A 98,350-nucleotide genomic window follows, 5' to 3' on the forward strand; every position below is an offset into this window, starting at 1 on the left:
ACCCCCTCGGCGCGGGCCCCGCCGCCCCCGGGGGGGGGGGCGCCCCCCCCCCCCCGGCCGGCTCGGGTCAGGCGGGGTCCTCGACGAGGTCGCCCGCGCCGACCGTGTCCGGCCCGGCGTGTCCCGCCAGGGCGAGCGTGAGGTCGAACTCCGCGAGCAGACACCGGATCACGTGCTCGACGCCCGCCTGGCCGTCCAGTCCGAGCCCGTACGCGTACGGCCGGCCCAGCAGCACCGCCCGCGCACCGAGGGCGAGCGCCTTGAACACGTCGTCCCCGGTGCGCACACCGCTGTCGAACAGGACCGTCAGCCGGTCGCCGACCGCCTCGGCCACCCGGGGCAGCGCGTCGGCGGCCGCGACGGAGCCGGCCACCTGGCGCCCGCCGTGGTTGGACACCACCACGCCGTCCATGCAGGCGTCGGCGGCCAGGCGGGCGTCGTCGGGGTGCAGGATGCCCTTCAGGACGATCGGGCCGTCCCAGTTCTCCCGCAGGAAGGCCAGATCCGGCCAGGTCTTGCCGGGGTCGGCGAACATGCCCACGAAGTGCAGCACCGCCGCGTTGGGATCCTCGTGCACCGGCTTGGCCAGACCCGCCCGGAAGGCCGGGTCGGAGAAGTAGTTGGCGGTGCCCACGCCGTGCAGGAACGGCAGGTACGCCTGGTCCAGGTCGCGGGGCCGCCAGGCCAGCAGCGGCGTGTCCAGGGTGACCACCAGGACGCTGAACCCGGACGCCCTGGCCCGGCCCAACAGGCTCCGGGTCACCTCGCGGTCCTTGGCCCAGTACAGCTGGAACCAGCGCTCGGCGTCGCCCATCGCCTCGGCGACCCGCTCCAGGGGCGTACTGGAGGCGGACGACAGGACGAACGGCACGCCCTGCGCCGCGGCGGCCCGCGCCGCCGCCGGCTCGGCGTCCGGGTGCAGGATCGACAGCACCCCGACCGGCGCCAGCGCCAGCGGGGCCGGCAGGGCCCGGCCCAGCACCTCCACCGACAGATCGCGCGCGTGGACGTCCCGGAGCATGCGCGGCACGATCCGGCGCCGGTCCAGGGCGGCGCGGTTGGCCCGCGCCGTACTGCCGTTGCCCGCGCTGCCCGCCACATAGCCCACCGGGCCGGGGCCGAGCCGCTGTTCGGTCAGCTCCTCCAGACGGGTCAGGTCGGTCGGCAGCCGCGGTACCGCGCCCGTCATGCCGTTGAGATAGATCTCGTACTGGAAGTCCGCCCAGTGCTTCGCCATCCGTCCCTCCCGAAGTCGCCCGTCACGCGCGTCACCCGACGATACTGGCCGGTAGGCGCGGGCCGGCACCTCCGGGAGCGGACCGCCCGCTCGTCAGTCCACGGCCGCGGACTCGACCAGGATCCGGGCGAGTTCGCGGGGCCGCGAGAACATCGGCCAGTGGCCGGTGTCCATCTCCACCAGCTCCCAGCGCTCGCTCTTGAGCGCCTCGGCCATGGTGGGCGGCGGCTCGGGTCCGTCCAGCAGGCACTTGACGTAGGTGGCCGGCAGCTCGCCGACCGGACGCCGCAGCACGGCCGGCTCGGTGAGCGTGGCGCCGGGGTGCGGCGTGCCCTCGGTGACGATGCGGCGGATCTGCTCGGCGGTCAGCTCCTGGCCGGCGTAGGCGTCCGGGGGCAGCGGTGGCCAGCAGCCGTCGTTCGCGTCGAGCGCCCGCCGGACGTCGTCGCTGTCGAACCCCGAGAGGAACGACCGGCCGTCGACCGGGACGTTCGAGTCGACGAACACCACGCGCCGCAGCCGGCCGCCGATCCGCTCGGCCGCCTGCCCGACCGGGATGCCCGAGTAGCTGTGCCCGACCAGGACGACGTCCCGCAGGCCGTGGCGCTCCACATGGCCGACGATGTCCTGGACGTGGGTCCGCTGACCGGCCGGCAGGTCCTTCTTCTCGGCGAGGCCGCCGAGGGTGAGGGCGTGGACGTCGTGCCCGGCCTCCCGCAGGCCGGGCACCACCTCGTCCCACGCCCACGCACCCAGCCACGCGCCCGCCACCAGTACGAAATGAGTCATGCCCGCCAACGTATCGGTGGGGTGTGACAACGGCCCGAGCGCCGCGGGTGAGGACGGCGGCCCGCAGCGGCGCGCCGCCCTCCCGGACTGGTCAGCCGGCCTTCGCGGGCACCGCCGCCACGCCGCCGTCCTGCGCGCCCGGTCCGGTGACCGGCGGCACCGGGACGTCGACGGCACGGGCCAGCCGCGGACCCTCGGGGCCGTACACCGCCCGGGGTTCGGGGAACAGCCACAGCAGCGCCAGGAACAGCACCGCGGCCGACGCCAGCGACAGCGGGAGGCTGATGTCGACGCCGTTCGCCACATCGCCCAGGGGGCCGACGAACTGCCCGGGGATGTTGGTGAACAGCACCCCGATCAGCGCCGACACCCACCAGGCGGTCAGGCCGCGCCAGTTCCAGCCGTGCGTGAACCAGTAACGGCCGCCGCGCTGACGGCGGTTGAAGACCTGGAGCGCGTCCGGGTCGTACCAGCCGCGGCGGGTGTAGAAGCCGAGCATCATCACGACCATCCACGGCGTGGTGCAGGTGACGATCATCGTGGCGAACGTCGAGATCGACTGCACCAGGTTCAGCGCGAACCGCCCGATGAAGATGAACGCGAAGGCCAGCAGTCCGACCAGCACGGTCGCCCGCACCCGGGACAGCCACGGGACCACCGAGGCGAAGTCCAGCCCGGTGCCGTACAGGGAGGTCGTGCCGGTCGACATGCCGCCGATCAGCGCGAGCAGGCACACCGGCAGGAAGAACCAACTCGGCGAGATCGCGAGCAGCCCGCCCACGAAGTCGGGAGCGGCCGGGTCGACGTGCGCGGGGGCCTTGGTGGCGATGATGCTCGCCGCCGCCAGGCCGAAGACGAACGGCAGCAGGGTGGCGATCTGCGCCAGGAACGCGGCGCCGACCACCCGGCGGCGCGGGGCGTCGGCCGGGATGTAGCGCGACCAGTCGCCGAGGAACGCGCCGAAGGAGACCGGGTTGGACAGCACGATCAGGGCCGCGCCGATGAACGACGGCCAGAACATCGACCGTGTCGCCGCGTCCGCCGAGGCGGTGAACACCCCGGCGTACCCCGGGTCGAAGTCGCCGGCGAAGGCGACCGCGCCGAGCAGGAACAGCACGCTCGCGGAGGTCACCGCGATCTTGTTGACGAACAGCATGAAGCGGAAGCCGTACACGCAGACCACGAGGACCAGCGCGGCGAACAGCGCGTAGGCGACGGCGTACGAGGCGGTGCCGCGCGGCAGGCCGAAGAGCCGGTGCGCGCCGCCGACCAGGGCGTCGCCGGAGCTCCACACCGAGATGGAGAAGAACGCGGTGGCGGTCAGCAGCGACAGGAACGAGCCGACCACGCGGCCGTGGACACCCAGGTGCGCCGAGGACGAGACCGCGTTGTTGGTGCCGTTGACGGGGCCGAACACGGCCATCGGGCACAGGATCAGCGCGCCCGCGACGACTCCGAGGACGGTGGCCGCCAGGCCCTGCCAGAAGGAGAGACCGAACAGGATCGGGAAGGCGCCCAGCACACAGGTGGAGAAGGTGTTCGCGCCGCCGAAGGCGATGCGGAACAGGTCCAGGGGCCTGGCGGAGCGGTCGGCGTCGGGGATGCGCTCGATGCCGTGGGTCTCGACCTCGGTGAGGGACGGCGCGGCGGGGGAGGGGGCGGGCGGCTGGGCCTGCGGTGACTGCTGCGAGGACATGGGGGCTCCATCGGAGGACGGCGGTGGAGCGCGTGGTGGCGCGGCGGGTGGACGGGCGCTCGCCGGCGCGGGGTGTGCGGCGGGAAGGGCACCGTCCTCGGGGGTCCGCTGACGCTAAGACGCCGTGCGTGAGCCGCACCAGAGGACGGTTCGTCCATCTTTCACGCCATCGGTGGATGAATCCTCCACCCTCCGCTCATCCCTCCCCGCCGCGGGTGCCCCGGCCGCGGCCGTCCTCGTCGTGAGTCTCCTCGTCGTGGGTGTCCTCGGGCCGGGAATCGGGTCCCTGGGCCCGGACCCGCTGTACGTGCTCCAGCGACGCGCGCAGTTCGCCGAGCCAGTCGTCGGTGTGCTGCTGGACCAGGCGCACGCACCAGGCGAGCGCGTCGCTGCGGCTGCGGGCGACGCCACCCGCGATCAGGGTGTCGAGGACCTGGCGCTCGGGCTGGCGCAGCCGGGTCATGACGGGCGCGGCGACATGCGTGAACAGGGCGCGCCGCCCGGCGCACTCCACGCCCCAGGACACCTTCCGGCCGAACCGGTGCTCGGCCTCGCGGGCCACCGCCATCCGGTCCTCGCGGGTGCGCTCCCGGAACTCCCGCACCCGGCCCTCGACGGCCGCCTCCCGCTCCGCGGGCCCGGCGTCCCCGACGAGCCGGGGGGCGGGAATCCGGCCGATGATGGTGATCTCCTCGCGGTCCAGCACCACTTCGACCACTTCCTCGAACAGGTCGTCCGGCAGACGGCCGGCGAACCAGCCGCGCACTTTCTCTCGCTGCTCTGTCGTAATCATGTAATGACAATTACGCGGCTCGAACATGAACACAAGGGGTCGCTGACAAGTCCGCCGAGAGCGGAACGGGAGTGTTTCAGGACGATTGACGAGCGCGGGAAAGCAGGCCATCCGGCCGGATCCGATGATCGCCGGGCCCATGGACAAAGGGTTGCCGCCCCAGCGTTCCGTGACTTCGCGCCACTGATTCAATACGCAAGGTTACCGAAACCCGCGGGTTCGACGTGAGTTTCCGCCGCGGACTCGGCAGACTCCCGCACGCCGCTCCGGCACCGACCGAGCCGGGGCCGGCACCCGACGACTTCCAGCGGAAGGAAGCACACGATGCGGAACACCGCGCGCTGGGCAGTGACCCTCGGCCTGACGGCCACCGCCGTCTGCGGACCCCTCACGGCGCCGGCTCTCGCCGGCCCCGCACCGGCCACTGCCGGGCTCGACGCCTCCTCGGCCCTGGTGCTCACCGTGGGCCACGGCGTCGCCGCGGCGAACGCCGCACCGGAGCGCGCCGTCACCCTGAGCTGCGCGCCGGCGCCCTCCGGCACCCACCCGGCCGCGACCGAGGCGTGCGCGGAACTGCGCGGTGCGGACGGTGACTTCACCGTGCTGACGGCGAACGACCGGGTGGCGTGCACCAGGGAGTACAACCCCGTGGTGGTCACGGCCCAGGGCGTCTGGCAGGGCAGGCGCGTCTCCTACGAGCGCGCCTATGCCAACGAGTGCGTGAAGAACGCTTCGGTGACGAGCTTCTTCGCGTTCTGAGAGCCGGGATCGCGCGTTCCCCGCGCACACCTGAAGGGTCCCGTGACTGGGGAGTGCGGGCCCTGCCGCGGGGACCGGGCGATTCCGCACAAAGGGGCCGGTGGGCGGAGTGGGGCCGCCCGCCGGCCCCTGGCATCGGCCGGAGTGCCCCTGGGGCCGGAGTGCCCCTGGGCGAGGGCCGTCGCGACCGCCCCGGCGGTTCCCTGCGTCCCGTACGGGCCCGGCCCGGTACATTCCGTCGACGCCCGACCCTCCGAGCAGACGAAGGACTGATCCCCATGCCCGCCGACCTCACCGGCACCTTTCTGCGGCTCGGCGACGGCCGCCCCGCCCTTCGCTTCACCCGTGCCTACGGCCACCCCGTGGACCGCGTCTGGCACTTCGTGACCGACCCCGGGGAACTCGCGCAGTGGTTCCCGTTCCGCGCCGAGATGGACCTGCGGCCCGGCGGCACCATCGCCTTCCGCGGGGAGACGGGCGCGGAGGAGTTCACCGGGACCGTGCTCGCCGTCGACCCGCCCGGGCACCTGTCCTTCGAGTGGGGTGGCAGCGAACTCCACTTCGACCTCGAGGAAATCGACGACCGGCACACCCGCTTCACCCTCACCGACGTCCTCGCCGCCGAGGACACCGCCGCCCGCAACGGCGCCGGCTGGGAGGTCTGCCTGGCAGCCCTGGACGCGAGGGCGCGCGGCGAGCGCTTCGAGGGACCGCACGCCGGGGTCCACGCCCCGTGGAAGGGCTTCTACGAGGCGTACATCGCCGCCGGAGTCCCCTCCGGAGCCCCAGTCCCGGGCCAGGACTGAACCACCCGGGCCAGGACTGAACCACCCGGGCCAGGACCGAACGGCCCGGACCGGCCCTCACGCCATTTGCCGCCGCACCAGTTCGTGCAGCCGCCCGCCCGTGTCCGCGAGCAGTTCGGCGGGCGGCCCCTGCTGGATGACCTTGCCGTCCTCCATCACGACGACCCGGTCGGCGTCCAGCACCGTCGACAGCCGGTGCGCGATGACGACGCGGGTGGCGTTGAGCTTGCGGGTGCTCTCGATCACCGTGCGCTGCGTGTCGTTGTCCAGCGCGCTGGTCGCCTCGTCGAAGAAGAGGATCCGCGGCCGGCGCACCAGGGCCTGGGCGATCATCAGCCGCTGCCGCTGGCCGCCGGAGACCGCGCCGCTTCCCGAGACGATCGTGTGCAGACCCATCGGCATCCGCTCGATGTCGCGCGCCAGCCCCGCCAGCTCGGCCGCCGCCATCGCCTCCTCGGCCGTGCACGGCTCCGTGCCGCGGATGACGTCCAGGAGGGAACCGGTGAACGGCTGCGCGTGCTGGAGCACGACCCCGCACTGCCGCCGCACGGCCGACTGGTCCAGAGCCGCCAGGTCCTGGCCGTCGTACAGCACGCTGCCGGACAGCGGCCGGTCGAACCCGATCAGCAGCCTCAGCAGCGTCGACTTTCCGCAGCCGCTGGGTCCGACGATCGCCACGAACTCGCCCGGCCGCACCTCGAAGGACACGTCGTCGAGGACCAGCGGCCCGTCGTCGGTGTAGCGGAACGACAGCCGCCGCGCCTCGATCGCGCCGGACAGCGGCCCCGGCCGGGTACTGGCCGTGCGCACCTCCGGCGTAGCGTCCAGCACCGGCCTGATCTGCTCCAGCAGCGGCAGCGCGGCCACCGCCGAGACGAAGGCGCCGGTCAGCTGGGTGACCGAGGTCAGCAGCATCGTCACCGAGGTGTTGAAGGCCAGGAAGGCCGCCGCCGACATCGAGCCGCGCGCGGGGCCCGCCAGCAGCATGAACATCAGCAGCGTGCACACCGGCAGGTACACCGCGCCCAGCACCGTGGTGAGGTTCTTGATCCGGCCCACCTTCTGCTGAAGCCCACGGCTGTGCGCGAACTGGGACGCCCAGGCGGCGTACGCGTAGTTCTCGGCCGCCGCCACCCGCAGCTTCGGCAGCCCCCGCAGCGTCTGGAAGGCCTGGTTGTTCAGCTTGTTGGTGAGCACCACAAGACGCCGCTGCCATCGCGCCTGCCACAGTCCGAGCCCGAGGAACACGGCGCCGATCACCACGAGCATGCCGAGCGCCGCCAGCGCCATGGAGGCGCTGTACCAGAACAGCAGCCCCAGGTTCATCGCGCCCACGGTCACCGACTGGACGACCACCGGGCCGACCCCCGCCAGCAGCCGGCGGATCGCGCTGACCCCCATGGCCGCGCTCGCCAGCTCGCCGGTGGACCGCTCGGTGAAGAACTTCGTCGGCAGCCGCAGCAACCGGTCCCACACGGCCGACTGGAGGGTGGCCTCGATACGCCCCTCCAGCCGCAGGACGGTCAGGTTCTGCAGGAGCATGAAGGCGGCCGCCACCACGCTGCTGATGATCACGGCCAGACACGCCTGCACGATCAGGCCCTGCTCGGCCCTGGGCACGTACTCGCCGAGAACCTTGCCGGTCGCGATGGGAACCAGTGCCCCGAGGACGACCGTCACCAGCCCGGCGGACAGCAGGTTCAGCAGATCGCCGCCGGTACCGCGCAGACTGAACCGCAGCAGCCCGACCGGGCTGAGCCGACGGTCGGGCAGCGGCCGGTAGAACATCACCGCGCGCGGCTCGAACTCCTCCGCGTTCGCCTTCTCCACCGGGTTCTCCCGCCCGGTGGCCGGGTGCACGGCGACGTATCCGCCGCGCCGCCACAGCAGCGCGACCGGCGCCCCGGACAGCGCCCGGTGGCCCACCAGCGGACCGATGTTCTCCCGCCACCAGCGGCCCTGAAGGCGTACGGCCCTGGTGCGCACCCGGGAGGCCAGGGCGACCCGCTCCACCGGGTCGAGCCGGTCGCTCTCGGTGCCGGCCTGGGGCGGTGCGGTCAGCGTGATCCCAGCGGCCCGGGCGACCAGTTCGCAGGCCGCGTAGCCGGCGTCGGTGTCGGCGGCCGTGGGCCGCCCCGCCGAGGACCGGCCGATGGAGGCCAGCAGCGTCCGGTCGGCCTGGGCGCGCACCGCCTCACCGGCCTTGATACCGGCCGCCGTCCGGGTCTCGTGGGTGTGCTCCAGCTGTTCGATCCAGCGGTCCAGGGCGGTCAGCAGCCGGTACTGCTGATCGACCATGCTCTGCCACAGGGCCGGGTCCATCAGCAGATCGGCCGCGGCCTGAGCGCCGTACATCGACCCGTACTGCACGCTGCCCGGCGGGACCTGCATCCAGAACACGTCGTCGTCCGTGGGCGCCGTGGCCCGCTCCTCGGCCATCGGCGCCTGGAAGAGCACGGACAGGCCGCGGCCGACGCCGAGCGCGAGGGCGTACTCCAGCGGGCTGGTCTGCGGCGGCACGTACTGGGGGTTGCCGTACTCGTCGTACGACCAGGTCTGGGTGCCGGCCGGCTGGTACAGCTCGCGCAGCCCGATGCGGCGCACCACGCAGTCCCGCAGCGGGCGCGCGACCAGGGTGTGCCGCGGGCCCGCTACGGGACCGAGCAGCAGCGAGCCCGCCTCCAGCCGGCCCAGGTGGTGCCAGTGCCCCTGCTGCGCCGCGTCGACCGCGAACAGGTCCACCGCGCCGGCCGCGATCAGCCACAGCTCCTGGGGGCCCGTCAGGTCGAGCCGGTTGAAGCCCGAGCAGTCGATCGGCGTGCCCAGGGAACCGAGAGCCCCCAGTACCAGGTCCGGCTCGTTCGCTGTCGTCATCTCACCGCTCCCTGACCAGCGCCGCGTACGCGCCGCCGCGCGCCACCAGGTCCTCGTGCCGCCCGCGTTCGACGACCGTGCCGTGCTGGAGCACGACGATCTCGTCGCTGTCGCGCACGGTGGACAGCCGGTGCGCGATCACCACGCAGGCGCAGCCGCGCCGCCGCAGGTTGTCCATCACGGCCTGCTCGGTCTCGGCGTCCAGGGCGCTGGTCACCTCGTCGAGCACGAGGATGCTGGGCCGGCGCACCAACGCGCGGGCGATCTCCAGGCGTTGGCGCTGCCCGCCGGAGAAGTTGCGCCCGTCCTGCTCGACGCCGCTGTGGATGCCGCCGGGGCGGCGCGTCACGACCTCGTACAGGGCCGCGTCGCGCAGCGCCTCCACCACGGCGTCGTCCGGGATCGACGGGTCCCACAGGGCCACGTTGTCGCGGACCGTGCCCTCGAAGAGGAACACGTCCTGGTCGACGAAGGACACGGAGGCCGCCAGCGCCCCGCGCGGGATGTCCTCCAGGCGCTGCCCGTCGATGCGGATCACTCCGTCCCAGGGCGTGTACAGGCCGGAGATCAGGCGGGAGACCGTCGACTTGCCGCTGCCCGAGCCGCCGACCAGCGCCACCTGCCGGCCCGGTCCGACGGTCAGGTCGAAGCCGGTCAGCAGCGGCTTGTCCAGCGGGCTGTAGCCGAAGGTGATGTTCTCCAGCTCCACGTGCCCGTGCAGCCGGCGGGTGGAGTCCCCGCCGCCGGGGCGGGTGTACAGGGGGTCGGCCTGGAAGTTCTCGACGTCCTTGAGCCGGGCCACGTCCGCCGCGAAGTCCTGGATGCGGCCCGCGACGCCGTTGAGCCGGGTCAGCGGCGCGGTGAACCGGGTCACCAGCGCCTGGAACGCGACCAGCAGTCCGACCGAGATGTGCCCTTCGACGGCCCGCATTCCGCCGATCCACAGGATCAGCGCGCTGTTGAGGGTGGCGAGGGCCGGTGCGACCACGCCCAGCCAGGCGCTCGGCACGCCGAGCCGCTGCTGCTCCTCCAGGGTGGCGGCGTGCTGTCCGGCCCACTTGCGGAAGTAGCCGTCCTCGCCGCCGGTCGCCTTCATCGTCTCGATCAACTGGAGCCCGGTGTAGGCGGTGTTGGTCAGCCGGGCGTTGTCCGCGCGCAGCTTCGCCGTCCGGGTGGCGCGCAGCCGTACGACGACCCGCATCGCCACGACGTTCAGCAGGGCCACGCCGATGCCGACGAACGTCAGCTGCGGGTCGTAGGTGTAGAGCAGCAGCGCGTACAGCACCACGACCACCGCGTCGACGCCGGCCGCGGCCAGGTCGCGGGCGAGGGTCTCGGCCACCTGGTCGTTGGAGGCCAGCCGCTGCACCAGGTCGGCCGGGCTGCGCTGGGCGAAGAACGTGACCGGCAGCCGCAGCAGATGCCGCAGGAAGCGGGCGCTGGCGAGCGTGGAGGAGATGACGCGCCCGTGCAGCAGGTTGGTCTGCTGCAACCAGGTCAGCACGACGGTGAGCAGTACGCATGCGCCCATCGACGCGAACAGCACGCCCAACAGCGAGGTCTGACCGCCGATCAGGTAGGTGTCGATGTAGGTCCGGCTGAGCGCGGGCACCGCCGCGCCGACCACGACCAGCAGCAGACTGGCCAGCACCGCCGCCGGCATCGTCCCCGCGGTGCCGCGCATCCGGGCCGGCAGGGCGCCCAGGACTCCGGGCTTGCGGCCGCCTCGCTCGAAGTCCTCGCCGGGCTCCATCACCAGCACGACACCGGTGTAGCTGGTGTCGAAGTCCTCCATGGGCACGAACCGGCGGCCCTTGCCGGGGTCGTTGACGAACACCCCGCGCCGACCGAGGCGGCGGCCCATGCCGTCGTAGACGACGTAGTGGTTGAACTCCCAGAAGAGGACGGCCGGCGCCTTCACTCCGGCGAGGGCGGCGGTGTCCATCTGCATGCCCTTGGCCGTCAGACCGTAACTGCGGGCCGCCTTCAGCAGGTTGCTCGCCCGTGAGCCGTCCCGGGAGACGCCGCAGGCGATGCGCAGCTCCTCCAGCGGGACATGGCGGCCGTAGTGGCCGAGGACCATGGCGAGCGAGGCGGCCCCGCACTCCACGGCCTCCATCTGGAGCACGGTGGGCGTGTGGACGGTCCTGCCCCGCGCCTTGGGGACGGGCCGTCCGGGCCGGGCGGCGCGCCGGCGGCCGCGGGTCTCCTGGGTGGTGGTCACGGCAGCAGCCAATCGAGGGGACGCTGGTCGGCCAGCCGGATCGAGGCGGCGGCCGGGGTCATGGAGTCGAGCCGGTACGGCGGTCCGCCGGCGGAGGACCACGCGAGGCCGCTCTCCGTCGCGGACGAGGCGTCGAGCCGTACGAGTACGGCGACGGGCCGGCCCTTCCGGGTGAACTGCTCGCCCAGTTGGCCGTCCCCGAGGAACGCGGCGATCCGCTGGGCGGACTGGGCCGACCGGTCCACCGTCTTCACATGGCCGCGCAGCACGCCGTAGCGCTGGGCGGGCACCGAGGAGACGGTCAGGTCGACCGAGGCGCCGGCGGGAATGGCGGCGGCGTTCTCGGCGGGCACGTACACGGTCGCGTACAGCGGGTCGGAGGCGTGGGCGACCTTCTCCACGGCGGCGAGGTTCGCGCCGGTGGAGACGATCTGGCCGAGGGTGGCGGCGAGCGTGGTGATCCGGCCGGCGGCGACCGTGCGCACGGTCTCCTCGCCCTGGCCGGTACGCACCTTGAGCACGGGAGAGTTCGCGGGCAGCCGCTCGCCCTCCTTGGCGAGGACCGCGGTGACCTGTCCCGCGACCGGGCTCTGCAGGACGTAACTGCCCTGCCCGTGCGTGAGGATGGCCGGCGCGCCGACGGTGGACGCCACCGATCCGGTCACGGCCCACAGGGACGCGGCCGCCATGGCGACGAGGGTGACGGACAGGGCGAGCCACCCCTGGGGGCGGGCGAGCCGCACCGGGAGGTCGAGTTCTTCCGGCGACTGGAGCTTGGCGAGGGCCTGTTGTCGGAACTGCACGTTAGGGCTTCCTGCGGCAACCGCGAGCCCCGGAACCGGCGTGCGGTTCCGGGACTCGGTGGCAACGAGGTGCGATCAGAGACCGGCGACCAGGTTGGCGACCGGGGCGGCGCTCAGACCGGTGGCGCCCTCGACCGTGCCGACGGCCGTGTTCACCACGCCGGAGACCGGGACAACGCTGTCCACCAGGCCGGTGGCGGTGTCCAGAGAGTTCACGGACAGACCGCCGGAGACGTTGTCGAGCTCGGCGTCGGAGATCTCGACGGTCTCAACCTGGGGGGTGGAGTTCATGATGGAACGTCCCTTCATATGGATATCTCACAAGGGGGGAGCGGCCTTCTTTGGGGAAAGACGGCCGCGACCGCGGGTACCGGGCCCCGTTTCCCGAGCGCCCGGCTGGGGTCCCGCGCTGCGATGGATGTAAGCACGGTGCGGCCCGCCGCTTCCACTCAACCAGGGCCCCCACCAGGGCACTTGTCGGAGCGACCGGCGAACCGTGCAGGCTCGGCAACGGCATGGCGGCGACTTCTTCACACGCCGCACCGCATCAGCGCACCGCCTCCCTTGCCTCTGCGCCGGTGCGTCCGGAACCGGGCGCCGAAGCCCTCGTGGGGGGCGCGCCGTTGTGCAGATCCTCCGACCATGGTGACTTCATTGGGCATGCGATGTGCAGATTTGCTGAAGTCCGGATTCCGCTTCCTGTTCGCAACCGACCGTGGCCGCGTAGTCGCGGAGTGTGTCATCCGGTCCTTGCTGGGCTTGGGAGTTGGCCGATTAGGCATGGTCCGCGGCGAGTTGGCGATCGGGATTGAACGCGGTGCCCGCCCCCTGCGTACCAACAGCCGTCCAGGCGTCCCCCAACCGCCACCGGACGGCGGTGCAGGCCCCGTCCCCAGGAGGTCGAGAAGTTTGAGTCACAAGCGAATTCCGAAGCGCAAGGCCGCGATAGCGGTGGGCGGCGTGGTGGCGCTCGGTGCGGCGGCGGTGCTGCTCCCGAACGCCAACGCCTCCCAGGACGGCGCGGCGGACGACGCCACTCCCAGGACCCTCAGGGCCGCGGACGCCTCGGGCCTTTCCGCACGGCTCGCCGCGGAGCTCGGGGACTCCTTCGCGGGCTCCTACTACGACAGCGGCGAACGGCGGCTCGTCGTCAACGTGACGGGCGACGACGCCGGCATGGTCCTCCGGGCGAAGAAGGCGGGCGTGACCGTCCGCCAGGTCGGCAACAGCACCGCCGCCCTGAAGTCCGCGGCGCGGACCCTGAAGGCCGATGCCACCATCCCCGGCACCTCCTGGTCCGTCGACCCGCGCACCAACAAGGTCGTGGTCACCGCCGACAGCACGGTCACCGGCGCCAACTGGAACAGGCTCCAGTCCACCGTCCGCGTCCTCGGCTCCGGCATGGCGACCCTGAAGAAGTCCGCCGGCACCTTCAAGACCTTCGCCTCCGGCGGCGACGCCATCTTCTCCCGGACACAGGGCGGTACCGTCCGCTGCTCCCTCGGCTTCAACGTCACCGCGGGCGACGGCAGCCCCGCCTTCCTGACCGCCGGGCACTGCGGCGTCGCGGCCGAGCAGTGGTCCGACTCCCAGAACGGAGCGCCGGTGGCCACGGTGGACCAGGCCACCTTCCCGGGCAGCGACCTCGCCCTAGTCACGTACGACGACCCGGACACGCAGGCGCCGAGCGCGGTCGACGTCGGCAACGGGCAGAGCGTCGAGATCACCGGGGCGGCCGAGGCCACCGTCGGCGCGACGGTGTTCCGCATGGGCAGCACCACCGGACTGCACAACGGCACGGTCACCGGCCTCGACGCCACCGTCAACTTCCAGAGCGAGACCGGCGGTGTCGACACCGTCACCGGTCTCATCCAGACCAACGTCTGCGCCGAGCCCGGCGACAGCGGCGGCCCCCTGTTCACACAGGACGGCGGCGCGGTCGGCCTCACCTCGGGCGGCAGCGGCGACTGCACCCGGGGCGGCGAGACCTTCTTCCAGCCGGTCACCACCGCCCTCCAGGCGACGGGCGCGACGCTCGGCGCGGGCGGCGGTGGCGGCGACGCGGCCGGCGACGCGGGAGACGCGAGCGACCAGCAGCCCGGCGCAGACCAGTCCGACGCGGACCAGTCCGACGCGGACCAGTCCGGCGCAGACCAGTCCGGTGCGGGTGACCAGCAGTCCGGCGCGGGCGGCCACAACTCCGGCCCCGCGTACGGCTCCGGGCGCACCCGGACCCCCTGAACGGCCCCCGGGCGGCTACCCCCTGAGTCGCTCGCCCGGGCCGCTGACCGGCTCCCCCCACGTCACCGACCGGCCTGCCGGCCGGCGGTGTCTGCCGGTCAGTGGATCGGTCCGGCCCTCCCGGCGGAGGGCCGGACCGATCCGTCGTCCGACAGCCGCGCGCTCCGCCAGACGGTCGAACCTTTCGGGCGTCGTCCACCCCGGAACTCCCGGAACTGTCACAGGGGCTGCGTAAACGTCCGATACACGCTGTAATGACCAATGTGGTCAGTGAGGGCGCTACTGCACGAAGAACGAGAACCCCGCGGGCCGAACTCGCTCTCAGAACGCTCACCTCCGCACCGGCCTCCGCCGACCGGCTGCACCGCGTGCTGGAGCAGGCCCTGGTCTTCACCGGGGCCGCGTTCGCCGGCGTCTACGTCCGTGCCGCGGCGGGCGAGGTGCTGTGCCTGTCCGAGTCGGTCGGCGTCCCGCGGACCCTGTACGGGCTGCGGGACAGCTACCCCCTGGCCGGACGGTCCCCGGCGGCCGACGCATGCCGCACCGGCCGGCCCGTGTGGCTGCGACCCGAGGAGCTCGCCGGCTCCGACGACTTCCGGCGGATGCCGGCCGGAGACGTCTTCTTCCTGGCCGCGTTACCCCTGCGCGGGCCGGACGGCGGCGTGCTGCTCGCCGTCACCGACGAGCCGGGCGGCTTCGACGGCGAGGACCGCGCGTGCCTCGAACTGATCGCCGAGGCCGTCGCGTGCCCCGACGCCGCGGAGGCCGCGCAGGGCGAGGAGCTGCCGCCGGACGCGTTCAGCCTCGCCATGGACAGCGGGCGCGTGGAGGTCGGCGACCGCATCCTGGACCTGTTCGGCATCGGCCGGTCCGGCTTCGACGGCAAGGTGGAGACGCTGCTCGCGCTGACCGTGCCGGAGGACCTGCCGTCCCTGATGTCGGTGGTCGAGGCCGACCACATGTCGATCGGCGAGCGCGAGCTGGAGTTCCGCGCCCTGCGACCGGGCGGCCAACCCAGGTGGCTGCGGCTGCGCGGACGGCTGCTGCCCGGCGGCGAGGGCCGCCCGGCCCGCCTGGTCGGCACCGTCGCCGACGCCTCCACACTGCGCCCCGGCGTCAACGACGTCGCCCGCGTCCAGCGGCTCGCCGCGGCCCTGGCGACCGCGGGCACCGTCCGGGACGTCGGCCAGGCCGTGGTGGCCGCGCTGCGCGCACCGCTGCGGGCCGACCGGATCGCGCTGGCCGAGCTGGAGAACGACCGGCTCGTCGTCACCGTCCTCGACCCGCCCGAACCGGAGGCCTGGCCCGAGCTGTGGCGCCTTCAGTGGCGCACCGAGTGGCCGGACGCGCCGGTGCGGGCCATGCCCACCCTGGCCGCCGCCCTGCGCGAGGGCCGCGCCCAGATCTGGCCCGCCGGGGCCACCCTCGAACCGGCCCTCGCCGACGTCGGCCCGGGCGGCCTCGCGGTGCTGCCGCTGCCCGCGGCCGGCCGCATGGCGGGCGCCTGCCTGATCGGCTGGGACACCCCGCACGACTTCGGCCCCGACGAACGCGCCCTGCTCACCGCCTCGGCGGGCCTGGCTGGGCAGGCCCTGCTGCGCGCCCGCGCTTTCGACGCCGAGCACGAACTCGTCGGCATGCTCCAGCGCACCCTGCTGCCCAGCCGACTGCCGGAACTGCCCGGTGCCGAGGCGGTGGCCCGCTATCTGCCGGCCACCGCCGGACTGGAGGTCGGCGGCGACTGGTACGACGTGATCCCGCTGCCCGACCACCACGTGGCCCTCGTCATCGGCGACGTGCAGGGCCACAACGCGGGCGCCGCCACCCTGATGGGCCAGATGCGCACCGCCCTGCGCGCCTACGCCGCCGAGGGACACCCGCCGGACGTGGTGGTCTCGCACGCCAACCGCCTCCTGCTGGAGATGGAGACCGACCTGTTCGCCACCTGCGCCTACGTCGAGGTCGACATGGAGCAGGGCTCCGCCTGGTGCGTACGCGCCGGACACCCCCCGCCGGTGCTGCGGCACCCGGACGGCCGTACCGAGATCGCGGAGGCCGAGGGCGGGCCCCCGCTCGGCGTACTGACGCAGGCCGACTTCCCGATGACCCCGCTGCGGCTGCAACCCGGCACGGTGCTCGCCCTGACCACCGACGGCCTGGTGGAGTCCGCGGACGCCGACATCGACGAGGGCATGGACCGACTCGCCCGCGACCTGGCCGCCGCCGACCCCTCCCACCTCGGCCTGGTCGCCGACGTCCTGCTGACCGGCGTGCGCCGCGACGACGACATCGCGCTGCTGCTGATGCGCTACGACGGCATGGCCGTACGCCCGCTCAGGGAGAGCTGGTCGGTGTGGCGGGTGCCCGAAGCCGTCCGGCACGCCCGCCGCTTCACCCGGCGCACCCTGCGCTCCTGGGGCGTCACGGAGGACGCCGACGCCGTGCTCCTCGTCGTGTCCGAGCTGGTCACCAACGCCCTCGTGCACACCGACGGCCAGGTCCGCCTGGACCTCACCCTCGTCAACCGGCGGCTGCGCGTCGCCGTCGCCGACGCCTCGCCCCGCACCCCGGTCAAGCCGACCAGCATCGGCTGGCAGGCCACCGGCGGCCGGGGCATCCTCCTCGTCGAGGCCATGTCGGCGGCCTGGGGCACCGTGCCGGCCGGCGGCGGCAAGCAGGTGTGGAGCGAGCTGGCGCTCTGAGACCGCCCGCGGCCCCGCGACCCGCCACACGGGTGCGCCGTGTCCCCGCCCGGCAGGTCGGGACCGCCGCGTGCGCCGGTCGTGCTTAGGGTCCTGGGCTGTGTCACACACCTTCGAAGAGCTCGTGGCCAAGCAGCGGGCGGCCGACGAGGCACACGACCGGGTCGAGCAGCTGCGGCAGAACTACGGACCGCCCGCGCAGGCGCAGTGGACCGGAACACAGAGCGAGACGTACGAGACGGCGTGGCGGGCCTGGCGGGACCTGGCCCGTGATCTCCAGGCCGCCCTGGGCGAGTACGCGAGCGACGAGGGCAAGCCGCGCACCGAGATCGAGGCCGACGTGGAGAGGGCCGCGCGGTCGGCCCCGGAGGCGGGCGGAGGCGGCCGGGACGAGGGCGGCGGAGCGGAGGAACCGTGAGTCCGGCACGGCGCGGTCGCACCGCGCGCGGCGCCGGGGCCGGTGAGCGGTTCACCGGCTTCCTGGACGCCCGGCTGCCGCTGTCCGAGGGCGGCGGGCTGATGCGCAAGGCGTTCCCCGAGCACTGGTCGTTCCTGCTCGGCGAACTCGCTCTGTACAGCCTGGTCCTGCTGGTCCTGACCGGCGTATGGCTGACGCTGTTCTTCCAGCCCGGCATGCGCGAGGTCGCCTACTCCGGGTCGTACGCGCCGCTGCGCGGGGTGCTCATGTCGGAGGCGTTCGACTCCACCCTGCGCATCAGCTTCGACATCCGCGGCGGGCTGCTGCTGCGCCAGGCCCACCACTGGGCGGCGCTCGTCTTCGTCGCCGCGATCGGCGCGCACCTGCTGCGGATCTTCTTCACCGGCGCCTTCCGCAGGCCCAGGGAGATCAACTGGGTCATCGGGGTCACGCTGTTCGCCCTGGCCATCGCCGAGGGCTTCGCGGGCTACTCCCTGCCCGACGACCTGCTCTCCGGCACCGGACTGCGTATCGCTCAGGCGATCATGCTGTCCCTGCCGGTGATCGGCACCTACGTCAGCTTCTTCGTGTTCGGCGGCCAGTTCCCGGGGCACGAGATCATCCCCCGCCTGTACAGCCTGCATATCCTGCTGCTGCCGGGCGTCCTGATCGCGCTGGTCGTCGTACACCTGACCCTCGTCTTCTACCTGAAGCACACCCAGTGGCGCGGCCCGGGGCGCGGCAATCGCAACGTGCGGGGCAAACCGCTCTTCCCCGAGTTCACCGCCTCTTCGCTGGGCCTGCAGTTCACCGTCTTCGGCGTGCTGTTCCTGCTCGCCGGGATCGCCCAGATCAACCCGGTGTGGACGTACGGCCCCTACCAGCCGGACCAGGCGTCCACGGGCTCCCAGCCGGACTGGTACGTCGGGTTCCTGGAGGGCTCCCTGCGGCTGATGCCGGCCTGGGAGACCAACGTGGCCGGGCACACGATCATGTGGAACGCCTTCCTGCCGGCGGTGGTCCTGCCGGGGCTGCTGTTCGCCGTCCTGTACGCGTACCCGTTCGTCGAGCAGTGGCTGACGGGGGAGTGGCACCAGGAGCAGCACCTGTGCGACCGGCCGCGGGAGCGCCCCGTGCGCACCGGCCTCGGCGTCGCCGGGCTCGTGTTCTACGGCGTGCTGCTGCTGGAGGGCGGCAACGACGTCATCGCCGCCACCTTCCGGGTCTCCGTGAACACGATCACCTGGGTCCTGCGGATCTCGTTCGTGCTGGCCCCTGTCGTCGCCTTCCTGATCACCCGGGCCCTGTGCCACGCCCTGCTGGCCAAGGAGCAGGAGGTCCTCGCCGAGGGCGAGGAGACCGGCCAGGTACGGCAGTCCATCACCGGGGGCTACGAGAGCGAGCACCGCCCCGTCGAGTCCCGCCGGCCCGGGGCCCCGGCGGGGCCGGTCGTCACTCGCCCCGGTGGACGTACTGGAACGCCATCCCCGCCACCCCCCGCACCAGCACCCCGAGACCGATGAGGAACAGCCACAGCCCGTAGACCACGCCCAGCGCGCTGACCGAGAAGCCCAGCGCGGTGGTGATCGGCCAGGTGCTCTCGGGCGGGAAGAACTCCAGCGGCCCGGCGGCGTCGGCGACCTCGGCCTCGCGGCGGTCCTGCGGACGCACCCCCTTGCGTCGGTACTGGATCAGGCAGAAGAAGGAGACCAGCGCCGCCATTCCGCCCGCGATGACCAGCGCCGCCGTGCCGGCCGGCTCGCCCGACCAGACGCCGTACAGGGCGGCGCTGCCGCCGAAGAAGAGCGCGACGCCGCCGAAGAGCAGGGCTTCCACCTTCATCGGCGTCCCTCCAGTTCCGCCCGCTGGACGATGTCGGGGTGGTGCAGGTCGAAGGCGGGGGCCTCCGAGCGGATCCGGGGTAGCGCGTCGAAGTTGTGCCGCGGCGGCGGGCAGGAGGTCGCCCACTCCAGGGCGCGCCCGTACCCCCAGGGGTCGTTCACGGTGACCTGCCGTCCATGGCGCGAGGTGTGCCAGACGTTGTAGAGGAAGGGCAGGGTGGACGCGCCGAGCAGGAACGCCCCCGCCGAGGAGAGTGTGTTCAGGAGGGTGAAGCCGTCGGCGGGCAGGTAGTCGGCGTACCGGCGGGGCATCCCCTCCGCGCCGAGCCAGTGCTGCACCAGGAACGTCAGCTGGAAGCCGGGGAACAGCAGCCAGAAATGGATCTTGCCGAGCCGTTCGTCCAGCATCTTCCCGGTGATCTTCGGCCACCAGAAGTAGAAGCCGCCGAACATCGCGAACACCACGGTGCCGAACAGCACGTAGTGCAGGTGCGCCACGATGAAGTACGAGTCGGTCACGTGGAAGTCCAGCGGCGGCGAGGCGATCAGCACCCCGCTGAGCCCGCCCAGCAGGAACGACACCAGGAAGCCGCACGACCACAGCATCGGCGTCTCGAACGACAGCGAGCCGCCGCGCATCGTCCCGATCCAGGCGAAGAACTTGATCCCGGTGGGCACCGCGATCAGGAACGACATGATCGAGAAGAACGGCAGCAGCACCGCGCCCGTGGCGAACATGTGGTGCGCCCACACCACCGCGGACAGCATGGTGATCGCGATGGTCGCCCCGATCATCGGCAGGTACCCGAACTGCGGCTTGCGGGAGAAGACCGGGACGATCTCACTGACGATCCCGAAGAACGGCAGCGCGACGATGTAGACCTCCGGGTGGCCGAAGAACCAGAACAGGTGCTGCCACAGCAGCGCTCCGCCGTTGGCCGCGTCGAAGACGTGCGCCCCGAACTTCCGGTCCGCCTCCAGGGCGAGCAGCGCGGCGGTCAGCACCGGGAAGGAGGGCAGCACCAGGATCGAGGTGAACAGCACGTTCCAGGTGAAGATCGGCATCCGGAACATCGTCATCCCTGGTGCGCGCAGGGTCGTGATCGTGGCGATGAAGTTCACCGCGCTGAGCGTGGTCGACACACCCGTCACCACCAGTCCCATCGCCCACAGGTCGCCGCCCGCGCCGGGGGAGTAGTAGGCGCTGTTCAGCGGCGCGTAGGCGAACCAGCCGAAGGCCGCCGAGCCGCCGGGCACGAGGAACCCCGAGACGACCATGAGCCCGCCGAAGAGGTACATCCAGTACGACAGGGCGTTCAGGCGGGGGAAGGCCAGGTCGGGGGCGCCGATCTGGAGCGGCATCACCGCGTTGGTGAACCCCGCGAACATGGGCGTGGCGAAGAGCAGCATCATGATCGTGCCGTGGATCGTGAAGAGCTCGTTGTAGGTCTGCTGGTTCATGAACTGCAGGCCCGGAAGCGCGAGTTCGGCGCGCATCCCCATCGCCAGCAGGCCACCCAGCAGGAAGAAGGAGAAGGCCGTGACCATGTAGAGCTTGCCGATCACCTTGTGATCGGTCGTCGAGGCCCACTCCATCAGCTTCCTGCCGAACGGGCGGGCGGGGGCGGTGGGCCGCTCGGCGGCGGATGCGGATGTTTCGGACGTATCGCTCATCGGCGGCGAGGCTACCGCCCTGCCCCGCGACCGGGCCCGCGCCACGCCCTCGCTGGCTCGGCACGCCATCGGCCGGGCGGGCCCGGGGTCCCGCCGGCGATGGACGCCACCTGGTACGAAGCAGCCGGCGCCGGCTCGGCCGCCGGGATCGCCGTTGGCGGTCTGGTGATCGCGGCAGTCCTGGTGTGGGCCGTCCGGCTCGGCATCAGGGTCAAGCAGGGCGAGCCGAGGACTCCCTGGGGCGGCGAGCGTCCGACGCTGCCGGAGTCCGGGCCGGTGCACGAGGTCCGCCGGCGGCGCGCGCCGGCCGAGGTGCCCCGCGCCGAGGAGGCCGGCCGCCGCCTGACCCCGCACGAGCTCGGCTCATCCGGCAGGCGCAGCGAGGACCGGGCCCGCCCGCGCTGGGACGGGGGCTCCGGCGGCACGTTCGGCAGCAGGGACTCCGGTGGCGGGTGACCAGGGGCGGGGTGCAGGTCAGGGTTTTACCGGGGCCGTTTCCGGGGACTCGGTCCGACTGGAGCACGGCGTTTTGGAGAGAGCCGCTCCACAGCACCTGACGCAGAAGGAAGATGAAGCGTCGTGACCGCGCACACCAGCGAGAAGCACCATGTCCGGCACCCCGAGACGGGCTGGGCGCAGGCCCGCCGTCCGCGGGAGGAGGGCGTGCGCACCTGCCTCCCCGCGCTCGAGGACCGCGGCGGCCCCCAGCAGGACCGCACGGGCAACGAGTCGAACATAGTGCGGGGTGAGGACTGAGCCGCCGGGTCCGGGTGAGGGCCCCGGGCCATGGAGTCCGGGGAGACGGTCGATGAGGTGGCGTGGAGCGCCTCGCCGCGTCAGCCGTGCGTCTTGGCCAGCAGTTCGAGGACCTCGGCGGTGGTGCCGGTCTCGCCCAGACGCGGGAAGATCCGCTCCACACTGCCCCGGTGGGCCTCGGCGTCCATGTCGCTCATGGCGTCGGTGGCCAGGGTGACGTGGTAGCCGTGCTCGTGGGCGGCGCGGGCGGTGGACTCCACGCCGATGCTGGTGGCGATGCCGGCCAGCACGATCTGCGTCACCCCGCGGCGGCGCAGTTGCACATCGAGGTCGGTGCCGTGGAAGGCGCCCCAGTTGTGCTTGGTGACGGTGATGTCGCCCGGGTGCCCCGCCAGCTCGGGAAGAATCACGTCCCAGCCCTCCGGACGCGCGCCACCGCCCGGCCGCACCGCCTCGGTGCGGCCGGGCGGCACGTCGCCGAAGTCGGCGGCGAAGGAGACCCGGACCAGGACGACGGGCAGGTTCCTGGCGCGGAAGGCGTCGGCGAGCCCGACCGTGCGGGAGAGCACCTCGGCGCCGGAGTACGGGACGGTGGGCGCGGCGACGATGCCGGCCTGGAGGTCGATCACGACGAGTGCGGTGCGCGGGTCGAGTGCGGTGAGTGCCATGGGGGGGCAGGCCCTTCGGGGGGTGAACGTGCCGCTTGTCAGGGTCGGGTCAGCCGTTCCAGCAGGGCGAAGGCCTCGAGGAGCGTTTCCCGTTCGGCCTCGGTGTAACGGTCCTGCAGGGCCCGGGTCAGCCACTCCCCGCGGCTCTGCCGGTCGCCCGCGATGCGCTCGCGGCCCCCCTCGGTCAGGGTGACGAGCTGGCGCCGTCCGTCCTCGGGGTCGGGGCTGCGCAGGATGAGCCCGTGCCGCTCCAGGGCGGCGAGCGTGGCGGCCATGGACTGCGGCCGGACCCCCTCGGTGGCGGCCAGCGCGCTGGCCGTGGCGGCGCCGTGCTTGCCGACCAGGGTGAGTGCCGACACCTGCGGCGGAGTCAGGTCCTCGTCCCGCGCGACCTCACGGATTCGGCGCCGCAGCCGGCTGAACACCACCCGCAGGTCGCGGGCGGCGCGCGCGGCGGAGGCGGAGATGCCCGGCGGTACCTCGTCGGCCTTGTGATCCATGACAGCACCGTAGAACCGCCCCGACGGAACTGTCCAGTCTGGACTGAACAGTTTCGGCTGAAGATCCGCGCCGGGCGCCGCCGCGGCCCCCGCAGTACGCTGACCTCGTGCGTCTGCTGCTGATGTCCGATACCCATCTGCCCAAGCGCGCCAAGGAACTGCCCCCGCGGTTGCTCGCCGAACTCCCGCACGCCGACGTCGTCTTCCACGCCGGGGACTGGGTCGACGCCGCCACGCTCGACCTGCTGGCGAGCCGCAGCCGCCGCCTGATCGGCGTGTACGGCAACAACGACGGCCCCGAACTGCGCGCCCGCCTGCCCGAGGTGGCCGAGGCCGACCTGGACGGGCTGCGCATCGGCGCCGTGCACGAGACCGGACCGGCCCAGGGCCGTGAGGCCCGCTGCGCCGCCCGCTTCCCCGGCCTCGACGTCCTGGTCTTCGGCCACAGCCACATCCCCTGGGACACCACCGCGCCCTCCGGTCTGCGCCTGCTCAACCCGGGCTCCCCGACCGACCGCCGCCGCCAGCCCCACTGCACCTACATGACCGCGACCGTCACCCGCGGCCGTCTGACCGACGTGGAACTGCACCGGCTGCCACGCCGGACTCCGTGACGCACCCGTGCCACGCGATGCCCCGCGACGGCGTGACCACGCAGGAGGGCAGCCCCTGACTCAGGGGCTGCCCCGGGGTCACTCTTCCCTTTCTCGTTTCCGACTTCTCGGCGAGATCCGGGCCGCGCGATGGGTGGCGGCGGCCCGGGCGCTACGAGTGTGCGCTTTCACGGACCTCCTTCCCACTGGGATGTGCGGCACATGTGCTGCGGAGGCCATGCATGCCTCATCCGTTGATGGCGCGCGTACCCTTCCCGCACCGCCTCACACCACCGAATCCGGAAAACCCGCGAGAAACCCCAAACAAGTCGGAACAGCAGGTCACAGTGGCAACGAGGGGCTGATCGAGGCTCACGGGCACCCTCCGTACCGTAAGAAGAGTCGAGCGGCCGTCCGTCAGCGGCGCCGGAGCCGGCGAACGCCCACGACCAGCAGCGCCACCGCGAGGGCCGCGCCGACCGCCACGGCGGCACGCTTGGCGACCGGTACTCCTGCGGTGCGCAGCAGATCCAGCGGCTCCGGCTCCGCGTACCGCGCCGCGTGCTCCGCGGGCTCCTCGGGCACCTCCGTCGGGGCGCTCCCGGCGGCGTCCTCGGCGGCCACGGGCGGCGTCTCGGCGAGCCGCTGCGAAAGACAGTCGGCGAACTGCCCCACCAGCCGGTCCCCCACCTCCGCCAGCACTCCGCGTCCGAACTGCGCCGGGCGGCCGGTCACGGTCAGATCGGTCCGCACCGCCACCGCCGTGCCGCCGTCACGCTCCTGGAGCGTGCCCGTGACGGTGGCCCGCGCCGTGCCCTGCCCGCGCGTCTCCCGGCCGCTGGCGACGAGGACCATGCGGTGCGCCGTCTCGTCCTGCTCCTCGAAGACCGCCGTCCCCTTGTACGCCACCGTGATCGGCCCCAGCTTGACCTTGACCGAACCGGTCACGGTCTTGCCGTCGTACTCCTGCACGGTGGCCCCCGGCAGGCACGGCGCCACCCGCTCGATGTCCAGGAGCGCCCGCCAGGCGTCGTCGACCGGCACGGGTACGGTGAACTCGTGGTTCAGTTCCATGACGTCTCCTCGTCCTCAGGCGGAGCCGGTCGCGTGGATGGCTCCGGCGGTCGCGGTCAGGGGCGTACCGGTGCCGCCCCAGCGCAGCGCGACGATCTCGGCCGCGACGGACACGGCCACCTCCTCCGGGGTGCGGGCTCCGAGATCGAGACCCACCGGGGAGCGTAGCCGGGCGAGTTCGTCCTCCGTCAGGCCGGCGTCGATCAACCGCTCCAGCCGGTCGCGGTGGGTACGGCGGCTCCCCATCGCGCCGATGTAGGCGGCGGGTCGGCGCAGCGCCTCCTCCAGCAGCGGCACGTCGAACTTCGGGTCGTGGGTCAGCACGCAGATCACCGTGCGCTCGTCGGTGTCCGTGCCGTGCAGATAGCGGTGCGGCCAGTCCACGACCACCTCCACCCCCTCGGGGAAGCGTTTCGGCGTGGCGAACACCGGGCGGGCGTCGCACACCGTGACGCGGTAGCCGAGGAAGGCGCCGATACGGGCCACCGCGGCCGCGTAGTCGATCGCGCCGAACACCAGCATCCGCGGCGGCGGGGCGAAGGAGTGCAGGAACACCGTGACGGCGTCCTCGCGGCGCTCGCCGCGCGCACCGTAGTGCCTGAGTCCGGTGGCACCCTGGGCGAGTTCGCCGCGGGCGTCGGCGGTCACCGCCACGTCCAGGCCGGCCGCGCCCAGCGTGCCCGCCACCGTGTGTGGCCACACCGCGAGCGTCGCCCCGCGCGGGGCCGGTCCGTCGATCACGGTCGCCATGGTCACCGGGTCGCCCGCGGCGACGGACGCGGCGACCGCGCCGAAGGCCGGGTCGGACTCCTGGGTCACCTGCCTGACCAGCACGGAGATCTCACCACCGCAGGTGAGCCCCACCGCGAACGCGTCCTCGTCGCTGTAGCCGAAGGTCGCCACCCGTGCCTCGCCGCCGGCCGCGACCTCCTGGGCCAGGTCGAACACCGCCCCCTCCACGCACCCCCCGGACACGCTCCCCACCACCTCGTCGTCCGGCCCCACGGCCATCGCCGCACCGGGTTCGCGCGGCGCGCTGCGACTGACCGTGACGACGGTGGCGAGGCCGAACGGCACCCGCGCCGCGTACCACCGCTCCAGTACCGGAAGAATGTCCCGCACGCTCAGCTCCTCTCCCACGACCCCGGCGCCTGGCCGGCCGCGTCCGTACCGGCGCCCTGCACCACCGCCGCCAGACGCTCCAGCGCGGCCAGGCTGTGACCCTCGACGAAGTCGTCAACGCTGGGCAGCGCCGCCGCCATACCGGCGGCGAGTGGCGCGTAGCCGGGGCGCGCCTTGCGGGGATTGGACCAGATCACCCGGTGCGCGAGCCGGTGCAGGCGCCGCATCTGGGCGGCGAGCAGGTGCGGGTCGCCGCGCTCCCACCCGTCGGACAGCAGTACCACGACGGCGCCGCGCGCCATGCCCCGCTGGCCCCAGTGGTCGAGGAACTCCCGCAGCAGCTCACCCAGGCGGGTGCCCCCGCGCCAGTCGGGCACGGCCTCGGCGACCGCGGCCATGGCCAGGTCCGGGTCGCGGTGCGACAGCTCCCGGGTCACCCGGGTCAGCCGCGTGCCGATGGTGAACACCTCCGTGCGCCGCCCCCGGGCGGCGGCGTGCGCGAACCGCAGCAGGGCGTCGGCGTAGGGCCCCATGGATCCGCTGACGTCGACCAGCAGCACCACCCGCCGCGGCCGCTCCGCGCGCGCGTGCCGCCGCAGCGCAGGCTCGCCGCCCAGCCGGAGCAGTTCCCGCACGGTGCGGTGCGGGTCGACGTCCCCGCGCCGGGCCGGCCGTCGCCGCGCGGTGCGCCGCGGCTGCCCGCGCAGCGCCAACGCGGCGAGCAGCCGGCGCACCTGCGCGCGTTCCGAGGGGTCCAGCTCCGCCACGTCGCGGTGGCGCAGCACCTCGGCGGAGCTGGCGAGCGTCGCGGTGGGCGGCCCCTGCCGCTCCTCGCCGGGCGACCCGGTGCGCGACCCGCCGGGCGCCTCCCGCAGGACCGGCCGAGGCCGGGGCGGGGGCGTGGTCCGGGCCGGGCGGGCCGGTGTCCCGTCGGTGCCGAAGTACGCGGCGAACACCCGCTCGTAGCGTTCCAGGTCGTCCCGGTCCCCGCACAGCGTCACCCGGCCCGCCCAGTACACGTCCGTCCGCAGCCCGGGACGCAGGGCGTCCACCGCCCGCAGGAAGGCATGCACCCGCTCGGCGCTCGCCGCGACCCCGGCAGCCCGAAGCGCCCGCGCGAACCCCAGCAACGCGGCATCGCCCCCCGGCCGACACCCTTCACCACACCCACGGCTCGCGACGTTCGCGGCGGTACGGCTGTCGGGCTGGTGCTTCCGCGGGGCCGGCGTGTTGCCTCGGCTGTCGGGCCTGTTGGGTCCGGGGTCTTCGCCGCGTCCGTCGGCCTTGGCGTCCGTGCTGTGCCCTGCGCCGGCGTCCGCGGTGGTACGGCTGTCGGGCTGGTGCTCCCGCGGGCCCGGCGTGTTGCTTCGGCTGTCGGGCCTGTTGGGTCCGGGGTTTTCGTCACGCCTGCCCGTCCTGGCGTTCGTGCTGTGCTCTGCGCCGCCGTCCGCGGTGGTACGGGTGTCGGGCCGGTGCTCTCGCGCGTCCGGCGGGTTGCTCCGGTCGTCGGGCCCGCTCGGACCAGGGTCTTCGTCACGCCAGCCCGTCCTGACGTTCGCGCTGAGCCCCGCGCCGCCGCTCTGGGCGGCGCCTACGCGTACCTCGGGGTGTCCCCGTCGTTCCCCGATCACGCCGATCACGCTCCTCGTCCCGCGAGGACCGCCGCGAAGTCCAGACCGCGGGCCCGGTCCGTGTCCTCGCGGTACTTCAGCACCGATCCCAGGGTGGCCACCGCCAGCTCCGCGTCCACCTCGTTCGCCCCGAGGGCGTCCAGGGCGCTCGCCCAGTCCAGGGTCTCGGCCACGCCAGGCGGCTTGAGCAGGTCCTCGGCGCGCAGGGCCTGCACCAGCGTGGTCACCTGCTCCGCGAGCCGCGCCGACACCTGCGGCAACCTGCGCCGGACGATGGCGAGTTCGCGGCCGAAGCCGGGATGGTCGAACCAGTGGTACAAGCACCGCCGCTTCAGCGCGTCGTGCACCTCGCGGGTGCGGTTGGAGGTCAGGACGACCACCGGCGGCACCTCGGCCCGCAGCGTGCCCAGCTCCGGAATCGTCACCTGGAACTCCGACAGCACCTCGAGCAGGAACGCCTCGAACTCGTCGTCGGCCCGGTCGATCTCGTCGACCAGCAGCACCGACGGCTGGGTCTGCAGAGCCCGCAACAGCGGCCGGGCGACCAGGAACCGCCGGTCGTACAGCTCGCGCTCCAGCCGCTCCGCGTCCCTGACCCCGGCGGCCTCGGCGGCCCGCAGATGCAGCAGCTGACGGGGGAAGTCCCAGTCGTACAAAGCTTGGGAGGCGTCGATCCCCTCATGGCACTGGAGCCGGATCAGAGGCGCGTCGAGCGCCTCGGCGAGGGCGGAGGCGAGCGCCGTCTTGCCGACGCCCGCGTCGCCCTCGCAGAAGACCGGCCGGTGCAGCCGCAGCGCCAGGAAGCAGGCGATGGCGAGCCCGTCGTCGACGAGGTAGCCGGTCTGCTCCAGACGGAAGCGCACATGCTCGGGGCTGTCCATGGAAGTGATCGGCGCTCACCCCATCCCGGCGGCGGCCAGGACCGCCCGCTTGGTCAGCACCCGCGCGAGGTGCGCCCGGTACTCGGGTGAGGCCGACGCGTCCCGCGAGGGCCGGGTGCCCTCGGCCGCGGACTGGGCCGCCCGCGCCACCGCGTCGGCGTCCCCGGCACCGGCCAGCGCCTCCTCCGCCGCAGCGGCCCGCAGCGGGGTCGCGCCCATGTTGGTCAGCCCGATCCGCGTCTCCGCGATGCGCCCGTCGTCGCGCCGCACCAGCGCGGCCACACCGACCATGGCCCAGGACTGCGCCACCCGGTGGAACTTCTCGTACCGGTATCCCCAGCCCTCCCGCTTGGGCACCCGCACCTCCACCAGGAGCTCGTCGGGGGCCAGCGCGGTCTGCAGATAGTCGGCGAAGAACTCCCGCGCCGGGATCGTGCGCCGCCCGCCGGGCCCCTCGGCGACCAGTTCGGCGTCCAGGACCAGCGCCACCGCGGGCAGGTCCCCGGCCGGGTCGGCGTGCGCGAGCGAGCCGCCGAGGGTGCCCCGGTGCCGTACGGCGGGATCGGCGACCGTCTCGGTGGCCTCGGCCAGCAGGCCCGCGTGCCGCCGCACCAGCGGGTCGTGGACGACGTCGTGGTGCGTGGTCAGCGCGCCGATGGCGAGCGTGCCGCCGTCCTCGCGGACCCCGCGCAGCTCGGGGATCCGCCCGATGTCGACGACGAGTTCGGGAAAGGCCAGCCGCAGCCGCAGCAGCGGCAGCAGGCTCTGCCCGCCGGCCAGCACCTTCGCGTCCTCGCCCGCGTCGGCGAGGGTGCGCACGGCCTCGTCGACGCTGGTCGGGCGGGCGTAGTCGAACGCGGGGGGAATCATGCCGAGCCCTCCTTCTGCGCCGACCGCGCCGGCGGGGCGGACCGTACGGCCTCCCAGACCCGCTCGGGGGTGCACGGCATCCGCACGTCGTGCACGCCCAGCGGGCGCAGCGCGTCCACGATCGCGTTGACGACGGCGGGCGTCGAGGCGATCGTGCCCGCCTCGCCGACGCCCTTGGCGCCGAGCGGGTTGGAGACCGCGGGCGTCTCGGTCCGGTCGGTCACGAACTCGGGCAGGTCCGCCGCCGACGGCACGAGGTAGTCGGCCATCGTGCCGGAGACCAGGTTGCCCTCCGTGTCGTACACGGCCTCCTCGTACAGCGCCTGCGCGATGCCCTGGGCCAGTCCGCCGTGCACCTGCCCCTCGACGATCACCGGGTTGATCACCCGGCCCACGTCGTCCACGCAGACGTAGGAGCGGATACGGGTCTGTCCGGTCTCGGTGTCGACCTCGACCGCGCACAGATGGGTGCCGTGCGGGTAGGAGAAGTTCTCCGGGTCGAGCAGGTACTCGGAGTTGAGGGTGGGTTCCATGCCGTCGGGCACGTCGTGCGAGGTGAACGTCTCGAAGGCGATCTCCTGGATGGTCCTGCGCGCCTCCGGCGAGCCCTTCACCGAGAACACGCCGCCCTTGAACTCCAGATCGTCCTCACTGGCCTCCAGCAGGTGCGCCGCGACCTTCCGCGCCTTGTCCACCACCTTCTCTGCGGCGCGGTGCACCGCCGACCCGCCCACGACCAGCGAGCGCGAGCCGTAGGTGTCCATGCCCTGCGGGGCCGTCTGGGTGTCGCCGTGCAGCACCTCGACGTCCTCGAACGGCACGCCCAGCACGTCCGCGGCGATCTGGCTCCAGCAGGTCACGTGCCCCTGCCCGTGCGGGCTGGTGCCGGTGACCACCTCGACCTTGCCGGTGGGCAGCATGCGGATGCTCGCCGCCTCCCAGCCGCCGGCCGAGTACCTGAGGTCCCGCAGCACCCGGCTCGGTGCCAGCCCGCACATCTCCGTGTACGTCGACACGCCGATGCCCAGGCGCACGCCGTCCCCGCGCTCGTTGCGCTTGCGCTGCTCGGCGCGCAGGTCGTCGTAGCCGAACAGGGCGAGCGCCTTGTCGGTGGCCGCCTCGTAGTTCCCGCTGTCGTAGGTCAGTCCCGCGATGGAGGAGTACGGGAACTCCTCGTGCCGGATCCAGTTCCGCCGCCGCACCTCCACCGGGTCGAGACCGACCTCGGCGGCGAGTTCGTCCATGGCCCGCTCGATGGCGTACGTGGCCTCCGGGCGCCCGGCGCCGCGGTAGGCGTCGGTCGGGGTGCGGGTGGTGAACACTCCGGTGCAGCTGAACTCGTAGGAGTCCATCTTGTAGATCCCCGGGTACATGAAGGCGCCCAGGAGCGGGGTGCCGGGAGTGACCAGCATCAGATAGGCGCCCATGTCGGCGATCAGGTCGACCTTGAGACCGAGCAGCCGGCCCTCGCGGGTCGCGGCGATCTCGATGTCCTGGATCATGCCGCGGCCGTGGTGGGTGGCCAGATAGCCTTCGGAGCGGGACTCGGTCCACTTCACCGGCCGTCCCAGCCTGCGCGCGACCTCGACCGCGACGGCCTCCTCGCCGTACACCTGGAGCTTGGAGCCGAAGCCGCCGCCCACGTCGGGGGCGATCACCCGCAGCTTGTGCTCGGGTACGCCGGTGACCACCGAGAGCATGATCCGCAGGATGTGCGGGATCTGCGTCGACGAGTACACCGTGAACTCCCCGGAGGCGGCCAGCGGAGTGACGACGACCGCGCGCGGCTCCATGGCGTTGGGGATGAGGCGCTGCTGCCGGTAGCGGCGCTTGAGGACGACGTCGGCGCGCTGCCCGACCGCCTCGAAGTCCTCGCCGGTCCTCAGCGGCCACACATAGGCGCGGTTGGTGCCCTTGTCGGCGTGGACCAGCGGGGCGTCCTCGGCGAGCGCCTCCTCCAGGTCCAGGACCGGCGACAGGGGCTCGTAGTCGACCTCGATCGCCTCCAGCGCGTCGGCCGCCGCGTACCGGTCGCGGGCCACGACGACCGCCACCGGGTCACCGGCGTGGCGCACCTCGTCGACCGCGACCGGCGGATGGTCCGGCAGCACCATGTCCTCGGTGACCGGCCAGGCGCAGGGCAGCGACCCCAGTCCTCCGGCGAGGTCGCGACCGCTGAAGGCGGCGACGACGCCGGGGCGTTCGAGGGCGGGGGAGACGTCGATCCGTTCGATGCGGGCGTGCGCCATGGGGCTGCGCAGGATGGCCAGGTGCAGCAGTCCGGTGACGGTGATGTTGTCGGTCCAGTTGGTCTGCCCGGTGATCAGCCGGGCGTCCTCCTTGCGGAGCCGGGCCCTGCCGACCTCGCGTTCGACGGCCTGGTCGGTCATGCCGTCACCTCCTGGGCGGACCCGGTCCGCTCACCGGAGGCCGTCTCCCCCTCGGCGACGGCGAGCACCGCGCGGACGATGTTCTGGTAGCCGGTGCACCGGCACAGGTTGCCCTCCAGCGCCTTGCGCACCTCGTCGGAGTCGGGGTGGGGGTTCTCGCGCAGCAGATCGCGCGCGGCCATGATCATCCCGGGGGTGCAGTAGCCGCACTGCAGCGCGTGCCGCTCGTGGAACGCGCGCTGCAGCTCCGTCCACTCGCCGTCCCTGGCCAGTCCCTGGACCGTGGTCACCTCGCCGCCGTCCGCCTGGACGGCCAGCACCGTGCAGCTCTTGACGCTCGCGCCGTCCAACTCGACCGTGCAGGCTCCGCAGTTCGACGTGTCGCAGCCGATCGGGGTACCGGTCAGTCCGAGGCGGTCGCGCAGATAGTGGACCAGGAGCAGACGGGGTTCCACCTCGTCCTCGTAGGCCGTGCCGTCCACCGTGACCGAGATGTGGGTCATGTTCCCTCCGGGGGCCATATGGGCGTGGGTGGGGGAAATGTCGTCGACCGTGTGGTGTACGTCACTCTATGGCCGTGTCGAGGTGGCGGCGAGTGCTGCGACAGGCTTTGTTGACCGTTAATCCATTGCCCCGGCGTTCCGGCTCTGCTGCACTGCACGTCACCACGCCGTCACCGAACGAGGAGCATCCATGCGCACAGCGTCCATGTCCACCCCGGAAGGAATCCCCGCCATCAAGAAGGACATGACGCCCGGTGCACTTGCTCAACCTCGGCATTCTCGCGCACGTCGACGCGGGTAAGACCAGTCTGACCGAACGGCTGCTGCACTCCGCGGGGGTGATCGACGCGCTCGGCAGCGTCGACGCCGGCAGTACGCGGACCGACACCCTCGCGCTGGAGCGGCAGCGCGGTATCACCATCAAGTCCGCCGTCGTCTCCTTCCCGGTCGACGACGTGACCGTCAACCTCATCGACACTCCCGGCCACCCCGACTTCATCGCCGAGGTGGAGCGGGTACTGGGCGTGCTCGACGGCGCGGTACTCGTGGTCTCCGCCGTCGAGGGCGTCCAGGCGCAGACCCGCGTCCTGATGCGCACCCTGCGGCGGCTGCGCATCCCGACCCTGCTCTTCGTCAACAAGATCGACCGGCGGGGCGCCCGGCAGGAGGAACTGCTGAGTACCGTCGCCCGGCGGCTGACACCGGCCGTCGTGCCCATGGGGCGGGTGACGGGAATCGGCGCCCGCGAGGCCCGCTTCGTGCCCGGCCTCGGCCCGTCCGCGCCGGACGTCCTCGCCGAGCACGACGACGACCTGCTGGCCGCGTACGTCGACGGCACCCTCCGCGGCGTTCGCCTGCGCGCCGCCCTCGCCGCCCAGACCCGGCAGGCGCTCGTGCACCCGGTGTACTTCGGCTCCGCGATCACCGGTGCCGGAGTGGACGCGCTGGTCCGCGGCGTCAAGGAACTGCTGCCCGCCGCGGGCGGCGACCCCGACGGGCCCGTCTCGGCCACCGTGTTCAAGGTCGAGCGAGGCCTCGCGGGGGAGAAGGTGGCCTATGCGCGGATGTTCTCCGGCACCCTCCGGGTACGGGACCGCGTGCCCTACGGCGGCGCCCGCACGGAGGACAGGGTCACCGCGATCGGCGTGTTCGACCACGGCACCGACGTCCGTGCCGACGCCGTGTCCGCGGGCCGCATCGCCAGACTGTGGGGCCTGGCCGACATCCGGATCGGCGACACGGTCGGCGAACCCGGCAGGGCCCACGAGCACTTCTTCGCGCCGCCGACCCTGGAGACCGTCGTCGTACCGGGCCCCGGCGTGGGCGGCGGGGCCCTGCACCTCGCGCTCACCCGGCTGGCCGAGCAGGACCCGCTGATCGGGCTGCGCCACGACGAGGGGCGGCAGGAGACCTCCGTGTCCCTGTACGGGGAGGTGCAGAAGGAGGTCCTCCAGGCGACGCTCGCCGACGAGTTCGGGCTGCGTGTCACCTTCCGGGAGACCACCCCGCTGTGCGTCGAGCGGCCGGTGGGCACGGGTGCGGCCGCGGAGTTCATCAAGAAGGACGGCAACCCCTTCCTGGCCACCGTCGGGCTGCGCGTCGACCCCGCGCCGGCGGGCTCCGGGGTGGACTTCCGGCTGGAGGTCGAGCTGGGCTCGATGCCGTACGCCTTCTTCAAGGCGGTGGAGGACACCGTGCGCGTGGCCCTCGGGCAGGGGCTGCACGGCTGGCAGGTCACCGACTGCACGATCACCCTGACCCACTGCGGCTACTGCCCCCGGCAGAGCCACGCCCACCAGGGCTTCGACAAGAGCATGTCCAGCACCGGGGCCGACTTCCGAGGCCTGACCCCGCTGGTGCTGATCGAGGCGCTGCGCCGCGCGGGCACGTTGGTCCACGAGCCGGTGCACCGCTTCCGCGTCGAGGCCCCGGCGGACACGCTCGGCGCCCTGCTGCCGGTGCTGTCCGCACTGCGGGCCGTGCCGCGGACGACCGTCAGCCACGGATCCGTGTGCCTCCTGGAGGGCGGCGTCCCGGCCGCCCGGGTGCACGCACTGGAGCAGCGGCTGCCGGGGCTGACCCGCGGCGAGGGGGACCTGGAGAGCGCCTTCGACCACTACGCACCGGTCACGGGCGACACGGTCCCCGAACGCCCACGCACCGACCACAACCCACTGGACCGCAAGCAGTACTTCCTCAACCTGACACAACGGGCGGGGCGATGACGCCGGCCCGCCCGTGGTTGCCCACGCCCTTGCGCCCGCTCGCCGGGGTCGTCCTTCGCCCGCTCCGGAGCGCACCGGACGCCTCGCGGCCGGCGATGCGGACCGTTCCTCGACCAGGGGCCGCCGCAACCCGGCGGCCCTAGTTTAGTGCTGCGACCGGAAAGGTTCACCGGCTCGCGACGTCCGGCACGGCTCCCCCAAGCTCTTCGAGCAGGGGGTACTCCCACGCCGCGTTGTCGCTTCACCCGAGTACATCCAGTACGCGGGTGACGCTCCGCCTTGCGATGCTCCCCCACAGCCTGAACGGCGTGGGAGGTACCCGCAGCACCGGACGCCGCGAGCCTTCCGGCAAACCTTTCCGGTCACAGCCCTAGCGTGCGAGCTGTTCGACCGCGTTCAGTACCGGGGCGAGGCCGTTTTCCTCGCGGATCCGGGCGCCCAGGGCCCGTGCCCGTTCACGATGTCCGTGGCCACGGGTGGCGCGGACCAGGGCCGCGGCGAGGTTGTCCGCGGTGAGGCTGCGCAGCGGGACCGAGCAGGGTGCCACGCCGAGGCCGACGAGACGATCGGCCCAGAAACCCTCGTCGAACTGCACGGGCACGGGCACCGCGGGGACGCCGGCCCGCAGCCCGGCCGCGGTCGTGCCCGCACCGGCGTGGTGCACCACGCCCGCCAGCCGCGGGAACAGGGCCGAGTGCGGGACCTCGCCGATGGTCAGCATGTCCTCGCCGGACGCCTCCAGCCCGGCCCAGCCCCGCTGGACCACACCGCGCAGTCCGGCCCGGCGCAACGCGCGCACGATGGTGTCGCTGAGCCGCCCGGGGTCGGGCACGGTGGCGCTGCCCAGCCCCACGTAGACCGGCGGAGGGCCCCCGTCGAGGAAGTCCCACAGGCTGTCGGGGAGTTGGGTGTAACGGTCGTACGGCCACCAGTACCCGCACACCTGGAGCCCACTGCGCCAGTCATGGGGCCTGGGCACCACGAGCGGGCTGAAGCCGTGGTACACCGGCCGGCGCTGCCCCCGGCGGATGCGGCGGCCGGTGCCCGCGCGGGCGGGCGGCAGCCCCAGCCGGGTCCGCACGGCGGGGACGGCCGCCGAGAAGACCCGCTCCACGGCCAGGTTCACTCCATGTCCGGCGAGGCGGTTCGCAGCTCCGCCCCAGTGTCCGCCGCCCAGCAGTGGAGGAGCGAACTCCCTTGTGGGGGAGAGGGGTTGCAGGTGGGCGCCAATACTGGGCAGGTTCATCGCCTCGGCGATGGCGTGCCCGACCGGCCCGAGCGAGCCGGCGAGCAGCAGTACGTCGCTCTTCTCGGCCGCCGCGATCAGATCGTCCGTCATCCGGGCGATGGCCGCCCGCACCAGCCCCACGGCCCGCACCACCTTGCCCGTGCCGGAGGCGCTGCGGTGGAGTCCCCGGCCACGCGAGGACTCCAACTCGGCCCGCGGGTCCACCGGCAGTGGGTGGAAGCCGAGGCCCGAGCCCGCGACCAGCGGTTCGAAGCATCCGTGCGTGACCAGGGTGACCTCGTGACCCGCGAGAGCCAGGCCGTGCCCCAGTCCGGTGAAGGGGGCGACGTCGCCCCGGGATCCCGCCGTCATGATCGCTACGCGCACGACGGCCAGTATGGCCGCGAGGCCGCCCGCCGCCGGTGAACGACCCGAGGGGTGTCGGTGCCTTCACTCCTGCTCCGGCCCCGGTGCGCCGCTCACACCCCGAGCTGCCGGGCGGCGGCCGTCACGGTCTGCTCCAGCAGCGTGGCGATCGTCATCGGGCCCACCCCACCGGGCACCGGAGTGATCAGCGAGGCCCGCTCCACGGCGGAGTCGAAGTCGACGTCGCCGACGTTGCCCGGGTTGTAGCCCGCGTCGATCACCACGGCGCCGGGCTTGAGGTCCTCGCCGCGGATGAGCCGGGGCCGGCCCACCGCGGCGACCACGATGTCCGCCTCGCGCACGGCGGCCGGCAGGTCCGCGGTCCGTGAGTGGCAGTACGTCACCGTCGCGTCCCGCGCGAGCAGCAGCATCCCCACGGGCTTGCCGAGGATCGCGCTGCGGCCCACCACGACGGCGCGCCGGCCGCGCAGTTCGACGTCGTACGCGTCCAGCAGCCGCAGGATGCCGCCGGGTGTGCAGGACAGGAACCCCGGCAGACCGAAGCTCATCGCCGCGAACGAGGCGCAGGTGACCCCGTCGACGTCCTTCTCGGGCACGATCGCCTCGAACGCGGCCCGCTCGTCGACGTGCTCGCCGACGGGGTGCTGGAGCAGGATGCCGTGCACGGCGGGATCCTTGGACAGCGACCGCAGCGTGTCGACCAGTTCCTCGGTGGTGGTCGCGGCCGGCAGTGCCACATGGCGGGATTCGATGCCGGCCTTGCGGCAGCGGTTCTGCTTCATCCGTACGTAGGTGACGGAGGCGGGGTCCTCACCGACCAGCACTGTCGCCAGACAGGGCGCCGTACCGGTGCGCTCGGTGAGTGCGGTGGCCTTCCGCGCGGTCTCCTCGACGACACGGCGGGCGAGCGCGGTGCCGTCCATCGGACGGGCCTGGGACATGGTCCACTCCTGGGCGTTCGGGGAATTGCCCAGGCGCGCGGCTCACGACTCTGCGTGGGCCGCTCCCCGGTGGTGCTCCACCTCAGCGCCAGTCACGGCCCCGCCTCACCCTAACCGACACGGCCCGCCGCGGCCGAAGGCCGCGCACTGCCGTACGGCCCGGACGCGGCCTCGCCCCCCGCAGCAGCGAGCGGACCAGCGCGGCGGACGCCAGGTGGGACACCGCGCGTGCCGGGCCCGGCGGGCGCGACCGCGTGGAGCGGGACCGGCTCAGGCCGGCGCGGGCCGAGAAGGTCCGGGTCAGGCAGGAGCTGACCTGGAACCTTGCGGCTCTTCCGCTTATGCGTCCCATGCCTGGATCAGTATCTGCTCGGCGATCCGGCCGTCCCGCAGCAAGACCATGGACTCCGCGAGGACCCGGCCGCCGTCCGCGTACCGGCAGGACTCCACGCACGCGGCACGGACGCCCTGCACGATGCCGCGGCGGAGCGTGTCGGTGTCGAGGGCGGGGCTTGCCGAGGTGGACATGACGACTTCCTACAAGGGCCGCGGCCCGGCGAGGAGCGGGCCGCGGCGGGCCTCACGGTTCGAGACTCCTCCGCCCCGGCGGGCGCGGCAAGCGCGGTCCGGGCGCTGCGCCTGACGGGTGAGCGCGGCCGCGGGCCCGTGTCCGGGCGGGCCCGGAGGGAGTTGCCGAGGGCATGATCTGCACTCGACGCATCGTCGCCGCCGTCGGACTCGCCGTCTCGGTCACGGGCCTGACCGCGCTGCCCGCGAGCGCCGCGGGCGCCCCGTCCGTCGGCGGGCTCCAGCCCCTCCGTCTGCTGGTTCCCGCCGTCCAGCACTGACCTTCCGCCCCGCGGGCCGGGCGCCGGTGCCTCGCCCGCCCGTCCCCGCAGATCAGAGGCCCCCTCGGTGCCCTTACCGATCAGTCGGACGTAGGGTCGGGGGACGTACACCGCTCGACGGAAGGGACCACCACCATGGCGCAGGAAGTGCGCGGCGTGATCGCACCCGGCAAGAACGAACCGGTGCGGGTCGAGACGATCGTCGTGCCGGACCCGGGGCCGGGAGAGGCCGTCGTACGGATCCAGGCCTGCGGCGTCTGCCACACCGACCTGCACTACAAGCAGGGCGGAATCAACGACGAGTTCCCGTTCCTGCTCGGCCACGAGGCCGCCGGCGTCGTGGAGTCGGTCGGCGACGACGTCACCGACGTCGCGCCCGGCGACTTCGTCATCCTCAACTGGCGGGCCGTGTGCGGCAAGTGCCGCGCCTGTCTGCGCGGGCGGCCCTGGTACTGCTTCGACACCCACAACGCGCGGCAGCGGATGACCCTGACCGACGGCACCGAACTCTCCCCGGCGCTCGGAATCGGCGCGTTCGCCGAGAAGACCCTGGTGGCGGCCGGTCAGTGCACCAAGGTCGACCCGTCGGTCTCCCCGGCGGTGGCCGGGCTGCTGGGCTGCGGCGTGATGGCCGGCATCGGCGCGGCGATCAACACCGGCAACGTCGGCCGCGGCGACTCGGTCGCCGTCATCGGCTGCGGCGGTGTCGGCGACGCGGCGATCGCCGGGGCGTTCCTGGCGGGCGCGGCGAAGGTCATCGCCGTCGACATCGACGACCGCAAGCTGGAGACCGCCCGCACCATGGGCGCCACGCACACGGTCAACTCCAAGGAGAACGACCCGGTCGAGGCCATCCGCGAGCTGACCGGCGGCTTCGGCGCCGACGTCGTCATCGAGGCGGTCGGCCGCCCCGAGACGTACCGGCAGGCCTTCTACGCCCGTGACCTGGCCGGCACGGTCGTCCTGGTCGGCGTGCCGACCCCGGAGATGAAGCTGGAACTGCCGCTGCTGGACGTCTTCGGACGCGGCGGGGCGCTGAAGTCGAGCTGGTACGGCGACTGCCTGCCCTCCCGGGACTTCCCGATGCTCATCGACCTGCACCTGCAAGGACGCCTGCCGCTGGACAAGTTCGTCACCGAGACCATCCAACTGCACGAGGTGGAGAAGGCGTTCGAGCGGATGCACCACGGCGACGTGCTGCGCTCGGTGGTGGTGCTCTGATGGCCGCCCGCATCGAACGCCTCGTCACCTCCGGGCAGTTCACGCTCGACGGAGGCACCTGGGACGTCGACAACAACGTGTGGATCGTCGGCGACGACCATGAGGCCGTCGTCATCGACGCCGCCCACGACGCCGAGGCCATCGCCGCGGCGGTCGGCGACCGCCGGCTGACCGCCATCGTGTGCACCCACGCCCACAACGACCACATCGACGCGGCCCCGGCGCTCGCCGACCTCACCGGCGCGACGATCTGGCTGCACCCCGACGACCTGCCGCTGTGGAAGATGACCCACCCGAACCGGGACCCCGACGAGCACCTGGTCGACGGGCAGGTCATCGAGGCGGCCGGCGCTGATCTGAAGGTCATGCACACGCCCGGCCACGCCCCGGGCGCGATCTGCCTGTACGACCCCGGACTCGGCGTGGTCTTCACCGGCGACACGCTGTTCCAGGGCGGTCCCGGCGCCACCGGTCGTTCCTACTCCCACTTCCCGACGATCATCGACTCGATCCGCGACCGCCTGCTGACGCTGCCGCCCGAGACGAAGGTCCTCACCGGCCACGGCGACCCGACCACCATCGGCGCCGAGGCCCCGCACCTCCAGGAGTGGATCGCCCGCGGGCACTGAGGCAGGAGAACCGAGCCCGGAGCCCGGGTGGCGGGCCGCACGAGACCGGAAGGCGCTCGTGCGGCCCGCCCGCGTTTCACCGTTTCCCGCGCCGAAAGGCGACAGAAGGTGTCCGGTTTCCCCGGCACCCTCGATGACGGCATCGACGGAAGACACATCGGGAGGTCGGACATGCCGGGCCCACTGGAAGGCAAGGTCGCGCTGGTCGCGGGGGCGACACGGGGAGCGGGCAGGGGAATCGCGGTGGAGCTCGGCGCGGCCGGCGCCACCGTCTACGTCACCGGACGCACGACCCGCGCCCGCCGCTCGGAGTACGACCGCCCCGAGACCATCGAGGACACCGCCGACCTGGTCACCGAGGCGGGCGGCCACGGCATCGCCGTACCGGTCGACCATCTCGAGCCCGACCAGGTCCGCGCCCTCGTGGACCGCATCGCGCGCGAGCAGGACCGTCTCGACGTCCTCGTCAACGACATCTGGGGCGCGGAGCACCTCTTCGCGTGGGACACCCCGGTGTGGGAGCACGACCTCGGCAACGGACTGCGGTTGCTCCGGCTCGCGGTGGAGACGCACGCGATCACCAGCCACCATGCTCTGCCGCTGCTGTTGCGTCACCCCGGCGGCCTGGTGGTGGAGATGACCGACGGCACCGCCGAGTACAACCGGGACACCTACCGCGTCAACTTCTTCTACGACCTCGCCAAGGCGTCCGTCCTGCGCATGGCCTTCGCACTCGGCCACGAACTCGGCCCGCGCGGCGCCACGGCGGTGGCCCTCACCCCCGGCTGGCTGCGCTCGGAGCTGATGCTCGACCACTTCGGCGTCCGTGAGGACAACTGGCGCGAAGCCCTGGACAGCGTCCCGCACTTCGCCATCTCCGAGACCCCGCGCTATGTGGGCCGCGCCGTCGCCGCCCTGGCCACGGACCCGGACGTGGCCCGCTGGAACGGCCGTTCCCTCTCCAGCGGCGGCCTCGCCCAGGACTACGGCTTCACCGACCTGGACGGCAGCCGCCCCGACGCCTGGCGCTACCTCGTCGAGGTCCAGGACGCGGGCCTGCCGGCCGACCCGACCGGCTACCGCTGACCGGCCCCGCCGAACCGACCGGTTACCGCTGACCGGGCCCCGCCGAACCGCCGCTCCTCCCGGTCCACCGGCCACGTCGCCGACACGAGCCGGGAGTTGCGGAAGTCGCGGGAGCGAGGACATACCGCGCGCTGACTGCCCGAGACGCCCTTCGTGGAAGTAGGTTCGGCGCATGACGGACAGTGGGCGGTTCGACGGACACGGGGTTCTCATCACCGGCGCGGGCCGGGGCATCGGCGCGGCCACCGCGCGCAGGCTGGCCGAGGAGGGGGCCGGGGTTTTGGTCACCGACCTGGACGGGGACGTGGCGGAGCACACGGCGGCGGCGCTGCGCGAGCGCGGACTCACGGCGCGGGCACACGCGTTGGACGTCGCGGACCGGGACGCGGTCCAGGCGGCCGTGGACCTGGCCGTCCAGGCCTTCGGATCCCTCGACGTCCTGGTCAACTGCGCGGCCCACTGCACGCCCGACACCCCGCTGTTCGAGGACGACCCGGAAGCGGTGTGGGCCCGCGACCTCGACATCACCCTCACCGGTGCCTACCGCTGCTGCCGCGCCGCCCTGCCCCACCTGGCGGCGGGCGGCAGGGGAGCGATCGTCAGCATCGGCTCGGTCAACGGCGTCCAGGACTTCGGCAACCACGGCTACAGCGCGGCGAAGGCGGGGCTGGCGTCGCTCACCCGCACCCTCGCCGGACACGCCGCCTCCCGCGGCGTCCGCGTCAACCTGGTGGTGCCGGGCACGGTCCGCACCTCGGCCTGGGAGGGACGGGAGGCCGAACTCGACCGGGTCCGCGGCCTGTACCCGCTGGGCCGGATCGGCGAACCGGAGGACATCGCCGCCGCGGTGGCCTTCCTCGCCTCCCGCGACGCGGCCTGGATCACCGGCACCACCCTGACCGTCGACGGCGGCCTCACCGCGGTCAACACCGCTTTCCGCGCGGCCGTTCAGGAGGAGCGGGAAGAGGGGGACACCTGAGCGGTCCCGGCTCCGGCCGCGTCCGCCGGGGAGCGTGTCACCGTTTCGTCTCGGCACGCGCCCCCTTGCAACCGATGTGCCCCGCCACGGGTCTAGGTGTCGGGAAGTGCCGGAACGCACCTAGGGGGCAAGGCCGTTATGAAGGAAATCGGCAGGCGGGGAGCGGTCGTACTGGGCGTCACGGGACTGGTGGCGCCGCTCACGCTCGCGCTCGGTACCGCACCGGCGCAGGCGGCGAGTTGCACGACGCAGGCGGGGCCGTACCAGAAGCAGGTGGAGAAGTTCCTCGGGCGGCCGGTCGACGGACGGCAGTCGGCCGCCGACTGCAAGGCCATCCGGGCCTTTCAGAACAAGCACGGCATCACGCCGAACATCGGCTACGCGGGTTCCGTCACCTGGGGCGTGATGAACCTCATGAACAAGCAGAAGGCCGTCGGCAAGAAGCCCAACAAGAGCGGCAAGTGCCCGGTGAACAAGGGCCGCATAGCCTGTGTCGACCTCACTCTCCAGCTCAGCTGGATACAGGACGGCAGCCGGCTCGTCTACGGGCCGGTGCCGGTGCGCACGGGACGCAAGGGCTACACGACCCGCACCGGCCTGAAGAAAATCTACTGGCGGGACATCGATCACGTCTCGACCCTCTACAACGTGCCGATGCCCTACAGTCAGTTCTTCGACGGCGGCCAGGCCTTCCACTCCGTCGGTCTGAGCATGTGGAACCCGCCGGGCTCGCACGGCTGCGTCAACATGACGCCGAAGGACGCCAAGAAGTACTGGTCGCTGCTGAAGAAGGGCGACGACGTGTTCGTCTACGGGCGCAAGCCGGGCACCTGACGGTATGGGCATGGGCACGGGCACGGCCGACGCCGCGAGCCGTCGGCCGAGTGTGAACTCGCGCCGGTGACCTGCCGAATTGACGTGATGAGCGACACGGTCCGATATGTCCGCATCGCTCGTACTTATTCACAGCGCCTTCACGTCCGGCGGCATATGCTTCACGGCATGTCCACCAGTGTTGAACCCGTCTCCGAGCGATCGGCCGCGGAGGTCAACGAGGAGATCCGGGCGTTGTGGCTCAGGTCGGGCGGGATACTGACCACCGAGCAGCGCGAGGAGTACCAGCGCCTGGTGATGGAGTGGGCCACGGCCGCCCCGCACTCCGACAAGGCGGCCTGAGCCGGCTTCGACCTCTGCCCTCCGCCGTCGGTCCGGCCTTCGCCATCCGTGCTTTCCGTCAGCTCCATGTCGCCGAGTAGTACCTCCGGTAGGCCTTGCGGTCCCGTTCCGCACGGATCCAGCGGGTGGCCACCAGGGCGATCAGACTGCCCCCCATGATCAGAAGACCCGGGCCGACGTTTCCGGGGTCGGAGAGCCGGGAGAGCACCGCGGTCCCGTCGGCGCTGCCGGTCACCGGCGCCGCGGAGCCGGGGGAGGCCGCGCCGGGGGTGATGGCGCTGTGGGTGGCCGGGGCGGACGGCTCCGCGCTCTGCCCGGTGCCCTGCCGCGCGTCGGTCACGATCAGCCGCACGTCGAGCGCGGACAGCGCCTTGGTGACCGGCTGGAAGAACGTCGTACCGCCCCTTGTGCAGTCGCCGCTGCCGCCCGAGGTCACCCCCAGGGCGATCCCCTCGGAGAACAGCGGACCGCCGCTGTCACCCGGCTCGGCGCACACCGTGGTCCGGATGAGACCGGTGACGGTGCCCTCGGGGTAGTTCACGGTCGCGTCCAGGCCGGTCACCTCGCCGTCGCGCAGCCCGCTCGTGCTGCCGCTGCGGAACACCCGCTGTCCCACGGCCGGATCGCCCGCCCCCGTGATCCGTACGCCGTTGCCGCCGCCGATCGCCACCACGTCGGCGCCCTGGCCCGCGCTGCCGGAGTCGTACCGCACCAGCGAGAAGTCGCCGCCCGGGAAGGAGCCGGCGACCGTCCTGCCGAGCTGTTGGTCGCCCTGGCCGTCGGCGAACCAGAGGGAACCGGTGGGCCCGCAGTGGCCCGCGGTGAGGATGAAGTCGGTCCGCCCGTCGGTCACGTTGAAGCCCGCCGAGCAGCGCCCGCCGGTCGACAGGATGGGCTGCGCCCCGTTGAGACGGGTGGTGAAGGCGCCCTCGGTGCGCTCCATGCGCACAAAGTCGCCGATCTTGCCGGCGACCTCGGCCATCCGGGCCCAGTCGGCGGCGGAGACCGTGCTGTCGCCCTCGACCGTCACCCGGTTGGCGCGGTAGTCCATCATCCAGGCCGTGCCGGCCACCCGGGGCGCCGCGCGTAGTGTCGCGGTGGCCGCCTTCAGCTCGTTCATGCTGTGCCGCACGACCTTCGCCTCGGCGCCCGCCCGCCGTACCTCCGCGGCCGCCCGCTCGTCGGTCACGGCGACCACCGGGCGCCCGTCGGAACCGATCCAGTTGCCCGCCGTGCGCGAGGTGCCGAGCCGGGCCATCAGGTCGGCGCCGGACGTGCCGGGTGTGCCGGCCGGCCCCGCGGAGCCGCGCGCGGCGGAGGCGCCGGGAGGCTCGCTCGCCATCGCCGCCTGCGCGACCATCGCTCCTCCCAGGAGGAGTCCCGCGACGGCCGTCAGCCGTGTCACCCGCCGGACGACCCGTCGTCGTGCGTGCCCCATGCATGGCTCCCGAACCCGAACGCGCGGTCTCAACACCGCGGTGCGCTACGGTCGTTGAGCGCCCTTCTTCCATACGTCGCACGGCACGGCCGCGTTCAGCGCTCGGATGATCTCCTTCGGGCGCGCCCGCTCAACAGGGAGCCGCGCCCCCGAGCCGGCCCGCGTCTCCCGGCCTGAGCCGTCCGGGATCGGGCCGAGGCGGGCCCAGCTCGGGGTGTCTCCCCAGACGGAGGCCGCACCGACGTAGGGGCGCAGCAGGGTGGTGAGCACCGGGTCGCCGTAGCCGTTCAGCTCGTCGGAGGCGAGCTTGCGGGCGACGCCGGCGAGGAAGTCGGCCAGCTGCACCCGCGGATCCAGCCGCGAGTGGACGAGTTCCACGCCGTCCAGGGTCACACCTCGCTGCCGGGCCGTCCGCAGGAGCCAGTCGACGCGGTCGGGAGTGAGCATGTTCTGCCGGTCGTGCACGAGCCGCACGGCGGTTCGCGGCGCGCTCCACAGCGCGGCCGTGCGCAGGATCGCGGGCAGCAGCGGGTTGAGCGCGGGGATCAGGGGCGGGCCGGCGGCGATCCGGGCCCGGTAGGCCTCGGCGCGCCCACGGCTGCCGGCCAGCCGCTCCAGAACCGCCGCGGCCGGTTCGGGAACCTCCGCACGCCGCAACTCCTCGACAGCGGCGAGGAAGACGTCCACCGGATCCACGGGCTCCGCGTCGCTCCTGGCCCGCAGCAGCCGGTTGGCCGCCCGCAGGAACCGCCGCCATCCGTCGGCGCCGAAGGCCTCCCGCCCCGCGCCGTACAGGGCGTCCGCGCCGGCCGCGTCCCCGAGCAGCAGGTCCAGGGCCCGGTCCACCACGAAGAACACCTTCTCGGTGAGGTCCACCCGGGCGTGCCCGTGCAGCGGCCCGGCAGGGGAGAGCACCCACTCCAGCACCGCCCGGTGCTTCTCCCGCAGCAGATGGCCGGCCTTGTACTCCTCCGCGGGCGAGCGGATCCGGTTCCGTATCTCCCGCACGCACCCGGCGGCGGACTCCACCGGCAGCAGCACGCTGGCGTGCGCGAAGACGTCGGTGTTGCCGTCGGTGAGGTTCTCACCGTCCGACCCCGACTCGTCGCAGGCGACCTCCCGTACCCCGTCCCGCACCATTCGTCCTGCCCCCGTCCTCGTCGTCCCGGACCACAGCCCGAGTCTTCCACCGCCGCGTCGCCTCGCGCCGGGCCTAGACTGCGGCGCATGGACGACACCCTGGTGGAGCGGCTCGGAGCGGGGAAGTACCTGCTCGTCACCAGCTATCGCAGGAACGGCACCCCGGTCGCCACCCCGGTCTGGGTGGTGCGCGACGGCGACGCGCTCGGTGTGTGGACGACCGCCGACTCCTGGAAGGTCAAGCGGATCCGCAACCGCGCCGACGTCCTGGTCGGCCCCTGCGACCTGCGCGGACATCCGACCGGGGAACAGGTGGAGGCACGGGCGGAGATCTGTGACGCGGACACCACCGCCCGCTACCGGGGGCTGATCGCCCGCAAGTACGGGCTGATCGGCCGACTCACCCTGCTGGGCAGCAGGCTGCGCCGAGGCCTCGGAGGAACCGTCGGAATCCGCGTGACCCTCTGACCGCGTGGCAGCCGCCGCACGCGGTACCCGCTGGGCTAGTGTGCGGGGCGCTGCGAGACGACGGGGCTGGTGCGGTGCAAGGGATCTGGGCCAGGAGCCGGGGGATCGGACAGTGGCTCACCGGCCATGCCGGCTGGTGCCTGGCCGTCTCCCTGGCGGTGCACGTCCTAGCCGTCGTCACCCACCCCACACACCCGCTGGACCTGCGTGTCTACCGCGAGGCCGCGCCGCACGTGCTCTCCGGCGGCCTGTACGACTACGCGCTGCGCACCACCCCGCCCATCCCGCGGCTGCCGTTCACCTACCCGCCCTTCGCCGCACTGGTGTTCCTGCCGCTGGCGCGGCTTCCCTGGGGGGCGCTGGTCGCGCTCTGGCAGTCGCTGTCCGTGGCGGCCCTGGTCGTCGTCGCCGTGTGCGCGGTGCGGCTGCTGGGCCCGCGTCCCGGCGGCGGGGTCCGGCAGCGCGCCCTGCTCTGGGCCGCCGCCGGGCTGTGGCTGGAACCCGTGCGCCACACCCTCGACCAGGGCCAGGTCAATCTGCTGCTCGGCGCCGTGGTCCTGTGGGGCCTGGCCGTGCCGCGTGCGGCGTCGGGCAGGGGAGCGGGGGTGGGCCTGGCGGCGGCGGTGAAGCTGACCCCGGCCGTCGGGGGGTTGTACCTGCTGGCGACCCGGCAGTGGCGGGCCGCCGCGTGGGCGGTCGCGACCGCCGCCTTGGCGACGGCGCTCGCCTGGGGCGTCGCCCCGCGCGAGTCCGCCCGCTACTGGTCCACGCTCGTCACGGACACCAGCAGGGTCGGCCCGGTCTGGTCGGTGCGCAACCAGTCGTTGCGCGGTGCCGTCGCCAGACTGCTCGGTCAGGACATCACCGCCGCCGTGGTCCTCTGGTGCGTGCTCGCTCTGGTGACCGTGGCGCTGGTCTGTGCCCTGCGCTCCGCCGTGCGGCGGCACGACCTGCTCGGCGTCCTGGTCGCCGTGGAGCTGTACGGGCTGCTGGTGAGCCCCGTCTCGTGGAGCCACCACTGGATCTGGTGCCTGCCCGCCATGATCTGGCTGACCCACGGACCCCTGCGCGGCCGCCTGCTCAGCCGCGTCGCGCTCGCGTTGTGGGCCGTGGTCGCCGTCGCCCGCGTGGTGCCCTTCCTGATCGGCGCCGAGGACCATCTGGTCCACCCCGGTGCCTATCCGGCGCTGCTCGCCTGGCCCGGCTGCGTCTACGCCGGGTGCGCCGTGCTGACGCTCGCCGCCGTGGCGCTCCGACCCACGGGGCACGACCGGCCGGTCCTCGCGCCCGACAGCGCGCCGGAGCGGGATCGCTCGGACGTCGCGGGCGGTTGACGGCCGGTCACCGGCGTGGGCGGTTGACCGCCGGTCAGCTCCAGGCGCCGTACGGCTCGTCGACCAGCTGGAAGACCGGCTCGCCGCGCACCGGGTCCTTGGCCGTGGTCAGCCGGACCCGGTCGCCGCCGTGGATGCCGATGGGCGGCCCCATGACCCGGCCCCGTACGACGAAGCCCTCGCTCATCTCGACCAGCGACACATTGCGCGCGGCGGGGGAGTTGCGGTTCACCACCGTGGAGTGGCGGACCGTGCCCGTACCCGCGCTGCGCTCGGTGCGCAGGTCGCTGCCCCGGCACACCGGGCACAGCAGCCGGTGGTACACGGCCGTCCCGCACCAGGTGCAGCGCTGGAAGTACAGGGCCCGCGAATCGCGGGCCGCGGGCTCGAGAAGGCCGGTCGTGGCGCCGGCTGCCGGAAGAACGGTGTTTCCTGAGTGGTAGTACACGCTGGTCAACTCCCTGCGCTCGGCCGGAATCCCTCGTGCGCGGCGCACCCGGGCACGCGCGTGCACGGTGGTCGCGCCACGTGCACGACCACAGCGTATGGCACTGGGTGTCACCCGTAAAGGCACTGCGTACCCTCAATTGCCCTCAGTTCGGGGGCTGCCGGCCCTCCGCGAGCGCCGTCTCGACCTCCCGCACCACCCGCCACAGGGGCGCTCCGCGCCGCGCGACCACGACGACCACGTCCTCCCGGGCCGCCCCGGGCCGCCGCTCGGCGCGGGGGGCGGCCGGGTCGCAGAAGGCGGCCTGCACATGGTTCAGCGCGTGGTCCACCGCCGCACCCGCGTCGCCCTGTCCGTCCGAACGCAGCCACGAGCGCAGGGCGTTGTTGTGCGCCGCCACCACCGCCGCCGCGATCACGTCCGCCCGCAGCGTCCCGTCGCGCCGCTGTGCGAACCGGGTCCGCAGATACCCGGCGAGCGCGCGCTCGTAGCGCCACACCACCGACAACTCGTACGCCCGCAGCCCCGGTACGCGCTTGGTGATCCGGTAGCGCTGGACGGAGAACGCCGGGTCCTCGGTGTACATCCGCAGGACCAGGCGGGCCGCGTCGCAGGCCCGCCGCACGGGTTCGTCCTCCTCACCACCGGCGGCGAGGAAGGCCGTCATATCGGCCAGGTACCGCTCGTGGTCGGGGAAGACCACGTCCTCCTTGGAGGGGAAGTAGCGGAAGAACGACCGCCGTCCGACCCCGGCGAGCGCCACGATGTCGTCGACGGTGGTCTGTTCGTAGCCGCGCTCCAGGAACAGCCGGAACGCCGCCGCCACGAGGGCCTCCCGCATGGGCGTCCGCCCGGCCGTCGTCCGCGCCTTCTCACCGCGGCGGGACGCGGCGCTGCTGGAGCTCATGGACGGGAACGTAGCATCTGGACGGGCGTAGACGGCACTCAGTGCAGCCTGATGGGGGAACCGAGTGCAAGGGGGAGCATCGGGCGGTTTGCGCAGTAACCTTTCCCCACCTTCTCCCGCTCCCCGTCCGCCCCAGCGGACACCACGTTCCAGGAGACGCCCATGCCGCCCGTTCGTTCCCGTCTGCTCTACGTCACCGACCTGGCGTACCCGGCCCGTGGGCGCCGCTACTGCGACGAGGACATCCGGCTCACCTCGCGCCTGCGCGAGGACTTCGACCTGGCCCTGTGCAACCCCCGGGACGCCGCCGCGCTGATGGACGCCTTCGACGCCGTCGTCGTCCGCAACAGCGGACCCGTCCTGGAGTACCAGGCGGCCTACGACGACTTCCGGACCCGGGCCCTGGACCGGAAGACACCGGTCTACAACCCGCTCACCGGGCGCGCGGACATGGCCGGCAAGCAGTACCTCCTCGATCTCAGCGCCGCCGGCCGCCCGGTCATCCCCACCGTCGACCGCCCCGAGGACCTGCACCGGCTGCCCGCGGCCGACCGCTACGTGGTCAAGCCCAAGCTGGGCGCCGACTCCATAGGCCTGCGCATCGTGCCCGCCGGGGAACTGCCCGCCCTGGCCGACGGCACTCTCCTCGTCCAGCCGCACATCGACTTCGCCTACGAGGTCTCGTTCTACTTCGTCGACCACGACTTCCAGTACGCCCTCCACGCCCCGGACCCGGAACGGCGCTGGGAGCTGAGCCCCTACGAACCCTCCCGCGAGGACCTGGAGTTCGCCCGGAGCTTCGTCGAATGGAACACCCTCGCCCACGGCATCCAGCGGGTCGACGCCTGCCGCGCCCCGAGCGGCGAACTGCTGCTGGTCGAACTGGAGGACCTCAACCCGTACTTGTCCCTGGACGCCGTCGACGACACACGCCGGGACGCCTTCGTCGCCGCGATGAAGTCCTCCCTGCACCGCTTTCTCGCCGCCACCGGGTGAGCCGCCACCGCCCGCCGCACCGCGGGCGGCGCTGAACCGGCCGGACGGCGGCCGCGTATCACTCCTCGGGATGGGCCCGGACGCAGAGCGTGAGGAGTGCAGTGTGTCGACACCGCCCGGACACCAACAGCCGCACGGCGGGGCGCCCCTGGAGCCGGTACGCGTCATCCGACCCAGACGGACCGACGCCCTCGCCGAACTCATGAGGGAGTTCAGGGAGTACCAACGGGACACCGGCGGCGATGAGGATCCGCCGGGGCCGCCCGTCGGATCCGTGGAGGACGCGGCGACCGAGGAACTCCCGGCCGCACCAGCCGGGAGTTCCGCACCCCGGGGCCCCGTGCCTCGGGGCCCCGCACCCCGCCGGGCGCCCGTCAGGGCGCCGGATGCGGCGGGGCGCTCACTGCGCGGGGCCGCCGTCGCGGTCGCCGTGGCCGCGGCCGCGCTGCTCGGTTTCGGCTGCGCCCTCCTGCTGCCCGCCCGGGGCGAGGCCGCCGGCGCGGCGGCGGCCCCACCGCGGCCGTCCGCGAGCGCCGCCGCCACGCCCACCCAGGCCGAGACCCCCACCGCCACCCCGTCGGCCGACCCGGACGGTCCCGGCACCCTGCGCGAGGGCGACAGCGGCCCGGACGTCACCGAACTGCAAGAACGCCTCCTGCATGTCCCGGACGTCTACCGCGACGGCTCCACCGGCGGCCGCTACGACGGCGAACTGAGGGCGGCCGTGGCCCGCTTCCAGCTCTGGTACGGGATCAGCGGCGACGAGACCGGCGTCTACGGCGACGACACCCGCCGCGCCCTGGAGTCCCGTACGACGGCCGACGGCGGATGAACCGGGCGGACGGTGCGAGGAGGCGTGCGGTGACGGCCGCGGCGAGCGGGGCCTACACCGGCTGTGCGGGTACCCGGAGGTCCAGGACGCAGACGTCGTCGCGGCGTTCGCTCTCCAGCATCGAGGCCAGCAGCGGCCCCAGCGCACCGGCCGGCTCGCCGCGGCCGGCCGCGGCCGCCGCGGCGAGTCGCTCCAGGCCCTCCTGGATGCCCTCCCCGGGCCGCTCGACCAGGCCGTCGGTGTACAGCAGCAGCCGGTCTCCCGGCTCCAGTCGGCACTCCGCCTCCTCGAACACCGGGGTTCCGGTCGCCCCGAGCAGGACACCGCGCGGACGGTCGAGGTAGCGGGGCTCGCCCCGGCGCAGCAGCAGCGGCGGCAGGTGTCCCGCCTGGGCCCACAGCAGACGGCGCTCGGCCGGCTTGTAGCGGGCCAGCACCATGGTGGCCGTGCGACTGGTGTCCCGGGAGTGGAGCAGCAGGGTGTTCAGCCCGAGCAGCGCGTCCGTCAGCGCCGAACCGGTGAAGATCATGCCCTTGGCCGTGAACCGGAGCTGGGCCATGGTGGCCACCGCGTCGATGCCGTGCCCGGCGACATCGCCGATCACGAACAGCGCGTCGCCACCCGGCAGTTCGATCGCACTGAACCAGTCACCACCGACGTGGATCCCGGACTGAGCGGGCAGATAGACCACGTCGACCCGCAGCCCGGCCAGCCGCACGGGCCGCCGCGGCAGCGGCAGCAGCGCGTGCTGGAGCCGGCCCGCCAGCGTCCGCTCGGCCTGGAGGATCCCGTGCTGTTCCAGGATCGCCCGTTCGCTCTCGACGAGGGCGAGTTCGGCGCTGCGCTGCGCGGTGAGGTCCTGTACGAAGCCGTGCACCTGGACCGGTGTGCCCTCGGCGTCCGGGACGGCCTCCGCGACGAGCCGCAGATGCCGCACCTCGCCCGCCGTCCTGATCCGGAACGGCACGTCGAACGGCTTGCCCCCGGTGAGCAGTTCGCGCACCACCCGGGCCAGCCCGGGCGCGTCCTCGGGCAGGGCGAGCTCCGGCAGCTCGGCCAGGCGGACCGGTCCGTCGCCGGGGTCGCGGCCGCACAACTCGTAGACCTGGTACGACCAGAACGCCTCCTGGGTGACCAGGTTCCAGGTGGCCCAGCCGAGGCGGCCCAGCCGCTGGATGTCCGCCAGGCGCTGCTCCTGCCGGTCGGAGGACTCGTGCCGCAGCCAGGTGACCACCAGGCCGTCGCCCAGGCGGGCGGCGCGCACCGAGTACGTGGACAACTCCTGGCCGCCCGCCACCAGTTCCTGCCGCGCGAACGGCTCGCCCTCGTAGGGTTCCCCGTCGGTCAGCGTGTCCAGCCAGCCCTGCCACAACGGCTCCCGGGCGATGGCAGGCCAGCACTCGAGGAGCCGCCGGCCGACCAGTTTGCGTCCGCCGCGGCCGACCGTGTCGACGGTCTGCGCCGTCGCGGCGTCTATGCGGTAGTCCTCGACCTCCCCCGACGGTGACCGCAGTGGGGTGAGCAGCAGTGTGGTGCCGGGCAGCGCGTCGAACAGGGCGTGGACCACCGCCTCGGCACCGTCCGCGGCGCCCGCCACCGCGGGCTCCGGCCGGGCGGCGAAGGCGCGCAGCCGGCCCGCGCACAGCCGGGTCACCCCGCGCAACAGCTCCCGGACGTCCGGGAGGAACGGGCCGGGGCGGTCGCGCAGCACACCGATGACGGCGTCCGCCGCGTCCCCGTTGAGCACGGGCAGCCAGGCCCGGGTGAGCCACGGGCCGGCCGGGCCTCCGATCGGCAGGTACCGCTTGCTGTCCGCGTCGAGGTCCTCCAGCCACAGTTCCTCGCGGGTGTCGAGGGCGTCGCGTGCGGCCACCCCGCTGACCGGGGGCACGTGCCGCCACAGGTCGGCGCACACGTCGTCGATGCCGGAGTGGCCGATCAGCTCCAGCCCTCCGGCGGGCAGCCGCCGGTAGATCATCACCGCGGCGGCCCCCACAGGCACGGCGAGGTGGTCCAGCAGGCACCGGGCGAGGTCCCGCGGGGTGCCGACCCGGACCAGGGCCCGGCCGAGCACGGCGAGCACGTCCGAGCCGCCGCTCCCCTCTGGGACGTCCGTCCCGGTCCCGGCGGGAGCGGGACGTGCGGAGGAGGGTGCGGGGCCCGCGGGTGCGGGGGATGGGTTGGCCGGCTCGGCGTCGGCGTGGTCCGGCCGGGACCGAAGGGCGCCGAGCGTGATCCAGCACTCCTCCATGAGCGTGCGGTTCGCGGCCTTGGACCGCGCCAGCAGCTCCTCGTACGCGGCCTCGGCGGCGCAGCCGGTCAGCGCCATCAGCGCTCCCTTGGCCCGCTCCAGAACGGCCGAGATCGCCGCCTGGTCCTGGAGCCGGTCGAGCTCGGCCCGCTGCCTTGCCACCACCTTGGCCAGCGCCGCCATGTCGGGGACGGTGCCGGACTCCGCGGGAACGGCGGGTTCGCTGGTCACGCGTCGAGCATCGCACATACCGGCCGGTCCGATCACCGGATTGCCGGCCCGGATTCACGCGCGACCCGGCGCTGGGCGAGCGCGGCCGGGACGTCTCAGCGGTGTCCGGCGCGCTCCACGAGTGCCTCCGTCACCGCGCGGACGCTGCGGGCGATGTGCTGGAGTTGCAGCAGTTCGGCGGCGTACAGCTTGATCGTGTGCTCGATGACCGACTCGGGCATGCCCAACCGGGGCAGTTCGGTGCGCGCGGTCTGGAGGGCGGTGCGGGCCACCCGGAGTTCCTGCTCGACCTGTATCCGCGCATGGCGGGCGAGCAGCACGGGGTGGCGGATCAGCGCCGGGTAGCTGCCGTAGCGCGCCGGGACCAGTTCGCGCAGCCACTTGGCCGCGGAGCGTTCCCAGTCGTAGCTGCCGGGGGTCTTGACCTGGCGGGGCCAGTCCGGGCTGAGGTGCGTGGTTGTCGGGGGCATGGTCATCGCTTCCGGGTGTGCGGCGTCGTGGAGGGGTGGTACGACGAGGTGAACGGCCCCGGCCTAGGGGATGACCGGGGCCGCCGCGGGCGTTCGCGCAGGCGATGCCCGACCCGGCACCCCGTGTGCCGGCGCCGGTGGGAGACGGCGGCTCGGGGTGCCCGTGCAGGGTGTGGCACGTTCCGGGGTTGGTCCGGGGCGTGATCCGTGAGCAGTATTTATATATGCGGTTCGGTTGGCAAGGAGTAAGTAAACATTCACGCCCGCTTGCATTGCTGGCCCGGAGACGGCGATCTTCCCACGCCGCGCCGACCGTGGCAGACCGGTGGTGAGCCGGTCAGTCCCGGAGGAAGAAGTGGTGCTGGTCGGCGATCTGCTCGTACTCCTCCAGCCGGGCGTGGGTCCGTTCCGGGTCGGCGTCGGTCATGGCCTGGAGCAGGGCCGCGCACATCACGCCGGGCGCGGCGTAGGAGTCGAAGACCAGGCGGGACCCGGTCCCGGTGGCGAAGGTGACGTCGGCCTCGTCGGCCACCGGACCGAGCGCCAGGTCGGTGATCACGGCCACCTTGAGCCCGGCGTCGCGGGCGACCCGGACGGCCGCCAGGGTCTCGTGGGCGTGCCGGGGCATGGAGAAGGCCAGCACCCAGGTGCCGCCGGCCTCCCGGGCCTGCAACAGCGCGTCGTAGGCGACGCTGCCGCCGCGGGTCACCAGCCGCACGTCCGGATGGATGCGCCGCGCCGCGTAGGCGAAGTACTCGGCGAGCGACCCCGAGATGCGCAGGCCGAGCACGGTCAGTGGGGTCGAGCGCGACAACGCGCGGCCGGTGTCGATCACGAGGCCGGGGTCGGCGAAGTCCCGGCGCAGGTTCTCCAGGTTCCCGATCTCCGCGTCGACGGCCGCCTGGAGTTCGTTGCTCCGGTCCTGCACGGACGTGCCCGGCCCGCCCGCCAGCGTCCGCAGCGCGATGGACTGGAGCCTCTCGCGCAGCGCCGGGTAGCCGCTGAAGCCGACCGCCGCGGCGAACCGCGTCACCGACGGCTGGCTGACGCCGACCCGGTCGGCGAGCTCCGTGATCGACAAGAACGCCGCCTCGGTGATGTTCTCGATCAGGTACTGGGCGATGCGGCGCTGCCCGGGAGACAGATGGGGCCCGTCGAAGATCGTTCTGAGCTGGGACGTAGGGGCGGCCTCCGCCCGCGCAACCGTCTTTCCCGAGGTGATCGCGGACGCCTGTGCGCGCGCCTGCTGCGGCGATGACACCGAGACGCCTCCTTTGTCTCCCACAGAGGCCCAACATAGTCCAACGCGGCGGGGCGCCCGTCGCGCCGGACGACCGGGGCCGGGTGGGCTCAGGCCGCGCGTGTGCAGGGCGGCAGGGCCGACCGCGGCACGATCAGGTCCGCGCGGGACCGGGTCGCCGCAACCAGGTCCGCGTTGCGCTGGTCGGTGCCCAGGACCCAGGCCACCGCCTCCTGGTGCGACTTGCCGAACTCCTCGTGGCGGGCGACCAGGCGGCGTACGCGCTCCGGCTCGTCGAGTTCGCAGAACCACACCTCGTCCAGCCGGGGCCGCACCCGCGCCCAGAGTCCGGTGTCCAGCAGCAGGTAGTTGCCCTCCGTCACCACCAGCCGGGCCGACGGCGGAACCGGGACGGTACCGGCCACGGGCTGCTCCAGGACGCGGTCGAAGTCGGGCGCGTACACCGTCTCGTCCGGCTCCTCGCGCAGCCGGCGCAGCAGCGCCGCGTACCCCGCCGCGTCGAAGGTGTCCGGCGCGCCCTTGCGGTCCCGGCGGCCGAGCCGGTCGAGTTCGACGTCGGCGAGGTGGAAGCCGTCCATCGGGACGTACGCCACCCACGGCTCCCCGTCCCCGTCCGCGTTCAGTGCCCGCACCAGGTGCTCGGCCAGGGTCGACTTGCCCGCGCCAGGGCTGCCCGCGACCCCGAGGATCGCCCGGTGCCGGGCACGGGGGAGGGCTCGGGCACGGGCGAGGAGGTCGTCGAAGGTCGGCGGCACACGGCACAGTGTGTCACCCGGTCGGCGGGGACGGATCCCGGCGCCGCGGGGAGGACGCGCCGGCACAACCGGCGTACGCCCGCCGCCGGGAGCACGATGGCCGCGGGACTGACGACCGTTCGCCCCGACTGAACGTCAGATACGGATCGGCCGGATGTGGCACTCGACACCCTCTCGAAGCCGCGATGCGGGGAAAGGTGCCTTTATGACACAGCTCGGTCTGCCCGAAGACATCACCGTCTGCCTCTTCGACCTCGACGGGGTGGTCACCAAGACGGCCGTGGTGCACGCGGCCGCCTGGAAGGAGACGTTCGACGCCTTCCTGCGCGAGCGGGAGGGCGCCGGCTTCCGGCCCTTCGACCAGGTCGCCGACTACGACGAGTACGTCGACGGCCGCCCCCGCGCCGACGGGGTGCGCACCTTCCTCGCCTCCCGCGGCATCGAACTGCCCGAGGGAAGCCCCGACGACCCGCCGGACGCCCCGACGGTCAACGGGGTCGGCAACCGCAAGAACGAACTCCTCCTGGGGAAGATCCGTACCGAGGGTGTGGAGGCGTACGAGGGCACCCTGCGCTACATCGGGGCCGTCCGGGCCGAGGGCCTGCGGACCGCGATCGTCTCCTCCAGCGCCAACACCCGGGACGTCCTGCACTCCATCGACGCCGAACACCTCTTCGACGTCCGCATCGACGGAGTGGTCGCCCGCGAACGCGCGCTGCCCGGCAAGCCCCGGCCCGACACCTTCCTGGCCGCCGCCCGCGACCTGGGCGTCGACGCCGGGCGGGCCGCGGTCTTCGAGGACGCGCTGGCCGGCATGGAGGCGGGCCGCTCGGGCCGCTTCGGATACGTCGTCGGTGTCGACCGCGTGGGCCAGCGCGACGCGCTGTACGCGCACGGCGCCGACGTGGTCGTCAAGGACCTCGCCGAACTTCTCGGCGCGGGAGGAGGAACCTCGTGATCACCCACCGTTCGTACGCCGTCGAGCCGTGGACCGTGCGCGAGACGGAACTCAGCCTCGACGTCCTCGCCCAGAGCGAGTCCGTCTTCGCGCTGTCCAACGGGCACATCGGCTGGCGCGGCAACCTCGACGAGGGCGAACCGCACGGACTGCCCGGCTCCTACCTCAACGGCGTGTACGAGGTGCACCCGCTGCCGTACGCGGAGGCCGGCTACGGCTACCCCGAGTCGGGCCAGACGCTCATCAACATCACCAACGGCAAGGTGCTGCGGCTGCTCGTCGACGACGAGCCGTTCGACCTGCGCTACGGCCGGCTGGTCTCCCACGAGCGCACTGTCGACCTGCGCCGCGGGGTGATGGAGCGGACCTGCGAGTGGATCTCCCCGGCCGGCACGACGGTCCGGGTGCGCTCCACCCGCCTGGTCTCCCTCACCCAGCGGTCGATCGCCGCGGTCGCCTACGAGGTGGAGCCCGTCGGCTCCCAGGCCCGCGTGGTCATCCAGTCGGAGCTGGTGGCCAACGAGCAGATGCCGCAGTCCAACGGAGACCCCCGCGCGGCGATGGCCCTGGAGTCCCCGCTGGAGCCGGAGGACGACTTCGTCTCCGGCAAACGGCTGCGGCTGGTCCACCGCACCCGGCGCAGCGGCCTTCGGGTGGCCGTGGCCGCCGACCACGTCGTCTCCGGGCCCGAGCACACCAGGACCGACAGTGAGAGCCATCCCCACCTGGCCCGGCTGACGGTCGCCTCCGTCCTCCAGCCGGGAGAGCGGCTGCGGGTGGAGAAGTTCGTCGCGCACGGCTGGTCCGGCGCCCGCTCCCTGCCGGCGATGAGCGACCAGGTCGACGCGGCCCTGGCGGCCGCCGCGCACGGCGGCTGGACCGGCCTGGTCGAGGAACAGCGGGCGTACCTCGACGACTTCTGGTCCCGTGCCGACGTCGAGGTGGACGGCGACGAGGAGATCCAGCAGGCCGTCCGCTTCGCCCTCTTCCACGTCCTTCAGGCCGGCGCCCGCGCCGAGGAGCGGGCGATCGCGGCCAAGGGACTGACCGGCTCCGGCTACGACGGGCACGCCTTCTGGGACACCGAGATGTTCGTGCTGCCCCTGCTCACCTACACCGCGCCCGACGCCGTGACCGAGGCGCTGCGCTGGCGGCAGAACACCCTGCCCGCCGCCCGGGAGCGCGCCGCCCAGCTGGGCCTGCGCGGCGCCGCGTTCCCCTGGCGGACCATCGAGGGCCAGGAGGGGTCGGCGTACTGGCCGGCCGGCACCGCCGCCTTCCATGTGAACGCCGCCATCGCGCACGCCGTGGTGCGCTACGTCGCGACGACGGGCGACGAGGACTTCGAACGCGACACCGGAGTGGAACTGCTGGTGGAGACGGCCAGGCTGTGGCGCTCGCTGGGGCACCACGACCACCACGGCACCTTCCACATCGACGGTGTCACCGGCCCCGACGAGTACAGCGCGATCGCCGACGACAACACGTACACCAACCTGATGGCCCGGGCGAACCTGCTGGCCGCGGCCAACGTCGTCGAACGTCATCCGAACGAGGCGGAACGGTTCGGCGCCGACGACGAGGAGAGCGCCACCTGGCGGGACGCGGCCGAGGCGATGAACATCCCGTACAACGCCGAGCTGGGCGTGCACGAGCAGCACGCCGGCTTCACCCGCTACCAGCGCTGGGACTTCGCCGGCACCCGCGCCGACCAGTACCCGCTGCTGCTGCACTTCCCCTACTTCGACCTGTACCGCAAGCAGGTGATCAAGCAGGCCGACCTGGTCCTCGCGATGTACACCTGCGGCAGCGAGTTCGACGAGGAGCACATCGCCCGCAACTTCGCCTACTACGAGCCGCTGACCGTACGGGACTCCTCGCTGTCGGCCTGCGTGCAGGCGGTCATCGCCGCCCAGGCGGGACATCTGCGCCTGGCCTACGACTACGCGGCCGAGGCCGCCCTCATGGACCTTGAGGACCTGGAGCACAACACCCGCGACGGGCTGCACATCGCCTCCCTGGCCGGTACCTGGCAGGCGCTGGTGGTCGGGTTCGGCGGCACCCGCCGGGCCGGTGAGGAGCTGTGGTTCTCGCCGCGGCTGCCGGAGAAGTTCAGCCGCCTCGCCTTCACACTCCAGTTCCGCGGGCGCCGGCTGCGCGTGGAGGTCACCCAGCAGAGCGCCACGTACTCGCTGCTCGACGGGCCGACCATGACGATCCGTCACCACGACACCCCGGTCACGCTCCGCCCGGGAGCCGCCACGGCCCGCCCGGTCCCACCGCCGAAGCACCTGCCGGCCCCGGAGCAGCCCCCGCACCGCAAGCCCAATGCCCGCTGACGCGCGCTCCTCGCCGTACGGGACGCCGTCGGCCTACGGGACGATGTGCACCAGCAGGCGCAGCAGGTCGCCCGTGGCGTCGGCGGCGCCCAGGGCGGGCAGCGCACCGAGGGCGAGGACGGCCGCCGCGACCGAGCGCAGATACGGCGGCGGGGCGGACTGGAGCGCCGCGATACGGCGGGTGACGGCGCGATCGGTGAAGCCCAGCGCGCACGAAGGCTCCGCCCGCCCGGCCGTGAGCGCCGCGCGGGCGAGTGCGCGGGCGGTGGTGGTGCGGTCGCCGACCTCCGCGGCGGCCCGCTCGTCCGCCCAGCGCTCGACGAGGAAGGCCACCTGGTCGCGGACCGGCCCGAGCAGCGGGTTGGCCGCGCAGGCCAGCCTGGCCGTGGTCACCAGCAGCGCGTGCCGGTGCGCCAGATGGGCGCGTTCGTGGGCGAGCAGCACCCGGCGCTCGACCGGCTCCAGCGCGCCGAGCATCGCCGCGGTGACCAGGATCCGGCCCGGTGAGCCGGGGATGGCGAACGCCCGCGGCACGGGTGAGGCGGCGACGATGAGTTCGGTGTCCCCCGGCTGCCCCTCGCACAGCCGCCGCAGCGCACGGCGCGTGGCGTACTCGGCGCGGATGGTCCGCCACAGCCGGTGGGCGATCAGCGCCAGGGCCGGACAGGCGGCGATCCCGATCGCCTCGGGCACCGGGTCCGGGATTACGTGGCCGGCCTCCCGGGCCTCGGCGACGACCGGCGGGGCGTCGTTGAGGAGGGTGGCGGCCAGCAGGACGAGGGACCACACGGTGGCGGCGGCCGTCACCGCGGCAGCGGCGGTCAGCACGCGCGCGGCCAGGGCGGGGGCCACCCGCCGGCCGACCGCGGGACTGATCGCGGCGAGCAGCGCGGACAGCGCCAGCGGGGTGTAGACGTCGACCGTCACGCGGCGCCTCCGGTGAGCAGTTCACGGAGGGCACGCTCCTCCTCTGGGCGCAGCCCGGTCACGAACTGCTGGAGGGCGGCGATCGGATCGGGGCCGCGGTCCAGGGCGTCGTGCATCGCCTGGGCGGTCAGCTCGGCCGCGTTCTTGGCCGGCCGGTAGGCGCCCCGCCGCCCGTCCACCTCGCGCAGCACCAGGCCCTTGTCGTACAGGCGCTTGAGGATGGTGTGCACGGTGTTGTAGGCCAGACCGCCGCCGATCTCCAGCTGGATCTCGGCGGGGGTGAGCGGGTGCTCCGTGGACCACAAGGCCGCGAGGACCTCGCTCTCCAACTCGCCCGAACTGCGCCGTTCCACCCTGCCGTGAGGCCCTCTTCCAGCCATGCCCTCAACCTTACAGCGCGTAGGGGGTCAGGCGTCCGGCGGCGTCCCGCCCGGCACGTGGGCGCGGCGCGGGTTAGTTTGTCCGTGTTTTCCCTGACGTCGTACCTGTTTTCCCTGACGTGTTACTTGTTTCTCTGACGTCCTACCTGGTTCCTGCTTACCTGGTTCCTGCGCCGGCGGCGCGGAACGCGGGAAGTCCGAAACCCCGCGGTGCGGGGGTGAGGGGTGGAGATGGCCGACAGTACGCACGCCATACTCGCCGGGACGCGGCGAGCGGGGCCGGGGTCCGGCTCCGCCCGCGCCCGCCGGGCCCGCGGCGACGTCCTCGTGGCAGCGGTGGCCGCCGCCTTCACCCTCGCCCAACTCCTCCTCGTCCGCCCCGGCATGGGCCTCGGCTGGGACGAGTCCATCTACGTCAGCCAGGTCAGCGGACACGCACCGGCCGCCTACTTCAGCGCCCCGCGCGCCCGCGGCGTCTCGCTGCTCGTCGCGCCGGTCGCCTCCTGGTCGTCGTCCACCACGCTGCTGCGCGTCTACCTCGCGGTGCTCTCCGGGCTCGCCCTGTACTTGGCCCTGCGCGTGTGGCGGCATGCGTTCCGCTCCGGTGTCCTGGCCCTGGCCGGCGCCTTATTCGCCTCCCTGTGGGTGACCCTGTTCTACGGTCCGCAGGCCATGCCCAACTACTGGGTCGCCATCGGCGCCCTCGCCTGTGCGGGCTGCTGTCTGCGGGTCCGGACCGCCCGGCGCGACCTCACCGCATTGTGGGGCCTGGCCGGCGGCGCCGCCCTCATGGCGTTGATGCGCCCCATGGACGCCGTCTGGGTGGTCCTGCCCCTGCTCGGTCTCACCCTGCTGGAGCGGCGCTGGAAGCCGCTCGCCGCGCTGCTCGCCGGACTGGTCGCCGGGTCCGCCGAATGGGTGATCGAGGCGTACGTCGCCTACGGAGGCCTGTTCCAGCGGCTGTCCGACGGCTCCGCCATACAGGGCGGCCTGGGCTGGCACTTCGCCGTGGCCGACCAACTGCGCAGCCTGGGCGGGCGCGCCCTGTGCCGGCCCTGCACCGGCGCGCAGCCGAACCCGGCCGTCACCGCCTGGTGGTACGTCCTGCCGCTGCTCGCCCTGCTGGGCCTCGCCCTTGCCGTGCGCGCCCGGCGGAGCCCGCCCACGCTGGTCGCGCTGGCCTGCGCGGCCACGGCCGCCTTCCCGTACCTGTTCATGATCGGATACGCGGCGCCCCGCTTCCTGCTGCCCGCCTACGCCCTGCTCGCGATCCCGGCCGCCGACGCCCTCGTCCACCTTCTCAGAGCGCCGAGCGGCAGGTGGCGGCCGCTTGCCGTGTCCCTGGCCGCCGTTGGCCTCGCCGGGCATCTGGCGGTGCAGTACGCCGTCCTCGCCCACACCGTCCACCGCACCACCGTCGACCGCCGCGCCTGGTCCGGCACCGCCACCACGCTGCACCGCCTCGGAGTTCGCCCGCCCTGTCTGCTCACGGGTGAGGAGGCCATCCCGATCGCCTTCTACACCGGCTGCGGTTCGGCCGCGACCTCGGGCCCCAACACCAACAGCACCCCGGCGGCCATCGATCAGGCCGCGCGGCGCCTGCCGGTCGCCGCCCTCACCACCGCCGACGGCACCCCGCCCGAGTACGCCCGCACCTGGCCCTCCCACCGCTTCGGCGACCTGCGCCTGTACGTCGCGCCCCAGCCGCGCGAGGCCACCGGCCCCTGACGCCCGGATCCGCCCGCCCGTCACCAACCCGCCGCGCCCGCGGGCCTGGTGGCACGACTGGGGCAAGGGCCCGCGACAGCGGTGTGTCTCCCGGGCAGGACGGCCGGCGCCGCGGTCCTGCGGGCCCTCCCGGCCCGCGACCATGGGCCGGTCGGAGTGCAGGGTCCTTGCCGCCACGGTTTCGCTCGCCACCCGGGCAGGCCCGGCCCTCGCCCGGGGGGGCGCGGTGGCCGAGCCGTTGCCCGGTGGACGGCTCGTGGCGGCTGGCAGGGTGCGTCTGTCAAGCGATCGCGACCGGGTCCTGCGGGCCTTCCTGGTCCGCGGCCACGGGCCGGTCGGCGTGCCGCGTCTTCGCCGCCACGGTCTCGCTCGCCACCCGGGCGGGCCGGCGGGGCGCGGCGGCCGAGCCGCTGGCAGGGTACGTCTGTCAAGCGATCGCGACCGGGTCCTGCGGGCCTTCCTGGTCCGCGACCACGGGCCGGTCGGCGTGCCGCGTCTTCGCCGCCACGGTCTCGCTCGCCACCCGGGCGGGCCCGGCCCTGGCCCGGCGAGGCGTGCAGCGCCGTGCGGCCGCCGCGCACACTCCCGCGCCGAACCGGCCGGCGGGATACCCCCTGTCGCCGACGAGAACGTCCTCGGCCGGTCTGTTCGGCGAGGATCCGACCGGCGCGGTCTCGTAGACCAGTTGTTCGGGGCCCCGCGCCGGTGTGGCCGAGTCGCTGCCCGGTGAGCGGCTCGTGGCCGCGCGGTTCGCCCACCTGGCGCCCCCGGCGTCCGTCGTCGGCCGGTCGCGGCCGTGGGTTCGCGTCGAGGGTGGGTCGAAGTTTTCGTCGTGCAGGCCGCGGCGCCGGGGCGTCACGCAGGGCGTGACCGTCCTCGGCCGCCGGAACCCTGGTCCGCATGTTCCTCCACCGGCCCTCCGGATCTCGTCGTCAGCTCGGACACGAAGCCGGATGGCAGCCACCAGGCCGCCGCGCACAGGCACACCCCGAGCCAGCCCGCGGCGAACAGCCAGCCGCCGATCACGTCGGTGAACCAGTGGACCCCGAGATACACCCGGGTCAGCCCCACCAGCGCGCCCCAGCAGCCGACGACGAGGCAGACCGCCCCACGGCCGCGCGGGGCACGCACGACTATCGCCAGGATCACCAGCCCGGCGGTCAGCGCGGACGTGGTGGTGTGCCCGGACGGGAACGACCAGGCCGAGGCGTGGGCCGCCCAGTCCTGCCGCGGCGGACGCGGCCGGGCGATCAGCTCCATCACGCCGTAGCGCAGGGCCTGGCCCGCCCCCAGGCAGCCGAGGCCGAGAGCGGCCGCGACCGCACGCTGCCGGGCCGTGCGGCCGACGGCGAGGCCGGCCAGCGCGACGAGCAGGTACGGGACGACCCCCGTCCCCGTGGCGGTGAGCCCGCGGGCCACCGCCACCGCCACCGCCGGGCGGTGGTCGAGGGACCAGGAGAGCAGGGTGTCGTCCACGGACAGGGGGGCGCCATGGCCGCCGACGACCAGTCCGAGCACGGCGAACGCGGCCCAGGCGCCGAGCCCCGCACTGCCCGCGAGGTCGGCGCTGTCCCGGGGCCTCATGACACCAGCAACGGCCGCAGCCGCGTCGCGGCCAGGCGCCGGGCGAGTATCTCCGGCCGGCGCAGCAGCGCCTTCATCGCGACGTAGGCCACCAGGGCGCCGGTCAGGAGCCCGGCTGCCACGTCGTGCGGATAGTGGGCGCCGACCCAGACCCGGGAGGCGGCCATCGCGACGGCGGCCACGCAGGCGATCGCGCCGAGCCGGCGCGAGACGAGGAGCAGCGCCACCGCGGCCGCGGCGGCGATCGCCGCGTGGTTGCTGGGGAAGGACCAGTCGGTGCGGGCCGGACAGGCCTCCAGGGTGACCACGTGCAGCGTGCGGCACGGGCGCACCTCGTGCACGAGCAGCTTCACCAGCGAGTTGACGGCGTAGGCGAGCACCACGACGAGTGGCACCACCAGGGCCGTGACCGCCGTCCCGGCGTCCACCCGGCGGGAGCGCCACCAGACCGCGAGCATCAGCACGGCGAACACGGCCAGGCCGTAGGCCGACCACACCGTCACCATGTCGTCCCACCACGCGGGGGAGCGGCGGGCCAGGTCCACCACGTCCGAGTACAGGGGGCCGTCGATGGACGAGCCCGACAGGGCGAGGATCATCCGCGCGCCTCCTTGGCCTTCGCGGCCCGGCGCGAGCGCAGGACCTCCGGGACGAGCGGGATCAGCGACACGATCACAATAAGTCCGATCACCGGGAGCAGGTATTTGTCGATGTTCGGGACGGAGGAGCCGAGCGCGTACCCCGCGAGGGTGAGGCCGACGCTCCAGACGAGACCGCCGACGACCTGCCACAGGGTGAACGTGCGGGTCGGCACGCCCAGGGCGCCGGCCATCGGGTTGAGCACCGTACGCACCACCGGCACGAAACGGGCCAGGACGATCGCCTTCGCGAACCCGTACCGCTCCAGGAGTTCCTCGGCGCGACCGGCTCCCTCGTGCAGGCGCGGGGAGCGGCTGCGGGCGAGCAGGGCGCCGCCGGCCCTGCGCCCCAGCAGGAAGCCGCACTGCGAGCCTGCGAGCGCGCCGACGACGGCCGCGACCAGCAACGGGGCCAGCGACAGCCGCACACCCCGGTCGGCCGTGCCGGTGCACAGCAGGCCCGCGGTGAACAGCAGCGAGTCGCCGGGCAGGAAGAAGCCGATCAGGAGCCCCGTCTCGGCGAACATCACCACGCCGACGCCGAGCACGCCGAAGGCGGCCAGCAGCGACTGGGCGTCCAGCACATTGACAGCGAGCTGCGACGACAGGTGCGGGGGTGCGATCATCGTCGCGGGCCCTTTCCGTCGGGTCGGCGGGCGCGAGGCTGAGGGCACCGGCCGAGTGACTACAAATCTGTAGACCGTCTACGTCACTGTAGACGACGGAGGCCCTCCGGGCGTTCCCGTGATCGCCCGAACGAGTGAAACAGATCGCTCGGCCGGACCCGCACACGTCGCCGGCGCGGCGAGATCGGTTGTGACCGAGGACTCCTGTGCGCACGCCGACCTTTACCGGCCTATTGCCGCTTCATGACCAGCCGGCTACACGCGTGTAGTCATGATGGATCACGAAGTTAGGCATGCCTTCGCTAACCCGGTCCCAGGGCGGCCGGGGCGGTGTGCCAGGGAGGGGCCGTACGGCATGTGGGACGACGCGTTTCCGAGTTTCCTGATCGGGCTGCGAGAGGGACTCGAAGGCGGACTGATCGTCTCCATCCTCGTTGCCACCCTGGTCCGGGCCGGAGCCAAGTCCCGGCTGCCGCAGGTGTGGACCGGCGTCCTCGCGGCCATCGCGCTCGCGATGAGCTTCGGCGCGGTGCTCACCTTCACGGCGGCCTCGCTGTCCGCGACCGCGCAGGAGGCGTTCGGCGGTGCCCTCAGCGTCGTGGCCGTCGCGTTCGTCACCGCCATGGTGTTCTGGATGCGCCGCTCGGCCCGCAGCCTCTCCGGTGAGATCAAGGAGAAGGTGGCCGGCGCGCTCGGCATGGGCGCCGGCGTGCTGATCCTCACCTCCTTCCTCGCGGTGGGCCGAGAGGGCCTGGAGACGGCCCTGTTCCTGTGGACCACCGCCCGCGCGGCCGGCGAGTCCGCGGGACCGCTGACGGGCGCCGGGATCGGTCTGGTCCTTGCGGCCGGCCTGTGCTGGGGCCTGTACCGGCGGGTGCTGAAGATCAACCTCACCAAGTTCTTCACCGCCACCGGCGCCGTACTGATCGTGATCGCGGCCGGCGTCCTCGGCTACGGCCTGCGCGACCTCCAGGAGGGCGGAGTCCTCCCCGGCAAGGCGGCGTACGCCGTCGACCTCGGCGGCACCGTCGACGCGGGCTCCTGGTACAGCACCCTCGTCCAGGGCGTCTTCAACCTCACCCCGACGATGACCTGGCTCCAGGTCCTCGGCTACGCCGGCTACCTCGCCGTGGTGATGACCCTGTTCGTCCGGGGCGTACGCGTCACGAAGCCGGTGCCCGCCACGAAGCCGGTGCCCGTCACGGCGCCGACCGGCACGACGGCCGCTGCTTTGCCGGAGGCCGCGCGGGGCGCCGGTGCCGAGAGCGGGCCTCGGGCAGCCGCCGCGAGCGGGCCGCGTGCCGCTGCCGAGACGCCGGACGGCAGCCCTGCCGGGGCGGCCGCCGAGGCCGGGCCGGCGGCCGCGGCGGCGGCTGAGGGCGGGGACCGAGCCGCCGGGCCGCACGCGGGTGCCGCCACTGCGGCGACGACAGCGGCGGCCAGCGGGACGCCCGCCGCCTCCCGGGCCGGGACGCCCGCGGTTTCCCGAGCCGGGACGCCCGCCGTTTCCCGGGCCGAGACGCCTGCCGCCGCCCACGCCGGGACCCCCGCAGCCTCCGGGGCCGACGGCCCGTCCGGTCGTGACGGCGCCGGTGGGGTGCGGGCCGAGGGGGCTGACCCGGCGCGGAGGCCGGACCGCGGCGTCCGCGAGACACCGGCCGAACCGCACGCGCAGGCGGCCGTCGCCCGCCGGAGGCGTCCCGCCTGGGTCGTGCCCGTGGCCGTCGTCGCGGTGCCCGCCGTCGTCGCCGGGTTCGTGGTCGCCCTGGGACGGCCCAAGCCCGCCGGAGCCCAGACCGTCGCCGTCTCGGAGACCGAGTGCGGCAAGGGCTTCACCGCGCCCCAGCCGGGGCGCCAGACGTTCCAGATGCAGAACACCGGGTCGAAGACGTCCGAGGTGTACCTGATCGACCCGGCCACCAACGCGGTCTACGGCGAGATCGAGGGCCTGGCCCCCGGCACCACCCGCGACCTGGTCGCCACCGTCGCGGGCGGCAGCTACGCCTGGCGCTGCGTGCCCACCGGCGGCACGGCCGTCACCTCCAAGGCCGTCCGGGTCGGCGGCGGGTCAGGGGCCACGGCGGTCGTCCCGGTGTCCGAGCAGGACCTCGCCACCCCGCTCAAGGAGTACAGGCAGTACGTCGAACGCGGTCTGGCCACGCTCGTCGCCCAGACCGGCCGGCTGAACGCCGACATCCAGGGCGGCGACCTCGACGCGGCCCGCGCCGACTGGCTGACCGCCCACCGCACCTACTCCTCCCTCGGCGCCGCCTACGGCACCTTCGAGGACTTCGACAAGAAGATCAACGGCCGGCCCGACGGGCTGCCCGGGGGAGTGGACGACAAGGACTTCACCGGCTTCCACCGCATCGAGTACGGCCTGTGGCACGGCCGGAGCGCGGACCGCCTGAAGGCCCCCGCCCAGCAGCTCGCCGACGCCGCCGCCGGCCTGCGCAAGGCCTTCCCCACGCAGGCGTTCGACCCCGGTGACCTGCCGCTGCGAGCCCACGAGATCCTCGAGAACACCCTCCAGTTCGAGCTCACCGGCCAGACCGACCAGGGCAGCGGCACCGGGCTGGCCACGGCCGACGCCAACCTCGCCGGCACCAGCGAACTGCTCACCGTGCTCAAGCCGCTGCTGACCTCCCGCGCCCCACACCTGCTGCCCACGCTCGACGCGGACACCGCCCGGCTGCGAAAGCTGCTCGAGGCGGCCCACCACGGGAACGCCTGGACCCCCGTGAACCGGCTCGACGCGATCACCCGGGCCCGCCTCGACGGGGCCACCGGACAACTCCTGGAGGACCTCGCCCCCGTACCGGACCTGCTGGAGATCCGGAAGTCCGCCTGATGACCGCACCGCGCGCCGTGACACCCGAGACCGTACGCACCGAAGGGAACCGCTCCATGCCGTCCGCCGAAACGTCCGCACCCGAGGGCGGCTGCCCCGCCGGCCACGGGCGCCGCACCTTCGTCAAGACGGCCCTGGGCGCCGGTGCCGCCGGCGCGGTCCTGGCCGGCGGCGGCTTCGCCCTCGCCCGGAGCGGCGCGGGCCAGGCGCACGCCGCGGATGGCACCGCCGGGGCCGCGGTCCCGTTCCACGGCGTCCACCAGGCAGGCGTCCTCACGCCCGCCCCCGCGGCCGCCGCCTTCGTCTCCTTCGACGTCATCGCCGAGGACCGCGAGGAACTCGCCGCACTGCTGCGGACCATCACCGAGCGGGCCCGCTTCCTCACCGCCGGCGGCACCCCCACCGACCTGGGCGTCGGTGCCCCGCCGTCCGACAACGGCATCCTCGGTCCCGAGATCCCCGCCGACTCCCTCACCGTCACCGTCGGCGTCGGCGCCTCCCTCTTCGACGACCGCTTCGGGCTGGCCAAGGCGATACCGCGGCGGCTCACCCCCATGCGGACCTTCCCCAACGACCACCTGAACCCCGCCGAGTGCCACGGCGACCTGTCCCTGCAGATCTGCGCCGACCGCCAGGACACGGTGCTGCACGCACTGCGCGACATCGCCCGGCACACCCGGGGCGCCCTGCAGATCAAGTGGCGCGTCGACGGCTTCCAGAGCGGCCCGCGCCCCACCGGCGCCCAGCGCAACCTGCTCGGCTTCAAGGACGGCATCGCCAACCCGGACGTCGCCTCCGCCCGGGAGACGAACCGCCTGGTCTGGGTGGGCGGCGGGCAGGGCGAGCCGACCTGGGCGGCCGGCGGCAGCTACCAGGTGATCCGGATCATCCGCATGCTGGTGGAGTTCTGGGACCGGGTGTCGCTGACCGAGCAGGAGAAGATGTTCGGCCGCCGCAAGGACACGGGCGCCCCGCTGGACGGCGCCAAGGAGACCGACGTCCCCCAGTACGCCAAGGACCCCAAGGGCACGGCGATCCCGCTGGACTCCCACATCCGGCTGGCCAACCCGCGCACCGCCGCCACCGACACCTCCCGCATCCTGCGCCGCGGCTACAACTACGACCGCGGCGTCGACAGCGTCGGCAACCTCGACATGGGCCTGGTCTTCTGCTGCTACCAGCAGGACGTCGTCCGCCAGTTCGAGGCCACCCAGACCCGGCTGATCGACGAACCCCTCGTCGACTACATCTCCCCGACCGGCGGCGGCTACTTCTTCGCCCTGCCCGGCGTCCGCGACTCCTCCGACTGGCTCGGCCGCGGACTGCTGTCCGCCTGACGGACGCGGGACCATCCCCTCATTGCCACCGGGGTGATTGGGACGGGCCCTGCGGGAAACGCGGATCACGACACGCCGCAAGGCCCGCCAGGGAGGAACCCGTGAGCACCGATCCGATGGCAGACGACGTCTACCAGCCCACCGGGGACAACGAGGAACAGGGAGACGCCGCGCCGCTGGACATGGAGAACGCGGTGGGGGAGCGGACCTACGACGACGTCCTCGACGAGGGCTACTCCCCGCCGGAGAAGCCGCTGGGCGTCACCAAGTACGGCACGACGGCCGCCGAACAGCGCGAGGGCGAGAGCCTCGACCAGCGGCTGGCGCAGGAGCGGCCCGACGAGGGCGGGCCCGAGGGCGACGGGGTGGGCGACCTGCCCGGCGGTGAGGGCGAACCGGTCGACCCCGAGGCGGGCGGGGACCGCGCCGGCCGCCTCGTCGCCCCGGACGAGGGTGTCCGCGGCGACACCACCAAGGAGGAGGTCGCCGCCGACATGGGCATCGACGCGGGAGCCGCCGGAGCCGAGGAGGCCGCCGTCCACATCGTCCACGACGACACGCTGCCGGACGACGGCACCCAGCCCTGACCCGGCCCCGGGGTCAGCCCCCGATCCGGTCGATCTGCCGCAGCTTGTTCGTCGTGTCCAGGGCGGCCACCTTGTACGACTCCGCGAGCGTCGGGTAGTTGAACACCGCGTCGACGAGGTAGTCCACGGTGCCGCCACAGCCCATCACCGTCTGCCCGATGTGGATGAGTTCGGTGGCCCCGGCGCCGAAGCAGTGCACCCCGAGCAGCGTGCGGTCCTCCGGCGAGACCAGCAGCTTCAGCATGCCGTGCGAGTCACCGATGATCTGCCCGCGGGCCAACTCCCGGTAACGGGAGACGCCGACCTCGAACGGCACCCGGTCCTCGGTGAGCTGGTCCTCGGTCCGCCCGACGAAGCTGATCTCCGGGATTGTATAAATGCCGATCGGCTGAAGGCCGCTCATCCTGCCGACCGGCTCCCCGCAGGCGTGGTACGCCGCCGCCCGGCCCTGTTCCATCGAGGTCGCCGCGAGCGCGGGGAAGCCGATCACGTCGCCGACCGCGTAGATGTGCGGCACCTGCGTGCGGTAGTGCTCGTCGACCGCGATCCGGCCGCGTGCGTCGGCGCTCAACCCGGCCTTCTCCAGGTCGAGTCCGTCGGTGAGGCCCTGCCGGCCCGCCGAGTACATCACCGCGTCGGCCGGTATCTTCTTGCCGCTCTCCAGCACGGTGAGCGTGCCGTTCTCGTGCCGCTCCACGGCGGCCACCGTCTCCCCGAAGCGAAAGGTGACGGCGAGGTCCCGCAGGTGGTAGCGGAGCGACTCCACGATCTCGACGTCGCACATGTCGAGCATGCCCGGCCGCCGTTCGACGACGGTCACCCTGCTGCCGAGCGCGGCGAACATGGAGGCGTACTCCATCCCGATGACCCCCGCGCCGACGATGACCATCGACCGCGGCACCCGCTCCAGTGTGAGCACGTTGTCGGAGTCCATGATGGTGCGTCCGTCGAACTCCACGCTGTCCGGACGGGCCGGCCGCGTACCGGTCGCGATGACGATGTGTTCGGCGGTCAACAGCCTTTCCTCGCCGTTCACTTCGCGCAGCGCGACGGTGTGCTCGTCGACGAAGCGGCCGGTCCCGGCGAGCAGGGCCACATGGTTGCGGGAGAGCTGGCTGCGGATGACGTCGACCTCGAGGCCCACCACGTGCTGGGTGCGTGCGGTCAGGTCGGCGACGGTGATGTCCTCCTTCAGCCGGTAGCTCTGACCGTAGAGATCGCGCTGGGTGAGTCCGGTGAGGTAGACCACCGCCTCGCGCAGGGTCTTGGAGGGAATGGTTCCGGTATGGATCGAGACCCCGCCGACCATGTCGGGTCTGTCGACGACAGCGACCCGGCGGCCCAGCTTGGCCGCGGCGATGGCGGCCTTCTGGCCGCCCGGTCCGGATCCTATGACGATCATGTCGAAGTCGGGCACGCCCCGGAGTCTCGCAGAGCGACGCCCGCCGGCGAAAGGGACGAACGAAAGGGACCGGAACGAGAGGGCTCCGATCCCTCTCGCACACGGCCCGGGGTACCTACGGCCTCTCGTTTGGATCAGGCCGGGCTCGCGGGCCCTGGCACCGACCCCGCTCCCTGATCCGGCCTGATCCAAACGAAAGACCCTAAGGCAGCAGCTTGTCCAGGGCGGCCGGCCCCTCCGTCTCGATCTTGCGCTTGGCCCACTCCAGGTTGCGCGGGGTGATGTCGCGGCCCGCGGCCAGCACCACGTCCTCGGGCGAGACGTCGGTGCCGGTACGGGCGTGGAGCACGTCGTCCGGGGTGCAGCGCTCCCCGGGCTCGCGGGATGCATCGGGTTGTGACGTCGACATGTGACCTCCTCGGGTCCGGCTGGGTCCCCGCCCGGGTCCGGAGTGCGGCCCTCGTGCAGCGGGAGCGGGACCTCCTCCCACGATTGCCCGTCGGACGGCACCCTGCATCCGGAAGACCGCTCCTAAGCTGGAGGAATCGCGGGATCCGCGAGTACCGGTCCGTGCGAGGGGAAATGCGAGGGGGACAGGAGGAAGCCGCGATGGCCGACACCCGAAGCCGAGGGCCCGAGACGGGCACACCCCGCTACGTTCCGATCGCCGACCACGGCCTGATCGGCGACCTGCGCAGTGTCGCCCTCGTCGGCACCGACGGCACGATCGACTGGTACTGCTGCCCCGCCTTCGACGCCCCGAGCGTCTTCGCCGCGATCCTGGACGCCGAGCGCGGTGGCAGCTTCGAACTCGCCGCGGCCGAGGCGGTGCGCACCAAGCAGTTCTACTTCCCCGACACCAATGTGCTGATCACCCGGTTCTTCACCGAGGACGGCGTCGGCGAGGTGCAGGACTTCATGCCGGTGTCCGGAGACCGGCTGGGATCCGCCGAGACCGAACGGCACCGGCTCATCCGGCGCGTGCTCTGCGTACGCGGCACCCTGCCGTTCCGGGCCCGGGTGGCTCCCCGCTTCAACTACGGCGCCGACCCGCACACGGTCCGGTTGGAGGGCTGCACGGCCCTGTTCGAGTCGGAGACCCTGTCCCTCGCCCTGACGTCCACCGTGCCCCTGGAGAGCGACGGCACGGACCTGCGCGCGGACTTCAAGCTCGCCGAGGGCGAGTCGGCCGTCTTCGCGCTGGACCAGGTCGGCGGCGAGGTGGCCCCACGGCGGTGCGCCCACGCCGAGGCCGAGGAACAGTTCTGCGCCACGGTCGCCTACTGGCGCCACTGGCTCGCGCAGTCCCGCTACCGCGGCCGCTGGCGCGAGATGGTCCACCGCTCCGCCCTCACCCTGAAACTGCTCACCTACGCCCCGACCGGCGCCATCGTCGCCGCGCCCACCACGAGCCTGCCCGAGCGGGTCGGCGGTGAGCGCAACTGGGACTACCGCTACGTCTGGGTGCGCGACGCCGCGTTCGCCGTCTACGCACTGCTGCGGCTCGGCTTCGCCGGCGAGGCCGAGGCGTTCATGCGCTTCCTGACCCGGCACATCAGCCCCGGCGACGGCAAGGCGACCGGCCCGCTGCAGATCATGTACGGCATCGACGGGCGCAGCGAGCTGCCCGAACGCGAACTCTGCCACCTGGAGGGGCACCGGGGCTCCGCGCCCGTGCGGGTCGGCAACGCCGCCGCCGACCAGCTCCAGCTCGACATCTACGGCGCCCTGATCGACTCGATCTACCTCTTCGACAAGTGGGCCCAGCCCATCTCCAGCGCTCAGTGGGACGACGTGTCCGCGCTGGTGGAATGGGTGTGCGAGAACTGGGACCAGCCCGACGAGGGGGTGTGGGAGACCCGGGGCGGCAGGAAGAACTTCCTGTACTCGCGGCTGATGTGCTGGGTGGCCGTCGAACGCGCCATGCGGCTGGCCAACCGCCGCGGCCTGCCCGCCGACCTGCCCCACTGGCGGCAGAGCCGGGACGCCATCTACCGCCGCATCATGGACCGCGGCTGGTCCGCCGAGCGGCAGGCCTTCGTCCAGTACGAGGACGGCGACGTACTGGACGCGGCCATGCTGATGATGCCGCTGGCGAAGTTCATCGCGCCGACCGACCCCAAGTGGCTGTCCACCCTCGACGCGCTAACCGGCGACCTGGTCTCCGACTCGCTCGTCTACCGGTACGACCCGCAGGCCAGCCCCGACGGGGTGCGCGGCGACGAGGGCACGTTCTCCATCTGCTCGTTCTGGTACGTCGAGGCCCTCACCCGGGCCGGCCGCCTCGACGAGGCCCGACTCGCCTTCGAGAAGATGCTCACCTACGCCAACCACCTCGGCCTGTACGCCGAGGAGATCGGCCCCACCGGCGAGCAGCAGGGCAACTTCCCCCAGGCCTTCACGCACCTGTCCCTGATCAGCGCGGCCTACAATCTCGACCGCGCCCTGGGCTGACGCCGAACGCGGGGCCCCGGCCCGCCGCGGCGTCAGCCGAGGTGGTAGCCGTCCCCGTACACCTTCCAGTCCAGCGGCGGTTCCAGATCGAGGTTGCCCTGGCGCAGGAAGACCCGCTGCCCGGTGTCGACCCTGCTGGTCTCGCGGTGGGCCGGCTCCTGCCGCATGGCCCACAGGCGTGCGTCGAGGAACGCGTTCAGATACGTCACCTCGTCGCCGCCCCGGGCCGGGGGGCGGGCCGTGCGCAAGGCCCGCTCGCGGATGCCGCGGAAGCCGGTCAGGCCACCGCCGCCGTGCATCACGATCGCGTCGTAGTAGGCGAACTGGCCGAGGGCGCGCAGCCCGTCCGCCTTGCCCTGGGCGACGGCCGGGTCGAAGTAGACGCGGTCGCGCTCGTCGTTCTGGGCCCGCTGGAACGCGGTGTCCCGCGCCGCCCTGCGCCAGTCCTCGGGGAAGCCGGGGTCCAGTCCCCGGTGCGAGTCGGTGCCCTCGACCTGGCGCAGCGCCGGGAGGTACCCGGCCAGTACGTTGCGCGGCCTGCGGTCGGTGTAGTGCCGCACCAGGCCGAGCATGTCGCCGGTGCCGGAGCAGAAGCCGACGATGCCGGCCGTGTAGCCGCGCCTGTCGCCGAGGTCCTCGATGTACGCGTACTGGGCCTTCCAGTCGAGCGTGGAGTTCTCCGCACTCGACACCAGCTTCATGGCGATCTCCTTCTTCGCCGGGTCGTCCAGGCCCGGGGCCGCGGCGGCGCCCCGGGCGCCGAGCAGGGGGAGGGCGACGAGCGAGCCGCCGATCAGGGCGAGGACGCTGCGGCGGGCCGCGCCCTGCGGCGCGGTCGTGCCGGGGGTGTCGTGCACGAAAAGGGCTCCAAGAGACTCGATGGTGGGAGAAGCGTCTCAGGGCAGTGGCTGCTCGGCCCAGATGGCCTTGCCGGTGGGCGTGTAGCGGGTGCCCCACCGCTCGGAGAGCTGCGCGACGAGGAACAGTCCGCGGCCTCCCTCGTCCGTGCTCGCCGCATAGCGCAGGTGCGGGGAGGTGTTGCTGCTGTCGAAGACCTCGCATATCAGGGCGCGGTCACGCAGCACCCGGACCCGGATGGGCTCGGCGCCGTACCGGATTGCGTTCGTGACCAGCTCGCTCAGGATCAGCTCGGTGGTGAACGTCAGCTCCTCCAGTCCCCACTCGGCCAGCCGCCGGCTCACCGCCGCGCGCACGTCCCCGACGGCCGCCGCCTCCCCGGGCACGTCCCACTCGGCGACCTGCCCGGGCCCCAGGGCGCGGGTGCGGGCCACGAGCAGCGCGATGTCGTCCACCGGCCGGAACGGCCGCCGGACGTCCAGGACGGCCCGGCACGTGTCCTCCGGCGACTCGCCGGCGGAGGCGAGAGCGGTGCGCAGCTCCTCGAGGCCCGTGTCGATGTCCCGCTCCCGGTCCATCACGAGCCCGTCCGTGTACAGGACCAGCCTGCTGCCCTCCGCCAGCTCCAGCTCCGCCGTCTCGAACGGCAGCCCGCCCAGCCCGAGCGGGGGACCGGCGGGCACGTCGGGGAACGTCACGTCCCCGTCGGGCCCGATCACGGCGGGCGGCGGATGCCCCGCGCGGGCGACCGCGCACCGGCGGGACACCGGATCGTAGATCGCGTACAGGCAGGTCGCGCCGGTGATGGGCGCGCCGGCACTGTCGGCCGTCTCGTCCTGGTCGATACGGCCGACCAGCTCGTCCAGCAGCCCGAGCAGCTCCTCGGGCGGCAGGTCCAGGGCGGAGAAGTTGCTGACCGCGGTCCGCAGCCGCCCCATCGTGGCCGCGGCGTGCAGCCCGTGGCCGACCACGTCCCCGACGACGAGTGCGACCCGCGCCCCGGACAGCGGCAGCACGTCGAACCAGTCCCCGCCCACGCCCGCCTGCGCGGGCAGATAGCGGTAGGCGACGTCCAGCGCGTTCTGCTCGGGCAGGCTGCGCGGCAGCAGGCTGCGCTGAAGGGTGACCGCCAGCCCGTGCTCGCGGGTGTAGCGGCGGGCGTTGTCGATGGAGACGGCGGCCCGGGCGACCAGCTCCTCGGCGAGGGCCAGCTCCTCGGAGTCGAAGGGCTCGTCCTTCTCCGACCGCCAGAAGCTGACCAGGCCCAGCACCAGATTGCCCGCCCGCACGGGCACGGTGATCAGGGAGTGGATGCCGAACGCCAGCACCCGCTCGGTGCGTTCGGCGTCCTGGGCCTGCCAGCCCGGGGCCGCCTCCAGCCGGGGCTCGAGGACCGGCCGGCGGGTCTTGAGACCGAGCGCCTGCGGGGTGGAGGGGATGAAGCGGATCTCCTGCCCCAGTGGATAGAGCGGTGTGTTCTCGCGGATCCCGGCGCAGGCCGTACGGCGCAGCGCGGCCCCCGGATCCGGGTCCTCGCCGTCCAGCACGGCGTCGTACAGGTCCACGGTGGCGTAGTCCGCGAATCGGGGAACGGCGACCCGGACGAGTTCCTCGGCGGTCCGGGTCACGTCCAGGGTCGTGCCGACGCCCACCCCGGCGTCGTAGAGCAGGCTGAGGCGTTCCCGCGCCTGCTCCGCCCGGCCGGACAGGGCGCGCAGCTCCGTGGAGTCGCGCAGCGTGGCCACGGTGCCCGACGGGCCGCCCGCCATGTCCGTGGGCCGCTGGTTGATCGCCAGCAGCCTGTCGCCGACCAGGTGCACCTCGTCGGTGGCGATCCGGCCGGAGGCCAGCAGGTCGGCGGTCTCGGGGGCGAGTCCGAGGTCGAGCACATGCCGGCCCTCGGCGTCCTCGGGCAGGCAGAGCAGGCGGTGCGCCTCGTCGTTGGCCAGCAGCAGCCTCCCGTCGTCGCCGACGATGGTCACGCCTTCCCGGACGGAGTGCAGCACCGCGTCGTGGTGCTCGTACATCCGGGTCATCTCCCGGGGGCCGAGCCCGTGGGTCTGGCGCAGCAGCCGGCGGGTGACCAGCGCGGTCCCCGCCGTGGCCAGGGCCAGGGCCACGGCCGCGGCGCCCAGGACGACCGGCAGCTGCCGGTCCACGAGGCCGCCGGCGTTCCTGGTGGTGATGCCGGCCGACACCAGGCCCACCACCTTGCCGTCCGGCGCCTGGACCGGCACCACAGCCTGCACCAGTGGCCCGAGCGTCCCGTCGACCTGCTCGACGACCGTGCCGCCGGCCAGCGCGGGCTGGAGGGTGCCGACGAACTTCTTGCCGATGCGGTCCGGCTCGGGGTGGGTGTAGCGGATCCCCTTGGTGTTCATCACGACGAGGAAGTCGACGTGCGCCTCCTTGCGGGCCGCCTCGGCCCGCGGTTGCAGCACCGCCGTCGGGTCCGGGGCGGCGAGCGCCTCCCGGACGCCCGGGGCGTTGGCGAACGTCTCGGCGACGGCGAGCGAGCGGTTGCGGGCCTCCTGGCCGCTGTCGTGCCGCACCTGAAGCACCAGCGCCACCACGGCCGCCGCGACCAGCAGCACCACGATGGCGACCTGGAGCAGGAACACCTGCCCGGCGACGCTGCGCCCGTCGAGCGACCGCAGCCCGGACGGTCTGCTCCGGCCCGATCGGCCATGCCCGGCCAGCTCGCGCGCCCGCCGGGCTGGGCCGGACGCGAGCTGGAGACGCCGTCCGTTGGGACGGCGGGCCGACCGGGGGCCGGTACGACCCGGGAGTCGGACCATGAGCCATGTCTACACTGCCGCGCCGCGTGAGGCGAGAGGCAGTCACCTCCTCGGTCACGAGGGCGGGCGGAGGGCGGCCGCGCGGGCGGTGCCACCCGAACGGGCGGTCCTGCCCCCGAATATGACCGCGGCACCATCCCCCGGCCGCTCAGCAGCCGGGGGACGGCGCGGGGGAGCCCCGGCCCGCTCGGCCCGTGTCAGCTCTGCTTGGAGGCGTCGGTACGGATGGTCTGCGCGACGTCGCGGATCTTGACGTTGTGGTGCTGGGAGATGCGGCGCAGGACGGCGAAGGCGTCCTCCTCGCTCAGGCCGTGGCGCTCCCGCAGGATGCCCATGGCCTCACCGATGGCGTGCCGGGTCTCCAACGCGTGTTCGAGCTGGTCGACGGTTCTGGCACCCGCCACGGCGACGGCGGCGTGCGAGGCGAACAGCCAGCCGGCGGTCTCGCTGTCCTTGGTGAAGGAGCCGGGACGGCTGGAGTAGAGGTTCAGCGCGCCGAAGTCCTGGTCGTGGGTGTACAGCAGGAAACCCATCATGCTGCCGATGCCCAGGTCGCGGGCGGCCGGCGCGTACCGCGGCCACGCCGGCTGAGGCTGCGTGAGGTCGGCGATGCGGAAGAGGCGGTCCCCGTCGACGCGGCGGGCCGCGTCGAAGCAGGGGCCCTCGCCGACCTCGCCCTGCAACCGGTCGGACTCCTCGACCATGTCCCCGCAGGCGGCCAGCGTCACGGCGCGCCCCTTGCGCAGGGCCAGGATCCCGGAGGCCTCGCACCCGTCGATCAGCTCGACGGCCGCCCGGACGATCTCGTCGAGCGTCTCCTGCGCGGAGTCCTGGGCCAGCAGGCGCCGGGCCAGCTGGGCCATCTGCTCGGCGAACTCGCGCCAGTCCATCCGCACCCGCCCTTCTTCCCGCCGTGCGCACCGGTGCGCACATGCCATCGCCCGTAACCGGCCGGCATTCGCAGCGTACCCCGCGTGCCTATCCGGGCCGCACCGATCATGGTCCCGGCACGTCACGGTCCCGCGCACTCCCGCGTCTTCGCCCGCGTGCCGGTGCCCCGGCCGCAGGGGCCGGGGCATCGGCACGCGGGGTGGCGGGGGACCGAAACGGTCGCCGGCCGTCCGGTGCCCGCGAGGTCAGGCGCCCCAGGTGCCCTGGTTGACGGCGCAGTTCCAGCCGGAGCCGTGCAGGGTGAACTTCACCTTGTAGCTCCTGGTGTTCAGCAGGTGCGTCCGGACCTTGAAGCCGAGGCTCGCCTTCCCCTTGAAGGTCGTGGTGCGGACCGACACGGTCTGCGAGGTCCTGTGGCTGATCTTGCCGCCCTTCGGCGTCGCCGTGCCGAAGCGGATGTTCTTGACGTTGGTGACCGTGAACGTGACGTTCTTGAACTGCTTCGTGGTCTTGCTCTTGATGCCGAAGTACAGGCCGCCATTGGTCACCCACCCGTTGTGGTCCACGTAGAAACGGGACGGGTAGACGATGTTGATCGGGCAACCGGAGCTCTGCGGTGCGGCGGTCGCCGCGGAAGCGGCCCCGGCGAAGCCCAGCTGTGCGGCGGTGACGACACCGGCCGCGGCCAGCGCCGCGACGGTCGTGCGCATGCGGTTCACTAAGGTGACCTTCCCCCTACGGCCCTCACGGACCGGACCGACATGGCGTGCGGCGTCCCCGTGGGACGCTACGCGCCACTGTGACGCCGTATTTCTTAGCACGCGGTGAATGTGCGGGAGCAACACCTGGGACTCCAGGGCTACTTGGTGACAGAACCGGGACAATCGTGAGGCACCGTCCGTCCGGTGTCGTACGGTTCGGTCCCGGCTCCGGGCGCCGTGTGTGTACGTTGCTGCCATGTATGCCACACGGGTTTCACGGCGGGTGCAGGCGTCTCCCGCCGCCGTCTACCGGGCCCTCACCGACCCGGACGCGGTCGCGGGATGGCGCGTCCCCGACGGCATGACCGCTCATGTCCACGCGTTCGACGCCCGTGAGGGCGGCACGTTCCGGGTGTCCCTCTCGTACGACGAGCCGGGCGCCCGGGGCAAGTCGGGTGCCCGCACGGACACCTACCGGGGGCACTTCGCCCGGCTCGTGCCCGATCGGCTGGTGGTCGAGGTGCTCGCGTTCGAGACCGACGAGGACGCCCTGCACGGCACGATGACGATGACCACGTCACTGGCCGAGGTGGACGGCGGGACGGAGGTCGTGATCGTGCACGAGGACGTCCCCGACGAGGTGCCGCGCGCGGACAACGAGCTGGGGACGCGCATGGCCCTGGACAACCTCGCCCGGCTGGTGGAGGGCGACGGGTAGGGTCACCGGCCGGCGCCGCGGGCCGCGGCGACCGCCTGTCCGGCGTAGCCGCGCCCGAAGAGCACCGTGTGCACCAGCAGCGGGAAGAGCTGGTGCAGCCCGACGCGGCCGGCCCAGCCGTCGGCGAGCGGCGCGACCTCCTGGTATCCGTCCAGTACGCGGTCCAGGTGCGGGCAGCCGAACAGATGCAGCATCGCCAGGTCGGTCTCCCGGTGCCCGCCGTGCGCGGCCGGGTCGATCAGCCAGACCTCGCCGTCCGCGCCCCACAGCACGTTGCCGTTCCACAGGTCGCCGTGGAGTCGCGCGGGCGGTTCGGCGGGGCCGGCCAGTTCGGGCAGCCGTTCCAGTACGCGTTCGAGCACGGCCGCCTCTGCGGGGCGCAGGGTGCCGTCGTCGACCGCGCGGCGCAGATAGGGGAGCACCCGGTGCTCGGCGTACCAGCCCGGCCAGTCGCTGCCGGGAACGTTGCGCATCGGCGCGAGTCCGATGTACGCCTCCCGCGGCCCGCCGGGCGGAGCGGCACCGAACGCGGGCGCCCCGGCGGCGTGCAGGGCGGCGAGGTCACGGCCGAACCGCGCCGCCGCCCCTGGACTCGGCCGGCCGGGTGGAACCCGGTCGGTGACCAGCCAGCGGCGGTCGTGGCCGTGCACGGCGGGGACCCGTACCGCGCCCGCCTCGGCGAGCCAGCGCAGCCCCGCGGCCTCGGCACGCACCGCCTGCGGATCCTCACCGCGCTTGACCACGACCACCGCGCCGTCGTCGAGGGTCACCTCGGTGGGGTTCGCCGCCGACGGGCTGCGGCCGACCGCCGCACGCCCGGTCAGCCGGGCGGCCGCGGCAGCGGGATCCTCGCCGGAGCCGGAGCCGGAGCCGGAGCCGGAGCCGGAGCCGGAGCCGGAGGGCGGTCGCTCGGTCACGCGGGCAGGCGCTCGCGCACCCAGTCGAGCAGGCCCGGGGTCGCGGCCTCGATCATGGCCAGCACCTCCTCGAACCCCTCCGCGCCGCCGTAGTACGGGTCGGGCACGTCCAGGTCCCCGGTCGCGTCCGGGTCGAAGGAGCGCAGCAGCCGCACCCGGGACGGATCGTCGACGAGCCGGCGCAGCGCCTTCTCGTGACCGCGGTCCATGGCCAGGAGCAGGTCGGCGTCCAGGTGCTCGGCGCCCACCTGGGCGGCGACGTGCCGGACCGGGTAGCCGTGCCGGACCAGCACCTCACCGGCCCGCTCGTCGATGGCCTCCCCGGCGTGCCACGGGCCGATGCCGGCGCTGCTGACCCGGACCGCGTCCGTGAGCCCCGCCCGGCGCAACCGCTCGGCGAACACCAGCGCCGCGGACGGCGACCGGCAGATGTTCCCGCTGCAGACGAAACAGATGTGCACGGCCCCCAGAGTACGGGCCCCTCCCAAAGCCGCCGACGGGACGCCGCACTCCGGAGACCGGCCGGCCGGACCCGTCGCCCCGCGCGGGAGGCTCAGACGCCGCGCAGAGTCCGCCTGGCGAGCTCATAGGCGGGGAGCATCTGTTCGTGTTCCTCCGTGTCCATGCCGCCGAGGTGCAGGACCACGGGGCCCTGGGCCGTGCCGACGGCCAGGGCACGTTCCTTCTTCGACTCGTCCAGGAGCTCGCTCGTACGCAGGTACTCGACTTCGACGCCTTCGAGTCCGCCCGTCGTGAACGAGCGGTACGTCTCCCCGCTCACGCCCTCCTCGGCGGCCACGAAGGCCCGCAGCGCCGTGCTCGCGTCCCCCGCGCCCGGGGAGCCGGTGAACACGCGGAGGAAGCCGATGTTCCCCGCGGGCTTGGCGTCGACCTCGCACACGGCGGTCACCGGGCCCTGGCGCAGCAGCGCGTCCGCGACCTCCTTGCCGGTGGGGGAGTCGCCGGCCGCCGCCGGATCCACCGCCTCGGCCTTCCAGTCCTCGGCGATGTCGAAGGTGACGGGAAGCTCGCACACCGAGCCCCGGGCGCCGATCGTGCCCCCGCTGCGGACGGCCGTGCCCGTCGCGCCCGTCGCCCGCACGGTGGACGCACCCTCCCGCGGCGCCCCCGAACACGCCGTCAGCGCCCCGGCCAGCAGCAGTATCACCACAGTGGCCGAACCCCGCCACGCCGTCCCCGCCCGAACCCGCACCGCTCTCTCCCCTTTTTGCCGATGCGTCACTGTAATCGGCGGCGGCCCGGGCCCGTTGCGGCCCGGAGGCCCTGACGGTGCCCATGGCGCGGGTGGTACGCGCTCGGCGGCGACCCACGGCGGGCGACCACCAGTACCCCGACAGCACGCGACCGCGGTCTACAGCGGAACGGCCGACGAGCGGAGGAACGGCCCGACGCCCACGGTGCCCGCGAGGCCAAGGCCGGCCTGACCGCGGCCCAGCAGGCGACCCACGACCCGCGGGTCGGCCTGCTGCTGTCCGAGGCCTTCCGCCATGGCAAGGCGATCGGCGCGTGGCAGGGAGCCGAGGCCGCGCTCGAAGCGGCCGGTGTGTCCGTCGACGCCCCCGGCGTGATCCTCGGCGCCGGTGGTCCCGCCATGCTGGAGGAGATCATCTCTCTTCTGGGCGCCCACCGCGTCTGGGAATGCTTCCCCGCCGGGGCCTGACCGGCACCGGTACGTACGGGCAACGGCCTCCGGGCCGCCTCCGGGCCGTCTCCGGTCGGGCACCACCGCTCATCGCCGCAGGCGAATGTGGCGGAAGCCACGCCCCGGAGGCGGTCTGGGTCATACTGCTCGGCCCGGGGCGCGGGCTACCGTTTCACGCAGTCCTTTTTGTCCGTGAACGGCTCGAACGGCCCGGCAGTGCACGAAGATCTCTCCCCGCTCATCGCGGCGACCACCCACTGGCTGACCAGCGCGTACCCGGCGTCCGGCGGCGCGCTGGCCTCCGCCCTGTGCGAGGTGCAGGCGCGCCAGGCGGTGACGGTCGCGGCCCGGTTGCGCTACCCGACACCGATGGACGCCGCGTTGGTGATGATGGCCGGCCCCGGAGGCTCGGTCCGTCTGGACTGGATCGTCGGCGCGGACGGCGTCGACACCGACGACCCGGACGCGTACGCCTGGCGCACCTGGGTGGACGAGGTCGTGCTGAGTTGGGCCGCCTGCCTGCTCATCGACCCCGAACTGGCCGGGCGCGCGGTGGACGCGGTCACCGGGGCGACCGAACCGGCGTCCACGCCCCCGGAGTTCCGCCGCCTGGTCGCCCCCGACGACGGCGACCGGCGGGCAGCGGCTCTGCTCCGTCACCCCGACCTCCTCGCCCCGGTCTCCACCCTCCACCACCCCCAACTCCTCGCCCGCCTCGAGGAACAGGGCGAAGCCTTCGCGGCCTGAGCCGACACGGCCCCGGCACCGACCTGGGGGATCCGACCCCGCCGCACCCCTGACGCCAACCGACGCGGCCCCTGGCGAGGCAGGGCATCCCTGGCACTGACCTGCCCCGCGCCAACTGGCGTGCCTGTCACGGACGGGCGTGGTCCTGATGGCGAAGGCCTCGCTGACGCCGACGAGCGCGGCGTTGGCCTCCATGGTGCCGATCTCGGGTTCGGGCGCTCGTGGGCGTCCTCCCGCCGCTGACGAGCGGGGCCCTGACGCCAACTCGTTTCGTTTTTGCGGCGGCTGGCGCGGCCGTGGCGCCGACCTGCGGTGCCGGCATTGGCGGGCGCGGCCCCGGTGCTCATGGGCGCGGCTCTGACATTGCAGGGCGTAGCCGGTGCTGACCCGCATGGCCCTGGAGCCGACCGGTGTGCCACCCGCGTCGGTGGGCGTGGCTCTGGTGTGGACGCGGGCCGGCCAGCGGCTCGGCCGTCATTGGGTGTAAGGGCGGGGTGCCTGGCCCGGCCTCCGGGCCGGTGCCCCCCGCCGCCCCCGACATCGTGTGTCCCGCCCGCTCAGGGCTCGGCCGCCCTCACCGGCTCCCGGCCGGCGGGCCGAGCACCTCGACTCCGAGAGCGACGCGGCCCGTTCGCCGGGCACCGAGCATCGGCCGCCGGTTCACCGGGAGCCCAGTGTCTCGCCCAGCACCTCGCGCGCGGCCTCCAGTGCTGTCGTGCGGTCGGACGGTACGAGGCCGATTCGGGTGCGGCGGTCCAGGAGGTCGGACTCGTCGAGGGCGCCCTCCTGGCGTACGGCCCACAGGAGTTCGGCACGGGTGACGGGGTGGCGGCCCTCCAGCACCGGTTCGCGCAGGCGTGGGTCCCGGGCGCCCAGGGCGTGGACGGCCGGCGCCTCCGTGCCGTAGCGCCGGACCAGGCGGTGCGGGGCCCGGAGCGCGGCGAGGATCCGCGGTGACGCGGCGCCGACGAGGGGGAGGGCGGCCGTGGGGGAGGGGCCCGCGCCGAGTCCGTGCGCGGCGACGGTGGTGTCGACGGCGTCCTCGGCCATGCGCCGGTAGGTGGTGAGCTTGCCGCCCACCACGGTGATCACGCCGTCCGGCGAGGTGAGCACCGCGTGCCTGCGGGAGATGTCCGCGGTCCGGGGCGCCGAGGCGGACCCGGTCGCCGGCGTGGTGTCCAGCAGGGGACGCAGACCCGCGAAGGCGCCGGCCACGTCGTCGCGGCGTATGGGCACGTCGAGGGCGGAGGCCAGCACGTCGAGCAGGAAGCCGACGTCGGACTCGGGAACCTCCGGCACGTCCGGGACGCCGCCCTCGACGGGCTCGTCGGTGAGCCCGACGTAGACCCGGCCGTCGTCCTGCGGCAGGACCAGGACGAAGCGGTTGGTCTCCCCGGGGACCGGGATGTGCAGTCCGGCGGGCACGGGACCGAGCAGGCCGGAGCGCAGCACGAGGTGGGTGCCCCGGGAGGGCCGGATCCGGATGCCGTCCACCAGGCCGCCCGCCCACACTCCGGAGGCGTTGATCACGGCGCGGGCCCGGATCTCGCCCTCCTCGCCGGTCAGTTCGTCACGTACCCGGGCTCCGGAACCGGTGAGTTCCAGGGCCCGGACCCGGGTCAGGACGCGGGCGCCGCGACCCGCCGCCGTACGGGCGAGCGCGGTCACCAGGCGGGCGTCGTCGGTGAGTCGCCCGTCCCAGGACAGCAGACCGCCGCGCAGCCCGGTGCCGCGCACGGCGGGCGCGAGGTGGCGGGTCTCCACGGCGGACAGCCTGCGCGGTACCGGCAAGGTGGCGCGGGCGGTACGTGCCGCCAGCCGCAGCCCGTCGCCCGCGCGGAAGCCGGCCCAGGCCAGGGCGGCCTGGCCACGCGAGACCAGTGGCGTGAGGGGCAGGACGAACGGCTGGGCGCCGACCAGATGGGGAGCGGTGCGTGCCATCAGCACACCGCGTTCGACCGCGCTCTCGTGGGCGACGTCGAACTGGGCGGAGGCGAGGTAGCGCAGTCCGCCGTGGACGAGTTTCGAACTCCAGCGGGAGGTGCCGAAGGCCAGGTCGTGGGCGTCGATCGCGGCGACGCTCAGCCCGCGCGCCGCGGCGTCCAGCGCGGCCCCGGCGCCGGTCGCGCCGAGACCGACGACCAGGACGTCCACGGCCCGACCGCCCACGGTCCGGGCCAGTTCGCGGGCGCGGCGGGCGGCGGTGAGCGAGGTGCCCGGAGCCGTGTGCGCGGGGACGGCCGGGTCGTTGCCGAAGCTCATGGCATCAGGGTCCTCTCCAGGATGGTCCGCAGTTCCGCGAGGAAGGCCTCGCTGTCCAGTTCGGGGTCGTCCTCCTCGGTCATGGTGCGCAGCGACAGCGTGAAGGACTGCACGACCAGCAGCAGGGACCGCGCTTGCCGCTCGGTGTGGCCGGCGCGCACCGACCCGTCGGCGTGGCCCTCGCGCAAGTGGTCGGCGAGCAGGGAGAGCAGGGCCTCCTGGCTGGCTCCCCGGCGGTCCAGCACATAGGGGAGGAGCAGTTCGGGGTCCACGTCGACGATCTTGAGGAAGAGCGGGTGTGTGCGGAACGCCCTCACCCCGGCCACGAGCCCGTCGACGATCAGCGTGCGCGCGTTCGTCCCGGGCCTGCGCTCCGGCATCGCCCCGACGGCCACGGCGATCCACTCCCGCGTCATCAGATCGCCGACGAGGGACCGCACATCGGGCCAGCGGCGGTAGAGCGTCATCCGGGACACGCCCGCGCGGCGCGCCACGTCCGTCAGGGTCGTACGCCGGACGCCGACAGCCAGGACGCAGTCGCGCACGGCGTCGAGTACGGGATCACTGTCCGAACGATCCGAGCGGTCCGGCGGGTCCGAACCGTTGTGACGAATAGGCGTCATGTGTCACAGTGTAACGCCCTGCGGTCGCGTCGCGGCGCTCCGCGAGACACGGCACTCAGAACAGCCGCCCAGAACACGGCACTAGGAACAAGGCCCCCCTCCTTCGACCCGACCGGTGAGGAACACCCCATGGACATGCTGTGGAGCGGCTGGGGCGACCCGGCCAGGGCCACACCGCTGCCCGAGCCGGTGACCGGACTCCTGCGCGACCTGCTCGGCGTCAAGCCCCGCGAGACCGGACCGGTCGCCCTGGAGGAGATCCGCGTCCCCGCCTCACCGCTGACCGCGGACACGCTCCGCGCCCTGGGCGAGGCCGTGGGCGACGAGGCACACGTCCGCACCGACGCCGGGTCCCGGATCCGCCACACCCGCGGCAAGTCCACCCCGGACCTGCTGCGCATCAGAGACGGCGACGTCACGGACGTCCCGGCGGCCGTGGTGCTCCCCGCGGACCACGACGACGTACTCGCCGTGCTGCGCGCCTGCGCCGCCCACGGCCTGGCCCTGGTCCCGTTCGGCGGCGGCACCTCGGTCGTCGGCGGTCTCGCCCCCGAGCGCCGCCGCCCCTTCGTCGCCCTGGACCTGCGCCGTATGAACCGGCTGCTCGCCCTGGACCCGGTCTCCCGCACCGCCACCCTGCAAACGGGCCTGCGGGCCCCGCACGCGGAGGCACTGCTGGCCGAACACGGCTTCACCCTCGGCCACTTCCCCCAGTCCTACGAGTGGGCCACCCTCGGCGGGTTCGCCGCCGCCCGCTCCAGCGGGCAGGCCTCGGCCGGCTACGGCCGCTTCGACGACATGGTGCTCGGACTCACCCTCGCCACCCCCGAGGGCACCGTCGAGGCGGGCCGCGCCCCACGCTCGGCGGCCGGACCCGACCTGCGCCAGCTCGTCCTCGGCTCCGAGGGCGCTTTCGGTGTCATCACCTCGGTGACCGTGCGCCTGCGCCCCCTCCCGCAGACCCGCGTCCACGAGGGCTGGCGCTTCGCCTCCTTCGAGGAGGGCGCCACCGCCCTGCGCCGGCTCGCCCAGGACGGGCCGCGCCCGACAGTGCTGCGCCTGTCCGACGAGACCGAGACCCTGATCGGCCTCGCCCAGCCCGACGCCATCGGAGCCCTGGACGTCCGGCAGGGTGCCGGCTGTCAGGCGATCGCGGGCTACGAGGGCACCGCGGAGGACACCGCGCACCGCAGGCGGCGTGCGGCGGCCGTGCTGAGCGAGTGCGGCGGCACCTACCTGGGCGAGGAGCCGGGGGAGCGCTGGGCCCACGGCCGCTACTCGGCGCCCTACCTGCGCGACTCCCTGCTGGACGCGGGCGCGTTCGCCGAGACGCTGGAGACCGCCGCCTTCTGGTCCCGCATCCCCGGGCTGTACGCCTCCGTCCGCGCGGCGCTGACCGCCACGCTCACCGAATCGGGCACCCCGCCCCTGGTGATGTGCCACATCTCGCACGTCTACGAGAACGGCGCCTCGCTGTACTTCACCGTGGTCAGCGCCCAGGGCGACGACCCGGTGGCGCACTGGGCGCCCGCCAAGCGGGCCGCGAACGAGGCCATCCTCGCCGCGGGCGGCACCATCAGCCACCATCACGGCGTGGGCACCGACCACCGCGACGGGTACGTCCGGGAGGCCGGACCGCTGGCCATCGAGGCCCTGCGGGCCGTCAAGCGCAGACTGGACCCCGACGGCCTGCTGAACCCGGGCGTTCTGCTGCCTCTCGACTGACCCAGGCTGCCCCTCGGCCGACCCCGGCCCGGCACCGTCCGCGACCGCCCCCTTTCCGTCCCGGAGGCCCCACCGATGCGACAGTTCACCGCCATCGTCAACCCGACCGCGGGCGGATCCGCCGGGGCCGCGGCGCTGCTGCGGGTGGCCAGGCTGCTCCGGGAGGCCGGCGCGGGCGTGGAGACCGAGTACAGCCGCAGTCTCGCCCACGCCCAGGAACTCGCCAGCCTGGCCGGGGAGCGCGACCGCGTCGTGCTCGCTGTGGGCGGCGACGGCATCGCGGGCGGCGTCGGCGGAGCTCTCAGCGGCACCGGCACCCTCTTGGGCCTGGTCCCTGCGGGCCGCGGCAACGACTTCGCCCGCGCGCTGGAACTGCCCGCCGAACCGGCGGAGTTGGCCCGGATCCTGCTCCACGGCACCCCGCGCCGCGTCGACACCATCGAGGTGGAGTCGGCCGCGCACCCGCGCACCGTCGTCCTCGGCAGTGTGTACGCGGGCGTCGACGCGCTCGCCAATCGGCACGCGAACAACTCCCGGCTGCTGCGCGGCGCCGCCTCCTACTACGCGGGCGGGCTGCGCGCCGTGGCCACCTGGCGGGCGGCGACCTACCACGTCACCGTCGACGGCGAGGAGCACACCCACCGCGGCTACACCGTGGTGGCCGCCAACTCCGCCTACTACGGCTCCGGTCGCATGATCGCGCCCGGTGCCCGCGTCGACGACGGCCTGCTCGACGTGGTGATGATCCGCGAGGCACCGCGCCGGCTCTTCTTCGCGCTGATGAACGAGCTGAAGTCGGGCGCGCACGTCGAGCGCCCCGAGGTGCGGATCCTGCGGGGCAGACGGATCCGTGTCGCCGCCGACCGCGAGGTGCCCTACGGGGCCGACGGCGAGGTCGAGGCGGTCCTGCCCGTCACGGCCCGCGTGCTGCCCGGCGCGCTCGCCGTGCTCTGCTGACCACCCAACGGCTCAACTGGCGGGCAGAGAGAGACACTTGGGCGATCGAAGTGATGTCAGGAGCAGCCCCACGCCGACATCCCCTGGAGGACGGCCAGTCGCCCGGCCACCCTGATCTGCTCTCTGCGCGAGGCCAGGTCCGCTCGGCGCGCATACTTCAGCCCTCCCGCGGCGATCCAACTGGACTGGCGGAACTGGAGTCCGCCGTAGTATCCGTTGCCGGTGTTCGCCCTCCAGTTGCCGCTGGACTCGCACGCGGCGATGGCGTCCCAGTCGGGGCTGAGACCGACGGCCGGGAGCGCCGTCGCCTGGGGTCCGCCGGCCAGTGCCGCGGTGGTCGCCGCGACCAGCAGGGTTCCGCGCAGCGCGCGACGGCGAGGGTGGCGGCCGGGGGCCCTGTCGATATTCTGCTGACAGATCATATGCAGACTGTTACATCATATGATCAGAAAGTAGTGAATCGACGCGCCGGGTACCTGACCGTCGAGGTGCTGACGGCCGGCGAGTCAGTGGCTTCGCCCTCGAGGGTCCGTGCAACGCGATCCGGATGGGGGGCCTGACGCGGACGGCGGACGCGGTCTGACGCAGACGGACGAACGCCCCGCCGGGGTCCTTCCCGGAGCCTCACGAACCGGACACCATGCCCCGTCATGGACATTCTGCTCGTCGTCAGCGCGTTCAACAGCCTGTCGCAGCGCGTCTACGCCGAACTGGCGGACCACGGCCACCACGTCGACGTCGTACTCGCCACACCGGGCCCCGACGCCGTCCGCACCGCCGTCGCCGAGACGAACCCGGAACTCGTCATCGCGCCGATGCTCAAGACCGCGCTGCCCGAGGACGTGTGGCGGGAGCACACCTGCCTCATCGTGCACCCCGGCCCACCGGGCGACCGGGGCCCCTCCGCGCTGGACTGGGCGATCGCCGACCAGGCACCCGACTGGGGCGTGACGGTCCTTCAGGCCGAGGCGGCGATGGACGCCGGGGACATCTGGGCGGCCATGCCGTTCCCGACGGCGCCCGTCGGCAAGAGCGACCTGTACCGCAACGAGGTCTCCGACGCCGCCGTGGCCGCCGTACTGCTGGCCGTACGGCGCTACGCCGAGGGCTCCTTCAAGCCGCTGCCGCAGAGCGACCCCGCCACCCGCGTCGTCTGGCGCGGCTTCCTGCGCCAGGAGCGGCGCCGCGTCGACTGGGAGAACGACAGCACCGCGACCGTGCTGAACAAGCTGAGGGGCGCCGACTCGCAGCCCGGAGTCCTCGACGAACTCCTCGGCCGTGAACTGTTCCTGCACGGCGGCCACCCGGAGGACCAACTGCGCGGCCGCCCCGGAGAACTGCTCGCCACACGGGCGGGAGCGGTGTGCCGCGCCACCCGGGACGGCGCCGTGTGGATCCCGGAACTCAGGCCGCGCAAGAACTCCGGCGACCCGGCCCCCTTCAAACGCCCGGCTGCCTCGGTCCTCGGCTCGACCGGTCTCCCGGAGGCGGCCGTACCGCTCGAACTGCCCCCGGGGCGGCGCACCTGGACCGACATCCGCTACCGGCAGCGCGGCGACGTCGGCTTCGTCGCCTTCTCCTTCCCCGGCGGCGCGATGAGCACCGGCCACTGCCGCAGGCTGCTCGCCGCCTACCGCCACGCGCTCACCCGCTCCACCCCGGTACTCGTCCTCGGCGGCGCCCGCGACTTCTTCTCCAACGGCATCCACCTGAACGTCATCGAGGCGTCCGACGACCCGGCCGCCGAGTCGTGGGCCAACCTCAACGCCATGGACGACCTGGTCGAGGCGGTGCTGCACACCACCGACCGGCTGGTGGTCGCCGCGCTCGGCGGCAACGCCGCCGCGGGCGGCGTCATGCTCGCCCTCGCCGCCGACGAGGTGTGGTGCCGCACCGGCGCCGTACTCAACCCGCACTACCGCAGGATGGGCCTGTACGGCTCGGAGTTCTGGACGTACACCCTGCCGCGCCGGACCGGCACCGGGACGGCCGAGAGGCTGACCACCGAGGCCCTGCCGGTGAGCGCCGCCACCGCGCACGGCCTGGGCCTGGTGGACCGTCTCGTGCCCGTTCCCGCGGGGGAGTTCACCGCCGAGGTCGACCGCATGGCGGCCGGGCTCGCGGACGCACCCGACCTCGGCCGGCGGATCGACGCCAAGGTGGCGGTCCGCGCACGAGACGAGGCGCTACGGCCGCTCGCGGACCACCGGCGCGCCGAACTCGCCCGGATGCGCGACATCTTCTTCGACCCCGCCGCCCCCTACCACGCGCTGCGCTCGGCGTTCGTCCGCAAGCTCCCCGGCGCCTGCGCCCGCCCCCTGTCCGCGGCCGTCGCTCCGCTCACCGGAGGCACCCGATGACGCCGCCGTCCGGCACCCGGCTCCTGGTCGCCGGCGTCGGCAACATCTTCCTCGCCGACGACGCCTTCGGCCCCGAGGTGATCCAGGCCCTCGGCTCCCGCCCGCTGCCGGCCGGGGTCCGGGTGCGGGACTTCGGCATCCGCGGCCTGGACCTCGCCTACGAACTGCTGGACGGCTACGACACGGCCGTCCTGGTCGACGCGGCGCCGCGCGGCCACCGGCCCGGCACCCTGTCCCTGATCGAGGCGGAGCTCCCCGACGCCGAGGCCGGCGCCGCGGCCCCGCCGGAGGCCCACGGCATGGACCCGGCCAAGGTGCTCGCCCTGGCCGCACACCTGGGCGACGGTCCGCTCCCGCGCGTCCTCGTACTCGCCTGCGAGCCCCAGGTGCGGCCCCGCGGCGACGAGGACATCATGGCCGGGCTCAGCGACCCGGTGCGCAAGGCCGTCGCCCCGGCCGTCGAGGCCCTGCACACCATGGTCCCGGTGCTGCTCGCCGACCCCGCGGCCACCCCGCCGTTGGTCCGCACGGAGGAATCCGCCCCCGCGCACACGGCTGCGCTCCCGCACCTCGCCACCGAAGCAGCCGAAGATCGGTGAGGGGCCCCGCAAAACCCTCCACCATCCTCCCCGCCCCGAGCCGACCCCGAGGAGCAGCGCCATGTGCCGGTCCGTCGACGTCAAGCAGGCCGTCCTCGCCAAGAACGACGACCTCGCCGCCGCTTTGCGCGGCGACCTGGCCCGGCAGGGCGTGGCCGTCGTCAACCTGCTGTCCAGCCCCGGCAGCGGCAAGACCGAACTCCTCGGCCGGGTGCTGGCCCGCGCCGTCGAACGGGGCGTCCCGGTGGCCGCGCTGACCGCGGACCTGGCGACCGAGAACGACGCCCGCCGGCTGGCCCGCTCCGGCGCCCCGGTGCAGCAGGTGCTCACCGACGGACTCTGCCACCTGGAGGCCCGGCAGGTCCGTACCCGGCTGGAGGGCTGGCTGCCCGAGGGAACGGCGGTGCTGTTCGTGGAGAACGTCGGCAACCTCGTCTGCCCCGCGTCGTACGACCTCGGCGAGACCCTGCGGATCGTGCTGATGGCGGTGACCGAGGGCGAGGACAAGCCGCTGAAGTACCCCACCGCGTTCGGCTCCGCCCACCTGGTCGTGGTCACCAAGACCGACCTGGCCGAGGCCGCCGGCTTCGACGAGACCGCCTTTCGCGCCCATGTGCAGCGGGTCAACCCGGGGGTGGAGATCGTACGGACCTGCGCGCGCACCGGCGACGGCGTCGACACCGTCCTGGACCGGGTGCTGGTCGCCCGCGACGGCGCCCCGCTGCACCGGCCGCCGCTCACCCCGAGGCCCCACGTCCACGAGCACGCCGCCGACGGGGAACAGGCCCACGACCATCACACGCAACCGCACCCGGCGACCACCCCCGCCTCATGACCGCACCCGTCACCGGCCCGGTGCGCCGCCGGCTCACCGTGCGCGGCACCGTGCAGGGCGTGGGCTTCAGGCCCTACGTGCATCGCCTCGCCGCCGACCTGGCGCTGGCCGGCTTCGTGAGCAACACCGCCGCCGGCGTGCTGATCGAGATCGAGGGCCCGCCGGACGACGTCACCCGGTTCTGCGACCGGCTGGCCCGGCAACCGCCCCCGCTGGCCGCCGTCACCGGCGTCGGCCTGGAGGACCTTCCCGCCACCGGCGCAACCGGCCCGTTCGCCATCCGCGCCAGCGAACACGCCCCGGGACGCACACACCTCCCGCCCGACACCGCGACCTGCGCCGACTGCCTGCGCGAACTGGCCGACCCTGGCGACCGCCGCCACCGGCACCCGTTCATCACCTGCACCCACTGCGGCCCCCGCTTCACCATCGCCACCGCCATGCCGTACGACCGCGCGGTCACGACCATGGCCGGCTTCCCGATGTGCCCCGCCTGCGCCCGGGAGTACACCGACCCCGCCGACCGGCGCTTCCACGCCCAGCCCGTGGCCTGCCCCGACTGCGGCCCACGGCTGCGCCTGGTCCCCGCGGCGGACAGCGGGCTCCGCCCGGCACGGGACACGGACGCCTTGGCGGCGGCCCGGGCCCTGCTCGCCGCCGGACGGATCGTCGCCGTCAAGGGTGTCGGCGGCTACCACCTGGCCTGCGACGCCACCGACACCCGCGCCGTAGCCACCCTGCGGGCACGCAAGAAACGCGGCGGCAAGGCGTTCGCCGTGATGTGCGCCGACCTCGCCGCCGTCGAGCGGATCGCCGACCCGACCGACCGCGAACGGGCCGCGCTCAGCGGCCCGACGCGGCCCATCGTCCTGCTGCGCCGGCGCGCACGCCCGGACGGGCTCCGCCTGTCCGACGAGGTGTGCCCCGGCAGCCCCCACGTCGGCGTGATGCTGCCCTACACCCCTGTGCACACCCTGCTGTTCGGGCTGCCCGGCGATCCCCTCGGCCCCCGCGTGCTGGTGATGACCAGCGGCAACCGCTCCGGCGAACCGATCGTCACCGACGACGAGGAGGCGCTGACCCGGCTCGCCGGGCTGGCCGACGCCTGGCTCGCCCACGACCGGCCCATCGCCTCCCCTTGCGACGACTCCCTGCTGCGGGTACGCCCCGACGGCACCGAACAGGTGCTGCGCCGCTCCCGCGGCTACACGCCCCGCCCGCTGCGCCTGCCGCTCGCGGTGCGTCCCGCGCTCGCCGTGGGCGGCGACCTGAAGAACGTCCCGTGCGTCGGCGACGGCGAGCAGGCCTGGTTCGGGCCGCACATCGGCGACATGGGGGACCTCGCCACCCAGGAGGCCGCCCGGCGGGCGGAACGGCACCTGCTGCGCCTGACCGGAGTGACCCCCGCCCTGGTCGCCGCCGACCGCCACCCCGGCTACCACTCGGCCCGCTGGGCACGCCGCCGCGCGGCCGAACTCCTGGAGCCGGAGCCCGTACTGGTCCAGCACCACCACGCGCACATCGCCTCGGCGATGGCCGAGCACGGCCTCGACGGCACCACGCCCGTCATCGGCGTCGCCTTCGACGGCACCGGATACGGCGACGACGGCACCGTCTGGGGCGGCGAGTTCCTGCTCGCCGACTACACCGGCCACCGCCGCTTCGCCCGGCTGGCCCCCGCCCCGCTGCCCGGCGGCGACGCGGGCGTGGCCAACCCCTGCCGGCTCGCCCTGGCCCGGCTGTGGGCCGCGGGACTGCCCTGGGACCCCCGCCTGCCCAGCGTCGCCGCCTGCGCACCCGACGAACGGTCGCTACTGCGGCGGCAGTTGGAGCGCGACCTGGCCTGCGTGCCGACCTCCAGCACGGGCCGGCTCTTCGACGCCGTGTCCTCCCTCGCGGGCGTGTGCCACCGCGCGGGGTACGAGGCGCAGGCCGCGCTGGAACTGGAGGCGGCCGCGACCCTGGCCCGGGACGCCGACAGTGCGGCGTACCCCTTCGCCATCGCCGACGGACCCGGCCCCCTCGGCTGCGACCCGGCGCCCATGCTGCGGGCGCTCCTCGACGACCAGCGGCGCGGCACCCCGCCACCGGTCCTCGCGGCCCGCTTCCACCGGGGCCTCGCGCGGGCCGTCGCGGAGATCTGCCACCGCGCCCGCACGGCCACCGGCCTGACCACCGCCGTGCTCAGCGGCGGTGTCTTCGCCAACGGCTTGCTGGAGGACGAGTGCGCCGCGCTGCTCACCGCGGACGGCTTCACCGTTCTGCGCCACGGCGAAGTCCCCCCGAACGACGGCGGACTGGCCCTCGGACAGCTCGTGGTCGCGGCACACGAGCGGCACCAGCGGCGGCGTCCGGAAGCCGCCGCCGTATGAGCCGACCGGGCCGGGACCCGCGCGAGGGCCGCGGGGCCGGCGGACGACAGACAGCGACGAGACGGAGTGACCATGTGTTTGGCAGTGCCCGGCAGAGTCGTGGCCATCGACCACCGCGCCGACCCGCTCACCGGTCTGATCGACTTCGGCGGGGTGCAGAAACAGGCGTGTCTGGAATACCTGCCCGATGTGCGGGTGGGGGAGTACGTGATCGTCCACGTCGGGTTCGCCCTCCAGCGCCTGGACGAGGAGTCGGCCCGCGCGTCCCTGGAGCTGTTCGAGCAACTGGGACTGCTGGAAGAGGAGTTCGGTGACGCCTGGGTGCAGGCGGCCGAGCAGGCCGGCGACCCGGCCCCGCCCGTCCCCGGGGCCGAGGAACGCGAGAAGAGCGGGAGTGAGGCCTGATGAAGTACATCGACGAGTTCAATGACCCCGGTCTGGCCCGGCGGCTGCTGGACGAGATCCGCGCGACGGTCACCCGGCCGTGGGCGCTGATGGAGGTCTGCGGCGGCCAGACCCACTCGATCATCCGGCACGGCATCGACCAACTGCTGCCCGAGGAGGTCGAGCTGATCCACGGCCCCGGCTGCCCGGTGTGCGTGACCCCCCTCGAAGTCATCGACAAGGCACTGGCGATCGCCGCCCGCCCCGACGTGACCTTCTGCTCGTTCGGCGACATGCTGCGGGTGCCGGGCACCGACCGGGACCTGTTCCGGGTCAAGGGCGAGGGCGGGGACGTACGGGTGGTGTACTCGCCGCTGGACGCCCTCCGGCTCGCCCGGCAGCGCCCGGACCGGCAGGTGGTGTTCTTCGCCATCGGCTTCGAGACGACCGCTCCCGCCAACGCCATGGCCGTGCACCAGGCCCGCCGCCTGGGCCTGGACAACTTCAGCCTGCTGGTCTCGCACGTCCGGGTGCCACCGGCCATCGAGGCGATCATGACGGCCCCGGCCTGCCGGGTGCAGGGCTTCCTCGCCGCCGGGCACGTGTGCAGCGTCATGGGCACCGCCGAGTACCCGGACCTGGCCGAGCGGCACCGGGTACCGATCGTGGTCACCGGCTTCGAACCGCTGGACATCCTCGAAGGCATCCGCCGGGCCGTGCACCAACTCGAGCGCGGCGAGCACCGGGTGGAAAACGCCTACCCGCGCGCCGTGCGCGAGGCGGGCAATCCGGCCGCCCTGAGCATGCTCCAGGAGGTCTTCGAGGTGGCCGACCGGTCCTGGCGCGGCATCGGACGCATCCCCGCAAGCGGCTGGCGGCTGTCCGACGCCTACCGCGCCTACGACGCCGAGCACCGCTTCGACGTCGCGGGCATCCGCACCGAGGAGCCCGCCGTGTGCCGCGCGGGCGAGGTCCTCCAGGGCCTGATCAAGCCCACCGAGTGCTCCGCGTTCGGCACCGCCTGCACCCCGCGCACCCCGCTCGGCGCCACCATGGTCTCCAGCGAGGGTGCCTGCGCCGCCTACTACCTGTACCGCCGGATGACCGGACAGGCCTCGCCGGGCGCCCCGGCGCCGCAGGGCTCCCGCATCCCGCAGGAGGAGATGAACCCCGTTGGCTGAACTGGCTTCCGCGGCGGCCGACGCCCCCGTCGACCCGGCGAACTGGACCTGTCCCGCCCCCCTGCGTGACCAGCCGGTCGTGGTGATGGGCCACGGCGGAGGCGGCGCGCTGTCCGCCGAACTGATCCGGGACGTCTTCGCCCCGGCCTACGGCAACCCGGTCCTCGCCGCCATGGGCGACTCCGCCGTGCTCCACCTCGGCGGCACCCGGCTGGCGTTCTCCACCGACTCCTACGTCGTCAGGCCGCTGTTCTTCCCGGGCGGCAGCCTCGGCGACCTGGCGGTCAACGGCACCGTCAACGACCTGGCGATGAGCGGCGCCCGGCCCGCCTACCTCTCCGCTGCCTTCGTGCTGGAGGAGGGCGTGGAACTGACCGTGGTCGACCGGATCGCACGTGCCATGGGTGCGGCCGCCGAAGCCGCGGGCGTCACCGTGGCCACCGGCGACACCAAGGTGGTGGAGGCCGGACACGGCGACGGCGTGTACGTCACCACCGCCGGGGTCGGTGTCGTGCCCGAGGGAGTGGACATCCGTCCGCAGCGGGCCCGGCCGGGCGACGCCGTCATCGTCAGCGGCCCGATCGGCCTGCACGGTGTGGCGATCATGAGCGTCCGGGAGGGCCTGGAGTTCGGCGTCGAGGTCGCCAGCGACACCGCGCCCCTGGGGGACCTGGTGGCCGCCATGCTGGCCGTCACCCCTGACATCCACGTGCTGCGCGACCCCACCCGGGGCGGTCTCGGCGCCTCCCTCAACGAGATCGCCCGCGCCTCCGGCACCGGGGTCCGGCTGCGCGAACGCGCCATCCCCGTCCCCGAGGCGGTCGCGAACGCCTGCGGATTCCTGGGCCTCGACCCGCTGTACGTCGCCAACGAGGGCCGGCTCGTCGCCTTCGTGCCGCCCACCGAGGCGGAGGCCGTCCTGGAGGCGATGCGTGCCCATCCACAGGGCGGCGGAGCCGTGCTCATCGGCGAGTGCGTCGCCGACCATCCCGGCATGGTGGTCGTCGCCACCGGCCTCGGCGGCACCCGGGTCGTCGACCTGCCACTGGGGGAGCAACTGCCGCGCATCTGCTGACCATTGGAGCCGAGAGGCTCCTGCCGGTGCACGACGCACCGGCAGGGGCCTCTCGGCCGCCTGGCGGGCCCGTCAAGGCGCGGGCGACGGGGCGGGTTCGATGGCGGTGATCTCCAACTCCCGTCCGCTGCGCAGGTCCCGCGACGGACGGTCGCAGTGCGGGCACCAGAAGAACGGGGGCATGCCGACCGGGAACTCCGTGTCGCACGGGACGCAGTAGGCGTGCGCGGTCACCTGCTCGACGACGAGCCGGGCCCCGGCCAGGGCGGTGCCCTCCCGGGCGACCTCGAAGGCGAAGCTCAGCGCGTCGGGTACGACCCCGGCCAACTCGCCCACCCGGACCGTCACCACCGACACGGCGCCCGTCCCCTCGGCCCGTGCGGCCTCGTCGGCCTGCTCCACGATGGCGGTCGCGATCGACAACTCGTGCATGTCGGTCAGCTCCGATCGGCCAGTTCCGTCCGGTCAGTTCCGTTTGGTCAGTTCTGCTTGGTCAGTTCTGTTCGGTCAGCTCCGCGAAGAACTCCTCGACGGCGGGCCACACCCGGCCCCCGCCGGACAGGCCCCGCCACTCGCGGCGGACCACGGCCAGCATCCGGAAGCAGTCGTCGACGGGCACGATCCAGTGGTGGTCCAGGCCCTGGACGGTGTTGACGAGCAGCGCCTCCACGTCGGGCTCCATGGACGCGAGTTCGGGGAACCGGGTGGTCAACTGCCGCCAGACCGCCGCGTCCACCTCCCACCGCATGGCACCCGCCGGGCTCGGGCCCTCGGCGGTGACCGTGCCGTCGGCGCGCGGCACGAAGAAGACCAGACCGACCGGCACCCCCAGCGCGGCCGTGTCGACGCGCGGAAGCCGCACCCGGCGCCGAGGGACGAGCCGGTAGTGCCCGCCACCCGCCCCGTCCTCGGCGAAGAGCACCGAGCAGGGGCCGCAGGCGCACCGCACCTCGGCCTCGGCGGTGTCGTAGAGGTGGCGGTGGTCCTCGGGCACCGGCGCGGCGCACAGATCGCACACCTCGCCCGGTGCCGCGGAGGCCCGGCCGGCCGAGGAGCGGATGAGGCGGGCCAGCGCTCCGTCCCCGCTCACCGTGGCTCCTGCGACCGTGGCGCACCCCGGCGCGCGAGCGTCTCCAGGGGGACGAACGCGGGAGCCGCCTGCCGCTCGGACACGCCGGGCACCGCCTCCACCGCCGCCAGTTCCGGAGCGGCGGCGAGCACGGCCGCACGGACGGCGCCGGTCACGTCGCCCGTGGCGCCGCCGCATCCGGAACCGCACCCGCCGCCGCCCGTGGTCACCCGCACCCGGGCCACCTGTTCCTCCAGGCCCATCCACTCGACGTCGCCGCCGCGCTCCCGTACGGCCGGGCGCAGCCGTTCGACGGCGCGCGCCGCCCGCCGCTCGGGCGGCTCGGGGTGGATCTCGTGCAGGACCAGCAGGTGGCCCACCAACTCGTCCTCGGCCAGACGCAGCGTCAGTTCGGGGTCCGCACGGTCGAGGACGCGGCCCAGGGCCTCGCCGTAGACCTCGGTCAGCAGCCGCACCGCATCCAGGGCGGACCGCACGGTCGGTCCCGGAGCGGACTCGAGCCCCGCGAGGAGTTCGTCGAGCCGGGCGAGCCGCGCCTCGACGTCCGGGTCCGCGAGCCGACCGGACCGGGCGTCCTGCTCCGTGTCAGGCATGTTCGGCTCCGTAGGTGGGGGTGTGGGTGGTGGTGAGGGTTTTGCCGTTGCCGAGGTACATGTGGACGCCGCAGGGGAGGCAGGGGTCGAAGCT

The 98,350-nt window shown here is 73.5% G+C and carries 91 protein-coding genes and 1 riboswitch; of the genes, 40 read left to right on the forward strand and 51 right to left on the reverse strand.

Annotation, left to right across the window (positions count from 1 at the left end; all coding sequences use genetic code 11):
* Window positions 1-67: 67 nt before the first annotated feature.
* From ABZ818_RS23475 to ABZ818_RS23490, 4 genes are all read right to left on the reverse strand, one after another.
* Complete coding sequence (locus ABZ818_RS23475; RefSeq protein WP_361417832.1) at window positions 68-1,237, reverse strand: lactate 2-monooxygenase; 1,170 nt, start codon at window positions 1,235-1,237, stop codon at window positions 68-70.
* Window positions 1,238-1,330: 93 nt separating this feature from the next.
* A complete protein-coding gene (locus ABZ818_RS23480; RefSeq protein WP_361417835.1) occupies window positions 1,331-2,026 on the reverse strand; it encodes an alpha/beta fold hydrolase in 696 nt (231 codons plus the stop codon).
* A gap of 91 nt (window positions 2,027-2,117) precedes the next feature.
* Window positions 2,118-3,722, reverse strand: a complete 1,605-nt coding sequence (locus ABZ818_RS23485; protein ID WP_361417838.1) for a cytosine permease — start codon at window positions 3,720-3,722, stop codon at window positions 2,118-2,120.
* A 196-nt stretch (window positions 3,723-3,918) separates the two neighbouring features.
* The gene (locus tag ABZ818_RS23490; protein WP_361417841.1) at window positions 3,919-4,515 is read right to left on the reverse strand and encodes a hypothetical protein; all 597 of its coding nucleotides are present in this window, start codon (window positions 4,513-4,515) and stop codon (window positions 3,919-3,921) included.
* 324 nt (window positions 4,516-4,839) lie between these two features.
* Between ABZ818_RS23490 and ABZ818_RS23495 the strand changes: the two genes are divergently transcribed.
* Both ABZ818_RS23495 and ABZ818_RS23500 read left to right on the forward strand, forming a co-directional pair.
* The gene (locus ABZ818_RS23495) at window positions 4,840-5,274 is read left to right on the forward strand and encodes a subtilase-type protease inhibitor (RefSeq protein ID WP_361417844.1); all 435 of its coding nucleotides are present in this window, start codon (window positions 4,840-4,842) and stop codon (window positions 5,272-5,274) included.
* A 278-nt stretch (window positions 5,275-5,552) separates the two neighbouring features.
* Window positions 5,553-6,080 (forward strand): SRPBCC family protein, encoded by a 528-nt coding sequence (locus ABZ818_RS23500; protein WP_361417847.1) that lies wholly within the window; start codon window positions 5,553-5,555, stop codon window positions 6,078-6,080.
* Window positions 6,081-6,137: 57 nt separating this feature from the next.
* Here ABZ818_RS23500 and ABZ818_RS23505 read toward each other — a convergent pair whose 3' ends face one another.
* The 4 genes from ABZ818_RS23505 to ABZ818_RS23520 all read right to left on the reverse strand — a co-directional run bounded on the left by ABZ818_RS23505 (window position 6,138) and on the right by ABZ818_RS23520 (window position 12,272).
* Entirely contained in the window at window positions 6,138-8,954 is a 2,817-nt protein-coding gene (locus ABZ818_RS23505) for an NHLP bacteriocin export ABC transporter permease/ATPase subunit (protein WP_361417850.1), read from the reverse strand.
* A 1-nt stretch (window position 8,955) separates the two neighbouring features.
* Entirely contained in the window at window positions 8,956-11,178 is a 2,223-nt protein-coding gene (locus tag ABZ818_RS23510) for an NHLP family bacteriocin export ABC transporter peptidase/permease/ATPase subunit (RefSeq protein ID WP_361417852.1), read from the reverse strand.
* Window positions 11,175-11,981 (reverse strand): HlyD family efflux transporter periplasmic adaptor subunit, encoded by an 807-nt coding sequence (locus ABZ818_RS23515; RefSeq protein WP_361417855.1) that lies wholly within the window; start codon window positions 11,979-11,981, stop codon window positions 11,175-11,177. The genes ABZ818_RS23510 and ABZ818_RS23515 overlap by 4 nt, the downstream gene beginning before the upstream one ends.
* 75 nt (window positions 11,982-12,056) lie before the next feature.
* The gene (locus ABZ818_RS23520) at window positions 12,057-12,272 is read right to left on the reverse strand and encodes a type A2 lantipeptide (protein WP_361417858.1); all 216 of its coding nucleotides are present in this window, start codon (window positions 12,270-12,272) and stop codon (window positions 12,057-12,059) included.
* 618 nt (window positions 12,273-12,890) lie between these two features.
* Here ABZ818_RS23520 and ABZ818_RS23525 point away from each other — a divergent pair.
* The 4 genes from ABZ818_RS23525 (at window position 12,891) to ABZ818_RS23540 (ending at window position 18,865) form a co-directional block, all read left to right on the forward strand.
* On the forward strand, window positions 12,891-14,222 hold the full coding sequence (locus ABZ818_RS23525) for a S1 family peptidase (protein ID WP_361417861.1): 1,332 nt from the start codon (window positions 12,891-12,893) through the stop codon (window positions 14,220-14,222).
* Between the two features lie 254 nt (window positions 14,223-14,476).
* Window positions 14,477-16,924 carry a SpoIIE family protein phosphatase gene (locus ABZ818_RS23530; RefSeq protein ID WP_361417864.1) on the forward strand — a complete coding sequence of 816 codons (2,448 nt, stop codon included), beginning with the start codon at window positions 14,477-14,479 and terminating at the stop codon, window positions 16,922-16,924.
* A 100-nt stretch (window positions 16,925-17,024) separates the two neighbouring features.
* The gene (locus ABZ818_RS23535; RefSeq protein ID WP_361417867.1) at window positions 17,025-17,342 is read left to right on the forward strand and encodes a hypothetical protein; all 318 of its coding nucleotides are present in this window, start codon (window positions 17,025-17,027) and stop codon (window positions 17,340-17,342) included.
* A 101-nt stretch (window positions 17,343-17,443) separates the two neighbouring features.
* Window positions 17,444-18,865: a ubiquinol-cytochrome c reductase cytochrome b subunit gene (locus ABZ818_RS23540; protein WP_361418082.1), complete on the forward strand. Its 1,422-nt coding sequence runs from the start codon at window positions 17,444-17,446 to the stop codon at window positions 18,863-18,865.
* Here ABZ818_RS23540 and ABZ818_RS23545 read toward each other — a convergent pair.
* Both ABZ818_RS23545 and ctaD read right to left on the reverse strand, forming a co-directional pair.
* Window positions 18,795-19,184, reverse strand: coding sequence for a cytochrome c oxidase subunit 4 (locus tag ABZ818_RS23545; protein ID WP_361417870.1), 390 nt, complete (start codon window positions 19,182-19,184; stop codon window positions 18,795-18,797). The genes ABZ818_RS23540 and ABZ818_RS23545 overlap by 71 nt on opposite strands.
* A complete protein-coding gene (gene ctaD / locus ABZ818_RS23550) occupies window positions 19,181-20,779 on the reverse strand; it encodes a cytochrome c oxidase subunit I (RefSeq protein WP_361418085.1) in 1,599 nt (532 codons plus the stop codon). The genes ABZ818_RS23545 and ctaD overlap by 4 nt, the downstream gene beginning before the upstream one ends.
* 177 nt (window positions 20,780-20,956) lie before the next feature.
* Between ctaD and ABZ818_RS23555 the strand changes: the two genes are divergently transcribed.
* Together ABZ818_RS23555 and ABZ818_RS23560 are read left to right on the forward strand one after the other, a co-directional pair.
* Entirely contained in the window at window positions 20,957-21,313 is a 357-nt protein-coding gene (locus ABZ818_RS23555) for a DUF6479 family protein (RefSeq protein ID WP_361417873.1), read from the forward strand.
* A gap of 123 nt (window positions 21,314-21,436) precedes the next feature.
* On the forward strand, window positions 21,437-21,613 hold the full coding sequence (locus tag ABZ818_RS23560) for a hypothetical protein (RefSeq protein WP_361417876.1): 177 nt from the start codon (window positions 21,437-21,439) through the stop codon (window positions 21,611-21,613).
* 80 nt (window positions 21,614-21,693) lie between these two features.
* On the opposite strand, the gene ABZ818_RS23565 is transcribed toward ABZ818_RS23560, so the two are convergent.
* Both ABZ818_RS23565 and ABZ818_RS23570 read right to left on the reverse strand, forming a co-directional pair.
* Window positions 21,694-22,281, reverse strand: a complete 588-nt coding sequence (locus ABZ818_RS23565) for a hydrolase (RefSeq protein WP_361417879.1) — start codon at window positions 22,279-22,281, stop codon at window positions 21,694-21,696.
* Window positions 22,282-22,319: 38 nt separating this feature from the next.
* The gene (locus ABZ818_RS23570; RefSeq protein ID WP_361417882.1) at window positions 22,320-22,781 is read right to left on the reverse strand and encodes a MarR family transcriptional regulator; all 462 of its coding nucleotides are present in this window, start codon (window positions 22,779-22,781) and stop codon (window positions 22,320-22,322) included.
* Between the two features lie 107 nt (window positions 22,782-22,888).
* On the opposite strand from ABZ818_RS23570, the gene ABZ818_RS23575 reads away from it, so the two are divergent.
* Window positions 22,889-23,395, forward strand: coding sequence for a metallophosphoesterase (locus ABZ818_RS23575; protein WP_361417885.1), 507 nt, complete (start codon window positions 22,889-22,891; stop codon window positions 23,393-23,395).
* 396 nt (window positions 23,396-23,791) lie between these two features.
* Here the strand turns inward: ABZ818_RS23575 and ABZ818_RS23580 are convergent, their stop codons facing one another.
* The 7 genes from ABZ818_RS23580 to ABZ818_RS23610 all read right to left on the reverse strand — a co-directional run bounded on the left by ABZ818_RS23580 (window position 23,792) and on the right by ABZ818_RS23610 (window position 31,845).
* A complete protein-coding gene (locus ABZ818_RS23580) occupies window positions 23,792-24,448 on the reverse strand; it encodes an SRPBCC family protein (protein ID WP_361417888.1) in 657 nt (218 codons plus the stop codon).
* A 15-nt stretch (window positions 24,449-24,463) separates the two neighbouring features.
* A complete protein-coding gene (locus tag ABZ818_RS23585; RefSeq protein ID WP_361417892.1) occupies window positions 24,464-25,570 on the reverse strand; it encodes an XdhC/CoxI family protein in 1,107 nt (368 codons plus the stop codon).
* Window positions 25,571-25,572: 2 nt separating this feature from the next.
* The gene (locus ABZ818_RS23590) at window positions 25,573-26,700 is read right to left on the reverse strand and encodes a VWA domain-containing protein (RefSeq protein ID WP_361417895.1); all 1,128 of its coding nucleotides are present in this window, start codon (window positions 26,698-26,700) and stop codon (window positions 25,573-25,575) included.
* A 506-nt stretch (window positions 26,701-27,206) separates the two neighbouring features.
* The gene (locus ABZ818_RS23595; RefSeq protein WP_361417898.1) at window positions 27,207-28,082 is read right to left on the reverse strand and encodes a MoxR family ATPase; all 876 of its coding nucleotides are present in this window, start codon (window positions 28,080-28,082) and stop codon (window positions 27,207-27,209) included.
* Window positions 28,083-28,097: 15 nt separating this feature from the next.
* Window positions 28,098-28,952: a xanthine dehydrogenase family protein subunit M gene (locus ABZ818_RS23600; protein WP_361417901.1), complete on the reverse strand. Its 855-nt coding sequence runs from the start codon at window positions 28,950-28,952 to the stop codon at window positions 28,098-28,100.
* The gene (locus ABZ818_RS23605; RefSeq protein WP_361417904.1) at window positions 28,949-31,342 is read right to left on the reverse strand and encodes a xanthine dehydrogenase family protein molybdopterin-binding subunit; all 2,394 of its coding nucleotides are present in this window, start codon (window positions 31,340-31,342) and stop codon (window positions 28,949-28,951) included. Before ABZ818_RS23605 ends, ABZ818_RS23600 begins: the two co-directional genes overlap by 4 nt.
* Entirely contained in the window at window positions 31,339-31,845 is a 507-nt protein-coding gene (locus ABZ818_RS23610; RefSeq protein WP_361417907.1) for a (2Fe-2S)-binding protein, read from the reverse strand. The genes ABZ818_RS23605 and ABZ818_RS23610 overlap by 4 nt, the downstream gene beginning before the upstream one ends.
* Before the next feature lie 254 nt (window positions 31,846-32,099).
* Here ABZ818_RS23610 and ABZ818_RS23615 point away from each other — a divergent pair, with 254 nt between their 5' ends.
* Window positions 32,100-34,070, forward strand: a complete 1,971-nt coding sequence (locus ABZ818_RS23615) for a translation factor GTPase family protein (protein WP_361417910.1) — start codon at window positions 32,100-32,102, stop codon at window positions 34,068-34,070.
* Window positions 34,071-34,440: 370 nt separating this feature from the next.
* On the opposite strand, the gene ABZ818_RS23620 is transcribed toward ABZ818_RS23615, so the two are convergent.
* From ABZ818_RS23620 to ABZ818_RS23630, 3 genes are all read right to left on the reverse strand, one after another.
* The gene (locus ABZ818_RS23620) at window positions 34,441-35,670 is read right to left on the reverse strand and encodes a glycosyltransferase (protein ID WP_361418088.1); all 1,230 of its coding nucleotides are present in this window, start codon (window positions 35,668-35,670) and stop codon (window positions 34,441-34,443) included.
* Between the two features lie 107 nt (window positions 35,671-35,777).
* On the reverse strand, window positions 35,778-36,626 hold the full coding sequence (locus tag ABZ818_RS23625; RefSeq protein WP_361417913.1) for a bifunctional 5,10-methylenetetrahydrofolate dehydrogenase/5,10-methenyltetrahydrofolate cyclohydrolase: 849 nt from the start codon (window positions 36,624-36,626) through the stop codon (window positions 35,778-35,780).
* 20 nt (window positions 36,627-36,646) lie between these two features.
* A riboswitch (ZMP/ZTP riboswitch) is annotated at window positions 36,647-36,732 on the reverse strand.
* A gap of 233 nt (window positions 36,733-36,965) precedes the next feature.
* The gene (locus ABZ818_RS23630; RefSeq protein WP_361417916.1) at window positions 36,966-37,154 is read right to left on the reverse strand and encodes a hypothetical protein; all 189 of its coding nucleotides are present in this window, start codon (window positions 37,152-37,154) and stop codon (window positions 36,966-36,968) included.
* 173 nt (window positions 37,155-37,327) lie between these two features.
* On the opposite strand from ABZ818_RS23630, the gene ABZ818_RS23635 reads away from it, so the two are divergent.
* From ABZ818_RS23635 to ABZ818_RS23665, 7 genes are all read left to right on the forward strand, one after another.
* Window positions 37,328-37,474 (forward strand): hypothetical protein, encoded by a 147-nt coding sequence (locus ABZ818_RS23635; protein ID WP_361417919.1) that lies wholly within the window; start codon window positions 37,328-37,330, stop codon window positions 37,472-37,474.
* Between the two features lie 135 nt (window positions 37,475-37,609).
* A complete protein-coding gene (locus ABZ818_RS23640; protein WP_361417922.1) occupies window positions 37,610-38,695 on the forward strand; it encodes an S-(hydroxymethyl)mycothiol dehydrogenase in 1,086 nt (361 codons plus the stop codon).
* Window positions 38,695-39,324 (forward strand): MBL fold metallo-hydrolase, encoded by a 630-nt coding sequence (locus ABZ818_RS23645; RefSeq protein WP_361417925.1) that lies wholly within the window; start codon window positions 38,695-38,697, stop codon window positions 39,322-39,324. Before ABZ818_RS23640 ends, ABZ818_RS23645 begins: the two co-directional genes overlap by 1 nt.
* A 171-nt stretch (window positions 39,325-39,495) precedes the next feature.
* A complete protein-coding gene (locus ABZ818_RS23650) occupies window positions 39,496-40,410 on the forward strand; it encodes an SDR family oxidoreductase (RefSeq protein ID WP_361417928.1) in 915 nt (304 codons plus the stop codon).
* A 172-nt stretch (window positions 40,411-40,582) separates the two neighbouring features.
* Window positions 40,583-41,389: an SDR family NAD(P)-dependent oxidoreductase gene (locus tag ABZ818_RS23655; protein WP_361417931.1), complete on the forward strand. Its 807-nt coding sequence runs from the start codon at window positions 40,583-40,585 to the stop codon at window positions 41,387-41,389.
* A 138-nt stretch (window positions 41,390-41,527) separates the two neighbouring features.
* Complete coding sequence (locus ABZ818_RS23660; protein WP_361417934.1) at window positions 41,528-42,223, forward strand: L,D-transpeptidase family protein; 696 nt, start codon at window positions 41,528-41,530, stop codon at window positions 42,221-42,223.
* A 156-nt stretch (window positions 42,224-42,379) separates the two neighbouring features.
* Window positions 42,380-42,565 carry a hypothetical protein gene (locus ABZ818_RS23665; protein WP_361417938.1) on the forward strand — a complete coding sequence of 62 codons (186 nt, stop codon included), beginning with the start codon at window positions 42,380-42,382 and terminating at the stop codon, window positions 42,563-42,565.
* A gap of 58 nt (window positions 42,566-42,623) precedes the next feature.
* Here ABZ818_RS23665 and ABZ818_RS23670 read toward each other — a convergent pair whose 3' ends face one another.
* Window positions 42,624-44,003 (reverse strand): S1 family peptidase, encoded by a 1,380-nt coding sequence (locus ABZ818_RS23670; protein WP_361417941.1) that lies wholly within the window; start codon window positions 44,001-44,003, stop codon window positions 42,624-42,626.
* Between the two features lie 45 nt (window positions 44,004-44,048).
* Window positions 44,049-45,143, reverse strand: coding sequence for a DUF3800 domain-containing protein (locus tag ABZ818_RS23675; RefSeq protein WP_361417944.1), 1,095 nt, complete (start codon window positions 45,141-45,143; stop codon window positions 44,049-44,051).
* Between the two features lie 87 nt (window positions 45,144-45,230).
* Here ABZ818_RS23675 and ABZ818_RS23680 point away from each other — a divergent pair, with 87 nt between their 5' ends.
* Window positions 45,231-45,611 (forward strand): PPOX class F420-dependent oxidoreductase, encoded by a 381-nt coding sequence (locus ABZ818_RS23680; RefSeq protein WP_361417947.1) that lies wholly within the window; start codon window positions 45,231-45,233, stop codon window positions 45,609-45,611.
* A 74-nt stretch (window positions 45,612-45,685) separates the two neighbouring features.
* Window positions 45,686-46,945 (forward strand): glycosyltransferase 87 family protein, encoded by a 1,260-nt coding sequence (locus tag ABZ818_RS23685; protein ID WP_361417950.1) that lies wholly within the window; start codon window positions 45,686-45,688, stop codon window positions 46,943-46,945.
* A 34-nt stretch (window positions 46,946-46,979) separates the two neighbouring features.
* Here the strand turns inward: ABZ818_RS23685 and ABZ818_RS23690 are convergent, their stop codons facing one another.
* Together ABZ818_RS23690 and ABZ818_RS23695 are read right to left on the reverse strand one after the other, a co-directional pair.
* The gene (locus ABZ818_RS23690) at window positions 46,980-47,393 is read right to left on the reverse strand and encodes a zinc ribbon domain-containing protein (RefSeq protein ID WP_361417953.1); all 414 of its coding nucleotides are present in this window, start codon (window positions 47,391-47,393) and stop codon (window positions 46,980-46,982) included.
* Window positions 47,394-47,538: 145 nt separating this feature from the next.
* The gene (locus ABZ818_RS23695; protein WP_361417956.1) at window positions 47,539-48,300 is read right to left on the reverse strand and encodes a TetR family transcriptional regulator; all 762 of its coding nucleotides are present in this window, start codon (window positions 48,298-48,300) and stop codon (window positions 47,539-47,541) included.
* A 162-nt stretch (window positions 48,301-48,462) separates the two neighbouring features.
* Here ABZ818_RS23695 and ABZ818_RS23700 point away from each other — a divergent pair, with 162 nt between their 5' ends.
* Together ABZ818_RS23700 and ABZ818_RS23705 are read left to right on the forward strand one after the other, a co-directional pair.
* The gene (locus tag ABZ818_RS23700) at window positions 48,463-49,296 is read left to right on the forward strand and encodes a hypothetical protein (protein ID WP_361417959.1); all 834 of its coding nucleotides are present in this window, start codon (window positions 48,463-48,465) and stop codon (window positions 49,294-49,296) included.
* A 103-nt stretch (window positions 49,297-49,399) separates the two neighbouring features.
* Window positions 49,400-50,128: a peptidoglycan-binding domain-containing protein gene (locus ABZ818_RS23705; protein ID WP_361417962.1), complete on the forward strand. Its 729-nt coding sequence runs from the start codon at window positions 49,400-49,402 to the stop codon at window positions 50,126-50,128.
* Between the two features lie 52 nt (window positions 50,129-50,180).
* On the opposite strand, the gene ABZ818_RS23710 is transcribed toward ABZ818_RS23705, so the two are convergent.
* The 4 genes from ABZ818_RS23710 to ABZ818_RS23725 form a co-directional block, all read right to left on the reverse strand.
* Complete coding sequence (locus ABZ818_RS23710; RefSeq protein WP_361418091.1) at window positions 50,181-52,562, reverse strand: SpoIIE family protein phosphatase; 2,382 nt, start codon at window positions 52,560-52,562, stop codon at window positions 50,181-50,183.
* A gap of 143 nt (window positions 52,563-52,705) precedes the next feature.
* Window positions 52,706-53,086 carry a hypothetical protein gene (locus tag ABZ818_RS23715; RefSeq protein WP_361417965.1) on the reverse strand — a complete coding sequence of 127 codons (381 nt, stop codon included), beginning with the start codon at window positions 53,084-53,086 and terminating at the stop codon, window positions 52,706-52,708.
* A 331-nt stretch (window positions 53,087-53,417) separates the two neighbouring features.
* Entirely contained in the window at window positions 53,418-54,341 is a 924-nt protein-coding gene (locus tag ABZ818_RS23720; RefSeq protein WP_361417968.1) for a MurR/RpiR family transcriptional regulator, read from the reverse strand.
* Between the two features lie 89 nt (window positions 54,342-54,430).
* Window positions 54,431-55,096: a nucleoside/nucleotide kinase family protein gene (locus tag ABZ818_RS23725; protein WP_361417971.1), complete on the reverse strand. Its 666-nt coding sequence runs from the start codon at window positions 55,094-55,096 to the stop codon at window positions 54,431-54,433.
* Window positions 55,097-55,301: 205 nt separating this feature from the next.
* Between ABZ818_RS23725 and ABZ818_RS23730 the strand changes: the two genes are divergently transcribed.
* Together ABZ818_RS23730 and ABZ818_RS23735 are read left to right on the forward strand one after the other, a co-directional pair.
* Window positions 55,302-56,054, forward strand: coding sequence for a beta-phosphoglucomutase family hydrolase (locus ABZ818_RS23730; RefSeq protein ID WP_361417974.1), 753 nt, complete (start codon window positions 55,302-55,304; stop codon window positions 56,052-56,054).
* Window positions 56,051-58,393: a glycosyl hydrolase family 65 protein gene (locus ABZ818_RS23735; protein WP_361417977.1), complete on the forward strand. Its 2,343-nt coding sequence runs from the start codon at window positions 56,051-56,053 to the stop codon at window positions 58,391-58,393. The genes ABZ818_RS23730 and ABZ818_RS23735 overlap by 4 nt, the downstream gene beginning before the upstream one ends.
* Window positions 58,394-58,426: 33 nt before the next feature.
* Here the strand turns inward: ABZ818_RS23735 and ABZ818_RS23740 are convergent, their stop codons facing one another.
* Both ABZ818_RS23740 and ABZ818_RS23745 read right to left on the reverse strand, forming a co-directional pair.
* The gene (locus ABZ818_RS23740) at window positions 58,427-59,320 is read right to left on the reverse strand and encodes a M56 family metallopeptidase (RefSeq protein ID WP_361417980.1); all 894 of its coding nucleotides are present in this window, start codon (window positions 59,318-59,320) and stop codon (window positions 58,427-58,429) included.
* Window positions 59,317-59,700, reverse strand: coding sequence for a BlaI/MecI/CopY family transcriptional regulator (locus ABZ818_RS23745; protein WP_361417982.1), 384 nt, complete (start codon window positions 59,698-59,700; stop codon window positions 59,317-59,319). Before ABZ818_RS23745 ends, ABZ818_RS23740 begins: the two co-directional genes overlap by 4 nt.
* A 231-nt stretch (window positions 59,701-59,931) precedes the next feature.
* Here ABZ818_RS23745 and ABZ818_RS23750 point away from each other — a divergent pair, with 231 nt between their 5' ends.
* Entirely contained in the window at window positions 59,932-61,428 is a 1,497-nt protein-coding gene (locus ABZ818_RS23750) for a hypothetical protein (protein ID WP_361417985.1), read from the forward strand.
* A gap of 427 nt (window positions 61,429-61,855) precedes the next feature.
* Here the strand turns inward: ABZ818_RS23750 and ABZ818_RS23755 are convergent, their stop codons facing one another.
* From ABZ818_RS23755 to ABZ818_RS23770, 4 genes are read right to left on the reverse strand one after another with little or no spacing between them, the layout of a single operon-like run.
* Entirely contained in the window at window positions 61,856-62,287 is a 432-nt protein-coding gene (locus ABZ818_RS23755; protein WP_361417989.1) for a hypothetical protein, read from the reverse strand.
* Complete coding sequence (locus ABZ818_RS23760; RefSeq protein ID WP_361417992.1) at window positions 62,284-63,012, reverse strand: phosphatase PAP2 family protein; 729 nt, start codon at window positions 63,010-63,012, stop codon at window positions 62,284-62,286. The genes ABZ818_RS23755 and ABZ818_RS23760 overlap by 4 nt, the downstream gene beginning before the upstream one ends.
* The gene (locus tag ABZ818_RS23765) at window positions 63,009-63,611 is read right to left on the reverse strand and encodes a phosphatase PAP2 family protein (protein WP_361417995.1); all 603 of its coding nucleotides are present in this window, start codon (window positions 63,609-63,611) and stop codon (window positions 63,009-63,011) included. Before ABZ818_RS23765 ends, ABZ818_RS23760 begins: the two co-directional genes overlap by 4 nt.
* Entirely contained in the window at window positions 63,608-64,276 is a 669-nt protein-coding gene (locus tag ABZ818_RS23770) for a DedA family protein (protein WP_361417998.1), read from the reverse strand. Before ABZ818_RS23770 ends, ABZ818_RS23765 begins: the two co-directional genes overlap by 4 nt.
* 355 nt (window positions 64,277-64,631) lie before the next feature.
* On the opposite strand from ABZ818_RS23770, the gene efeU reads away from it, so the two are divergent.
* From efeU to ABZ818_RS23785, 3 genes are all read left to right on the forward strand, one after another.
* Window positions 64,632-67,127 (forward strand): iron uptake transporter permease EfeU, encoded by a 2,496-nt coding sequence (efeU, locus tag ABZ818_RS23775; RefSeq protein ID WP_361418001.1) that lies wholly within the window; start codon window positions 64,632-64,634, stop codon window positions 67,125-67,127.
* Between the two features lie 56 nt (window positions 67,128-67,183).
* Window positions 67,184-68,464 (forward strand): iron uptake transporter deferrochelatase/peroxidase subunit, encoded by a 1,281-nt coding sequence (gene efeB, locus ABZ818_RS23780; RefSeq protein WP_361418004.1) that lies wholly within the window; start codon window positions 67,184-67,186, stop codon window positions 68,462-68,464.
* Window positions 68,465-68,565: 101 nt separating this feature from the next.
* Window positions 68,566-69,051, forward strand: coding sequence for a DUF5709 domain-containing protein (locus ABZ818_RS23785; RefSeq protein WP_361418007.1), 486 nt, complete (start codon window positions 68,566-68,568; stop codon window positions 69,049-69,051).
* 13 nt (window positions 69,052-69,064) lie between these two features.
* On the opposite strand, the gene sthA is transcribed toward ABZ818_RS23785, so the two are convergent.
* Both sthA and ABZ818_RS23795 read right to left on the reverse strand, forming a co-directional pair.
* Window positions 69,065-70,468, reverse strand: coding sequence for a Si-specific NAD(P)(+) transhydrogenase (sthA, locus tag ABZ818_RS23790; RefSeq protein ID WP_361418010.1), 1,404 nt, complete (start codon window positions 70,466-70,468; stop codon window positions 69,065-69,067).
* 187 nt (window positions 70,469-70,655) lie between these two features.
* Window positions 70,656-70,862, reverse strand: a complete 207-nt coding sequence (locus ABZ818_RS23795; protein ID WP_141355358.1) for a hypothetical protein — start codon at window positions 70,860-70,862, stop codon at window positions 70,656-70,658.
* A gap of 200 nt (window positions 70,863-71,062) precedes the next feature.
* Between ABZ818_RS23795 and ABZ818_RS23800 the strand changes: the two genes are divergently transcribed.
* A complete protein-coding gene (locus tag ABZ818_RS23800) occupies window positions 71,063-72,907 on the forward strand; it encodes a glycoside hydrolase family 15 protein (protein WP_361418013.1) in 1,845 nt (614 codons plus the stop codon).
* Window positions 72,908-72,939: 32 nt separating this feature from the next.
* Here ABZ818_RS23800 and ABZ818_RS23805 read toward each other — a convergent pair whose 3' ends face one another.
* From ABZ818_RS23805 to ABZ818_RS23820, 4 genes are all read right to left on the reverse strand, one after another.
* A complete protein-coding gene (locus tag ABZ818_RS23805; protein WP_361418016.1) occupies window positions 72,940-73,764 on the reverse strand; it encodes a chitosanase in 825 nt (274 codons plus the stop codon).
* A gap of 39 nt (window positions 73,765-73,803) precedes the next feature.
* A complete protein-coding gene (locus tag ABZ818_RS23810; protein WP_361418019.1) occupies window positions 73,804-76,563 on the reverse strand; it encodes a SpoIIE family protein phosphatase in 2,760 nt (919 codons plus the stop codon).
* A gap of 197 nt (window positions 76,564-76,760) precedes the next feature.
* Window positions 76,761-77,453, reverse strand: coding sequence for a GAF and ANTAR domain-containing protein (locus tag ABZ818_RS23815; protein WP_361418022.1), 693 nt, complete (start codon window positions 77,451-77,453; stop codon window positions 76,761-76,763).
* Window positions 77,454-77,699: 246 nt separating this feature from the next.
* Window positions 77,700-78,164 carry a hypothetical protein gene (locus ABZ818_RS23820; protein ID WP_361418024.1) on the reverse strand — a complete coding sequence of 155 codons (465 nt, stop codon included), beginning with the start codon at window positions 78,162-78,164 and terminating at the stop codon, window positions 77,700-77,702.
* Window positions 78,165-78,411: 247 nt separating this feature from the next.
* Here ABZ818_RS23820 and ABZ818_RS23825 point away from each other — a divergent pair, with 247 nt between their 5' ends.
* Entirely contained in the window at window positions 78,412-78,873 is a 462-nt protein-coding gene (locus tag ABZ818_RS23825; protein WP_361418027.1) for an SRPBCC domain-containing protein, read from the forward strand.
* A gap of 2 nt (window positions 78,874-78,875) precedes the next feature.
* Here the strand turns inward: ABZ818_RS23825 and ABZ818_RS23830 are convergent, their stop codons facing one another.
* From ABZ818_RS23830 to ABZ818_RS23840, 3 genes are all read right to left on the reverse strand, one after another.
* Complete coding sequence (locus ABZ818_RS23830) at window positions 78,876-79,697, reverse strand: fructosamine kinase family protein (RefSeq protein ID WP_361418094.1); 822 nt, start codon at window positions 79,695-79,697, stop codon at window positions 78,876-78,878.
* An 89-nt stretch (window positions 79,698-79,786) separates the two neighbouring features.
* Window positions 79,787-80,251: a low molecular weight protein-tyrosine-phosphatase gene (locus ABZ818_RS23835; RefSeq protein ID WP_361418030.1), complete on the reverse strand. Its 465-nt coding sequence runs from the start codon at window positions 80,249-80,251 to the stop codon at window positions 79,787-79,789.
* Between the two features lie 92 nt (window positions 80,252-80,343).
* Entirely contained in the window at window positions 80,344-80,961 is a 618-nt protein-coding gene (locus ABZ818_RS23840; RefSeq protein WP_361418033.1) for a lipoprotein, read from the reverse strand.
* Between the two features lie 270 nt (window positions 80,962-81,231).
* Here ABZ818_RS23840 and ABZ818_RS23845 point away from each other — a divergent pair, with 270 nt between their 5' ends.
* Together ABZ818_RS23845 and ABZ818_RS23850 are read left to right on the forward strand one after the other, a co-directional pair.
* Complete coding sequence (locus tag ABZ818_RS23845) at window positions 81,232-81,471, forward strand: hypothetical protein (RefSeq protein ID WP_361418097.1); 240 nt, start codon at window positions 81,232-81,234, stop codon at window positions 81,469-81,471.
* Window positions 81,472-81,669: 198 nt separating this feature from the next.
* Complete coding sequence (locus tag ABZ818_RS23850; protein ID WP_361418037.1) at window positions 81,670-82,200, forward strand: hypothetical protein; 531 nt, start codon at window positions 81,670-81,672, stop codon at window positions 82,198-82,200.
* 660 nt (window positions 82,201-82,860) lie between these two features.
* Here the strand turns inward: ABZ818_RS23850 and ABZ818_RS23855 are convergent.
* Together ABZ818_RS23855 and ABZ818_RS23860 are read right to left on the reverse strand one after the other, a co-directional pair.
* Window positions 82,861-84,462: a glycerol-3-phosphate dehydrogenase/oxidase gene (locus ABZ818_RS23855; protein ID WP_361418040.1), complete on the reverse strand. Its 1,602-nt coding sequence runs from the start codon at window positions 84,460-84,462 to the stop codon at window positions 82,861-82,863.
* The gene (locus tag ABZ818_RS23860) at window positions 84,459-85,085 is read right to left on the reverse strand and encodes a TetR/AcrR family transcriptional regulator (RefSeq protein WP_361418043.1); all 627 of its coding nucleotides are present in this window, start codon (window positions 85,083-85,085) and stop codon (window positions 84,459-84,461) included. Before ABZ818_RS23860 ends, ABZ818_RS23855 begins: the two co-directional genes overlap by 4 nt.
* Before the next feature lie 129 nt (window positions 85,086-85,214).
* Here ABZ818_RS23860 and ABZ818_RS23865 point away from each other — a divergent pair, with 129 nt between their 5' ends.
* Together ABZ818_RS23865 and ABZ818_RS23870 are read left to right on the forward strand one after the other, a co-directional pair.
* Window positions 85,215-86,810 carry an FAD-binding oxidoreductase gene (locus tag ABZ818_RS23865; protein ID WP_361418046.1) on the forward strand — a complete coding sequence of 532 codons (1,596 nt, stop codon included), beginning with the start codon at window positions 85,215-85,217 and terminating at the stop codon, window positions 86,808-86,810.
* A gap of 75 nt (window positions 86,811-86,885) precedes the next feature.
* Window positions 86,886-87,767: a YegS/Rv2252/BmrU family lipid kinase gene (locus tag ABZ818_RS23870; RefSeq protein ID WP_361418049.1), complete on the forward strand. Its 882-nt coding sequence runs from the start codon at window positions 86,886-86,888 to the stop codon at window positions 87,765-87,767.
* A gap of 56 nt (window positions 87,768-87,823) precedes the next feature.
* Here the strand turns inward: ABZ818_RS23870 and ABZ818_RS23875 are convergent, their stop codons facing one another.
* A complete protein-coding gene (locus tag ABZ818_RS23875; protein ID WP_361418052.1) occupies window positions 87,824-88,189 on the reverse strand; it encodes a transglycosylase family protein in 366 nt (121 codons plus the stop codon).
* A 228-nt stretch (window positions 88,190-88,417) separates the two neighbouring features.
* Here ABZ818_RS23875 and ABZ818_RS23880 point away from each other — a divergent pair, with 228 nt between their 5' ends.
* The 7 genes from ABZ818_RS23880 to hypE all read left to right on the forward strand — a co-directional run bounded on the left by ABZ818_RS23880 (window position 88,418) and on the right by hypE (window position 96,573).
* Complete coding sequence (locus ABZ818_RS23880) at window positions 88,418-90,127, forward strand: enoyl-CoA hydratase-related protein (RefSeq protein WP_361418055.1); 1,710 nt, start codon at window positions 88,418-88,420, stop codon at window positions 90,125-90,127.
* The gene (locus ABZ818_RS23885; RefSeq protein WP_361418058.1) at window positions 90,124-90,726 is read left to right on the forward strand and encodes a hydrogenase maturation protease; all 603 of its coding nucleotides are present in this window, start codon (window positions 90,124-90,126) and stop codon (window positions 90,724-90,726) included. The genes ABZ818_RS23880 and ABZ818_RS23885 overlap by 4 nt, the downstream gene beginning before the upstream one ends.
* 61 nt (window positions 90,727-90,787) lie before the next feature.
* Window positions 90,788-91,561 carry a hydrogenase nickel incorporation protein HypB gene (gene hypB, locus ABZ818_RS23890; RefSeq protein WP_361418061.1) on the forward strand — a complete coding sequence of 258 codons (774 nt, stop codon included), beginning with the start codon at window positions 90,788-90,790 and terminating at the stop codon, window positions 91,559-91,561.
* Complete coding sequence (hypF, locus tag ABZ818_RS23895; protein ID WP_361418064.1) at window positions 91,558-93,933, forward strand: carbamoyltransferase HypF; 2,376 nt, start codon at window positions 91,558-91,560, stop codon at window positions 93,931-93,933. Before hypB ends, hypF begins: the two co-directional genes overlap by 4 nt.
* Before the next feature lie 72 nt (window positions 93,934-94,005).
* Complete coding sequence (locus tag ABZ818_RS23900) at window positions 94,006-94,338, forward strand: HypC/HybG/HupF family hydrogenase formation chaperone (protein WP_361418067.1); 333 nt, start codon at window positions 94,006-94,008, stop codon at window positions 94,336-94,338.
* Entirely contained in the window at window positions 94,338-95,498 is a 1,161-nt protein-coding gene (hypD, locus tag ABZ818_RS23905) for a hydrogenase formation protein HypD (RefSeq protein ID WP_361418070.1), read from the forward strand. Before ABZ818_RS23900 ends, hypD begins: the two co-directional genes overlap by 1 nt.
* Window positions 95,491-96,573 carry a hydrogenase expression/formation protein HypE gene (gene hypE / locus ABZ818_RS23910; protein ID WP_361418073.1) on the forward strand — a complete coding sequence of 361 codons (1,083 nt, stop codon included), beginning with the start codon at window positions 95,491-95,493 and terminating at the stop codon, window positions 96,571-96,573. Before hypD ends, hypE begins: the two co-directional genes overlap by 8 nt.
* A 72-nt stretch (window positions 96,574-96,645) precedes the next feature.
* Here the strand turns inward: hypE and hypA are convergent, their stop codons facing one another.
* The 3 genes from hypA to ABZ818_RS23925 form a co-directional block, all read right to left on the reverse strand.
* On the reverse strand, window positions 96,646-97,005 hold the full coding sequence (hypA, locus tag ABZ818_RS23915; RefSeq protein WP_281157088.1) for a hydrogenase maturation nickel metallochaperone HypA: 360 nt from the start codon (window positions 97,003-97,005) through the stop codon (window positions 96,646-96,648).
* A 61-nt stretch (window positions 97,006-97,066) separates the two neighbouring features.
* A complete protein-coding gene (locus ABZ818_RS23920; protein ID WP_361418076.1) occupies window positions 97,067-97,663 on the reverse strand; it encodes a DUF5947 family protein in 597 nt (198 codons plus the stop codon).
* Window positions 97,660-98,256, reverse strand: coding sequence for a NifU family protein (locus ABZ818_RS23925; RefSeq protein ID WP_361418079.1), 597 nt, complete (start codon window positions 98,254-98,256; stop codon window positions 97,660-97,662). The genes ABZ818_RS23920 and ABZ818_RS23925 overlap by 4 nt, the downstream gene beginning before the upstream one ends.
* Window positions 98,257-98,350: the final 94 nt, after the last annotated feature.

The organism is Streptomyces sp. NPDC047453, assembly GCF_040643155.1.
Taxonomy (GTDB): domain Bacteria; phylum Actinomycetota; class Actinomycetes; order Streptomycetales; family Streptomycetaceae; genus Streptomyces.

Excerpts from the sequence above, each read along its gene's own strand:
- ABZ818_RS23475 (WP_361417832.1), bottom strand. The coding sequence starts at position 1,237 with ATGGCGAAGCACTGGGCGGACTTCCAGTACGAGATCTATCTCAACGGC.
- ABZ818_RS23480 (WP_361417835.1), bottom strand. The coding sequence starts at position 2,026 with ATGACTCATTTCGTACTGGTGGCGGGCGCGTGGCTGGGTGCGTGGGCG.
- ABZ818_RS23485 (WP_361417838.1), bottom strand. The coding sequence starts at position 3,722 with ATGTCCTCGCAGCAGTCACCGCAGGCCCAGCCGCCCGCCCCCTCCCCC.
- ABZ818_RS23490 (WP_361417841.1), bottom strand. The coding sequence starts at position 4,515 with ATGATTACGACAGAGCAGCGAGAGAAAGTGCGCGGCTGGTTCGCCGGC.
- ABZ818_RS23495 (WP_361417844.1), top strand. The coding sequence starts at position 4,840 with ATGCGGAACACCGCGCGCTGGGCAGTGACCCTCGGCCTGACGGCCACC.
- ABZ818_RS23500 (WP_361417847.1), top strand. The coding sequence starts at position 5,553 with ATGCCCGCCGACCTCACCGGCACCTTTCTGCGGCTCGGCGACGGCCGC.
- ABZ818_RS23505 (WP_361417850.1), bottom strand. The coding sequence starts at position 8,954 with ATGACGACAGCGAACGAGCCGGACCTGGTACTGGGGGCTCTCGGTTCC.
- ABZ818_RS23520 (WP_361417858.1), bottom strand. The coding sequence starts at position 12,272 with ATGAACTCCACCCCCCAGGTTGAGACCGTCGAGATCTCCGACGCCGAG.
- ABZ818_RS23530 (WP_361417864.1), top strand. The coding sequence starts at position 14,477 with ATGACCAATGTGGTCAGTGAGGGCGCTACTGCACGAAGAACGAGAACC.
- ABZ818_RS23540 (WP_361418082.1), top strand. The coding sequence starts at position 17,444 with ATGCGCAAGGCGTTCCCCGAGCACTGGTCGTTCCTGCTCGGCGAACTC.
- ABZ818_RS23545 (WP_361417870.1), bottom strand. The coding sequence starts at position 19,184 with ATGAAGGTGGAAGCCCTGCTCTTCGGCGGCGTCGCGCTCTTCTTCGGC.
- ctaD (WP_361418085.1), bottom strand. The coding sequence starts at position 20,779 with ATGGAGTGGGCCTCGACGACCGATCACAAGGTGATCGGCAAGCTCTAC.
- ABZ818_RS23555 (WP_361417873.1), top strand. The coding sequence starts at position 20,957 with ATGGACGCCACCTGGTACGAAGCAGCCGGCGCCGGCTCGGCCGCCGGG.
- ABZ818_RS23565 (WP_361417879.1), bottom strand. The coding sequence starts at position 22,281 with ATGGCACTCACCGCACTCGACCCGCGCACCGCACTCGTCGTGATCGAC.
- ABZ818_RS23570 (WP_361417882.1), bottom strand. The coding sequence starts at position 22,781 with ATGGATCACAAGGCCGACGAGGTACCGCCGGGCATCTCCGCCTCCGCC.
- ABZ818_RS23580 (WP_361417888.1), bottom strand. The coding sequence starts at position 24,448 with ATGGAACTGAACCACGAGTTCACCGTACCCGTGCCGGTCGACGACGCC.
- ABZ818_RS23595 (WP_361417898.1), bottom strand. The coding sequence starts at position 28,082 with ATGGACAGCCCCGAGCATGTGCGCTTCCGTCTGGAGCAGACCGGCTAC.
- ABZ818_RS23600 (WP_361417901.1), bottom strand. The coding sequence starts at position 28,952 with ATGATTCCCCCCGCGTTCGACTACGCCCGCCCGACCAGCGTCGACGAG.
- ABZ818_RS23605 (WP_361417904.1), bottom strand. The coding sequence starts at position 31,342 with ATGACCGACCAGGCCGTCGAACGCGAGGTCGGCAGGGCCCGGCTCCGC.
- ABZ818_RS23610 (WP_361417907.1), bottom strand. The coding sequence starts at position 31,845 with ATGACCCACATCTCGGTCACGGTGGACGGCACGGCCTACGAGGACGAG.
- ABZ818_RS23620 (WP_361418088.1), bottom strand. The coding sequence starts at position 35,670 with ATGACGGCGGGATCCCGGGGCGACGTCGCCCCCTTCACCGGACTGGGG.
- ABZ818_RS23625 (WP_361417913.1), bottom strand. The coding sequence starts at position 36,626 with ATGTCCCAGGCCCGTCCGATGGACGGCACCGCGCTCGCCCGCCGTGTC.
- ABZ818_RS23630 (WP_361417916.1), bottom strand. The coding sequence starts at position 37,154 with ATGTCCACCTCGGCAAGCCCCGCCCTCGACACCGACACGCTCCGCCGC.
- ABZ818_RS23635 (WP_361417919.1), top strand. The coding sequence starts at position 37,328 with ATGATCTGCACTCGACGCATCGTCGCCGCCGTCGGACTCGCCGTCTCG.
- ABZ818_RS23640 (WP_361417922.1), top strand. The coding sequence starts at position 37,610 with ATGGCGCAGGAAGTGCGCGGCGTGATCGCACCCGGCAAGAACGAACCG.
- ABZ818_RS23645 (WP_361417925.1), top strand. The coding sequence starts at position 38,695 with ATGGCCGCCCGCATCGAACGCCTCGTCACCTCCGGGCAGTTCACGCTC.
- ABZ818_RS23650 (WP_361417928.1), top strand. The coding sequence starts at position 39,496 with ATGCCGGGCCCACTGGAAGGCAAGGTCGCGCTGGTCGCGGGGGCGACA.
- ABZ818_RS23655 (WP_361417931.1), top strand. The coding sequence starts at position 40,583 with ATGACGGACAGTGGGCGGTTCGACGGACACGGGGTTCTCATCACCGGC.
- ABZ818_RS23660 (WP_361417934.1), top strand. The coding sequence starts at position 41,528 with ATGAAGGAAATCGGCAGGCGGGGAGCGGTCGTACTGGGCGTCACGGGA.
- ABZ818_RS23665 (WP_361417938.1), top strand. The coding sequence starts at position 42,380 with ATGCTTCACGGCATGTCCACCAGTGTTGAACCCGTCTCCGAGCGATCG.
- ABZ818_RS23670 (WP_361417941.1), bottom strand. The coding sequence starts at position 44,003 with ATGGGGCACGCACGACGACGGGTCGTCCGGCGGGTGACACGGCTGACG.
- ABZ818_RS23675 (WP_361417944.1), bottom strand. The coding sequence starts at position 45,143 with ATGGTGCGGGACGGGGTACGGGAGGTCGCCTGCGACGAGTCGGGGTCG.
- ABZ818_RS23680 (WP_361417947.1), top strand. The coding sequence starts at position 45,231 with ATGGACGACACCCTGGTGGAGCGGCTCGGAGCGGGGAAGTACCTGCTC.
- ABZ818_RS23695 (WP_361417956.1), bottom strand. The coding sequence starts at position 48,300 with ATGAGCTCCAGCAGCGCCGCGTCCCGCCGCGGTGAGAAGGCGCGGACG.
- ABZ818_RS23700 (WP_361417959.1), top strand. The coding sequence starts at position 48,463 with ATGCCGCCCGTTCGTTCCCGTCTGCTCTACGTCACCGACCTGGCGTAC.
- ABZ818_RS23710 (WP_361418091.1), bottom strand. The coding sequence starts at position 52,562 with ATGGCGGCGCTGGCCAAGGTGGTGGCAAGGCAGCGGGCCGAGCTCGAC.
- ABZ818_RS23715 (WP_361417965.1), bottom strand. The coding sequence starts at position 53,086 with ATGACCATGCCCCCGACAACCACGCACCTCAGCCCGGACTGGCCCCGC.
- ABZ818_RS23730 (WP_361417974.1), top strand. The coding sequence starts at position 55,302 with ATGACACAGCTCGGTCTGCCCGAAGACATCACCGTCTGCCTCTTCGAC.
- ABZ818_RS23745 (WP_361417982.1), bottom strand. The coding sequence starts at position 59,700 with ATGGCTGGAAGAGGGCCTCACGGCAGGGTGGAACGGCGCAGTTCGGGC.
- ABZ818_RS23750 (WP_361417985.1), top strand. The coding sequence starts at position 59,932 with ATGGCCGACAGTACGCACGCCATACTCGCCGGGACGCGGCGAGCGGGG.
- ABZ818_RS23760 (WP_361417992.1), bottom strand. The coding sequence starts at position 63,012 with ATGAGGCCCCGGGACAGCGCCGACCTCGCGGGCAGTGCGGGGCTCGGC.
- ABZ818_RS23765 (WP_361417995.1), bottom strand. The coding sequence starts at position 63,611 with ATGATCCTCGCCCTGTCGGGCTCGTCCATCGACGGCCCCCTGTACTCG.
- ABZ818_RS23770 (WP_361417998.1), bottom strand. The coding sequence starts at position 64,276 with ATGATCGCACCCCCGCACCTGTCGTCGCAGCTCGCTGTCAATGTGCTG.
- efeU (WP_361418001.1), top strand. The coding sequence starts at position 64,632 with ATGTGGGACGACGCGTTTCCGAGTTTCCTGATCGGGCTGCGAGAGGGA.
- efeB (WP_361418004.1), top strand. The coding sequence starts at position 67,184 with ATGCCGTCCGCCGAAACGTCCGCACCCGAGGGCGGCTGCCCCGCCGGC.
- ABZ818_RS23795 (WP_141355358.1), bottom strand. The coding sequence starts at position 70,862 with ATGTCGACGTCACAACCCGATGCATCCCGCGAGCCCGGGGAGCGCTGC.
- ABZ818_RS23800 (WP_361418013.1), top strand. The coding sequence starts at position 71,063 with ATGGCCGACACCCGAAGCCGAGGGCCCGAGACGGGCACACCCCGCTAC.
- ABZ818_RS23810 (WP_361418019.1), bottom strand. The coding sequence starts at position 76,563 with ATGGTCCGACTCCCGGGTCGTACCGGCCCCCGGTCGGCCCGCCGTCCC.
- ABZ818_RS23815 (WP_361418022.1), bottom strand. The coding sequence starts at position 77,453 with ATGGACTGGCGCGAGTTCGCCGAGCAGATGGCCCAGCTGGCCCGGCGC.
- ABZ818_RS23820 (WP_361418024.1), bottom strand. The coding sequence starts at position 78,164 with ATGCGCACGACCGTCGCGGCGCTGGCCGCGGCCGGTGTCGTCACCGCC.
- ABZ818_RS23825 (WP_361418027.1), top strand. The coding sequence starts at position 78,412 with ATGTATGCCACACGGGTTTCACGGCGGGTGCAGGCGTCTCCCGCCGCC.
- ABZ818_RS23855 (WP_361418040.1), bottom strand. The coding sequence starts at position 84,462 with ATGAGCTTCGGCAACGACCCGGCCGTCCCCGCGCACACGGCTCCGGGC.
- ABZ818_RS23860 (WP_361418043.1), bottom strand. The coding sequence starts at position 85,085 with ATGACGCCTATTCGTCACAACGGTTCGGACCCGCCGGACCGCTCGGAT.
- ABZ818_RS23865 (WP_361418046.1), top strand. The coding sequence starts at position 85,215 with ATGGACATGCTGTGGAGCGGCTGGGGCGACCCGGCCAGGGCCACACCG.
- ABZ818_RS23870 (WP_361418049.1), top strand. The coding sequence starts at position 86,886 with ATGCGACAGTTCACCGCCATCGTCAACCCGACCGCGGGCGGATCCGCC.
- ABZ818_RS23875 (WP_361418052.1), bottom strand. The coding sequence starts at position 88,189 with ATGATCTGTCAGCAGAATATCGACAGGGCCCCCGGCCGCCACCCTCGC.
- ABZ818_RS23880 (WP_361418055.1), top strand. The coding sequence starts at position 88,418 with ATGGACATTCTGCTCGTCGTCAGCGCGTTCAACAGCCTGTCGCAGCGC.
- ABZ818_RS23885 (WP_361418058.1), top strand. The coding sequence starts at position 90,124 with ATGACGCCGCCGTCCGGCACCCGGCTCCTGGTCGCCGGCGTCGGCAAC.
- hypB (WP_361418061.1), top strand. The coding sequence starts at position 90,788 with ATGTGCCGGTCCGTCGACGTCAAGCAGGCCGTCCTCGCCAAGAACGAC.
- hypF (WP_361418064.1), top strand. The coding sequence starts at position 91,558 with ATGACCGCACCCGTCACCGGCCCGGTGCGCCGCCGGCTCACCGTGCGC.
- ABZ818_RS23900 (WP_361418067.1), top strand. The coding sequence starts at position 94,006 with ATGTGTTTGGCAGTGCCCGGCAGAGTCGTGGCCATCGACCACCGCGCC.
- hypD (WP_361418070.1), top strand. The coding sequence starts at position 94,338 with ATGAAGTACATCGACGAGTTCAATGACCCCGGTCTGGCCCGGCGGCTG.
- hypA (WP_281157088.1), bottom strand. The coding sequence starts at position 97,005 with ATGCACGAGTTGTCGATCGCGACCGCCATCGTGGAGCAGGCCGACGAG.
- ABZ818_RS23925 (WP_361418079.1), bottom strand. The coding sequence starts at position 98,256 with ATGCCTGACACGGAGCAGGACGCCCGGTCCGGTCGGCTCGCGGACCCG.